The 85,262-nt window shown below is 72.0% G+C and carries 70 protein-coding genes and 1 pseudogene; 31 read left to right on the top strand and 40 right to left on the bottom strand.

The features are described from left to right. Positions 1–91 precede the first annotated feature (91 nt). Entirely contained in the window at positions 92–757 is a 666-nt protein-coding gene (locus ABZ951_RS14795; RefSeq protein ID WP_344089540.1) for a hypothetical protein, read from the bottom strand. A 362-nt stretch (positions 758–1,119) separates the two neighbouring features. On the opposite strand from ABZ951_RS14795, the gene ABZ951_RS14790 reads away from it, so the two are divergent. The 3 genes from ABZ951_RS14790 (at position 1,120) to ABZ951_RS14780 (ending at position 4,833) form a co-directional block, all read left to right on the top strand. After that, entirely contained in the window at positions 1,120–1,821 is a 702-nt protein-coding gene (locus tag ABZ951_RS14790) for a hypothetical protein (protein ID WP_344089539.1), read from the top strand. Positions 1,822–1,948: 127 nt separating this feature from the next. After that, entirely contained in the window at positions 1,949–2,152 is a 204-nt protein-coding gene (locus tag ABZ951_RS14785; RefSeq protein ID WP_361279957.1) for a hypothetical protein, read from the top strand. A gap of 149 nt (positions 2,153–2,301) precedes the next feature. Continuing rightward, positions 2,302–4,833 (top strand): discoidin domain-containing protein, encoded by a 2,532-nt coding sequence (locus ABZ951_RS14780; RefSeq protein ID WP_344089537.1) that lies wholly within the window; start codon positions 2,302–2,304, stop codon positions 4,831–4,833. A 70-nt stretch (positions 4,834–4,903) separates the two neighbouring features. On the opposite strand, the gene ABZ951_RS14775 is transcribed toward ABZ951_RS14780, so the two are convergent. Continuing rightward, positions 4,904–6,556 (bottom strand): APC family permease, encoded by a 1,653-nt coding sequence (locus ABZ951_RS14775; RefSeq protein ID WP_344089536.1) that lies wholly within the window; start codon positions 6,554–6,556, stop codon positions 4,904–4,906. 804 nt (positions 6,557–7,360) lie between these two features. Here ABZ951_RS14775 and ABZ951_RS14770 point away from each other — a divergent pair. Next, positions 7,361–8,119, top strand: coding sequence for an SOS response-associated peptidase (locus tag ABZ951_RS14770; protein WP_344089535.1), 759 nt, complete (start codon positions 7,361–7,363; stop codon positions 8,117–8,119). 83 nt (positions 8,120–8,202) lie between these two features. On the opposite strand, the gene ABZ951_RS14765 is transcribed toward ABZ951_RS14770, so the two are convergent. Further along, positions 8,203–8,745, bottom strand: a complete 543-nt coding sequence (locus ABZ951_RS14765; protein ID WP_344089534.1) for an RNA 2'-phosphotransferase — start codon at positions 8,743–8,745, stop codon at positions 8,203–8,205. Positions 8,746–8,970: 225 nt separating this feature from the next. Between ABZ951_RS14765 and ABZ951_RS14760 the strand changes: the two genes are divergently transcribed. Together ABZ951_RS14760 and ABZ951_RS14755 are read left to right on the top strand one after the other, a co-directional pair. Next, positions 8,971–9,615 (top strand): restriction endonuclease, encoded by a 645-nt coding sequence (locus ABZ951_RS14760; protein WP_344089533.1) that lies wholly within the window; start codon positions 8,971–8,973, stop codon positions 9,613–9,615. Positions 9,616–9,715: 100 nt separating this feature from the next. Next, positions 9,716–9,922, top strand: coding sequence for an XRE family transcriptional regulator (locus ABZ951_RS14755; protein ID WP_344089532.1), 207 nt, complete (start codon positions 9,716–9,718; stop codon positions 9,920–9,922). Between the two features lie 32 nt (positions 9,923–9,954). Here ABZ951_RS14755 and ABZ951_RS14750 read toward each other — a convergent pair whose 3' ends face one another. After that, the gene (locus ABZ951_RS14750; protein WP_344089531.1) at positions 9,955–10,503 is read right to left on the bottom strand and encodes a GNAT family N-acetyltransferase; all 549 of its coding nucleotides are present in this window, start codon (positions 10,501–10,503) and stop codon (positions 9,955–9,957) included. A gap of 88 nt (positions 10,504–10,591) precedes the next feature. Then, positions 10,592–11,419, bottom strand: a complete 828-nt coding sequence (locus tag ABZ951_RS14745) for a class I SAM-dependent methyltransferase (protein WP_344089530.1) — start codon at positions 11,417–11,419, stop codon at positions 10,592–10,594. 75 nt (positions 11,420–11,494) lie between these two features. On the opposite strand from ABZ951_RS14745, the gene ABZ951_RS14740 reads away from it, so the two are divergent. Next, positions 11,495–12,094 carry a TetR family transcriptional regulator gene (locus tag ABZ951_RS14740; RefSeq protein WP_344089529.1) on the top strand — a complete coding sequence of 200 codons (600 nt, stop codon included), beginning with the start codon at positions 11,495–11,497 and terminating at the stop codon, positions 12,092–12,094. Between the two features lie 75 nt (positions 12,095–12,169). Here ABZ951_RS14740 and ABZ951_RS14735 read toward each other — a convergent pair whose 3' ends face one another. After that, positions 12,170–12,529 carry a DUF6083 domain-containing protein gene (locus tag ABZ951_RS14735; RefSeq protein ID WP_344089528.1) on the bottom strand — a complete coding sequence of 120 codons (360 nt, stop codon included), beginning with the start codon at positions 12,527–12,529 and terminating at the stop codon, positions 12,170–12,172. Between the two features lie 450 nt (positions 12,530–12,979). Here ABZ951_RS14735 and ABZ951_RS14730 point away from each other — a divergent pair, with 450 nt between their 5' ends. The 4 genes from ABZ951_RS14730 (at position 12,980) to ABZ951_RS14715 (ending at position 16,952) form a co-directional block, all read left to right on the top strand. Beyond that, entirely contained in the window at positions 12,980–14,434 is a 1,455-nt protein-coding gene (locus tag ABZ951_RS14730) for a VWA domain-containing protein (RefSeq protein WP_344089527.1), read from the top strand. Further along, on the top strand, positions 14,406–15,374 hold the full coding sequence (locus ABZ951_RS14725) for a toll/interleukin-1 receptor domain-containing protein (protein WP_344089526.1): 969 nt from the start codon (positions 14,406–14,408) through the stop codon (positions 15,372–15,374). Before ABZ951_RS14730 ends, ABZ951_RS14725 begins: the two co-directional genes overlap by 29 nt. A gap of 96 nt (positions 15,375–15,470) precedes the next feature. Continuing rightward, on the top strand, positions 15,471–16,484 hold the full coding sequence (locus tag ABZ951_RS14720) for a YdcF family protein (RefSeq protein ID WP_344089525.1): 1,014 nt from the start codon (positions 15,471–15,473) through the stop codon (positions 16,482–16,484). Positions 16,485–16,634: 150 nt separating this feature from the next. Next, on the top strand, positions 16,635–16,952 hold the full coding sequence (locus ABZ951_RS14715) for a hypothetical protein (protein ID WP_344089524.1): 318 nt from the start codon (positions 16,635–16,637) through the stop codon (positions 16,950–16,952). Between the two features lie 71 nt (positions 16,953–17,023). Here ABZ951_RS14715 and ABZ951_RS14710 read toward each other — a convergent pair whose 3' ends face one another. From ABZ951_RS14710 to ABZ951_RS14685, 6 genes are all read right to left on the bottom strand, one after another. Continuing rightward, positions 17,024–17,398: a hypothetical protein gene (locus ABZ951_RS14710; protein ID WP_344089523.1), complete on the bottom strand. Its 375-nt coding sequence runs from the start codon at positions 17,396–17,398 to the stop codon at positions 17,024–17,026. A 165-nt stretch (positions 17,399–17,563) separates the two neighbouring features. Beyond that, entirely contained in the window at positions 17,564–17,887 is a 324-nt protein-coding gene (locus ABZ951_RS14705; RefSeq protein WP_344089522.1) for a hypothetical protein, read from the bottom strand. A 6-nt stretch (positions 17,888–17,893) separates the two neighbouring features. Then, entirely contained in the window at positions 17,894–18,241 is a 348-nt protein-coding gene (locus ABZ951_RS14700) for a hypothetical protein (RefSeq protein ID WP_344089521.1), read from the bottom strand. A gap of 188 nt (positions 18,242–18,429) precedes the next feature. Next, positions 18,430–19,059, bottom strand: a complete 630-nt coding sequence (locus ABZ951_RS14695) for a histidine phosphatase family protein (protein WP_344089520.1) — start codon at positions 19,057–19,059, stop codon at positions 18,430–18,432. A 37-nt stretch (positions 19,060–19,096) separates the two neighbouring features. Continuing rightward, on the bottom strand, positions 19,097–19,561 hold the full coding sequence (locus tag ABZ951_RS14690; RefSeq protein ID WP_344089519.1) for an SRPBCC family protein: 465 nt from the start codon (positions 19,559–19,561) through the stop codon (positions 19,097–19,099). Beyond that, positions 19,549–20,445 carry an RNA polymerase sigma-70 factor gene (locus tag ABZ951_RS14685; RefSeq protein ID WP_344089518.1) on the bottom strand — a complete coding sequence of 299 codons (897 nt, stop codon included), beginning with the start codon at positions 20,443–20,445 and terminating at the stop codon, positions 19,549–19,551. Before ABZ951_RS14685 ends, ABZ951_RS14690 begins: the two co-directional genes overlap by 13 nt. A 242-nt stretch (positions 20,446–20,687) precedes the next feature. Here ABZ951_RS14685 and argG point away from each other — a divergent pair, with 242 nt between their 5' ends. Both argG and ABZ951_RS14675 read left to right on the top strand, forming a co-directional pair. Then, entirely contained in the window at positions 20,688–22,136 is a 1,449-nt protein-coding gene (gene argG, locus ABZ951_RS14680) for an argininosuccinate synthase (RefSeq protein WP_344089517.1), read from the top strand. 278 nt (positions 22,137–22,414) lie between these two features. After that, positions 22,415–22,572 (top strand): annotated as a pseudogene (locus tag ABZ951_RS14675) (threonine--tRNA ligase); the annotation flags it as partial. Between the two features lie 81 nt (positions 22,573–22,653). Here the strand turns inward: ABZ951_RS14675 and ABZ951_RS14670 are convergent. Beyond that, the gene (locus ABZ951_RS14670; protein WP_344089516.1) at positions 22,654–23,430 is read right to left on the bottom strand and encodes an NAD(P)H-binding protein; all 777 of its coding nucleotides are present in this window, start codon (positions 23,428–23,430) and stop codon (positions 22,654–22,656) included. Positions 23,431–23,577: 147 nt separating this feature from the next. Here ABZ951_RS14670 and ABZ951_RS14665 point away from each other — a divergent pair, with 147 nt between their 5' ends. From ABZ951_RS14665 to ABZ951_RS14655, 3 genes are all read left to right on the top strand, one after another. Beyond that, entirely contained in the window at positions 23,578–24,000 is a 423-nt protein-coding gene (locus ABZ951_RS14665) for a VOC family protein (protein ID WP_344089515.1), read from the top strand. Between the two features lie 217 nt (positions 24,001–24,217). Next, entirely contained in the window at positions 24,218–26,614 is a 2,397-nt protein-coding gene (locus ABZ951_RS14660; RefSeq protein WP_344089514.1) for an excinuclease ABC subunit UvrA, read from the top strand. A gap of 463 nt (positions 26,615–27,077) precedes the next feature. Further along, on the top strand, positions 27,078–27,851 hold the full coding sequence (locus tag ABZ951_RS14655) for a hypothetical protein (RefSeq protein WP_361279948.1): 774 nt from the start codon (positions 27,078–27,080) through the stop codon (positions 27,849–27,851). A 97-nt stretch (positions 27,852–27,948) separates the two neighbouring features. Here the strand turns inward: ABZ951_RS14655 and ABZ951_RS14650 are convergent, their stop codons facing one another. The 3 genes from ABZ951_RS14650 to ABZ951_RS14640 all read right to left on the bottom strand — a co-directional run bounded on the left by ABZ951_RS14650 (position 27,949) and on the right by ABZ951_RS14640 (position 31,143). Further along, positions 27,949–29,433, bottom strand: coding sequence for a SulP family inorganic anion transporter (locus tag ABZ951_RS14650; protein WP_344089512.1), 1,485 nt, complete (start codon positions 29,431–29,433; stop codon positions 27,949–27,951). A 61-nt stretch (positions 29,434–29,494) separates the two neighbouring features. Next, positions 29,495–30,100 carry a carbonic anhydrase gene (locus ABZ951_RS14645; RefSeq protein WP_344089511.1) on the bottom strand — a complete coding sequence of 202 codons (606 nt, stop codon included), beginning with the start codon at positions 30,098–30,100 and terminating at the stop codon, positions 29,495–29,497. A gap of 629 nt (positions 30,101–30,729) precedes the next feature. Further along, positions 30,730–31,143 carry an arsenate reductase ArsC gene (locus ABZ951_RS14640; protein WP_344089510.1) on the bottom strand — a complete coding sequence of 138 codons (414 nt, stop codon included), beginning with the start codon at positions 31,141–31,143 and terminating at the stop codon, positions 30,730–30,732. Between the two features lie 103 nt (positions 31,144–31,246). Here ABZ951_RS14640 and ABZ951_RS14635 point away from each other — a divergent pair, with 103 nt between their 5' ends. Beyond that, positions 31,247–31,555: a metalloregulator ArsR/SmtB family transcription factor gene (locus ABZ951_RS14635; RefSeq protein ID WP_344089509.1), complete on the top strand. Its 309-nt coding sequence runs from the start codon at positions 31,247–31,249 to the stop codon at positions 31,553–31,555. Continuing rightward, positions 31,552–32,625 (top strand): ACR3 family arsenite efflux transporter, encoded by a 1,074-nt coding sequence (gene arsB, locus ABZ951_RS14630; protein ID WP_344089508.1) that lies wholly within the window; start codon positions 31,552–31,554, stop codon positions 32,623–32,625. Before ABZ951_RS14635 ends, arsB begins: the two co-directional genes overlap by 4 nt. A 74-nt stretch (positions 32,626–32,699) precedes the next feature. Here arsB and ABZ951_RS14625 read toward each other — a convergent pair whose 3' ends face one another. From ABZ951_RS14625 to ABZ951_RS14610, 4 genes are all read right to left on the bottom strand, one after another. Further along, positions 32,700–35,861, bottom strand: coding sequence for an AAA family ATPase (locus ABZ951_RS14625; protein ID WP_361279944.1), 3,162 nt, complete (start codon positions 35,859–35,861; stop codon positions 32,700–32,702). A gap of 232 nt (positions 35,862–36,093) precedes the next feature. Continuing rightward, a complete protein-coding gene (locus tag ABZ951_RS14620; RefSeq protein ID WP_344089506.1) occupies positions 36,094–37,731 on the bottom strand; it encodes a carboxylesterase family protein in 1,638 nt (545 codons plus the stop codon). Next, entirely contained in the window at positions 37,728–39,212 is a 1,485-nt protein-coding gene (locus ABZ951_RS14615; protein ID WP_344089505.1) for a tryptophanase, read from the bottom strand. The genes ABZ951_RS14620 and ABZ951_RS14615 overlap by 4 nt, the downstream gene beginning before the upstream one ends. Positions 39,213–39,285: 73 nt before the next feature. After that, entirely contained in the window at positions 39,286–40,413 is a 1,128-nt protein-coding gene (locus ABZ951_RS14610) for a tryptophan dimethylallyltransferase family protein (protein ID WP_344089504.1), read from the bottom strand. A 497-nt stretch (positions 40,414–40,910) separates the two neighbouring features. Between ABZ951_RS14610 and ABZ951_RS14605 the strand changes: the two genes are divergently transcribed. The 5 genes from ABZ951_RS14605 (at position 40,911) to ABZ951_RS14585 (ending at position 45,834) form a co-directional block, all read left to right on the top strand. Beyond that, entirely contained in the window at positions 40,911–41,771 is an 861-nt protein-coding gene (locus ABZ951_RS14605) for an ABC transporter ATP-binding protein (protein WP_344089503.1), read from the top strand. Then, positions 41,768–42,760 (top strand): iron-siderophore ABC transporter substrate-binding protein, encoded by a 993-nt coding sequence (locus ABZ951_RS14600; protein WP_344089502.1) that lies wholly within the window; start codon positions 41,768–41,770, stop codon positions 42,758–42,760. Before ABZ951_RS14605 ends, ABZ951_RS14600 begins: the two co-directional genes overlap by 4 nt. A gap of 4 nt (positions 42,761–42,764) precedes the next feature. Then, complete coding sequence (locus ABZ951_RS14595) at positions 42,765–44,831, top strand: iron ABC transporter permease (RefSeq protein ID WP_344089501.1); 2,067 nt, start codon at positions 42,765–42,767, stop codon at positions 44,829–44,831. 192 nt (positions 44,832–45,023) lie between these two features. Further along, positions 45,024–45,434: an SRPBCC family protein gene (locus ABZ951_RS14590; RefSeq protein ID WP_344089500.1), complete on the top strand. Its 411-nt coding sequence runs from the start codon at positions 45,024–45,026 to the stop codon at positions 45,432–45,434. Between the two features lie 166 nt (positions 45,435–45,600). Continuing rightward, positions 45,601–45,834, top strand: coding sequence for a hypothetical protein (locus ABZ951_RS14585; protein ID WP_344089542.1), 234 nt, complete (start codon positions 45,601–45,603; stop codon positions 45,832–45,834). A gap of 133 nt (positions 45,835–45,967) precedes the next feature. Here ABZ951_RS14585 and ABZ951_RS14580 read toward each other — a convergent pair whose 3' ends face one another. Next, positions 45,968–46,741, bottom strand: a complete 774-nt coding sequence (locus ABZ951_RS14580) for a MerR family transcriptional regulator (RefSeq protein ID WP_344089499.1) — start codon at positions 46,739–46,741, stop codon at positions 45,968–45,970. A 223-nt stretch (positions 46,742–46,964) separates the two neighbouring features. Here ABZ951_RS14580 and ABZ951_RS14575 point away from each other — a divergent pair, with 223 nt between their 5' ends. Continuing rightward, a complete protein-coding gene (locus tag ABZ951_RS14575) occupies positions 46,965–47,339 on the top strand; it encodes a peptidase inhibitor family I36 protein (protein ID WP_344089498.1) in 375 nt (124 codons plus the stop codon). Positions 47,340–47,664: 325 nt separating this feature from the next. Here the strand turns inward: ABZ951_RS14575 and ABZ951_RS14570 are convergent, their stop codons facing one another. The 3 genes from ABZ951_RS14570 to ABZ951_RS14560 form a co-directional block, all read right to left on the bottom strand. Then, positions 47,665–48,036: a MerR family transcriptional regulator gene (locus tag ABZ951_RS14570; protein ID WP_344089497.1), complete on the bottom strand. Its 372-nt coding sequence runs from the start codon at positions 48,034–48,036 to the stop codon at positions 47,665–47,667. Positions 48,037–48,062: 26 nt separating this feature from the next. Beyond that, on the bottom strand, positions 48,063–48,824 hold the full coding sequence (locus tag ABZ951_RS14565) for an SDR family oxidoreductase (protein ID WP_344089496.1): 762 nt from the start codon (positions 48,822–48,824) through the stop codon (positions 48,063–48,065). 316 nt (positions 48,825–49,140) lie between these two features. Further along, complete coding sequence (locus ABZ951_RS14560; protein ID WP_344089495.1) at positions 49,141–49,851, bottom strand: hypothetical protein; 711 nt, start codon at positions 49,849–49,851, stop codon at positions 49,141–49,143. Positions 49,852–49,964: 113 nt separating this feature from the next. Between ABZ951_RS14560 and ABZ951_RS14555 the strand changes: the two genes are divergently transcribed. Next, a complete protein-coding gene (locus ABZ951_RS14555) occupies positions 49,965–50,591 on the top strand; it encodes a helix-turn-helix domain-containing protein (protein WP_344089494.1) in 627 nt (208 codons plus the stop codon). Positions 50,592–50,854: 263 nt separating this feature from the next. On the opposite strand, the gene ABZ951_RS14550 is transcribed toward ABZ951_RS14555, so the two are convergent. The 3 genes from ABZ951_RS14550 to ABZ951_RS14540 all read right to left on the bottom strand — a co-directional run bounded on the left by ABZ951_RS14550 (position 50,855) and on the right by ABZ951_RS14540 (position 53,963). Continuing rightward, positions 50,855–52,501: an NAD(P)/FAD-dependent oxidoreductase gene (locus tag ABZ951_RS14550; protein ID WP_344089493.1), complete on the bottom strand. Its 1,647-nt coding sequence runs from the start codon at positions 52,499–52,501 to the stop codon at positions 50,855–50,857. A 258-nt stretch (positions 52,502–52,759) separates the two neighbouring features. After that, on the bottom strand, positions 52,760–53,614 hold the full coding sequence (gene aac(3) / locus ABZ951_RS14545; RefSeq protein WP_344089492.1) for an aminoglycoside 3-N-acetyltransferase: 855 nt from the start codon (positions 53,612–53,614) through the stop codon (positions 52,760–52,762). Between the two features lie 175 nt (positions 53,615–53,789). Next, complete coding sequence (locus ABZ951_RS14540; RefSeq protein ID WP_344089541.1) at positions 53,790–53,963, bottom strand: CsbD family protein; 174 nt, start codon at positions 53,961–53,963, stop codon at positions 53,790–53,792. Between the two features lie 158 nt (positions 53,964–54,121). On the opposite strand from ABZ951_RS14540, the gene ABZ951_RS14535 reads away from it, so the two are divergent. Further along, the gene (locus ABZ951_RS14535) at positions 54,122–54,292 is read left to right on the top strand and encodes a hydrophobic protein (RefSeq protein WP_344089491.1); all 171 of its coding nucleotides are present in this window, start codon (positions 54,122–54,124) and stop codon (positions 54,290–54,292) included. 267 nt (positions 54,293–54,559) lie between these two features. On the opposite strand, the gene ABZ951_RS14530 is transcribed toward ABZ951_RS14535, so the two are convergent. Continuing rightward, entirely contained in the window at positions 54,560–55,000 is a 441-nt protein-coding gene (locus ABZ951_RS14530; protein ID WP_344089490.1) for a MarR family winged helix-turn-helix transcriptional regulator, read from the bottom strand. An 83-nt stretch (positions 55,001–55,083) separates the two neighbouring features. Between ABZ951_RS14530 and ABZ951_RS14525 the strand changes: the two genes are divergently transcribed. Further along, positions 55,084–55,641, top strand: a complete 558-nt coding sequence (locus ABZ951_RS14525) for a quercetin 2,3-dioxygenase (RefSeq protein ID WP_344089489.1) — start codon at positions 55,084–55,086, stop codon at positions 55,639–55,641. Positions 55,642–55,697: 56 nt separating this feature from the next. Here the strand turns inward: ABZ951_RS14525 and ABZ951_RS14520 are convergent, their stop codons facing one another. The 3 genes from ABZ951_RS14520 to ABZ951_RS14510 are packed head-to-tail and all read right to left on the bottom strand — an operon-like array spanning position 55,698 to position 58,153. Next, positions 55,698–56,048, bottom strand: a complete 351-nt coding sequence (locus ABZ951_RS14520) for an STAS domain-containing protein (RefSeq protein WP_344089488.1) — start codon at positions 56,046–56,048, stop codon at positions 55,698–55,700. Positions 56,049–56,057: 9 nt separating this feature from the next. Then, positions 56,058–57,350, bottom strand: coding sequence for a SpoIIE family protein phosphatase (locus ABZ951_RS14515; protein WP_344089487.1), 1,293 nt, complete (start codon positions 57,348–57,350; stop codon positions 56,058–56,060). Further along, on the bottom strand, positions 57,350–58,153 hold the full coding sequence (locus ABZ951_RS14510) for an alpha/beta hydrolase (RefSeq protein WP_344089486.1): 804 nt from the start codon (positions 58,151–58,153) through the stop codon (positions 57,350–57,352). Before ABZ951_RS14510 ends, ABZ951_RS14515 begins: the two co-directional genes overlap by 1 nt. A gap of 177 nt (positions 58,154–58,330) precedes the next feature. On the opposite strand from ABZ951_RS14510, the gene ABZ951_RS14505 reads away from it, so the two are divergent. From ABZ951_RS14505 to ABZ951_RS14490, 4 genes are all read left to right on the top strand, one after another. Continuing rightward, a complete protein-coding gene (locus ABZ951_RS14505; protein ID WP_344089485.1) occupies positions 58,331–59,227 on the top strand; it encodes a hypothetical protein in 897 nt (298 codons plus the stop codon). Positions 59,228–59,341: 114 nt separating this feature from the next. Then, positions 59,342–60,229, top strand: coding sequence for a SigB/SigF/SigG family RNA polymerase sigma factor (locus ABZ951_RS14500; RefSeq protein ID WP_344089484.1), 888 nt, complete (start codon positions 59,342–59,344; stop codon positions 60,227–60,229). Between the two features lie 498 nt (positions 60,230–60,727). Then, the gene (locus tag ABZ951_RS14495) at positions 60,728–62,056 is read left to right on the top strand and encodes a phosphatase PAP2 family protein (RefSeq protein WP_344089483.1); all 1,329 of its coding nucleotides are present in this window, start codon (positions 60,728–60,730) and stop codon (positions 62,054–62,056) included. 324 nt (positions 62,057–62,380) lie between these two features. After that, the gene (locus ABZ951_RS14490) at positions 62,381–62,542 is read left to right on the top strand and encodes a hypothetical protein (RefSeq protein ID WP_344089482.1); all 162 of its coding nucleotides are present in this window, start codon (positions 62,381–62,383) and stop codon (positions 62,540–62,542) included. A 116-nt stretch (positions 62,543–62,658) separates the two neighbouring features. Here ABZ951_RS14490 and ABZ951_RS14485 read toward each other — a convergent pair whose 3' ends face one another. From ABZ951_RS14485 to ABZ951_RS14445, 9 genes are all read right to left on the bottom strand, one after another. Then, on the bottom strand, positions 62,659–63,960 hold the full coding sequence (locus ABZ951_RS14485; RefSeq protein ID WP_344089481.1) for a cytochrome P450: 1,302 nt from the start codon (positions 63,958–63,960) through the stop codon (positions 62,659–62,661). A gap of 403 nt (positions 63,961–64,363) precedes the next feature. Next, complete coding sequence (locus tag ABZ951_RS14480; protein WP_344089480.1) at positions 64,364–65,242, bottom strand: SDR family oxidoreductase; 879 nt, start codon at positions 65,240–65,242, stop codon at positions 64,364–64,366. 63 nt (positions 65,243–65,305) lie between these two features. After that, on the bottom strand, positions 65,306–67,843 hold the full coding sequence (locus ABZ951_RS14475) for an FAD-dependent monooxygenase (RefSeq protein WP_344089479.1): 2,538 nt from the start codon (positions 67,841–67,843) through the stop codon (positions 65,306–65,308). 4 nt (positions 67,844–67,847) lie between these two features. Continuing rightward, complete coding sequence (locus ABZ951_RS14470; protein ID WP_344089478.1) at positions 67,848–75,011, bottom strand: amino acid adenylation domain-containing protein; 7,164 nt, start codon at positions 75,009–75,011, stop codon at positions 67,848–67,850. Positions 75,012–75,355: 344 nt separating this feature from the next. Further along, complete coding sequence (locus ABZ951_RS14465; protein ID WP_344089477.1) at positions 75,356–75,637, bottom strand: phosphopantetheine-binding protein; 282 nt, start codon at positions 75,635–75,637, stop codon at positions 75,356–75,358. Further along, a complete protein-coding gene (locus tag ABZ951_RS14460) occupies positions 75,634–77,283 on the bottom strand; it encodes an AMP-binding protein (RefSeq protein ID WP_344089476.1) in 1,650 nt (549 codons plus the stop codon). The genes ABZ951_RS14465 and ABZ951_RS14460 overlap by 4 nt, the downstream gene beginning before the upstream one ends. A gap of 57 nt (positions 77,284–77,340) precedes the next feature. Continuing rightward, complete coding sequence (locus tag ABZ951_RS14455; protein WP_344089475.1) at positions 77,341–78,369, bottom strand: ketoacyl-ACP synthase III family protein; 1,029 nt, start codon at positions 78,367–78,369, stop codon at positions 77,341–77,343. 34 nt (positions 78,370–78,403) lie between these two features. After that, positions 78,404–82,258, bottom strand: coding sequence for a beta-ketoacyl synthase N-terminal-like domain-containing protein (locus tag ABZ951_RS14450; protein ID WP_361279934.1), 3,855 nt, complete (start codon positions 82,256–82,258; stop codon positions 78,404–78,406). After that, positions 82,251–85,262 (bottom strand): SDR family NAD(P)-dependent oxidoreductase (locus tag ABZ951_RS14445; RefSeq protein ID WP_361279932.1); only part of this gene is annotated, 3,012 nt, incomplete at its 5' end. The genes ABZ951_RS14450 and ABZ951_RS14445, both read right to left, overlap by 8 nt.

The following is an 85,262-nucleotide window of genomic DNA, read 5'->3' as shown; positions in this document are numbered from 1 at the left end:
CGAGTACGCCCAGTACGCGGGAGATGCTCCGCCTTGCGAGCTACCGCACCGGACGCCGCGGCCTGATCCGGGCTGATCCGTAAGACACGCCCTAGGCGTCGGCCTCGGACTTCTCCCCGGGTGCCGCGGACTGCTCCGTGCCCGAGGTGTCCGCGCCCTTCTCCGGCGCCGTGTAGAAGACCGACTTCTGCTTCCGCTCCCGGTCGACGCGGCCGGCCTTGGCGAGTGCCTCCAGCGCGTTGCGCACGCTCTGCGGGTTCACCGTCCGCTCGGGGTGCGCCGACGTCAACTCCTGCACGATCTCGGCGACCGTCCGCGGCTCGTGGTGCTGGAGGGCGAGCACCACCAGGTCGCCCAGCGCGGGGCCGCCCTTCGCCCGGGCCGCGGGCTCCGCTTCCCTGCCCGGTGCGGTGCGCGCGGCACGCTGTCCGCCCGCTCCACGGTCCGTCTTCTTCTTCGCCGTCCGAGGCCGCGGGACCTTCCGGGCCGCGGGTGCCTCCACCGCGGCGGCCCCGGGGGGCTCCACGGCCTCCTTGACGTCGTCCGGCTGCGGTTCCCGTCCGGCCGGCGCCCCGGCCATGGAGCCCTGGAGTCCGGACAGCCAGGAGTGTTCCCGGGTCAGCTGGTCGAGGCGGGCCTGCAGGTCCTCGATCTCCTTGCGGATCCCCTCCCGCTCCGCCGAGTTGGCCGCCAGATCGGCCACGAGCTGTGCCGCATAACGGTCCTGGATGTTGGTGTTGCCCGGCTGGTCTGCCACGACGCCCTGCTTTCCTCGTAGTTGGGGTTGCTGCCGGATGGTACTCACCCGGAGCAGACCATGGGCCGGATGCGGGGGAAAGACGCCCCCTGGTGTTGATCGCCGCCTCGGTGTTACGCGGCAGTTGACCGGCGGTGCCCGGCGCCCCGGCGCGCGGCTTCCCATGAGCGGCCGGACGGGACGGGCGAACAGGGCGGCCCTACCGGGTATTTGGGTGGCTCGCGGCCCCTCAGCGCCGGGGGAACGGAATAGAAGATTTCTCCAGACAAGCACGTCAAGGCTGACGTGCTTCGTCCACACTGGGCCGCAACCGTACCCGTCTCCGGCCCCGGCGTGGCCGAAGCATCAGCTCAGGAGTCCCGGTGCCAGCAGAAGTCACTCTCACCCTCACCCCGGCGGAGGCGTCCTCGGGCGTCGTCCGTTCCGTCGACCTGCCCTGGGGATCGCTCAGCATCCGCATCCCACCGATCGAGGACGGCGCGCTCATCAGAGTCGCCACGGCCGAGGGAGAGGCCCTGATACGCGTCGTGGTGCGCGCCGCGCCGCGCCGGTGGGCGCCGAAGCTGGTCGGCCTCGCCGCCGTGGCGGCCCTCGTCGCCGGCGTCGTGGTCCTGACGGACCGCGGCGGTCACTCCTCTTCCGCCGACGCCCCGCCGCCCTCCGCTTCTCCCTCCCGGTCGGGCCCGGCGACGCCCTTCGACTCCTCCGTTCCCACCGGCCTGCCGACCCGCAGCGCGCCGACGCCCCACCTCCCCGTGCCGCCCCTGCCGTCCTTGCCGCCCCCCGCCCCCGTCAGCCCCTACGACTCGGGCACCTGCCTCGACGGGGAGGCGGCCACCCGGGCGACGACCGCGGTGAGCGTCGACCCGTTCCGCGTCGTCAGCTGCTCCTCCTCCAAGGCCCGGTACCGCGTGATCCGGACGTTCCACGGAACCTCGGACCTGAGTCGGTGTCAGAGCGTCGCGGACACGCAGTACTCCTATTCGAGCCGCAGCACCAGGGGCGGCGTCACCCTCTGGGAAGTCGTCTACTGCCTGGTGGGGGTGGGTTCGCACGCGGGGTGAACGCGCTCGCGGGCGGGAGAGGTGGCTGCCCGGGCGCCTTCCGGTGAAAGCCCCTGGGGCCGGCGCCTGTTGCACGGCCGCCTCCCCCGTGGCACGGCACGGCACGGCCGCGCCGGATCAGGGGCGGATGCTCAAGTGGGTGAACGCGGTGGTGCGGCGGATCGATGCCGCAGCCGCCACCGTGGTGTGCGGCGCCCACCGGGCCCGGGAAGCGGCCGGCCCGGCCCTGGCCGCGACCCGCAGCCGCCGCTACCCGGGGACCGCGCACCTCATGGGCATGCGCGGTGGCACCGACGGCTTCGCCGGCGAACTGGTCCTGCTCCACCGGTGAAACGGCGGCGAGCCGCCTCACCTTCGCGGCACGGTCGGCCTGATTGATGTCTTTACACCCGAACCCCCGGCAAGAAGAGTGACCTGTTCCCTTCAACTGCCGGGGACATCGACCGTACTGACCCAGTGCCCCACCATCCAGGAGCCGACTTGCTGCCTGACTTACCCCGCACCACCGGGCTGTTCCGCCGTGCCCGCCTCAGATCCCAAGGGCTCGTGCTGTTCGCCCTGGTGGCGGTCTTCGCCGCACTCCTGCCCGTCCTGGACGCCCGCGGCAGCAGAGCCGCTGCCGGGGACGGCGGCACCGGGCCGACCCGCCCGCACCACGCCGCTGCGCCCGCCTCGGCCATGGAACCGGCGGCCCCCGTCCTCTCCAGGACGGGCTGGACCGCCACCGCGAGCGACGAGGAAACCGCGCAGGCCGACAACCGCGCCGCCAACGTCCTCGACGGCAAGGCCGACACGCTCTGGCACAGCCGCTGGTCCGGCACCGCCACCCCCCTGCCGCACTCGCTCACCCTCGACATGCACCGCACCGAAGTGGTCTCCGCGCTCCTTTACCAGCCGCGCGCCGACAGCCCCAACGGCCGGATCGGCGAGTACGCCGTCCACCTCAGCACCGACGGACGGAACTGGGGCGCGGCCGTCGCCGGCGGCACCCTGGCCGACGACACCACCACCAAGACACTGAGCTTCGCCGCCCGCGGCACGCGCTTCGTCCGGCTGACCGCCACCACCGAGGCGGGCAACCGCGGCCCGTGGAGCTCCGCCGCCGAGATCCAGCTGCTGGGCGACCCGGGGCTGCCCGCCTCCGTCGTCGAGCTGCCGACCACCGGCTGGACCGCCACCGCGAGCGACGAGGAGACGGCACAGGGCGACAACCGCGCCGCCAACGTCCTGGACGGGGACGCCGACACGCTCTGGCACAGCCGCTGGTCCGGCACCGCCACCCCGCTGCCGCACTCCCTGACCCTCGACATGCACCGCACTCAGACCGTGTCCGCGCTCTCCTACCAGCCGCGCAAGTCCGGGGCCAACGGGCGCGTCGGCGCGTACTCCGTCGCCACCAGCATCGACGGCGTCTCCTTCGGCAGCCCCGTGGCCACGGGCGTGTGGAAGGACGACGACACCGTCAAGAGCACCACCTTCACCCGCCCGACCCCGGCCCGGTTCGTCCGGCTGACCGCCACGACCGAGGCGGGCAACCGCGGCCCGTGGAGCTCCGCCGCCGAGATCCGGCTCAGCGGACCCGCCGATCCCGCCGTCTCCGGTGCCTGGGACCGCGTCACCGGCTTCCCGCTCGTCCCCGTGGCCACCGCGGTCCTGCCGAACAACAAACTGCTGGCCTGGTCCGCGTACGCCATCGACCGGTTCGGCGGCAGCAACGGCTACACCCAGACGGCCGTCATGGACCTCGGCACCGGACAGGTCACCCAGCGCCGGGTCGACAACACCGGCCACGACATGTTCTGCCCCGGCATCGCCCTGCTCTCCGACGGCCGGGTGCTCGTCACCGGCGGCAGCAACGCCGCCCGCGCCAGCATCTACGACCCGCGCACCGACACCTGGACCGCCACCGGCGAGATGAACATCCCGCGCGGCTACCAGGCCATGACCCTGCTCTCCACCGGCGACGCCTTCGTGCTCGGCGGCTCCTGGAGCGGCGCCCGCGGGGGCAAGGACGGCGAGGTGTGGTCCCCGGCCACGGGGAAGTGGCGCACGCTGCCCGGCGTCCCCGTCAAGGACACCATGACCGCCGACCCCGCCGGCCCCTACCGCGCCGACAACCACCAGTGGCTGCACGCCACGTCCCGCGGCCGCGTCCTCCAGCTCGGGCCGAGCAAACAGCTGAACTGGATCGACACCAACGGCAACGGCACCGTCACACCGGCGGGTGTGCGCGCCGACAGCCAGGACGCCATGAACGGCAACGCCGTCTCGTACGACATCGGCAAGCTGCTCACCCTGGGCGGCGCCACCGCGTATGAGAACACCGACGCCACCCGCCGCGCCTACACCGTCGATCTGAACGGCGGTGCCCGGCCCGTCAGCAAACGCACCGGCGACATGGCCGGCGCCCGCGCGTTCAGCAACAGCGTCGTCATGCCCGACGGCAAGGTGGCCGTCTTCGGCGGGCAGTCCTACCCCGTCCCCTTCAGCGACGCCACCTCGGTGCTGGCCCCGGAGCTCTGGGACCCGGCGACGGGCGCCTTCACCAAGCTGGCGGGCATGGCGGTGCCGCGCAACTACCACAGTGTGGCGAACCTGCTGCCCGACGGACGGATCTTCTCCGGCGGTGGCGGGCTCTGCGGCGACTGCGCCACCAACCACTCCGACGGGGCCGTCTTCACCCCGCCCTACCTCCTCAACCCGGACGGCACCCGCAAGCCCCGCCCGGCCCTCACCAGCACACCACCCGCCCGGGTCGCCCACGGCGCCGTGCTGCCGGTGACGACCGACAAGCCGGTCACCGCCTTCTCCCTGGTCCGCGCCGGAGCGGCCACCCACTCCGTGGACAACGACCAGCGGAGGGTCCCGCTGTCCTTCCGGCACACGGGCGGCACCTCCTACGCACTGACCGTTCCGGCCGATCCCGGAGTGGCCCTGCCCGGCACCTACATGCTCTTCGCCCTCGACGCGGCGGGGGTGCCCAGCATCGCCAAAATGATCACGATCAACTGACCTGGGCGTGAAAGAAGCGGTGCTCCCGGCCGGGAGCACCGCTTCTTCCAGTTCTTCAGGACCAGGGACGTCAGGAGGCGACGGTCTCCGCGGGCTCGGGGTGCCGCGCCCCGGGCACGGACCCGGCGCGGGCGCCGAGCACGGGGTCGGGGCCCGGCAGACCCGCGCGGTGGGCCCGCACACCGGCGCGGACGGCCCAGAAGTAGAAGCCGAGGGCGGACAGGCCGACCAGCGTGATGTCGACGCCGCCGGGGATCACACCGTGGCCGCCGAACTCGGCGCTGCCCAGAGCGGACAGCAACGCCATCCACAGCAGGAACGCGGGCATCCACCAGGCCGGCGCGAACTGCCGGCGCAGGCTCGTCTCCCCCTTGCGGCGCAGCACCAGGGCCGCGATGGGCACCGAGACCAGCGTGAGCAGGGCGACCTTGCCGGTGTTGGGCCACTTCGACCAGTACAGGGCGCAGGCGGCGAACGCGAAGATGACGGGGCAGAGCACCCGGGCGGCGGGGAGCCGGAAGGGGCGGGGTAGGTCGGGCTTGGTCCGCCGGAAGACGCCGACCGCGATCGGCCCCATGAGGTAGGAGACGACCATCGCGGCGGAGACGACGCTGGCCAGGGCCTCCCAGCTGTGGCCGACGGTGAGCAGGAGCAGCACGGAGAAGCCCAGGTTCAGCCACATGGCGGGCCGGGCGACGCCGTAGCGGGGGTGCACCTCGGCGATCTTCTTGGGGAAGAAGCCGGTCTCGGCGAGGTTCTGCGCCAGGTACGCGGCCGAGGCGACGTTGCCGATGTTGGCGCCGTTCGGCGAGATGAAGGCACCGAACTGGAGCATGGTGACGACCCAGTGCAGCATCAGCAGCTTGGCGAGGTCGGCGAACGGCGACGCGAAGTTCACCCCGCTCCAGCCGCCGGCCTCGGCGAGCCGCTCCGGCGGTACGGCGCCGAGGAAGGCGACCTGGAGGGCCAGGTAGATGACCAGGCCGAGGGAGAGCGCGCCGACGAGGGCGAGGGGGATGGCCCGGCCCGGGTTCTTGGCGGCGCCGCCGAGGTTGACGACGGCCTGGAAGCCGTTGAAGGCGAAGACGACGCCCGAGGCGGAGACGGCGGTGAGGACGGCGGACCAGCCGTTGGGCGCGAAGCCGCCGTGCGAGGTGAAGTTTTCGGTGTGGAAGCCGGAGGCGATGAGCGCGGCGACCGCGAGGACCGGGATGGCGAACTTCACCAGGGTCAGGAGGTTGTTGGCCCGCGCCAGCAGCTCGACCGACCAGTAGCAGGCCAGCCACAGCGCGACGGTCAGGAACAGGGCCATGGCCATGCCCGTGCCGGTCAGCCGGCCGTCGGCGACCAGGTCCCGGGCCCAGCCGAAGCTCCACGACGACATGTACTGGGTGCCGGCGATCGCCTCGATGGGGATCAGGGAGGCGGTCGCGATCCACACCGCCCAGCCGCTGATGAAGCCCAGCACCGGGCCGTGCGAGATGGAGCCGAAACGGGCCATGGCACCCGGCAGCGGATAGGCGGCGCCGACCTCGGCGTACGTCATGGCGATCATGCCGATGAAAACGGCGCCGATCACCCAGGCGACCAGCGCGGCGGGCCCGGCGACCTGCGCCGCCTGCCCGGCCCCGAAGAGCCAGCCCGATCCGAAGATCGATCCCAGCCCGATCATTATCAGGGCGAAGAGGCTCAGGCCTTTTCGATTGGCCGCGCTCATGTCCACGACGTGCGTTCCGTTCTGTCTGGAGACCGGGGAGGCGCCTCTACGCGCCTCTCGGTCATCCAGATGCCGGACCTGCTCCGTCGGAGCGTGCCGAACGACGACGCCGTCCCGCGGGGCCGAGCGGAAGCAACCGCCTGTATTGCGTGCCGAGCCCATGGGCTTCGCCGAGATCGGCCCCCGGGAACGGACACCGGGTGCGGCGCGACGAGCCGGAGGAACCGCGAAGGTGAGTTCGGCGGTGGTCCGGGCTCGATGACGACGGGATGGCCGGGAACGCAATAGCGACTCCGGACATATTACGCCACACCGCGTCGCCGGCCGTCCGGTCCCGGCCTGCGGCGACCCGCCGGACGCTCTCCCTCCGCCGGACCGCCGCCGCGGCCGGCGACGGCCGCTGCGCCGGGGTGACCGAAGCCACAGCGCGGCCCGCCCGTCACCGGCGGACCGCCACGGCCGCCACCCCCTCCCGAGGCCGGAAAACACCCCTCGGGTCCGCTCAGCGGGCCGCGCGCTGACCGGCACGCTCAACACCAACGGCGGCTCGGACCCCGGCCCGGGCACGTCCTCGATCCTGGTCGGCGCGGTGAACTCCACCACGCTGTTCGTCCGCACGGCGACGCCCTCCAGCCAGAGCGTCGACGACGACCGCCCGTTCTCCCTGGCGATCTTCTGCCCCTGACCGCCGCGGCGAGGGAAACGGACCCCGGCCCGGAACCGCTCGCACGGCGCTGCCCGGACGTTTCAGATCCCCCGGCCTGCGAGTCCGCAGGCCGGCCACCGCGGCCGGATGGCAGGGTGGGGACCATGTGCGGCCGATACGTCTCCACCCGGAGCCCGCAGGACCTGGTCGGGCTGTTCCAGATCACCCGCTGGAACCCGGAACAGCTCCTGGAACCGAGCTGGAACGTCGCCCCGACCGACGAGGTGTGGGCCGTGCTGGAGCGCCCCGACCGGGAAACGGGAGCGCTGGAGCGGCAACTGCGTCCGATGCGGTGGGGCCTGGTGCCGTCATGGGCCAAGAGCATGGACACCGGCGCGAAGATGATCAACGCGAGGGCGGAGACGGTGCACGAGAAACCGGCCTACCGGCGCGCGTTCGCCAAGCGTCGCTGTCTGCTCCCGGCCGACGGCTTCTACGAGTGGCAGGAGGTCGCGGCGAGCGGGACGGCGAAGGCCCGCAAGCAGCCGTACTTCATCAGTCCCACGGACGGCCGGGTGATGGCGATGGCGGGGCTGTACGAGTTCTGGCGCGACCCCGCCGCGGCCGGTGACGACGACCCGTCGGCGTGGCGGACCACCTGCACCGTCATCACCACCGAAGCCACCGACGCCGCCGGCCGGGTCCACCCCCGCATGCCCCTGGCCGTCCCCGCGGCCGACTACGAAGCCTGGCTCGACCCCACGCACCAGGACCCCGGCGAACTCCGCGCCCTCCTGGCCACCCCCGCCGACGGCCGCCTCGACGTCCGCGCGGTGACCACGGCGGTCAACAACGTCCGCAACAACGGCCCGCAACTCCTCGCCGACGCCGACACCGACGCCGACTCGGGCACGACCGGCTGACGGCGCCGGACGCCGGAGCCCGAGCCCGGCCGGAGGCCCCCTGGTCAAGGCCCCCTGCCGGTTCCCCGGCGGAGGCCCCGCCGTCAGCCGGGGAACCGGAGGAACCGCGGTGGCACCCCTTCCGCCAGCCACACTCCGTTGCCGGTCACCCGGAAGACGTGCCCGGCGTCACGCATCGCCCGGGCGTCCACCGACAGCACGACCTGTTTGCCGCGCCGGGCCCCGACCCGGGTGGCTTTCTCCCGGTCCGCCGACAGGTGCACGTGGTGGCGTGCCATGGGCCGCAGCCCTTGCGTCCGTATGGTGGCGACGTTCCGGGCGACGGTGCCGTGGAAGAGGAACGCCGGGGGCTCGGACTCCGGCAGCCCGAGGTCCACCGTGACGCTGTGCCCCTGCTGGGCCCGGATGCGGCCGCCCTCGACGGCGAAGCGCTGCTTGTCGTTGGTGGACACGACGTGCTCCAGCTCCCCCTGCTCGATGGGGAAGCCGTGTGCGGCCGCCGCGGCCAGGAGCGCGTCGACGCGGACCCAGCCCTGCGGGTCGAGCCGGATCCCGATGTCCTCGGGCTGGTGGCGCAGGTGCTTCGAGAGGTACTTCGAGACCTGAGTGGTCCGTCTTTCGTCCATATTCCCAGCTTGCCTCGGCCACGGGGCCGAGGGCATCCGATTTCCGCGGAGCCCGCGGGACGCCGCGCCGCCCACGGAGTCAGGGCCGGGCAGGCGGCTCCGGAGTGGAAACGGCGTGCCGGGGCAGGCGAGTGGATGATCTTGGTGCCGAGGTTCACAGAGGGGGCGGCATTCATGGCCATGACCGGGCGGCGTTCACGGCCCCGTCGGCAAGGCGCGGGGGGCGTGCGGCAGTTGGCGCTCGGCTTCGGCCTGGTCGCCGTCGTGCTGTTCGGTGCGGGCGTCACCCTGAGAAGCGCCGCGCGGAGCGCGGGGGACCGCCCCTTCACGGTCCTGGTGACGGGTTTGGCCGCACTCGCGATCACCGCCGCCGGAATGCGCTGGTGGCGCGGGCGAGGCGCCCGGTACCCGGCGGGCGCGTGGATGCCGGATGCCGCGGCCGAGGTGGACGAGGTGGGCGAGGCCCCTGCCGTCGCCGTGACGGGAGTGGCGTACGAGGAGATGGACGCCCAGGAGTTCGAGCAGGCGGTGGCGGAACTGTGCCGGCGGGACGGCTGCCTGGACGTGGAGGTCGTGGGCGGCGCGGGCGATCTGGGCGCCGATGTGCTGGCCACCGCCCCGGGCGGGCAACGGCTCGTCATCCAGTGCAAGCGCTACGGCGCCTCCCACAAGGTCGGCTCGCAGGACCTCCAGCGCTTCGGCGGCACCTGCTTCGCCGTTCACGACGCGCACATCGCGGCCGTGGTCACCACGAGCGACTTCACCGAGCCCGCCGCCGACTACGCCGCCCGCTGCGGGATCCGCTGCTTCGACGGCGGGGAACTCACCGCCTGGGCCACCGGCGTGGGTCCCGCCCCCTGGGAGGGTTAGCGTCCGCCGGGACGTTCGGATCGCGATGCCCAGGCGTAGGAGTGCCGGAGCGGGGCAGGCGGGGGCTATGGCCCATCTTGAAGGACTTCTGCGAGAGGCCATGCGCAGCCGCAGTCTGACCGCGCAGTGCCTCGCTGACCGGACCGGTATCCGCACTCCTCGTATCCGGGCGTTCGCCCAGGACGGGGCCGACGGCCCCGTGCGCCCCACCCGGGAGGAACTGACCGAACTCGCCGCCGCCCTGACCCTGCCGCTGCCGCAAGTCCTCCAGGCCGCCCGGGTCTCCACCGACGCGCCGCCCCGATAACCCGGCCCCCGCTCACCAGAGGCTCTCCTCCGTCAGGCGGAGACTTCAAAAACGAGTTCGAGACCGTCTTCCTCGTCCCACTGCTCTCCGACCTCGACGAAGCCGAACCCGGCGATCGTGGCCAGAGACGCGGTGTTGTCGGGGCTGATCGTCACCCGCACCGTCCGGACCCGGGCTTCGGCACCGGCCCGGCGCACCAACGCGGTCAGGATCGCCCTGGCGTAGCCCTGACGGCGGTAGCCGGGGGCGACGGAGTAGCCGATCTCCACCATGCCCGCCGCGTCCGGCGGCCCGTGGAATCCGCCGTACCCCACGACGGCGCCTTCCGGCTCGGACACCACGGCGTGCGTGAGCCACCTCGCGCAGCCCGGATCCGAGGCCAGCTGACCGGCCCGGTACCGCCACACCCACTTCGCCGTGTCGGTGACGAAGTACTCGGTGAGGGCGACGCCCGCCTCGGCGCCGGCCCGGGCGAGATCGTCGCTCTGCAAGGCGGTCAGGGCCGCGCTCGACAACTCGACAAACCGAACTGATTTCGGGGCGGCAGGGGCGGAGGTCCGGTGCTCGACTCTGTCTGTCACAGCGCGAATCGTCGCCCGGCCCCGAGGAGGTGTCCAACGGTTTTCGCGGGGCCTCGACCGGATCGTGTGCCCACCCGTTCCGGTTTCGTCAGACGGTGTCGAGGCGCACCGCGGTGACCGCCACGGTCGCGTACCGCAGCGTGAAGCTGCCACCCCTCGCGTCGACAGCGTTTCCGACGCCCTCCAGCACCTCCGCCAGCCGGTCCGACGGGAGCTGTGTGAAGGCGCCGTGGGTGGGCAGCTGATCCAGCCACGCGTCCCGGGTGCAGGGGGACTCCCAGTCGAATCGCCACTGCTCCGGGCCGCTGAATCCGCCCGCTTCCCGGATTCCGTCGGCGGCTTTGGTGAAAAGCACCTGATACCCGTCGAGGGCTTGCGCTGTCGTCGCCTGGAGGACGAACGGCGAGTCGGGGATCACCCGCCGGTAGACGGCGGCGAACGCTTCCGCCAGGTCGGGAGGGAGCCGGAAGACGTTCCAGAACGCCGCCAGCCGGCCGCCGGGCCGCAGGACTCGCGCGGCCTTGACCGCCCCCGCGGCCGGATCTATCCAGTGCCATGCCTGACCGGCGACGACCGCGTCGAATGACCGGCCGACCGGTTCCCAGGCTTCGAACGCCGCCGTCTCGGCCTCGACCCCGAACCGCCTCGCCAGCTCGGCCATCCGGGCGTCGGGCTCGACCCCCAGGACGGCGCAGCCGGCCGCCTGGAACTGCCGGGCGGCGATGCCGGTTCCGCAGCCGACGTCCAGGACGTCGGGGCCGGGACTGGCGGCGACGATCCGGTCCACGAGGGCGTCGGGATAGCGAGGCCGGGTCCTGTCGTAGCGTTCGGCGTCCGAGCCGAACGACTGTGCCACCTGACGCAGTTGATGAGGCTGGTGGTCGGGACGTGACTGCCCCGATGGGATAGTGGGCATGCGCCCACTATGGTGGGCACCTGCCCACTCGTCAACGGGCGGGCGGGTCCGGGGAACGAAGGGAAGGCGGGCGATATGCCGACAGGGGTGGCCCTGCGCGACGCGCGCGAGCAGCTGTTCGCCGCCGCCGAGCGCATCCTGCTCCGGGACGGGCCGAGCGCGCTGACCAGCCGGGCGGTCACCACGGAGGCAGGCTGCGCCAAAGGCGTCCTCCACCGGCACTTCGCCGACTTCGACGCCTTCCTCGCCGAGCTCGTACTGGACCGCGTCGCCCGCGTCGACGACCAGGCCACCGCCCTGTGCGCCTCGGCGGGGACCGGCACCGTCGCCGGCAATCTCGCCGGCGCTCTGACGGACCTGTTCGGGTCGGTCGCGGTGGCGATCGTCGCCCTCATCACGTCCCGGGACGACCTGCGCGCCCGGCTGCGCCGGGCCGGACCGACCGGCGTCCCGATCCTGGCGGAAGCCACGGCCATGATCGCCGCGTATCTGACGGCGGAGCGCGAACGGGGACGCCTGGCGCCGGGGACCGACATCGACACGCTCGCCCCCACACTGATCGGAGCCGCGCACCTGCTCTTCGCCGACCGGAAGGGCACGGCACCGGACCCCGGAACCGTCCACAGGGTCGTGAGCATGGCCGTCGCGGGCGCGGCACGGGATCCGGCGCGGTAGGGGCTCAGCGGCGCGGGGGCGGAACGCCGGGCGGCCGAGCCCCCGCCGCAGCCGAGTTCCGGGCCTCCGGCCGGTTCATCCGGCTTCGGCTGCGGGCGGGTCGAGACGGGGAGCGACCCCCGAGTTGTACTCCCAGAGCGCTCTGAGCGTGGTGCCGGAGGGCGGATTGCTGCAAGGGCAGACGATCCGGTGCGGGAATCGGCAGCGTGTGGTCGCGGGAAGCTCCGCTTCGCCGGTGTTGACGGCCTTTCCGTCCGAGCGGATGAGCCAGCGCTGGCCGGCGGGCACGTCGTAAGAGGGCAGCTCCCGACGGAATTCGAGAAGGATGTAACGGCCGTGCCCGGTCTCGTACCGGTCTTGGAGGAACTCGCATTCGGGGCAGTGAGGTGTCGGCGCGGTGGTGGTGCCGTCGTCCGGTTCGTAAGTGACCCCCATGGGAGGCAGGTTGCCCGGCCGAGGCTGTCGTGGTCAGGGGATCGTCGGCCGTTTGTGCTGGTGGTGCGGTATGCGGGTGGGTTCGGGGCCGACTGGGGATGTGTCAGTGAGCCCCACACGCACAGGGGTGTCGGCTGAAGGCGCGGTCTTGCCGTGTGCCCCGGGGGCGCATCGCATCATGGTGGTGGCCGGGTTGCGCGAACGGACAGCGCGGCGTGCCGGCGATCTACGCGGTTCCGCGGCCCGGAGCTTCCGTCAGCCATGCCGACGCCGATGGGGTGTGACATGTCGGCTTCGTCCGGCCGCGCGGCCGACAACGTATTCGTTCACCTGAACGCATTGCGCAGATCATCGCATCAGTTCGCTCCCCAAGCCTCCCCGGCATCGCCGCCGTGTGGTTTTCTAGGTGACCGGAACGGTTCACTGAATTCGCGCATCACGGGGGATGCAATGGGCGATCCACCCATCGAACTCTTACTCCTGACCGAACGTCCCGTCGCACGCAACGACGAAGTGACGGAAATCGACGCGATCGTCGAAGTCAGATGCCGGTCGACGGAGAGCGTCGGCCGGGCCGCGCACGCCATGAATCTCTGTCTGGCGGTCGACCGCAGCGGCAGCATGTCGGGCAAGAAGCTCGAAACGGTCAAGCGCAGTTGCGGCGACATCTACCGGCGCATCACCGGTGAGGACCTCTTCACCGTGGTGATCTTCGACGACGACGCGCACGTCGTCATCAATCCGCAGACGCCCAGGGACCAGGTGGAGGAGCGGCTCGCCGCCATCACCCCGGGCGGCATGACCAATCTCTCCCTCGGCTGGTATCAGGGGCTGCTGGAACTCCAAACACATATGGAGACCCATCACTACAGCCGGTTGATCCTTCTCTCGGACGGCCAGGCGAACGCCGGCGAGACGAAGAAGACGACGCTCGCCGGCGTCGCGTCCGCCGCGCGGGACGAGGGCATCACCACCTCGACCATCGGGGTCGGCAACGACTTCCAGGAAGACCTGCTGGAGGTGATCGCCACCGCGTCCGGCGGCAAGTTCTGGTACATCGACGAATCCGGGATCGAGAACATCATCGAGGAGGAGTTCCAGGGGGCGCTGACGGTCGCCCTGGACAGCCCCACGGTGGAGCTGTCACTGCCGCGGGGTGTGACGATGAGCAGGGAGCTCAATTCCCTGCGCAAGGTCTCCCGGCGGTACCGGCTCCGGCCGCTCAAGGGCCAGGACACCTTCAACTTCGCGGTCCGCCTGGAAATCGACCCCACGCGGATGAACGCCGGGGAACTCACCCTCGGCGCGACGCTCTACGACGGCGGCCGACGCGTCGCCGGCACCGAACAGAGCGTCGCCCTGGCCCCCTTGCCGGACGTGACCCGGGCACCCGTCCACCCCCTCGTCCGCAGCGTGGTGGAGCAGTTCGAGGCGGCCACGACCGACGAACGGACCGTCAAGGACCTGGACGAAAGCAACCTCAGCGGCATGCGGAAGATGCTCACGGCCGAAGTCGCCCGGTTCCGCGCGGTCGAGGAGAGTCTGCTCGCCGGGTCCGGGGGCCCGGACGGCGATCGCTACGGCGGCGAGATCGAGCACCTGGCCTGGCACCGGTCGGCGAACGAGGTATCGGCGGCGATCGTCGACCTGGTGCAGCCGTACCCGGCGGAGCCGGCGGTCCGGATCCTGCTGAGCCGGCTGCGCAAGGGAGTCGTCCACAAATTCGGTCTCAAGAACGCCCGTCAGTACGGCTCGTCCAGGCCCGACGACGACGTCCAGCTCGGCCTCCTGGTGGAAGCCATCGGCCTCGCCGACGTGCTGATCGCCGCATTCCCCGACGACCGTGAGGCACTGGAATCGAAACGCGAGAAGCTCCGTGAGTACCTGGCACGCTTCGCCCAGTAGCGACTGGACGATCGGCGGCAGTCTGATCGCCGGCCACGGCGGAGGCATCGGTGAGTTCGGTGCCTCCTACGCCGTCGATCTGAGCACCGATCCGATACTCAACGGCCGGATCACCGCCGAGATGCGCCTGACGAGCCCGCACGGAACGGGCGCCGGGCTCGTCTGCCGCGCGGATACGGACTGGACTTTCCTCTCCTTCCACACCGCCCCCGAGGGCCCGGACGACCCCGGGACCGTCGCCCGGATCGGCGTCTTCCGCGAAGGCGTCCTCACCCCGATCGCATCCCTGCCGGAACCCGTCGAACTGAGCCGCGGCTACAACCGGTTCTCGCTGGAATTCTTCTCCGGACACGTGCGGGGCGAGATCCGCGCCGGCGGCCGGACGTACGAACTCCACGCGAACTGCCCGCACCTGCCCTTCCCGGGCCGCGTGGGGGTCGTCAAGTTCTACGGCACGGGCGTCCTGATCAAATCCGTGTCGGCTGAGAGGACGGAAATGCCGTTCGCCGCGCCGCAGCAGGAACGCGCCGACGGGGAATTCCCGTACGACGTCTTCCTCTGCCATTCCCACGAAGACGCCGAGGAGGTGCACAGGATCGCCGAGCGGCTTGAGGACAGCAAGATCAGATGCTGGCTGGACGTCAAGGAGATCAACTTCGGAGACGCCGTCACCGAGAAGATCGAGGCCGGCCTCCAGGGCAGTCGATACGTCCTGCCCTGCATCAGCGAGAACCTCAGCCGGAGCGGCTGGACGAGAGCGGAGTACGGAGGCGTCCTGAACGCCCAATTCAGCGGCCCGTCCCGGAGGAAAGTGATCCCGCTGATGCTGGAACAAGTGGCGGAGGACGAAATCCCCCTGCTCATCAGGGATTTGCGACGGGTATCCTCCGCCAACCAAGTGGAGTTCGGCGCGTTCATCGACTTCCTGATCAGCCGCTGAGCTCGCGAAATACGCCCGCAGGGGGCGCCGCCCGCGCGGAAAGAGGGCAGCCCTGCGACCTACGGCGCCCACCTGCGCGGTGCGTACGATGCGAGCGTGATCGTCTACGCACCCGCGGTACTCTTCCTCGTCCTTTTCGGCATCGGCGTCCTGCGCGACCCCCGGCGCTTCAGCAACGCCGTCTACCTCGGGCTCGCCGTCATATCCCTGTTCTTCGTCCTGCTGCGGGCGGCCGACACCGCCGGGGACCACGGCCGGCCGTTCCTGGAGTGGGCCGTCGTCGCTCTGCTCCTGATCCCCTGCCTCGGTGCCCTCGTCCTGCCCGTCTTCCTGCTGGCCAACGGCGTCAAAATGATCCGCAAGGAAGGGCGCAGCCCGGCGAACCTCCTCTCCTTCCTCGCCGGCCTCACCATCTTCGGCGTCATCGGCCTGCTCATCGCGGCCGCCGCCACGCACTCCCGCGCCCTCGGGGCCGTCGCCGGCACCACCTTGCTCATCGTCGGCTATGTGTCGTTCCTCTTCTTCTGCTTCATCGGATACGCCTTCCTCTACGGTCGGCTCCAGCCGCGCCGCGACGTCGACTACGTGGTCGTGCTCGGCTCCGGGCTGGTCGGCGGCACCCGCGTCCCGCCCCTGCTCGCCGGCCGTCTGGAGCGCGGCCGCAAGGTCTACGCCGCCCAGGCCGCGCGCGGCAACCCGCCCGTCCTCCTCACCTCCGGCGGCCAGGGCCCCGACGAGCGACTCCCCGAGTCCCACGCCATGGCCGACTACCTCATCGAGCGCGGCGTCCCCGCCGAGCACGTCCAGCGCGAGGACCGCTCCCGCACCACCGAGGAGAACCTCGCGTACAGCAAGGCCATCATGGCGGCGGCCGGTGCCGACTACTCCTGTGTCATCGTCACCAACAACTTCCACGCCTTCCGAGCCGCCCTGACGGCCAGGAAGACCGGCGTCAACGGCCAGGTGCTGGGTTCCCCGACCGCCGCGTACTTCTGGCCGAGCGCGACCATCCGCGAGTTCGCGGCCGTCTTCCTCCAGCACAAACTCGTCAACTTCACCGTCTGCGGCCTGCTCGCCCTCTGCGGCCTGCTCGTCTGGCTGATCGCCTGACCCCGCGGTGCGCCCGCACACCGCGCGAGAGGCGAGTGCGCGGGGTCGTGGCACGGGGACAGGACGTGCGTGCCGTGCGGGGCCCGTCGTCGTTGAGCGGGTGAAGGCATTTCGGGCCTATCGCATATTGCTCAAGGAAAGGGACCTACGATGCGTCTTGTCCGCCCGGCCGTCGTCGCTCTGCTCGGCCTCACCCTCGCCCTCTCCGCCCCCATGGGGGTCGCGTACGCGGCGAAGGGCCCGTTCAGCTGGCTGGGCGCCAAGGACAGGCCGTTCTTCGTCGAGAACCTGCCCGACGGACGGTGCTTCACGATGAGCCAGGAAGCACACGGCGCCCACAACGGCACCGGAACCCCCGCCACGATCTTCGCCGGCAAGCAGTGCACGGGGAAGGCGCTCCGTCTCGCCCCCGGCCGCCAGGCCCCCCGCGGCACCGCCTTCTCCAGCGTCCGCTTCGGCGCGCACTGAGCCCGCACCGGCCCCGCCGGCCGGCCGGGCGGTGGCCCTGGCCGGCCGGCGGGGGGCCGGGTGGCGGTGACTCAGCGGTCGGAATAGCTGAAGTCGCCCACCGTCCAGGCACTGACGTCCTTGATCGCGACCCGGTACATCCCGCCCGTCTCGGGGATGCCGATGCTGCCCTGCAGGATCCGGGCGACGTGGAAGTGCAGATGTGTGGGCGGCTCGGAGCGGTCGGACCGGCCCCGTGCCCCGCCGGCGGTGAAGATGCCGGAGAACGGGCCGAGGTGCGCCGAGTCCGTCAGGACCTCCGACACGCGCTCCCGCCACACGGCTTCGGGGGCGAGCCGCCCGGTGATGACGGTGCCGCCGGTGACCACGGTCAGGGACATTTGGTTGCTTTGCTCGGCCTCCACCATGGTGGCGACATCAACGAGCAGTGCGTCAGGCTTCGACATGAGAGCCGATTCTATTCGCCGACCCGGCCGGTTGGCGCGGGCCCCGGTGACGTAACCGGGCAGCGGGTCGAACCCCGCGGGGCGCCGGTCCCGCCCCCGGGCCGGGCCACGCGCCGCCGCGCGAGACTCCGGGTGACACCGGGGGCTCGGCCCGGGGGAGGGGGGTCAGCCGAACCAGATGCTCTGGGGTCGCGATTCGCCGAAGACCAGAGCCGTCCCCTTGCGTACGGTGATGAGGAACTGCGTGCATTCCCGGTCCAGGTACAGCGCGGCGTCCGTGCCCGTTCCGTTGCCGACCCTGACCGCCGGGAATTCGAAGGAGAGGCACACGCCGTCCGCCGGATTGACCTTCTGGTGTTCCACGCCCTGTGCGTCCTTGTACGTCAGGGAGCCGGTGGCCGCCGGTGAGGCGGTGGCGATACCGGTGATGAGCGCGATCGACGTGCCCAGCGCGAAGGCCGCCCTCGTCGCCTGTCTGCGGATGCTCATGTCCGGTCAGCCTCCCAGCCGGGCACTCTTGGGTTTCGTCCCGCCGAAGACCAGCGACGAGCCCTTCTGGATGTTGAGGAAGAACGAGGCTTCCCCGCACAGCCCGTCGGTGAAGAGCCGGCCGTCCGTGTCGGTGAAGTTGTCCACGCTGACGGCTGGTTCGTCGAAGCTGTAGCACACGCCGTCGGTCGGATTGACCTTCTCGTGCACGACTCCGCTCGTGCCTTTGTAACTCAAGGTGCCGTTGGCTGCCTGAGCCTGGGCGGACAGCCCGGTCACCAGCGCGAGTGCCGCGCCGACGGACAGGGCCAGCCTCGCCGATCGTCTGATGAACGGACGCTGCAGTGCGTACATGGTGCGCACTCCCTTCCCCCTCTCACCCCTGCGGCGGACAACCCATGGTCTGGAGATTCCGCCGATTCGAGAGTATTGGGGAGAATCGGTATATGTCATCACCCGATTGGGTTCTCTTGCGCTGCGGCCCAGCTCGCTGAAGCGCAGCCGCAGGGAGGGGACGTGACGCGGGAGGGGGTGCCGCGCCGTCACGCATCGAGGTGGCGGGTGTCGCCGACACTCACGACCTGGCGATTGTGAAAGAAGTCGTCCTCGCGCAGCACGGTGATGCTTCCGGAGGGTGCCCGAAAGCTGACGGAGCCCAGCGACTCGAACGGCATCTTGATCCAGGACGCCACGACGAACGTCAGGGCGAAGCCGTGCGTCACGATGACCTGGTGTGCGCACGGGCTCCGCAGAATCCCGCCCATGGCCGCGTACACGCGCTCGGCGCACGCCGCCCTGGTCTCGGCGCCCCGCACGCCCTCGTGGTGCCCCATCCGGTCCCCGACAGCCGGCGGCGGGACGAACCGCCGGTCCAGCCACTCCTGCGGCCTTCCCTCGGCCTCTCCGTAGGACTTCTCCCGCAACCTGCGATCAAGGACCGGGTCCACACCGAAGAGACCGGCGATCTCTTCAGCCGTCTGCCGGGCACGTCGCAGGTCCGAGGAGAACAGCTCCACCTCGGCGCCGTCGGGGATCTCTGCCCGAACCGCCCGGGCGATGGAGACCGCCGCGCGCCTGCCCTCGGGCGTGAGGTGCGAATCGTGCCAGCCACCGACCACCCCTTCCACGTGGTGGGTCGCCTCCGGGTGAGCGATGACGTACAGGGTCCGCATGCGCTGTGCCTTTCTTCGTCCGGTGCGGGAGACGTGCTCATGCTCGGTCGTGGCCGGGGCGCCGGGTCAGTGCGGTGTCGGCGGCCTTGAGGATGTTACGGAAGGTGCGGGTGATGATCGGCCGCGCGACGTGCCGGGTGAGGAAGGCGCCGGCCAGCGGGACGGGGAGCTCGGCGCGGGTCGTCCAGCGGACCCGGGTGCCGCCGGCCGCCTCGGTGAACGTCATGCGGCCGAGCTCGTGCCGGGACGGCGGCAGGCTGCGCTCGACGACGTACTCGGTGGCGTACGGCGGGTCGTAGTGGGTGATGCGCTCCCGGAACCAGCCGATCAGCCAGAGGTGACTGCGCACCGCGCCGACGCCGTAGGGCGCGGCCTCGCCCCGCCGGGTCAGTCGGCAGCGCACCACCAGGGGCGAGGCCGTGTAGTGGGTGGTCGTGGTGAGCCAGGCGAAGACTTCGTCCATCGGGGCGTTGATGACACGTTCGACCGTCATGGTTTCCATGGCTCGGCTCCTCCTCTGTCGAGTGGGTGCACCGTGTCGGCGCGGTGCAGCTTGTCCGGGTTGCGCATGCCGTAGAGGCCGGTGATCCGACCGTCGTGGATCTCGAACGCGACCATCCAGTCGAGTTCCCCGCCGGTGAGGAACCGTGCGGCGGGCATGCCGTTGTAGGTGGTGTACTCGGCGCGGGTCGTCGCGGTGCCGGCGCGGATCACCCGGAGGACGAACCGGGCGACATCGTTCCGGCCGGTGATCGGGCGGCGGGCGGCGACGACTTTCCCGCCGCCGTCGGAGATCTGGACGACGTCGGGCGCCAGCAGGTCCATCAGCGCCTGGATTTCACCGGTCGCCGCCGCACGGAGGAACCGCTGGACGATCCCCCGGGTGGTGGCGGAGTCGGGCTCGAAGCGGCGCCGCCGCGCGTGGACGTGCCGGCGCGCGCGATGGGCGATCTGCCGGACACTGACCTCGGTCTTGCCGATCGAGGCGGCGATCTCGCCGTGGGGGTAGCCGAACACGTCGTGCAGGACGAACACCGCGCGCTCGGTGGGGTTCAGCGTCTCCAGGACGAGCATCATGGCCATCGACACCGACTCGGCCAGGATCGCGTCGTCGCTCACCTCGGGTGCGGTCAGGATCGGCTCGGGCAGCCACGGGCCGACGTACTCCTCCCGCCGCGCCTTGAGGGCGCGCAGGTGGTTGAGGGCCTGCCGGGTCACCACGCGCACCAGGTAGGCGCGCGGATGCCCGACCGAGGCCGGATCGACCGCGCTCCACCGCAGGTAGCTCTCCTGCAGCACGTCCTCGGCGTCGGTGGCGCTGCCCAGCATTTCGTAGGCAATGGTGAACAGCAGAGGGCGGTGCTCGGTGAAGGCGTCCTCAGCCATGGCCGAACTCCGTCCGCTCCACGTGTTTGACGCGCTGACGTCCTGGCTTCACACCCGGCTCCCTTCTTGGATGCCCATCGAGACACCCCGGACCGGCACACCGTGACAACCGTTGATGGTGAGCCGCGTCACCCTGAGTGGGGCCGAGGCCCCCAGGGGCGCGCCGGGGCCCGTCCTTCGCTCCGTGCAGCCACCGGACGCCCGTCATTGCATGTTCATGCGTGATCATGCATACTCTTCCTATGTCCAAGGTTCTCACCTCCCTGCCCACCGGCGAACGCGTCGGCATCGCCTTCTCCGGCGGCCTCGACACCTCCGTCGCGGTCGCGTGGATGCGCGACAAGGGTGCCGTCCCGTGCACCTACACCGCCGACATCGGCCAGTACGACGAGCCCGACATCGCGTCGGTGCCCGGCCGCGCCGCGGCGTACGGCGCCGAGATCGCACGCCTGGTCGACTGCCGTGCGGCGCTGGTCGAGGAGGGCCTGGCCGCGCTCACCTGCGGCGCGTTCCACATCCGCTCGGGCGGTCGCGCCTACTTCAACACGACGCCGCTCGGCCGCGCCGTCACCGGCACCCTGCTGGTCCGGGCGATGCTCGAGGACGACGTGCAGATCTGGGGCGACGGCTCGACGTTCAAGGGCAACGACATCGAGCGGTTCTACCGCTACGGCCTGCTCGCCAACCCCCACCTGCGGATCTACAAGCCCTGGCTCGACGCGGACTTCGTCACCGAGCTCGGCGGCCGCAAGGAGATGTCGGAGTGGCTGCTCGCCCACGGCCTCCCCTACCGGGACAGCACCGAGAAGGCGTATTCCACCGACGCCAACATCTGGGGCGCCACGCACGAGGCCAAGACGCTGGAGCACCTCGACACCGGCGTCGAGACCGTCAACCCGATCATGGGTGTGCGGTTCTGGGACGCCGGCGTCGAGATCGCCGCCGAAGACGTGACGGTCGGCTTCGACCAGGGCCGCCCGGTGACGATCAACGGCAAGGAGTTCGCCACCCCCGTCGACCTGGTGATGGAGGCCAACGCCATCGGCGGCCGCCACGGCATGGGCATGTCCGATCAGATCGAGAACCGGGTGATCGAGGCCAAGAGCCGCGGCATCTACGAGGCCCCGGGCATGGCGCTGCTGCACGCCGTCTACGAGCGCCTGGTCAACGCGATCCACAACGAGGACACCCTCGCGCAGTACCACAACGAGGGCCGGCGCCTCGGCCGCCTCATGTACGAGGGCCGCTGGCTCGACCCGCAGGCGCTGATGATCCGTGAGTCGCTGCAGCGCTGGGTGGGCGCGGCGGTCACCGGCGAGGTGACGCTGCGGCTGCGGCGCGGCGAGGACTACTCGGTCATGGACACCTCCGGCCCGGCGTTCAGCTACCACCCGGACAAGCTGTCCATGGAGCGCACCGAGGACTCCGCGTTCGGCCCGGTGGACCGGATCGGTCAGCTCACCATGCGCAACCTCGACATCGCCGACTCCCGCGCCAAGCTGGAGCAGTACGCGAGCCTGGGCATCGTCGGCAATACGCACGCGACGCTCATGGGCGCCGCCCAGGCGGCCTCGACGGGGCTGATCGGCGCGATGCCGGAGGGCGGAGCCGAGGTCATCGCCTCCCGGGGCAAGGCCGAGGGCGACGACGAGATGCTCGACCGTGCCGCGATGGAGTTCGGCACCGACTGACGGAAGCGGCGGGCGATGGGTCTGGTGCCGACGGACCCGAGAGGCCCGACGGAAAAAGATCGTGCAGGCACCACGGTGCCTGCTGACGTCCGCGGCATGAAGCGCGCCGCTATGACGACAACGCCGGAGAATGTCCCGGCGCGCTGACGAACGTCTCAGTCCGAAGCCCCGGGGCGAGTGCCCCGGGGCTTCGCCGTGCGGCCACTCGCCCGATGACCGCGAGGAGACCGCCATGCACGACCACCGCAAACTCAGCCGCGAGCTGGGCCTGTTCGACACCGACCCGCTACCGGCTCTCCCTCTCCGGCCCCGGCGGCAAGTACATCGCCGCCCCCGAGAAGTGGCAGCGATCGACCGCCCTGCTGACCGAGGTCCTGGACCGCTCCGGTCTGCCCTGCGAGGTGGCCGCGGCGAGGCCGCGTTCTACGGTCCGAAGAGCCGCGGGCGGCGCCGGCCCGCGGCTCGGACGGTGCCGGTCGCGAGGACCGGCGCGGCCGGCCGGGGAAGCGGACCTTCCTCACCGCTGCCCCGCCCGCGCCCGGGCGGCCAGGTATTCCTCGAACGTCCCCGTGCCCACGGCCCGGTCCGGGGCGAGGTTGGCGCCCGCCCGCAGGCTTCGGATGATCTTGCCCGGCAGCGGCACCGGGACGACGCGCCGGCGCAGGCCCGCCGCACGGAGCGTGGCGCGCGCCAGATCGCGGGCGTCCCGCACCTCGGGCCCCGCCATGTCGGGCACCCGCCCGGCCGGTGCCGCCCGGGCGAGCTCCGCCAGGCGGTCGGCGACCTCCGTCACCTCGATGGGCTGGAAACGTACGCCACGCGGTGTGAAAACCAGCGGAAGCCGGCGCTGGACGGTGGTGAAGGCCGCCACCAGATCGTGGAACTGCGTGGTGCGCAGAACGGTCCACGGCAGCCCTGATTCCTGAATGAGCCGCTCCGCCTTCAGCTTCGCCCGGTAATAGGGGAGGGGCACTTCGTCGATTCCGGTGATCGAGATGTAGACGAGATGCGGGTTGCCGGTACGCCGTGCGGCCTCGGTCAGCCGCCGGGTGGCCGCCACATCGTTACGGAGATCGGTCGCGCAGTGCACCACCGCCCGCACATCCGCCAGAGCGGCGTCGAGACCGGCACCACGGGCGAGGTCGCAGACCGCCCACTCGCACGGCCGGTCGTCATCCGCCCGCCGCGGCCGACGGCTCATCACACGGACGCTCACCCCGCCGGCGAGCAGCCGCGCCACGAGGGCACGGCCGAGGGTGCCGGTGCCGCCGGTTACCAGGATCGGCCTGTCCATCGCTTCCTTACCTCCAGGGGCTGATTGCGCTGTCAGAAGCAAGGACACGGCAGGGCTCCCGGATGTGACATCCAGGTCGACGATACGACTCGCGGCCCGGCAGGAGCGGAGAAGCGGAGCGCGTGCCCCGCCCGTAGCGTGAGGTGTATGGACATCAGACTCTCGCAATGCTTCATCGCCGTCGACGACCACGACCAGGCGCTCGCCTTCTACCGGGACGTTCTCGGGCTCGAGGTGCGCAACGACGTCGGGTTCGAGGGGATGCGCTGGGTGACCGTCGGCTCGCCGGCGCAGCCCGGTGTGGATATCGTGCTGGAGCCGCCCGCCGCGGACCCGAACACCGCGCCTGCCGACAGACAGGCCGTGTCGGAGCTGCTGGCCAAAGGCATGCTGCGCGGCGTGATCTTCTCGACCGACGACTGTGACGCCACTTTCGAGCGCGTCCGGGACTCCGGCGCCGCAGTGCTGCAGGAGCCGGTCGACCAGCCCTACGGCGTCCGCGACTGCGCCTTCCGCGACCCCGCGGGCAACATGGTGCGCTTCGCCCAGCGCCGTACCCGACCGGCCTGACACCGGTCGGCATCTCGGCATCGGTGTCGCTCACCAGCCGCCTGATCGTCATGCCCGGGCACCCCACGACCGTCCGAACCGACTCCGCAGCGCAGCCACGGGCCACAGCCTCCGTGCCGGTCAAAGAACGGACGTACGACGCGAAGCTTGGTTAGATCGAGCCCGGTGATGACGACGGAGCCCGCGGAGACGGCCCCGTCCGGCAGAGGGAGACCCGATGAGCACGGCCAAGAGGGCGGACGGACAGTCGTCCGAGCTGCACGATGCCGACAGCCACGACCTGATCCGTGTGCACGGCGCGCGCGTGAACAATCTCAAGGACGTCAGCATCGAGATCCCCAAGCGCCGGCTGACGGTGTTCACCGGCGTCTCCGGCTCCGGCAAGAGCTCGCTGGTGTTCGACACGATCGCCGCGGAGTCGCAGCGGCTGATCAACGAGACGTACAGCGCCTTCGTGCAGGGCTTCATGCCGACGCTGGCGCGCCCCGAGGTCGACGTACTCGACGGGCTGACGACGGCGATCATCGTCGACCAGCAGCGAATGGGCGCCGACCCGCGCTCCACGGTCGGCACCGCCACCGACGCCAACGCGATGCTGCGCATCCTCTTCAGCCGGCTCGGAAAGCCGCACATCGGCCCGCCCGGGGCGTACGCCTTCAACGTCCCCTCGGTCAGGGCGAGCGGTGCGATCACCGTCGAGCGCGGAGCCAAGAAAGCCGTGAAGGCGACCTTCCACCGCACCGGCGGCATGTGTCCGCGCTGCGAGGGCCGGGGCACGGTCTCCGACATCGACCTCACCCAGCTTTACGACGACAGCAAGTCGCTGGGCGAGGGCGCGCTCACGATCCCCGGCTACAGCATGGACGGCTGGTACGGCCGCATCTTCACCGGCTGCGGCTTCTTCGACCCGGACAAGCCGATCCGGAAGTTCACCAAGAAAGAGCTGTACGACCTCCTCCACAAGGAGCCGACCAAGATCAAGGTCGACGGCATCAACCTGACGTACGAGGGGCTGATCCCGAAGATCCAGAAGTCGATGCTGGCCAAGGACATCGACGCTCTGCAGCCGCACGTCCGCGCGTTCGTGGAGCGCGCGATGACGTTCGCCGTCTGCCCCGAGTGCGACGGCACCCGGCTCAGCGAGGCGGCCCGGTCCTCGAAGATCAAGAAGGTCAGCATCGCCGACGCCTGTGCGATGGAGATCCGCGACCTGGCCGGATGGGTCCGCGGCCTCGCCGAGCCCTCGGTGGCGCCGCTGCTCACCGCGCTGGGGCAGACCCTCGACTCGTTCGTGGAGATCGGTCTCGGTTACCTGTCGCTGGATCGGCCCTCGGGCACGCTGTCGGGCGGCGAGGCGCAGCGCGTGAAGATGATCCGCCACCTCGGGTCCTCGCTCACCGACGTCACCTATGTCTTCGACGAGCCCACCACGGGACTGCACCCGCACGACATCCAGCGGATGAACGGCCTGCTGCTGCGGCTGCGGGACAAGGGCAACACGGTGCTCGTCGTGGAGCACAAGCCGGAGACGATCGCCATCGCCGACCACGTCGTCGACCTCGGCCCCGGTGCCGGCACGGCGGGCGGCGCCGTCTGCTTCGAAGGCACCGTCGAGGGGCTGCGGACCGGCGGCACCATCACGGGCCGTCACTTCGACGACCGGGCCGCCCTGAAGGAGACGGTGCGCAAGCCCGCCGGCACGCTGGAGATCCGCGGCGCCACCTCCCACAACCTGCGGAACGTCGACGTCGACCTCCCGCTCGGGGTCCTCTGCGTGGTGACCGGCGTCGCCGGCTCCGGCAAGAGCTCCCTCGTGCACGGGTCGATCCCCGCCGGAGCGGAGGTGGTGTCGGTCGACCAGGGGGCGATCCGCGGATCGCGGCGGAGCAACCCGGCGACGTACACGGGACTGCTCGACCCGATCCGCAAAGCCTTCGCGAAGGCCAACGGCGTGAAGCCGGCGCTGTTCAGCGCCAACTCCGAAGGCGCCTGCCCCACCTGCAAGGGCGCCGGTGTCATCTACACCGACCTGGCGATGATGGCCGGCGTCGCCAGCACCTGCGAGGACTGCGAGGGCAAGCGGTTCGAGGCGTCGGTCCTCGACTACCACCTCGGCGGCCGTGACATCAGCGAGGTGCTCGCGATGTCGGTGACCGAGGCGGAGGAGTTCTTCGCCGCCGGTGAGGCGCGCACCCCGGCCGCGCACAAGATCCTGCAACGGCTCGCCGACGTCGGACTCGGCTACGTCAGCCTCGGCCAGCCGCTCACCACGCTGTCCGGCGGCGAGCGGCAGCGGCTCAAGCTGGCCGCCCGCATGGGCGAGAAGAGCGGCGACCGCCTCGTCTACGTACTCGACGAACCGACCACCGGTCTGCACCTGGCCGACGTCGAGCAGTTGCTCGGCCTGCTCGACCGGCTCGTCGACTCCGGCAAGTCGGTCATCGTCATCGAGCACCACCAGGCGGTCATGGCGCACGCCGACTGGATCGTCGACCTCGGCCCCGGTGCCGGCCACGACGGCGGCAGGATCGTCTTCGAAGGCACACCCGCCGACCTCGTCGCCGCCCGCTCGACCCTCACCGGTGAGCACCTCGCGGCCTACGTGGGCGTCTGACGGCAGTTACTCCTCACCCGAGCCACCTGCGCCACCCGAGCCACCGGAGTCACCCGCGTCGCCCGAGGTCGAGGCATGGTTTCGCGCCATCGTCCTCGGCCTCGTGGCCCTGCGACGAACTCCTCCCGCCGGATCCCCGGGCGGTCCGGCAGCACGGACCACGTCCGGCTCCACCCGGCTGCCGGGTGGGCCGCCCGCGTCGGTACCGGCTGCCGAACTGCGGGTGTCGGCCGAGGAAAGTTGACGCAAAGCATTCGATTTACCAGACTTTGACTTCTTCTTGACCGTCAGTTGCCGGTAGCGTCCAGCCCTGGTCGGTGATCCCGATCAAGGTCGTCCCCCGTCCAGGGGTGCCCCGCGCCGGAGGTCTGTCCGTGCCCGGGCCCGCGAGAGGCCGGGGCCGGCCCAGCACGTCATCTGCTCGTCGGCTCCCCGCGAGCCGTTGGATGTCACTGGAGGATGCATGCCCTCTCGCATAGCCACCGCGATCACCACCTGCGCGCTGAGTCTCGGGGCCCTCGCCTCGGGCGCAGGCGTCGCCACGGCGGTCTCGTCGGGCCCCGCTGCCGACCGGGCCGCCGCCGCGACGGCGGCCCGGTCGGCGGTCACCGCGCGCGCCGCGGCCGTGGACCGGTGCAGCTACCAGGTGGTCCGCTCCGACGACTCCCGCTACGTCTACTCCGTGAGCGGGGTCTTCGGCGGCGCCACCCGGGAGCTGCCGATCCAGAAGGAGGACTTCGTGAGGTTCTCCGGCACGTGGCACCAAGTCACCCAGGTCGACGCGTGCGCGGGCGGCCAGACCCAGACCCCCACCGTGCTCCGCGTCACGGGGAAGCTGGAGAACCCGGACGGCTACGACTCCTCGGTGCCGCGGACGATCCGCAGCAGCGACATCAAGCCCGCCGCCTCCTCGGTGATCCCCAAGGCGCCGGCGCTGACGTCCGTCGACCGCCTCGACCCGGCCACCGTCCGCGTCAGCTGGAAGCCCGCGCAGGGCAGCCCGGACCAGGTCATGCTGATGGAGCGCAAGCCCTTCTACAGCAGCGAGATCGGCATCTGGCACCCCTACACCTTCCAGCGCGACGTCCCGGCCGGTGCCACCTCGATGGACCGCAAGCTGGAGCGTAACGCCGACATCCCGGCCGGGGAGCGCACGCACTCCTACTGGACGCGCGTGGTCAAGGACGGCTTCGTCAGCGACCTGCGCGCCGAGAAGCCGGTCACGGTCGAGCCGTAACCGGCTGCCGGCGCCTGCCGCGTTCCGCGACAGGAGGACCGCGCGCACTCTGCGCGGGCGCCCTCCTGCTCGCGGAACCGGCTGCCGTCGACCTCGCTCAGCGCCGGGCGGGCACGGGCCGCACCACCGGGCCCTGAGGCACTCTCCTCGCGATGCCCTGGCGCTCCGTCCAGTTGTCGAAGGCGATGCGGCACGCGTGGTCGAGGTGGTGCAGCCGGGAGAGGTCCAGCTCGACCGGCTGGTCGGCGGGCAGGTTCTCCAGCGTGCCGAGGATCTGCGGCAGACGCAGGAACGTCGCGCTGCCGGTGACGGTCACGGTGAGAGGACCGTCGGCCGGCTCGTGGACATGGAGATGGACGCGGGAGGTCTCCCAGGCCGCCTTGACGACGGCGAGCAGCAAGCCGAGGAGAACGCCTTCGAACATGTTGGTCGTGACGATGGCGAGGGCGGTGACGGCCAGCACGAGGGCTTCACCGCGGTGGTCGCGCCACAGGGGGAGCAGCTCCTTCACGGGGACGAGCTTGCAGCCCGCGTGGATGAGGACACCGGCGAGCGCGGCCAGGGGGATGATGCCGATCGCCGCCGGGAGCAGAGCGGCGAACAGCAGCAGCCATACCCCGTGCAGGAAGCGGGACAGCGCCGTCTTGGCACCGGCCCGGACGTTCGCCGAGCTGCGGACGATGACGGCGGTCAGGGGCAGGGCGCCGAGAACACCGCAGACGGTGTTGCCCACGCCCTGGGCCATGAGTTCCTTGTCGTAGTCGGTGCGGGGCCCGTCGTGCATGCGGTCGACGGCGGCGGCGCTGAACAGGCTTTCCGCCGAGGCGATCAGGGTGAAGGCGAACACCGTGCTCACGGCGGCCAGGCTCGCCAGCGACGTGAAGCCGTCCGCTCCGGGAGGCTGGACGGCCTGGAGCAGCCCGTGGACTTCGACGTGGGCGACCGGCAGGCCGCCCAGAGCCGTCGTGGCGGTGGCCAGGGCGACCGCGGCGAGCGGCGCGGGGACCGTGCGGAGCGCGGCCGGGGCCCGCTTCCACAGGACGAGCACGGCGATGGTGCCCGCGCCGACCGCGAAGGCGGTCAGGGCCCGGCCGCTGGTGGCGATGTCCGCTACCAGCCCCGGTATGCCGGCGATCTTCGCCGGCCCCGAGCGTGGCTGTTTGGCGCCGGCCATGGTGTAGAGCTGGCCGAACAGCAGGATCAGCCCGATGCCGGTGAGCATGCCCTGGACGACGGCGACCGAGATCGCCCTGAACCACCGGCCCACCCCGAGGGCCCCCAGGGCCAGCTGGAACAGGCCGGTGGCGAGGACGATGGCGCCGAGGGTGCCGAGACCGAATTCCTGGACGGCTTCGAAGACCAGGACCGTCAGACCGGCGGCGGGGCCGCTGACCTGGAGCTTGCTGCCGGGCAGGGCACCGACGACCAGGCCGCCGACGATGCCGGTGACCAGCCCCAGTTCAGCGGGCACCCCGGAAGCGACGGCCACGCCCACGCACAGGGGCACGGCGACCAGGAACACGACGAGCGAGGCCAGCACGTCACGCCGCAGGACGCCCGGGTCTACGCGGAAGGAGAACATGGTGATGTCCTTTCGCTGCGGGTGAGGAGGGAACGGGGAGGGCCCGCGAGCCGTGGGCGGGTCACAGCGGAAGGAAGTGTCCGCACCCGGCCGGCTCCGGGCGGTGCGCTCGCACCACCCCGGTGTGCACTTCGTAGTACCAGGCGTGCACGGACAGCTCTCCCCGCTCGACCCGCTCCCGCACACAGGGGTAGGCCCTCAGCCGTTGGACCTGGGCGACCGCGTTCCGCTGCACCGCCTCCGCCAGGTCGGGGGAACAGGCCGCTGCTTCCCGCACAGCCTGTGGCGCGGCCCGCTCCAGCCAGCCGCGCACGGCCGGCACGGCGGAGAGGTCTTCGCCCTTGACCAGGGCGCTGACCGCGCCGCAATGGGAGTGCCCGCACACCACGATGTTCCGTACGCCCAGCACGCGCACCGCGTACTCGACGGTGGCCGTCTCCCCGGCCGGACGGTCGTTGCGGTACTCCGGCACGATATTGCCGGCCGTCCGCAGCTCGAAGAGCTCACCCGGGCGCGCGCCGGTGATCAGTGAGGGCACCACGCGCGAGTCGGAACAGGTGATGAACAGGACGTCCGGGCACTGGCCGGTCTCCAGGGCGCGGAACTCCTCGGCGCGCTCGGCTACGCGCAGGGGGAACGATCGGGCGTTCTCTACCAGGGTCTGCATGGTGGCCTTCCTCCTGCGCCCCGGACGATCCTCCGGAGCGCGGTGTGCTCAAGGTCATCATCGGACGGTGTGCGGAGGCCCTCCGTGGGGCTTCCCGGCCGGCGTCTCGACGCCGGCCGTCTTGCGGTGCGGAGCGCACAGGCGCGGACTGCAACGAACGGCGGAGCGGGGCGCGTTGGTGACGCGGGGAACACCTGCGATCCGGGCCGCACCGGGTGGGCCGGTGCTGATGCCTGAGCGGATCCCGCCGGCATTCCGTCGGCACACACCTCTCCGGCAGTGGTCGTCCGCGGCTGCGTGTCGCGCTTCCGCGGTGTCAGGGCCGGTGCCGTCGGCGGGCTGCTCGACGGCCGCGATGTCTTTGCCCGCAGATTACCTGAACGGTCTCAGGTCAAGGAATGCCCAAGTAGTGCTTTTAGCTGGGTAATTGGCGCACTCTCGCCTTGCGTGCGCCGGGGGCGTGCGCTTCTGGGGTGAGGGTGGCTATCAGCAACCACGAGCCGCCGGTTGTCGGCATCGATGAGGGGGGCGGGGAAAGGCGCGTCCGGCCGTTGCGGCCGAGCGCCGCCCGACCCGCTGTGTCGCTCGCGCGGCGATGTGATCGGCTCGAGTTCGTGATTCTCCGCCGGTCACCGCCTCTTCTCGGCGGCGATCTCGGCGATCAGGTCCTCGACCAGAACCCTGATCCGGTCACGGATCGGGCGGACGGCCTCGACGCCCTGGCCGGCCGGGTCCTCGAGCTTCCAGTCCAGGTACCTCTTGCCCGGAAAGACGGGGCAGACGTCACCGCAGCCCATGGTGATGCAGACATCCGACGCCCGGACGGCGTCGACGGTGAGGACCTTCGGGGTCTCGGACGTGAGGTCGATGCCGACCTCACGCATGGCTTCGACCACCGCCGGGTTGACGCTGTCGGCCGGGGCGGAGCCCGCGGAGCGGACCTCGACGCGGTCGCCCGCCAGGTGGGTCAGCCATGCGGCGGCCATCTGGGAGCGGCCCGCGTTGTGGACGCAGACGAAGAGAACGGAGGGCTTCTCGGACATGGGGAGTCTCTCTTGTCTCGCGGATGGGGGGTGTCTCGCAGAGGGGGGAAGCGCGACCCGGCATCCCTGGCATCAGTCGCCGCTGATGTGAGAATATCAGTCCATGATGACGTCAGTCGATACTGATCTAATGCGGGTTCTCGCGGACCCGCTCAGGCTGAAGATCGTGACCCTGCTCGCCCACGAGACCCTGTGCACCACGCACCTCGTCGAGGAGACCGGCGCACGGCAGACCAACCTCTCCAACCACCTGAAGGTGCTGCGCGAGGCGGGGGTCGTGGAGACCGAGCCCTGCGGGCGGTTCACCTACTACCGGCTGAAGCCCGAGGTCATCGCCGCCCTTGCCGGGCAGTTCACCGAGCTGGCCGAGCAGGCCCGCGGTGCCGCCGGCCGGAAGAGGTCCTGCCCGTGACCCGCACCGACGCCCCGGCCACCACGGAGGCCGCCTCCGTCGTCGCGAAGCTCTCCACCCTCGACCGCTTCCTCGCCGTGTGGATCCTCATCGCCATGGGGCTCGGCCTCGGCCTGGGCCGCCTGGTTCCCGGCCTGAACGACGCCCTGGCCCAGGTCGAGATCGGCGGGATCTCGCTCCCCATCGCCGCCGGCCTGCTGATCATGATGTATCCGGTGCTGGCCAAGGTCCGCTACGACAGGCTCGACGCCGTCACCGGCGACAAGAAGCTGATGGTCTCGTCGCTGGTCATTAACTGGGTCCTCGGCCCGGCGGTGATGTTCGCCCTGGCCTGGACCTTCCTGCCGGACCTGCCCGAGTACCGCACCGGCCTGATCATCGTCGGCCTGGCCCGCTGCATCGCCATGGTCATCATCTGGAACGACCTCGCCTGCGGCGACCGCGAAGCCGCCGCCGTCCTGGTCGCCCTGAACTCCGTCTTCCAGGTCGTGGCCTTCGGCCTGCTCGGCTGGCTCTACCTCGACCTGCTCCCCGGCCTGCTCGGCCTGGGCGACGGCGAGCACCTCGACATCTCCCTGTGGAAGATCGCCCTCAACGTCGTCATCTTCCTCGGGGTCCCCCTGCTGGCCGGCTTCCTCACCCGCCGCCTCGGCGAGCGGAAGATGGGCCGGACGGGCTACGAGGCGAGGTTCCTGCCGAAGATCGGCCCGTGGGCCCTGTACGGGCTGCTGTTCACGATCGTGATCCTCTTCGCGCTCCAGGGAAAGACCATCACGTCCCGTCCCGGTGACGTCGCGCGTATCGCGCTGCCCTTGCTCGCCTACTTCGCGATCATGTGGTTCGGCACCTTCGCCCTCGGCAAGGCCGTCGGCCTGGCCTACGACCGCACGGCGACCCTGGCGTTCACGGCGGCGGGCAACAATTTCGAACTGGCCATCGCCGTCGCCATCGCCACCTTCGGCGTCACCAGTGGCCAGGCCCTCTCCGGCGTCGTCGGCCCTCTCATCGAGGTCCCCGTCCTGGTCGCCCTGGTCTACGTATCCCTGGCGTGGCGACGGAAGTTCACCTGACGGACCAGGCGGGCAGCCGCTGGGGTTCGCCCCGGCGCCCCGGCGCCCCGGCGCCCCGGCGATGTCGCACCCGCTCACAACCGCCAGCGGATCTCCGCGTCCGGAGCGTACCGGCACGTCGTACCGGTCGAGACGGCTTCCCGCAGGTGTGCCGCGAGTTCGGGATGCCGCTCGTCCAGCCGGCGCAGCGTGTCGCGGATCCGGGCGGTGACGTTCTTGCGCGCGCGTTCGCTCGCGTCGCCCAGCCTGCGCGACCGGCCGGCCAGACCGGTGGAGCGGCGCAGTTCCTCCAGCAGCGCCGCCCGTTCCCGGTCGTACGCGGCCGCGCGGCTGTCGTCGCCCAGCTTGACTGCCTGGTCGATCTCCGCGTCCAGCCGCTGGAGATGCAGGCGGTAGCGCCGCTTCGTCTCCTCGTCCAGGATGTCGTCGGCCCCCATGGCGCCCGCCGCCTCGGCGGTGGTGTCGTGGTGCGGATCGAGCAGCCGTGCCGCGGCGATGTCCTCGCCCGGCCGGCCGAGCAGGCAGTGCAGGTCGTGCAGTCCCTTCGCGTCCGGGACGTGGACGGTACGGCCGCGGAAGGTGAGGCGCCAGACGCTTCCGTCCCGGCGGAACTCGTCGGCCGGCGGCGCCTCGCGCGGCGGCCGGACGCTGAGGGGGGAGTCGGCGCGCTCGACCAGATGGCCCATCCCGAGCCGGCGCGCCTCCGCTGTCGCCTCCCGGAGCAGCATGGCGGCCTCCGGGCTCCCGGCCGCTCGTGCCGACATGGCCGCGGCCAGTTCGAGTCCCGCCCGTACCGACCAGGGACGGGCGTGCAGGCGATCGGCGGACCGCTTGGCCGCCGCGAGCTGTCGCACCGCGGAGTCCCACTGCCCCAGCGCCGCGTCGAGGACACCCGTCCACAGGGACGCGGGCCCGCTGACGTCCCAGCCGTAGAGCGAGACCAGCCACTGCCCCGTGTACGGGGAGAGGGCGTTCCGTACCTGCTCGCACCACGCCCGGTCCCCGGAAGCCGCGGCGCTCTGGGCCTGATAGCGCAGCCACAGGGGAGTGACGCTGTGGTGCAGGACGGTGTCACCGCTCGCGCCGGCCCCCGGCCGGGGAACGGGCAGCGTGGGGCCTTCGCCCGCCTCCAGCTCCGTGATGGCCTCCAAGAGGTCCACGTACGGGTGCCCGTGCTCGCGCAATTCCCCGTGGAGGGCTCGTGCCTCGGTGAACCTGCCCCGCAGCAGGAGCAGGGCCCAGCGGTGGTGGAAGGTGAAGTACTGGTAGTAACCGGCCGGGGAACCGCTCAAGGAGACGGCGGTGTCGAGCAGGTGCGCGGCCTCGGTGAAGCGGCCCGTCACCGCGTCGACGACGCTGCGGTCGATGACGGCGGTCAGCCGCATCCTGGGTGAGCCGCTCGCGGCGGCGACCTCCACCATGGCGTGGAAATGCTCCAGGAACCGCGGGTCGTCGGCCTCCAGCGCGGCGACCCACAGCATGGACATCGCGACATGCTCCGTCCACCGGTCCCCGCGGCGGCGTGCCACCGCGATGAGCTCTTGGGCCAGGGCGGGGCGGTCCCGCACGACCCGGGGCCCCCACTCCGCCTGCAACCGTGCCCACAGCCCGATGTGCAGGGCGTCGTCGTCGCCCGCCGCGCGGGCGGCGGCGACGACCCGGCGGGCCACCTCCCGGGCCAGCCGCGACTGCGAGACGTCGAGGGCCGGCTCGGCAGGAGGCCCCGGAACGAGCAGGGCGTGTGCCCGGTGCAGGGCGCGGCTCTTCAACAGCCCTGTGTCGCCCTGGCCGTCCGCCCCGAAGAGAGTGAGTGCCGTCCGGCCCACCAGCAGCGGGTCGGCCAGGCCCTCGGCGAGCCGGACGGCGTCGGCGAAGACGGCCCACGAGCGCTCGTGGTCGCCGACGAGTTGCAGCGACAGCCCGAAATCGAGGGCGAGCAGGACCCTCCCGGGGCCGGGCTTCTCACCGGCCCGCTCCAGAGCACGTGCGAAGTGACCGGCCGCCTCCTCCTGGGCCACTCGGCTCTCCGCGTCCCGGGCGGCCGACACCAGCAGGGCCACGGCCTCGTCGCGGTCCAGCTCCTCGAAGGCGAGGTAGGCGTGGTGGGCCAGCTCCGTCGGACGCGCTCCCGACTGCGCGGACCCGGCATCCCGCAGCGCCGCGACGGCGGCCGCGTGGAGGCGGCGGGCGCGGTCGGCTCCCAGGGCGTCGTACAGCGTCTCGCGTACGAGATCGTGCTTGAAGGCGAAGCCCGCGCCCTCGGCACGCTCGACCAACTGGGCGTCCACTGCCTCGGCGAGCCACTGTGCGACCTGCGCGGAGGGGGCGCCGAGGACGCGCGCCAGCGTGCCCGGGCGGAACTGCCGCCCCAGAACGGAGGCCGCGCCCAGACACTCGGCCACGGGCGGGGCCAGCAGCGAAAGGCGCTGTTCGAGAGAGGCCCGCAGGCCCGGTGAGATCGCGGTGACCGCGTGGCCGGCCGCCCACAGCCTCGCCGCCTCCTGCACGAAGAACGGGTTGCCGCCGGTACGGCGGCGCACTTCGCCGACGACGTCCTCGGCCGGCCGCGTGCCCGCCGTGCGCTGCATCAGCTCCGCGACGTCCGCCTCTCCCAGGCCCGTCAGCGGCACGGTGGTCGCCCGGGTCGCGAGGGAGCGGAACAGGGGACGCAAAGGGTGGCCCGGCCGCTCGATCTCCGCGTCCCGGCAGGTGGCCAGGATCAGGAGCCGCTCGAAGCGGATGTGCTGGGCCGCGAAATCCAGCAGTCCGACCGAGGCCGGGTCCGCCCAGTGCAGGTCCTCCAGCACCACCAGCACCGGCCGCTGCCGCGAGGCCGCGCTGAGCTGTGTGGTGGCCGCGTCGAACAGCTGGAACCGGTCCGTCTGCCCGTCCGTCGCACATGCGCCCAGGAGGGCCGGCAGAGCGGTGCCCGCCCCGGCCTCCCCGTCGCCCTCCCCGGCGCCGCGCCGAAGCCCCCGGAAGACCTGCGTCCACGGCCAGTACCCCGGCGTGCTGTCCGCATCCCAGCAGGAACCGCGCAGGACGCACAGGCCGCGGCTCTCACCTTCCTGGATCGCGCGGCCGACGAGAGAGGTCTTGCCGATCCCCGCCTCGCCGGTGACCAGGACCAGCCCGCCACTGCCGCTGCTCGCCCGGTCGATGTGAGCACGCAGCACACGCAGCCAGTGGTCCCGTCCGAGCAGCGACGGCCGGGTGTCAGGGGCGGGAACCGGCATGGGCCTCGTGGGAGGAGAGCATGGGCCGACCGTAGCGCAGGGCGGCACCGTAAGGGGGGAAAGGTCACTTCTTCCCGCTCTGGTCCGCATTGCGGGGAGTTGCGACCGGGTTGGGTAGGTGATGTGACCGGATGCCGCCGGGTTCTCCCCGCCGCGCTCGCGTCACCGCTGCATCGACGAGCTGCCGAGCCGAGCTGCCGAGCTGCCGAGCTGCCGATCTGCCGTCCCAGGTTCACGGCATGCGGTGCCAGAAGCCGAGGTTGTGCTCGGCCGCGTAGTCGATGTCGGTGAACCGGTCCGGGGCCAGGCTGTGCGTACGGGCCCCGGCCCCGGGAGTGAACCTGGGCCACACGGGCAGGCCCCGCCGGTTCGGGGTGCCGGTGGCGGCGAACGCGGCCCAGTGGTCGGTGATGGTGTCCGAGAGCCGCGACTGCGCCGGGGTGAAGAGCGCTTGCGCCTCCTTGTCCTCGAACAGGTACGGCGTGTCGGACGCGTGGTAGGCCCCGAAGTCGAACCCGCCCGGCAGCGGCAGGTACATCGGCGCGCCGCGGTCGGCGAACTCGTAGGCGTACGTGGGCACATGACGTCCGAGAGCGGTGTGCTGCGCGTACGTGCCCCGGGCCCACATGCGGTCCGTGACGACGGTGGACCAGGCCAGGGCGGGGGAGGGGAAGTTCTTCAGCGGGTACGCGGCGAGCACGGCGTCCTTGTGTTTGCCGAACGCCGTTGCGACCGCCTGCTCGTAGTGCTCGGCGGTGAAGGTGCGCCCGGAGGCGTCGTAGGCCAGGCCGACGAACAGACGGTGCTCGTCGCGCGTCGCTCCCGACAGGACCGGCACCCGGTGGAAGCGGCCCTCCCGCAGGGCCTTCTCCGGCAGTTCGGGCAGGGTCTCGTTGCCGAAGGCGAAGGCTTGGAAGGCGCTCATGATGTGCGGGACCGCGAGCACCTTCTTGACCGGGAGAGCGCGCAGGCAGCGCAGGGCCGCCGCAGGATCGGCCGCGGTGCAGCCCAGCGCCGAGGCCGTGGCCCGCCCGGTGTCGCTCATCTCCCGGGTGGTGCGCCAGATGTACCACGGGTACGCCGGCACGCCCTCTCCCATGGTTCCGGCGGGCATGTCCATCATGCCTTCGCCGCTGGAGAGGGCGGCCCGGTGGAACAGCCCGCGTGCGGCGGGGGAGGTGAGGTGTGCGGTGACGGACGCCGCGCCGAAGGACGAGCCGGCCACGGTCACGTTGCGGGGATCGCCGCCGAACGCGGCCGCGTTGGCCCGCACCCACCGCAGCGCCGCCTGCTGGTCCTGCAGCGCGAACGTCCCCGAACCCTTCAGGCCCGGGTGGGCGAAGCCCCCGAAGACCCCGAGGCGGTAGTTGATCGTGACGACGACGAGCCCGCGGTCGGCGAGCCGGCGGGCGTCGAAGAAGCGGCCGCCGCCGACGGTGCCGTCGCCGTGGATCCACACCAGCACCGGCGCGCGGTGCCGGGCGGCCTTGGCCGGGGCGGTGACGTCCAGGACCAGGCAGTCCTCCTCCTGGCTGGCGAGCTTCGCGTACGCGGACGGCACCTGCGGGCAGAGCGGCCCCGGTTCGGAGGCGTCCCGGACGCCCTTCCAGGGGCTCGCCGGGCGCGGGGAGGCCCACCGGTGCTCGCCCTTCGGCGCCGCCGCGTAAGGGATGCCGCGGAACATCCGGTGACCGGCGGAACGGACGCCGCGCACCTCGCCCTTGTCCGTCCGGGCCGTCACCGTGCCGGAGCCCGCCCCCGCGTCGGCGCTGCGCGGGGAGGCGGTGCCGGGCTGTGGCGGGACCGCGCTCGTGGTGAGCAGCGCTACCCCGGCCAGGGCCGCGGCGGCCGCGGCTCGTTTCGCTGTCATCGTCCATCGTCTCCTGGGTCGGGTGGTGCTGAAGCTGTGGTGGTCTCCTCTACCGCCGGCCTGCGGGCCGCGGCCGGGCGGGGGACGCCGGTCCGGAGCGGGGACTGCGTCGGCGGGAGAGGCAGGGGCGCGAGCTTGACGCGGAAGTGCCGGAGGGCCGGGGGCTGCTCGGTGATGCGGTACCCGGGGATCCGGTCGGCACTCTCGGCCGTTCGTGCGAGGACCTCGCCGACATGGTCCAGATGGTCGCGCGTGTAGGTCCTGCGGGGGAGCGCGAGCCTCAGGAGCTCGTACGGCGCCGTGGTGATCGGACGGCCCTGGGCGTCCTCCTTGCCGAGGTAGAGGGAGCCGAGTTCCACCGACCGGATGCCGCCTTCGAGGTAGAGCCGGCAGGCGAGGGCGTGACCCGGGTACTGGTGCGGCGGGATGTGCGGCAGCAGGCGGCCCGCGTTGAGGTAGAGGGCGTGGAGGCCGGGCGGTTCGACCAGGCTGATGCCCGCCGCGCGCGTCAGCCGGGCGAGGTGGTGGGAGGCGTCCGCGCGTGACTGGAGGTACTCCGGTTCGGTCACTTCGGCCAGTCCTTGGGCGATCATGTCCAGGTCGCGGCCGGCGAGCCCGCCGTAGGTGGGGAAACCCTCCGTGGCGACGAGGAGCTGCTCGCAGCGCCGGGCGAGCTCCGCGTCACGCAGCCCTAGGAAGCCGCCGATATGGGTGATGCCGTCCTTCTTCGCGCTCATCAGGCAACCGTCGGCCAGGGCGAACGCCTCCTCGGCGACCTGCCGGGGGCTGTGGCCCCGGTAGGCCGGCTCGTGACGGGTGACCAGCCAGGCGTTCTCGGCGAACCGCGCCGCGTCCAGGACGATCGGCACCCCTGCGCTGCGGCACAGATCGGCCGCCCGGGAGAGGTTGTCCATGGAGACGGGCTGGCCCCCGCCGCCGTTGTTGGTGAGCGTCATGATCACCAGTGCGATCCGGCCGGCCTCCGGGCCGCCCAGCGCCTTCTCGAGCCGCGCCACGTCGATGTTGCCCTTGAACGGCTCGTCGCTGTCGAGGTCCAGCGCCTCCGCACAGGGCAGATCGAGTGCTGTGCACCCGTTGAGCTCGACATTGGCGCGCGTGGTGTCGAAGTGGGTGTTGCTGAGGGTGATGTGTCCGGGCTTCAGGAGGGTGGAGAAGAGGACGCGCTCCGCGGCCCGGCCCTGATGGACGGGCAGGATGTGCGGATACCCCGTCAACGCCTCCACCGCTCGGTGGAAACGGAGGAAGGAGCGCGAGCCCGCGTAGGACTCGTCCCCGCTCACACACGCGGCGAGCTGCGCGGCCGAGAGCGCTCCCGTTCCCGAGTCCGTGAGCAGGTCGATCGTGACCTCGTCCGCCCGGAGGCCGAAGAGGTTGTAGTGCACGCGGACCAGCGCCTCGCGGCGCTGCTCGCGCGTCGTCGACGCGATCGGCTCGACGACCTTGATCCGGTACGGCTCCATGGGCTGCTGCTCCTTCGGCGGCGAGTGGCGCGCGGCCCGGCCGGCGGACGCGCGATGAGGCGGAGCGCACCTTCTACGACGCGTGCCGCGGGCGGCCGACCTGATAGGCCTCGGGCGAGAGGTACGCGGTCACCCTCGGCTGCCGGCGACCCTCCTGCGTGAGCGAGAGGTACGAGATCAGCCCCACGCCGTCGGAGAGACGGCGGCTCGTCATGGCGGCCAGTGCCCGGTCGAGGAAGCCGGGGGCGATGCCGAGGCGGAGGATCACGGCCATGGCGCGGTCGCGGGCGACCCGGTCGTCCGGGGCGTAATCCCGCACGGGTACGTGCAGGGCGTACCCGCCGGGAGCGTGCGGGTCGTCCGCGGTGAAGGAGAAGCACGACACCAGGGGGTGGCGGTCGAAGCGGTCCGTGCCGCCGACGACACGGCAGAAGTCCGCCACCTGCTGGGGTGCGCCGTCCGGCAACAGGCTGGCGAAGCGCCGGACTTCATCGCTGCCGAAGCCGTGGTGAGCGACGTAGACCTTGACGCGCGGTGCCGTCCAGAACCCCAGGTCCACGGCGAAGAACGCGAAGCGGTCGGCGTCGGGAAACCGGGCCGCCGCGTGCCGCCGCAGCGCCGGCCACGCCCGCCCGTACCCCAGTCGCGCCAGGGCCTCCTCGACCACCTGTGCCGACCGCCCCGGGCCCTGGGCGGCGGGATCCACGTACGCCTTGAAGCCGGGGCCCTCACGCTGCCGCAGTTCCATCGCGCACCAGAGGGCGAAGGTCCCCTCGGGTGCGGCGGGGAAGAAGAGGTCCTCGATCCGGCGCAGCGGCCCGGTGGAGAACCCCCACCGCCTCGCCAGCCGCTCCAGAGCCTCCCGGCCGACCCGGCCGCCGGCCGCGAGACCGGACGCCGTGCAGCCGGGATCGGCCAGTACCCGTACGCTCGGCGGGCCGCTGCCGGGCATCGCCAGGGAGAACTCCGCGGGCGTGTGGTCGTCGGATACGGCGGACGGTGACGGAGGCGCCGCCACCAGCGGACGCTGCGCGGCGGGCCCGAGGAGGTCGCGCAGGGAACTCCGGTACGCCCGCGCGGGGTCGGCCACTCCCGCGACGTGGCACAGCCTGCGCAATTGCTCGCCCAGGAGGCCGCCCAGCGTCGCCGCGGACGGCCGTGTCCGGGAGGTCGTGCCGGGGGAATGGCCGGTGGTGGTCATGACTGGCTCCCTTGTTTCGCGCCGTGTACTTCGCTGTACAGGTAAGGCGCGAGTTCGGATCCGGCGACCGCCGGATCCGAACTCGCGAACCGACGGCGTGCCCGCGCGACGCCGGCGCCCCCCGCAGGTCCGCGCCCGGCCGGGCGTCCGGAGCGCGGCCGCCCGGCCCTGGGCCACGGGCGCCCGATGCGCTGGGCGCACTGCCGGGCCCGCCGGCCTCGGGAGTCCCGGGCAGATGCGGATCGCGCGCGGCGGAAAGCGGTAGCGGCCCGGCGGGCCGGCGGGTGCGGCGCCGCACCCGGTGGCGGGGGCGGCCCGCTCCTCGATCGCCGGAGCAGCCGCAGCCGGAGCCGCAGCCATGGCGAGGGGATGGCGACGGGGAGGCGCCGCGATCCACTGGAACAGCCATAACCTCCGCGAATATGGCGAAAACTCGCCTTGTATTAGCTGTCGACACCTGTTTTAAGCCGCCCTAAGGTTAGGCTAACCTTCGCAGCGTGAAAGTTGCTGAAGAGACCTCCGGTACCCGGCGTCCCCACGGCCATGAGCTGTCGGCCACGGGTGTCACCGTGGCGTACGAGGGCGTAGACGTCGTGCACGACGCGTCCTTGACGCTGCGGCCCGGCGAGGTGACCGTCCTCGTGGGTCCGAACGGCAGCGGGAAGTCGACGCTCCTGCGCACCCTCGCGCGGCTGCAGCGGCCCCGGACCGCGACGCTCGTCATCGACGCGGACACCGACGGCCTCGCGCTGTCCCCCCGCGAGTTCTCACGGCGCGTGGCCCTGCTGACCCAGGGGCGCCCCACCCCCAGCGGGCTGACCGTGCGGGACGTCGTGGAGTTCGGCCGCTACCCGCACCAGGGCCGCTGGGGCAAGGCGGACCCCGGGGGCCGGGCCGCCGTGGACCGCGCGCTCGCCATGACGGGCATCGGGGACCTCGCCGAACGCGGCGCCGAGCACCTCTCCGGAGGCCAGCTCCAGCGCGTCTGGCTCGCCGGCTGCCTCGCGCAGGAGACCGGCGTCCTGCTCCTCGACGAGCCGACGACCTACCTCGACCTGCGGTACCAGGTCGAACTCCTCGACCTCATGCGCGACCTGGCGGACGACCACGGCATCGCCGTCGGTGTCGTCCTGCACGACCTCGACCAGGCCGCGGCCGTCGCCGACCGGATCGCCCTGCTCCACAAGGGGCGGATCATCGCCGACGGCCTCCCCGAGGACGTACTGACACCGCAGCAACTGACCGACACGTACGGCATCCGCATCGAAGTCGACAACGACCCCCTCACGGGCCGGCTGCGCACCCGCGCGATCGGCCGGCACCACTCGCGAATCGAAAGGCTCAGCACCACCTCATGAGACGCTTCCTCCTGGCCGCGGCGGCCGCTACCACCGCAGTGCTCACCCTCGGCGCCTGCGGGACGTCCGAGCCCGCCGCCGACACCGACACCGACACCAAGAAGACCGCCGAGCCCATCACCCTCACCGACGCGAAGGGCGCGAAGGTGGAGCTCGACGGCCCGGCCAAGAAGGTCGTCGGCACCGAGTGGAACGTCGTCGAGAGCCTGGTCTCGTTGGGCGTCGACCCCGCCGGCGTCGCCGACGTCAAGGGCTACAAGACCTGGAACACCGCGGCCCCGCTCAAGAACGAGCCCAAGGACATCGGCACCCGCGGCGAGCCGAGCACGGACACCATCGCCGCCATGGCGCCGGACCTCATCGTCGCCACCGACGACCTCAAGCCGGCCGTCGTGAAGCAGCTGCGCAAGGTCGCCCCGGTCCTGGAGGTGCGCGCCGCCGACGCCGCCGACCCGATCGGGCAGATGACCAAGAACCTCGACCTCATAGCCAAGGCCACCGGCACCACGCAGCAGGCCGAGAAGCTCAAGAAGGACTTCCAGGCGAAGCTGGACGGCGGCAAGAAGGCGCTCGCCGACGCCGGTCACGCCGGGGCGAAGTACGCCTTCGCCGACGGTTACGTCGTCTCCAACCAGGTCTCGATCCGGCCGTTCACCGGCGGTTCGCTCATCGGAGCGGTCAACGAGAAGCTCGGCCTGAAGAACGCCTGGACCGTCGAGGGTGACAAGAGCTACGGGCTCGGCTCCACCGACGTCGAGGGCCTCACCAAGCTCGACGACGACGTGCAGTTCGCCTACATCGGCAGCGACGGCGACAAGAACAGCACCCCGTTCGCCGGCGTGCTCGCGAAGGACTCCGCCTGGACGTCGCTGCCGTTCGTGGAGAAGGGCAACGTCCACCGGCTGCCCGACGGCATCTGGATGTTCGGCGGCCCCCAGTCGATGGGCAAGTACGCCGACTCCGTCGTCGAGGCCCTGAAGAAGAAGTAGCACCGTGACCGTCACCGCCTCACCTCCCGCCACCCGTCCGCCGGCGGCCGCCTCCCGGACGGGCGCGGCCGCGGCGGTGACCGTTCTGGTCCTCCTCCTCGTGGGCCTCGCGCTCACCGACATCACGCAGGGCACCGCCGCGGTGGGCGCCTCCGAAGTCTGGAAGGCGCTCACCGGCCGGGCGGACCCGGGCGACGCGTCCGTCGTCGTCTCCTCCCGGCTGCCGAGGATGGCCGCGGGGCTGCTCGTCGGCGTCGTCCTCGGCATGGCGGGCGCCGCCCTCCAGGCGGTCAGCCGCAACGTCCTCGCCTCGCCCGACACCCTCGCGGTCAACGCCGGCTCCTACCTGGCCCTCGGGCTGGTCTCGGTCACCGGCGTCTCGCTCCCCTTCTTCGCCCACTCCGGCGTCGCGTTCGCCGGCGGCCTCGCGGCGGCGGCCGTCGTGCTCGGCCTGTCCGGCCCGGGCACGGGCGCCGTACGGCTCGTGCTCGCCGGCAGTTCCCTCACCCTCGGCCTGACCGCCGTCACCGAGGGGCTGCTCCTGCTGTTCCCCCAGCAGACCGAGGGCCTCTACCAGTGGAACCAGGGCAGCATCGCCCAGCACGGGTTCGACGCCGTGCTCCAGACGGCCCCGGTCGGCCTCATCGGCCTCGTCGGACTGCTGCTCGTCGCCCGCCGCGTCGACGCCCTGGCGCTCGGCGACGACGCCGCCCGCGGCCTGGGCGTCCCCGTCCGCGGCACCCGCGTCACGGTGGTGGTGCTGGCGACCCTGCTCTCCGCGGCGGCCGTCACGCTCGCCGGACCGATCGGCTTCGTCGGCCTGTGCGCCCCCGCCCTCGTCCGTCCGCTCGCCCGCAGGGTCCGCGCGTTCACCCGCGCGCGTTCGGGCATCCCGGTCGCGGGCCTGGCCGGTGCGGTGCTGGTCCTCGGCTCGGACGTCGTCCTGCGCGCCCTCGTGCCGGCGGACGTGGCCGTCGCCGTGCCGACGGGCGTCGCCACCAGCGTCGCCGGCGCCGTGCTCCTGATCGTGATGGCCACCCGGGTCAAGGACACCGCCGGGGTCACCGCGACCGACCGGCTGCGCATCAGGAGCAGGGCCGTCTTCCTGGCCGTCACCGCTGGACTGGTCGTGGCGCTCGTCGGCGTGACGATCGCCGCCGTCCTGCTGGGCGACAGCAAACTGCTGCTGGGCGACGTGGTGAACTGGGCCCAGGGCAGGGCGGGCCGGACCGTCGGCTTCGTCCTCGACACCCGCGTGCCCCGGGTCCTCGCGGCGCTCCTCGCGGGCGCGGCGCTCGCCCTGGCCGGGACGCTCGTCCAGGCCGTGACCCGCAATCCGCTCGCGGAGCCCGCCACCCTGGGCGTCTCCGGCGGAGCCTCCCTCGGCGCCGTGCTCGTCGTGACAACGGTGCCGTCGGTCGGCTCGTGGGGAATCGCCGGAGCCGCGTTCGCGGGCGCCGCGCTCATATCCGTCGTCGTCTTCGGACTCGCGGCGCGGGGCGGTTTCCAGCAGAACCGCCTCGTTCTCGTCGGGTTCGGCGCCGCCACCGGGACCTCGGCCCTGATCAGCCTGATCATCGTGCTCACCGACCCCTTCAACGCGACGAAGGCCCTCACCTGGCTGTCGGGCTCCACCTACGGGCGGACCCTGCCGGACGTGGCACCGCTCGCCGCCGTGCTCGCCGTGGGCGTGCTCGTCGCGGTCCTGCGGCGCACCGAGCTCGACCTCGTATCGCTCGACGAGGACACCCCCAGGCTCCTGGGGCTCGATCTGGCACGGGGGCGCCTGGCCTTCCTCGCGCTGAGCGTCCTGCTGGCCGCCACCGCCGTCGCGGCGGCAGGCATGATCGGTTTCGTGGGGCTCGTGGCCCCGCACGCGGCCCGGGCCCTGGTGGGCCGCCGGCACGTCCGGGTGGTGCCCGTCTCGGTGCTCCTGGGCGCCGTGCTCGTCTGCACCGCGGACCTGCTGGGCCGCACCGTGATCGCGCCGGCCCAGCTGGGCGCCGGACTGATGACGGCGGTCATCGGCACGCCGTACTTCCTCCACCTGCTCATGCGCGGGCGCCGGTAGAACGCGGACGCCGTCACCCGCTCCGACGAAGCCGGGGAGCCCGAAGAGGGCTCCCCGGCTTCCGCGTGCCGGACGGAGCCAAGGGGCCGTTGGGCGGAGCCGGGGAAGAGCGAACGGGTGATTGTGCGGCGCGGAGTGCCGTGACGGGGCAGGCGGAGGGAGGAGAGCGTCAACAGCCGCAAGGGGTGAGGCATGAGCGAATACGAACGTTCCCGGACGATGCCCGCACTACCGGAGCACGTCTTCGACCAAGCGGCCGATGTGCGCCGGCTCGACAGCTGGATGCCGGCGGAACTGCACGTACACGCCGGGGAACTGCCCGCCGTCACCGTCCACGAGGACAACACCGGCGAGGACGCCCCCGCACTGTTCCGGCCCCGGCCGGAACAACTGCGCCTGGAATGGGGCACCCGCGACAGCGGCTCCTACGCCGGCTGGCTGCAGGTGGCGGGCATCGGCAGCGGAGCCAGCGAGGTGACGGTCCACCTGTCCTTCTTCGACGAACGCCACGACCCCGGAGCCGACGCCGTGCACGCGGCACTGGAGGACAGCCTCGCGAACCTGGAGGAACAGGTCCGGCTGCGCGTGGAGGACGCCGGCTGACAGGGCCCGTCGCCCGCCGGTGTTGCTCCCGCCGGGCGACACGGACACCCCCGGCACGGTCATCCGTGGCGCGTCGCCGGGGAAACGGCCCCACCCGGCTGCAACCTGGAGGCCGGGCGCCGGACGGCCGGGACGCCCGGTCGGCAAGCAGCAAGGGATGAACGACATGGCGGTGTGCGAGGTCTGCGACAACGACTACGAGATGGCCTTCGAGGTCCGCGCGGCAGGAGCCGTGCACATCTTCGACAGCTTCGAGTGTGCCGCCCACCGGCTCGCCCCGATCTGTGACACCTGCGGGTGCCGCATCCTGGGCCACGGCCTGGAGACGGACGGCATGTTCTTCTGCTGCGCCCATTGCGCGCGCGCCAAGGGTTACACCGCACTGGCCGACCACGCCTGACGGCCGCCGCCGCGCGGGAAGTGATGCCCGGCCGACAGCGGGACCCTCCCATGGCAGGGGAGCGATCCTCCGCTCGTCAGGAGTGCTGCCCGGCGCCGGGGGTCTGCAGCCCCCCAGCAGCACGAGCGGTTGCTCAGCTCAGCCGGGCGTCGGCGTAGGCGACCATCGCGTCGCGCTGGTAGACGGCCAGCCCCTCGGCGATCTTGTCGTAGTTCGCGCGGAAGCGGGGGTCGTCGACATAGGTCCGGCCCAGCCCCTTGTACGCGGCCGCGTCCGGCGTCCAGTACCGGCACACCCCGCGGTAGTGGGCGTCCATTTCGGCCTGCACCGCGGGATCGTCCACCGGAGTGCCGGCCACCATGAACTCCGCGATGCGGATCATCTGCGCCGTCACCTCCCGCTGCCACTCCTCGGTGTCCTCGGCGGTCATCGTCTCGACGGCCTGCCGGGACTCCTCCCACGCCCGGGGCCACCGCTCGCGTACCTCGGCCTCCGCTGCGGCCCGGGCGGGGGAGAGGTCGAATCCCTCGAACAGGTTCTCCGGCCTGTTGATCTTTGCCATGTCGTGGTTGTCCTTACCCTTCTCCAGTTCGGTGATGGTGCGGCCGACCGTACGGGCGAGCGTCTCCAGGCGGTCCCGCTCCGCCAGCAGCCGCCGGTGGTGCTCACGGAGCACGGCCACCTGATCGAGCCGGCTGTCCAGGACCGCCCGGATCTCGCGCAGTCCCAGGTCCAGCTCGCGCATCAGCAGGATCTGCTGAAGCCGCAGCAGATCCGCTTCCTCGTAGAAGCGGTGCCCGTTGTTCCCGATCCACGCCGGCGGCAGCAGGCCGATCTCGTCGTAGTGCCGCAACGTCCGGGACGTCACCCCGGACATCCGGGCCACCTCCGCGATCGACCAGGCCATGGGTGCTGCCTTCCCTCACCGGGCCGGTTTCTCCGGCCACACACCGACCGTAGAAGTTGACGCAACGGAAACCGCAACCCCGTACCCGCGCCCGGTGCGGCCGTCACCCGACACCGGGTGAAGCCTCGCGAGTGTGTTCGGTGGTTTGGTTGTTGCCCGAGTTGTCCAGACTGTCCACGGTGGCTGGCTGCGCCACGCCGCCGCCGACGAAGAGGAGACAGCCATGCGTCGCATCCACTCGTTCGCCGTTGCCGCGGGGGCCGCTGCCGCCGTCGCCTTCAGCGCTCTGCCCGCCGCGACCGCGGCCCCAAGCAGCCTGGCGGCCTACAACTGCGCCCCCGGGCACTTCTGCATCTACAACGGCTGGAACGGCTCGGGAACGCGTTGCCAGTGGTCGCAGGACAGCAAGGCGAACACCGCTGACGACTGTTCCTTCATCCAGCGGGGACAGAACGTGCGCTCGGTCTGGAACGGGACCGGGCACCGCGTGCAGTACTACTCGCAGACCAACCACAAGGGCCGTGTCGGGTCCACCCCGGCCGGTGCGGGCGGCAACCTGCAAGGCAGCTACATGATCCGTTCCTTCAAGCCCCAGTAGGACGGCGGGGCCGAGCCCTACGCCACACGTCGGCCGGCCCCACCAGGCGCCCGGTTCGGGGTCGGCGCGTGACCACCGCTTCGGCCCGGTGGACGTGATCACCATGCGGGACCGGCGACCGCCCGGACGACCGCGGCGCGAGCGAAGAGATGCGCGCCAGGCCGTGCTGGACGGCGTGGTGGCAGCGGTTCGCAAGCAGCCCCACGAAGTCCCGCTGGGACGCCGCACGGGCGGGCCGCGAGTGCCACCCCGGGTCCGGGGCCGGAAGGGGGGCCCTCCATGCCGACGCCGGCCCCATCGGTGGGGCGGCCGTCCACCCGGCCGCTCAGGCCGCCGGCCGGATCCGGCCGCCGGTGGTGCGTCGGAGCGCGGCTTCCAACCGGTCGCGGGCCGCGGTCTGGGCGGCGATCCGTTCATTGAGCACCGCCAGCCGTTCGAACGCGACCCGCAGGCCCTCGCCCGACGGCGGTGCGGCGGCCACATCGCCGTCCAGGCAGGGCAGGAACACCCGCACGTCGTCGAGGGTGAGCCCGGAAGCCAGCAGGTAGCGGATGTTGCGGACCCGCACTACCGCGCGTTCGTCATAGACGCGGTAGCCGTTGGGGGCCCGCTCGGAGGAGATCAGCCCGGCCTGTTCGTAGTGCCGCAGCGCACGGGCGGTCGTCCCGGTGGTCTCGGCCAGCTCACCGATCCTCACGCGCCCCACCTCCCGGGCCATTCCTATCACGCGACCACCGCCCCGCCGTCGACAGGGAGCACGACCCCGGTGACGAACGACGCGGCCGGGGAGGCGAGCTGGGTGATGGCCCACGCCACCTCCTCGGGCCGTCCGATCCGGCCCAGGGGGGTGTGGGCAAGCTGCCACTCCCGCACCGCGGCCATGCGCTCCGGCGACAGGCCCTGGTGTTCGCCGATCGGGGTGTCGATCGCGCCGGGGGCGACGGCGACCACGCGGATGCCGCGGGGCGCCAGTTCCACCGCCCAGCTGCGGGTCAGCAGTTCCAGCGCGGTCTTGGTCGCCGCGTACACCGAGCTGCCGGGCCAGGCGCGCTGCCCCACCGACGTGCTCACGTTGACGATCACCCCGCCGGTCTCCTCCAGGAGCGGCAGCGCGGCCTGCGCCAGCAGGACGGGCGCGATCAGGTTGGTGGCGATCTGCGGGGTGACCGCCTCCCGGGTGAGGGTGCCCAGGGCGCCGCCCCGCACGATGCTGGCATTGTTGACCAACACGTCCAGGCGGCCGTGCAGTTCCCGGGCGGTGCGCACGATGCGTTCGGGCTCGCCCTCGGCGGTGATGTCGGCGGTGAGCGCGGTGATCCGGTCGTGCCCGGAGGCGGTCTCAAGGAGGGGTTCGGCGCGCCGGCCGATGGCGAGTACGTGGGCGCCCCCGGCGGCGAAGGCCCGGGCGGTCGCCCGGCCGATCCCGGTGCCCGCCCCGGTGACGGCGATGATCCTGTGGGGCTGCGGTGTGGTCCTGGTGTTCATGCCGACATCGTTCAACCTTGCCGCCAGTGGCAAGGTCAAGCGGGGGCCCGCGGGCCCCGGACTGTGGGGGCACAGAGCGCGCCCGGCCGCGCCCGCTCGTCCGGCCCGGGTGCGCGGCGGGCGGTGTGGGGGAGCGCGGGCGTGACCTCGGCGGTCGTCGCGTCGTTACGCTGGTCGGGTGCACATGCCGGGGCCCCGAAGGTCGGTCTTCCGGGGTCCCGGCACCCGAGCTCCAGGCAGTTCGGCCGGGGCTCGGGCGTCAGTGCCCGCCAGCCCCGCACATGCGTCGGCCGAGGCAGGCCGGCGACGTCGCGCCTCACCGCTGCGGCGTGCGCCAGTACTGCCGCCGCTTCTCGTCCCGCACGACGACGCCGAGCCGGGCCAGGTCATCGCGCAGCTCCCGCACTTCGTCACCGGAGGAGCCGTGCTTCTCCAGAAGTCGCTGACGGGCCTTGAGGACGGCGTTCGCTCCTTCGGGCAGTCCCGGGGCGTCCCGGACCCAGCGGCGGAACTCGCCCCGGTGCGGATCGCCGTCCGCCCACGCGTAGCCGTGCTTGGTGAAGGCGTCGGCCATGCGGCGGGCGTTCAGATCGCACTCCTCCCGCGCGAGTTCGGCGCCGTCGCGGCCGAGCAGGACGAGCCGCTTGCCGTCCCGGAACGCGGTGCCGACGGCGTCGCGCGGAAACTGCTGGTCCCGGCCCTTGCGGGTGAGCACGACGCGCTCGTCCGACACGCGGACGGCCAACTGCTCGTACTGCGCGAAGCACCCGATCGCCGAGCCCCCTACCGCCCCGGCGGCGAGCAGCCACGGCCGGTGGACCGACGCGACGAGCTCGGCCGGCCCCTTCATCGGGGCCCAGGGCAGCGTCACGAGCCAGTCGGCCAAGGGGCCGAGGAGCCGGCAGAGACCCGCCCCGACCAGCGCGAACACCACGTAGACCAGCACAGTGACCCAGGCCGGCTGGGCGAGCACCGTGGGCCGGACAGCCCGTGAGTCCCGCTCAGTTCTCTTGCGTACGTCCATCATGCCCCCCGCTTCAGGCGCGCCGACCCTGCCGCTGAATCTTAGACCGAGCGCTCGGTCTAAGATTACGTCGCGGGCGCTGAAGAGCGCCAGAGCCAGTCAGAAGGGGTGCCGCCATGAGGACAGTCGACCCGGCCAGACACCGGGCACGGCGCCGGCACATCATCGACGCCGCGACCGAGCTCTTCGCCGCCAAGGGCTTCGAGCGCACCACCACGGCAGAGATCTGCAAGGCCGCCGGTATGAGCGCGGGGAACGTGTTCCACTACTTCCCCAACAAGCGCGCGATCTTCCACGCGGTCTTCGAGGAAGACGAGGACGAAGGCGCCACCAAGGCCGACCGCCTCGCCGCCGCGCGCACCGCCGCCGACCCGTGGGCGGCCCTCCTCGACACCGTCGACCTCCTCGCGGCCCCGGCCATGGAACCACTGGTCCCCGCCCTCGTCATGGAGGCGATGATCCAGGCGTACCGCGACCCCGACCTCGAGGCGATGCTGAGCCGCGACAACGACGACGAGCGGGCCACGGTCACCACCCTGCTGAGGAACGCGGCCGCGGCGGGCCGGATCGACCCCTCCCTCGACGCGGACGGCACCGCGGCCTGGGTCATGGCACTGATCGCCACCCTCTACACCAGCGCGGCCACCGACCCGTCCTTCGAACCGGCCGAGCAACTTCCCACCCTGCGCCTGATCCTGCACCGCTTCCTGCGGCCCACCGACGTGCCCGCGCCGGAGCGGTGAACGACGGCGGTTCAGCGGCCACGGTGGCGCGCGCGAGCCCCCGGGCATGCGTCGGCCCTCCCGTAGGGAGGCCGGGAGGGACGGCGCGGCCCCGCCCGGTGGCAGCACGCGGGCGGGGCCGGCGGTGGGTCTCTGTCTCCTGGGGGAGTCGGGAGATCACCGCTGCTTCAGCATGCCACTGGATTCAGCCACACAACAGAGCTGTGGCTGGATTTAATTGGTGGGACAGGAGTGGCATTCATCCGCGGCCGGAACGGCTTCCCTCAGGAAGCGCTGCCGGACAGGACGAAGCCGCGGTACCCCTCCCGGGCGGCGGCGTCGCACTCCGCCCGGTACCGGTCCGCACCGCCCGTGTAGGCGAGGAACACCCGCGGCTTGCCCGGCACGTTGGCCCCCGTGTACCAGGAGGCGACGTCCGGGTAGAGGGTGCGGGAGGCGAGGTCGGCGACGTGGGCGCACCAGTCCTCCTCGGCGCGCGCAGTGGCGTCGATCTCGGTGCTGCCGGTGCTCCGCAGGTGGGCGATGCAGTCGGTGATCCACTCCACGTGCTGTTCGATGGACACCACCGCGTTGCTGAGCACCGAGGGGCTGAGCGGCCCGATGACGGTGAAGAGGTTCGGGAAGCCGGCCGAGAGCAGGCCCAGGTGGTTCCGGGGGCCGTCGGCCCACTTCTCCTTGAGGGTGGTGCCCCCCTTGCCGACGATGTCCACCGCGACCTGCGACCCGGTCATGGCGTCGAAACCGGTGGCGAAGACGATGACGTCGACAGCATGTTCTCGGTCCGAGGTCCTGACACCCTTCGGCGTGATCTCCACGATCGGGGTCTTGGTGAGGTCCACGACCTTCACGTGCGGCCGGTTGTAGGTGGCGTAGTAGTCGGTGTCCAGGCAGGGGCGCTTGGTACCGAAGGGGAAGGTGCGCGGCGAGAGCGTCTCGGCCGTCTCCGGGTCGGTGACGATCGACCGGATCTTGGACCTGACGAACTCGGCGACCGTCTCATTGGCGGCCCGGTCGGCGAGGATGTCGGTGTACGTGCGCAGCAGACCGCTGAGCAGGCCCGAGTCCCAGCCCGCCTCGAACGCGGCCGTGCGCTCCGCCTCGTCCACCTCCAGGGCCGACTGAGTCGGCAGCTCGAAGACGGTGCCTCCCCGGGACTTCCGCTGGGCTGCGCGGAACTCCGGGTAGCGGGCCTTGAACGCGGCGGTCTCCTCGGCGGTCAGCGGCCGGTTCAGGGCCGGCAGCGCGTAGACCGGCGTGCGCTGGAAGACCGTGAGCCCGGCGGCCTGCTCGGCGAGGAGCGGAATGGCCTGGACGCCCGAACACCCGGTGCCGATCACGGCGACCCGTCTCCCGGTCAGGTCGACGCCCTCGTGCGGCCAGTCGGCGGTGTGGAGGGACCGGCCCGCGAAGGCGGCGACCCCGGGTATGTCCGGTTCCTTGACGGCCGACATGCAGCCCGTGGCCAGCACGACGAACCGGGTGGTGACCGTCTCCCCGGTGTCGGTGGCGATCTGCCAGACGTGACGGTCCTCGTCGTACACCGCCCGGACCACCCGGGTCCGCAAGGTGACGTCCTTGCGCAGGTCGAAGCGGTCGGCGACGTGGTGGAGGTAGCGGAGGATCTCCGGCTGTGTCGCGTACCGCTCGCTCCACTCCCACTCCTGGTCCAGCTCGGGCGAGAAGGAGAAGGAGTACGCCGTGCTCTCGACGTCGCAGCGGGCACCGGGGTAGCGGTTCCGGTACCACGTGCCGCCGATGTCGTCGCACGCTTCGAAGACGCGGGTGCGCAGACCCAGTTCGCGCAGCCGGTGCAGCTGGTAGAGACCGGCGAAGCCGGCTCCGACGACGACGGCGTCGAGCTGCGGGGCGACGGGGGCGGACGGGGAAGGGGGCCGGGGGGCGGTGTGCATGCCGTTCTCCTGAAGGTGTCTCGCGCCGGGTGGTACGGGCCTGCGCGCACCGGTGCCGGGCGCCCTCCGGCGCGTGACGCCTCGGGCCCGCCCGGCGAGGCCGCCGGTGCCGTGACCGGCTCCTTCGCGCGCGTCCCGCAGGGGGACATCCTGGTTCACGCCCCGGTCTCCTGGGAAGACCCGGAGCCGGCCCGGGGGCGGGGCGTGAACCTCCCGCCGACCAGGGGCGCGGGCGGGTGACGAGCACCGCCGGCCGGACTACCGGACTCCGCCCAGTTTCCCTTCGATCCAGCTGACGCCGAAGCGCACCACCGCGTCGGCTTCGAACAGGTAACTGTCGGCTGCGCCGACCACGCCACGGCTGCCGATTCCGGCGGCGAGCATGTCCTGGGCGATGGCCTCGAACGGCCACTGCCCCTCAGGCACTACGGAGGAGTAGTCAAAGGCCCCGTCCGCCGAGTCGATGTCGTGGAAGCGCCGCCAGACCCGCTCCCCGTCGAGGAGGATCGGCTGCTCATAGTCCACGAACCGCTTGCCGGGTGCTTCGGCGAGTGCCTCGGCGTGGTGCAGGAGGGTGAGGGAATCCAGCGGGGCGCCCAGGAGGAGGACCCGTCCGCCCAGGGTGACCAGGCGCGCCAGCGGACTGTCGGGGCCGTGCGGGTCGTCCCACGGGTGGTCGGCCATCAGCGCGTTCGCCGCCGGGCCGAGTGCGGCGAAGCCGGCGTCGGGGTGCCGGCTGCGGACGGCTCCCGGCCAACGGCGAAGTGCTTCCGGGAGGCGGCCGTAGCTGTGGTCGGCCTCGCTCAGTCCGGGGTCGTACGCGGGGTGTTCCGCGCGCAGGGTGTCCTGCCAGGCTGGGGGCCAGTCGGTGAAGTCATAGGGCGGGGCGTCGTTCCAGCCGCAGGTCACCATCAGGGTTCCGCGCGCACCGACGACGTCGCCGAGGGCGCCGATGATCGTCTGAGGACCGCCCGCCACGTAACCGAGGGCGGACATCCGCGTATGGAACATGACGATGTCGCCGTCGGTGAGGCCGAGCGCGGACAGGTCATGGATGAGCCGACTGCGGGTGACGGGACCGTGGGAACGCTTGAGAAGGGCCAGTTCGTCCATGAGCGCGAAGGTACCGCGCGCCCGCGGGCGCGCGGTACCGGATTTCCCGCGGTGCGGGCCCGGTCGCGCTTGGTGTTTCGAGGGGGCCGGCCGCGCCATAGTGATCAGGGGTCACGCGGGAATGGGCCACCCCCGAAGAGGGTGGCCCATTCCCGCTCCCGCCGGTAGCGGGTGGCTAATCGTCGAAGGCGTCCTTGGCCTTTTCCTTGGCGCTGCGGAGATCGCCCTTGGACTTCTCGCCCTGTCCCTCGGCAGCCTTGCTGTCATTGCCGACAGTACGGCCCGCTTGCTTCTTCACTGTGCCCTTGACCTGCTCGGTCTTGGCCTTGGCCTTCTCGCTCGCGCTCATCATGAGTCCCTTCTCGTAACGGGAAATGCCGTGCTGACAGACCCGCTGCCCCGGCGTCGAGAGCGCAAACCCGTCCGCGTCGGACGGAAATCAACCGGAAAAGAGACAGGTGTAAAGAGGAGCGTGCGGGGCACACGTCGGTTCGGAGGTTGATAACTATGGTTCCCCTGCTTCTCGTACTGCTTCTCGCGCTGATTCTTTTCGGCGCCGGCTTCGCGGTAAAGGTTCTGTGGTGGGTCGCCGTCGCTGTCCTGGTGATCTGGCTTCTCGGCTTCGTCATGCGCTCCACGAGCGCGGGTGGCGGACGTGGCCGCTGGTACCGATGGTGACCTGACCGCTAGCGCCCGGTGGGCCCGGCCCGATCCTGCGATCGGGCCGGGCCCACTCCTGTCCGGGCATCCGGGGCCGGTCCTTGCGAAACGGAGTCGTGGTACGTGAAGTGGGTACCCGACAACGCAACCGGGGGCGGACGGGGATGCGCAGGGAACCGCGCGCACCTCCAGCCCCGGCCGCCCCCGGCCTTCGGGTTCCGTAGCCGAAGGGGAGGCTCTTCGAGCAGATGTGCGTGATGCGGCCCCGATCCACGCGAGGCCGCCTCACGGGCTCGGTGACGGGGGCCGGCCCCATTCCGCCTCCAGTGCCGCCCGCAGGGCGTCGACCGCCTCCCGGCTGATGCGCTCGGCGAGCTGCTCCTCCAGCCTGTCGAGGATGGTACGGGCCTGGTGGTGCACGCGTTCCCCCTCTCCGGTGCGCCGGATCAGCCGCCGCCGGGCGGAGGCGGGGTCGGGGGCCTGTTCGAGAAGCCCGGCGGCGACCAGGCCGTGCACGGCCTGGTGCGCGGTCTGCCGGGTGACGCCCATGCGCCGGGCCAGCTCGGAGACGGTGGTGCCGTCGCCGTCCAGCACGGCGAAGAGCTGGACCTGCGTCGGTGACACCGGTGTCGCCCCGGCCGCCTCCAGGGCTGCCAGCAACCCCTCGTCGAACCAGCGCCGGGCGTCGCTGAACAGCTGGGGGAGGTCGCGGCGGGTGGACTGCATGAGTTCCTCACGTTCGGCTTGCCTGCCGACACTCTCTCATGTCAGGCTGCCTGACATTATTGAGGTCGAGCCAAGGAGCCCCCATGACCATCGAGTACGCCACCCGCTACCGGCGCGCCTCCCGCATCCCCGCCGACCCGGGCAAGCCCTACTTCATCGAGAAGGGCGAGGGGGACCGCGCCCACCTGTTCGGTGACCTGATCACCATCTACGCCGGTGGCGAGCAGACCGAGAACACCTTCAACTTCTTTACCGTCGAGGGCCCCAAGGGCGACCTCATCCCCGCCCACCTGCACCCCGACACCCACGAGGTCTTCTACGTCGCCCAGGGCGCTGTGCGCCTGTTCGTCGAGGACACCGAGGGGGAGCAGCAGGAAAAGCTGCTGACCCCGGGTGACTTCGGTTTCGTCCCCAAGAACTGCCCGCACGCGTACCGCATGGAGCGTCACCACAGCCAGGTCGTCGGCGTCGCCGCCGGTCCCGGCGGCACCTTCGAACGGTTCTTTGAGAACCTCGGCGCGCCTGCCGACGAGCTCGGTCTGCCGCACCGGCCCGTGGTTCCCGAACCCCACGCGTTCGCGACGGTCCCCGAGCGGTACGACGTCCGCTTCCTGCCCGGCCACCAGTGGCGGACTCGCTGAGCGGATCGCCACGGGTGACCGCGCCGAAGGGCAGGCCCGGGGCGGAGCCCACCTGCTCAGTGGCCGGCACCCTGCGCGGTGGCGGCCCCGGCGTCGGGGTGCAGGGTGAAGATCTGGTCGAGCCCCACCAGGTGGAGAACCCGCGCGGTGTTCTCGGGGACGGAGGCCAGGGCGACTCTCGCTCCCGCGGCGGTCGCGTGGTGGCGGGCGACGATGAAGGCCGTGATGCCGCTGGAGTCGCAGAAGTCCAGCCGGGCCAGGTCCAGCACCAGCAACTGTCCCTGTTCCAGGGCCAGATCCGTCACTGCCTGGCGCAGCTGGGCCGCATGGTCGAAGTCGAGAGTGCCCGCTACGGCCAGTACGGGGCCGGTGGGGGCGTGGTGGACGGTGATGGTCAGCGGGCTCATGTCAGGTCTTCACTCGACTGGTCGGGCATCGGGGGTGGGGGCGGAGGTGCGGGGAGCGGCGGGCACGCCGAGAGCGAGCAGGGCGGTGTCGTCGTCCAGGCCGTCGCCGAAGCCGTCGAGCAGGCCGGTCAGGGCGGCGATCAGCTCGCGGGGGCCGGTGGGGGAGAGGCCGGCGACGAACGTGCGCAAGGCGTCGTCGCCGTACAGCGCGCGATCCTGGCCGGTACGGGCTTCGGTGAGGCCGTCGGTGTACAGCAGGAGAGTGTCGCCCGGGTGGAGGGTGGTCCCGGCGGCGGTGAAGTGGGGCTCCGGGAGGATGCCGACGAGGAGGCCGCCGGGGGTGGGCAGGTAGTTGGCCCGGCCGTCGGCGCGCAGCACGAGGGCGGGGGGATGGCCGCCGGAGGCGAGGCTGACGGTGACGCTGTCGCCGTCGGCCTCCAGAACGCCGAAGATGGCGGTGCAGTAGCGGGGGTCACCGCCGGTGTACCGCTCGTGGAGCACGGTGTTGAGGGTGGTCAGCGTGGTGACGGGGTCGGGGTCGTGCAGGGCGGCGGCCCGCAGGGTGTAGCGGGTCAGGGAGGTGACGGCCGCGGCCTGGGGACCCTTGCCGCAGACGTCGCCGAGGAAGAAGGCCCAGCGTTTGCCGTCCAGGGGGAACAGGTCGTAGAAGTCGCCGCCGAGCCGCACCGGTGAGGCGGTGTGGTAATAGGAGGCGGCCTCCATGCCCGGTACGTCGGGCAGTGCGTCGGGCAGCAGGCTCCGCTGGAGTACCTCCAGCGCTTCCCGCAGCAGCTCCCGGTCGGCCTCCGCCTGCTTGCGGGCTTCCTCCGCCGCCTGACGGCTGCGCAGCAGCTCCGTCTCGTAGGCGCGGCGGTCGCGGGCGTCGAAGACGGTGGTGCGGATGAGCATCGGCTCGCCGTCGCCGCTGGTTTTCACCACGGAGGTGACCAGGGCCGGCAGCCGGCTGCCGTCGGCCGCCTTGATCTCCAGCGCGATGCCGTTGATCTCGCCCTGCATGCGCAGCAGCGGCGCGCAGTGGGTCTCGTGGTAGAGCTTGCCGCCGACGGTGAGCAGGTCGCTGAACCGCATGCGGCCGACCACCGCCTCGCGGGACAGGCCGAGCCAGCCCAGCAGAGTGGCGTTGATCTTGGCGATGGTGCCGTCCATGAGCGTGGACAGGTATCCGCAGGGCGCGGACTCGTAGAGGTCTTCGGCACTGTCCTCCAGCAGAGCGGTGAACCGCGCGTCCGTGGCGGCTCTGTCTCCGTCCGGCTGGTCCGGTAGCCGGCCGGTGGAGCACATCACCGTGCTCCCCTGACGAAGGCGGCGATCGCCGAGGCGGTGGCCTCGGGAGCGCTCAGCTGAGGGCAGTGCCCGGTCGCGTCCAGGGTCACCAGGCGGCTGCCGGGTATGGCGGCCCGGACGTAGGTGCCCACCTCCCGCGGGGCGATCACGTCCTGGGCGCACTCCAGGAGCAGCGTGGGCACCTGCACCGTTTTCAGGTCGTCACGGCTGTCGGTCAGGAACGTGGTGCGGGCGAAAACTCGCGCGATGTCCGGGTCCGTGGCGCAGAAGCTGCTGGTCAGCTCCTCGCCGAGCTCCGGGCGGTCGGGATTGCCCATGATCACCGGTGCCATGGTCGCGGACCAGCCGAGGTAGTTGGAGTCCAAGGACTCCAGCAGCTCGTCGATGTCGTCGGCGCTGAACCCGCCGCGGTAGCCCTCGTCGTCGATGTAGCACGGCGAGGGGCAGACCATGACCAGGGAGGCGAACCGCTCCGGCGCGGCCGCCGCCGCGAGCACGCCGACCATGGCACTGACCGAGTGCCCGACGAACACCACGTCCTTGAGGTCGAGTTCCGCACAGATGTCGAGCACGTCGCGGGCGTACCCGTCCAGCGAGCCGTAGCGCTCCTCGCTCCACGCGGAGAGGTCGGAACGGCCCGAGCCCACATAGTCGAACAACACCAGCCGGAAATCCTCGGCCAGCGCCGGAACCGCCAGGCGCCACAGGTTCTGATCGCAGCCGAACCCATGCGCGAGCATCAGCACCGGCCCGTCCTCGCGCCCGGTCACTGTCACATTGTTCCTGCGAAGGATCTCCATAAGTTCATGGTGCCACTTCCGCTTCCACGGCCAGGAGGCACCCGTGCCCCGGGCCGCGTCCGCCGCGTTGCGCCGGTGCCCGGCGGGCCCCGGCGGAGGGGCCCGGTGAGGGTTGGGCGGGGGCCGGGGAAGGGAAGGCTGCCGCTGATCGTGGTCCGTCCTGGGGAGGGGAGCGCCGTGATACGCAGGGGTTCACGTACGACCGCGCAGAAGGGGCACCCGTTCGGCCGCCGGCCCTCCGGCGGGGTGGCCGACGTGCTGTGGGACTGGTCGAAGTCCGGCACCCGCCACGCCGCCCGCAGCCGGCTGATCCGCCGGCTGCCCGGGGTCGGTTCCGCCGCGGCGTACCGGTTCGGCCTGGTGGAGCGGCCGCACTACGCCTATGGCGTCCGCCGGGCCACCGAGCTGGCCGCCAGGCTGGGGCACCGGGGTGTCACGGTGGTGGAGTTCGGGGTGGCCGGGGGCAACGGGCTGCTGGCCCTCGCCGAGCACGCCCGGCACTACGCGGCCGCCACGGGCGTGGCGGTGCGGGTGGTCGGCTTCGACGGCGGTGCGGGCATGCCCGCCGCCCGGGATCCCCGGGACCTGCCCTACCTGTTCGGGCCCGGCTTCTACGTCATGGACCAGGACCGGCTGCGTGCCCGCCTGGGCGCGGCCGAGCTGGTCATCGGCGACATCGCCGAGACGCTGCCCGATTACCTGGACACGCGCGCGGACCTGCTGCGCGCACATCCGGTCGGCTTCGTCGGCCTCGATCTGGACTACTACTCCTCGACGACGACCGCCCTGGGTCTCTTCCGCGCCCCGGCCCACGAGCACGTGCTGCCGCGGGTCACCTGCTACCTCGATGACCTGCCGGGGACCATCGAGCAGATCGGCGAGGCCGCCGCGGTCGCCGATTTCAACGCCGCCCATCCCGGGCGGCCGATCGGCCGGGTCCTGGGCCTGCGCGCGTTCACGCCCTTCGACCCGCCGTGGGCCGACCAGATGTATGTCCACCACCGCCTGGACCACCCGGACTACGCGCGCCTGGAGGTCGGCGCCACCGGCGACCAACTCCCCCTGGACCGCTGACGGCCAGGTGTCTTCTCTTCGCCTGCCGACTCACCTGCCGATACCCGGGCATGAGGCAAAGGGATCGGGGAAGGCGGTGCCGGAGACCGGGGGCAACCTAGAGAGGACGACGCCATGACAGCGATATCCGTGCAGACGTCCACGGGTGCGGACCTGGAAAGCGCGGCAATGCCGGTCGGGGTGGGGGAGTTGCCCTGGATCGAGGAGGCCGGGAAGGTGGCGCCGCGGGATGCGCGGGAGTTGTCGAAGGTGTTCTTCGACCGGCTGCGGACCCTCGAAGAAGGCACGGCGGAATATCAGTACGCGCGGAACACTCTGATCGAGATGAACCTGTCCCTGGTGCGGTTCGCCGCGCGCCGTTTCCGCAATCGCGGCAGTGGCGAGATGGAGGACATCATCCAGGTCGGCACCATCGGGCTGATCAAGGCGATCGACCGGTTCGACCTGTCCCGCGAGGTCGTGTTCACGACCTTCGCGGTTCCTTACATCGTGGGGGAGATCAAGCGGCACTTCCGCGACACCAGCTGGGCCGTCCACGTGCCGCGGCGGCTGCAGGAACTGCGCGTCGAACTGGCCCACGCCCAGGACCACCTTTCCGCTTCCCTGGACCGCAAGCCGACGGTCGGCGAGCTCGCCGAGCACCTGAACCTCAGCGAGGACGAGGTCATCGAGGGCATCGTCGCCTCCAACGGCTACACCGCCGGTTCGCTGGACGCCCCCGGCGAGCAGGGCGACGACAGCGGTGGCACGAGCGGGCGGGTCTTCGCCGACGAGGTGGGCGACGACGACCCCGCCATCGAGGTCTTCGAGAACCTCCACACGCTCGCGCCGCTCCTGCACCAGCTCGACGAGCGCGAGCGCCGGATCCTGGCCATGCGCTTCGGTGAGGAGATGACCCAGTCCCAGATCGGTGACGCGCTGGGCATCTCCCAGATGCACGTCTCCCGGCTTCTGACCCGCATCCTCACCAAGCTCCGCACCGGCATGACCGCCCACGCCTGACCTTCTCCGGGCCGCCGGAGTGATGCGTGCCTCCAGTGGCCCGGAGGGACAGCAGCCCGGCGCGCCCGGATCCTGAGAAGGCGCCGCGACGGGTCCCCCACACGTGGCGCGGGCCGCGCGGCGGTCCAGTGCCTCCGAACGGGTGACGCGGCGCTCTCCGCGGCATCGCTGCGGAGCCACGCGTCGACCGGCCCCGGGGCGAACAGGGCGATGCCTCGACGCCTTCATGAGGCCCGGCTACGGGCTCCCTCTTGCATCGAACGGATGTTCCTTTGTGGAGGAAGGCCGCAGGACCGTCAAGTACGCGACCAGCCGTCCTTCGCGTCACCCGTGACCAGCGAAACCCACCCGCACCGCTTCGATAGCATGACCGAACTCATGGCGAGCGGCCCCATCGCCCGTCGCTTCACCGGAAATCATGTCATCCGGCACGAAGAGTGATTTTTTTACTCAAAAACTAACAAATCGGCCAAGCAATTGATATCTAAAGCTTCACGGGTGCTTTCGCGAATAGACAGCAGTATTAATGTCGCCGAGTGGCGCAAGCCACGGGCGATCCTGTGGGCCACGGCGAGTGTGGTGGCCCTCGTATTCCTCATCGTGCTGGAAATCGCCGCGCGTCACTACGGCCTTCCGGGGCCGATGACCAATCAGGCGAAAGAGGTGATATTCGCCCCCAAGTCGGGGCCGCTGTTGTACGCCAGCATGGCGTTGATGATGGTGGTGCTCACCTGGCGGCAACGGTTTATCGCAACCGGTGTCGCCGTCGGCATCGACATCGTCTTCTTCCTGGTCCGGTGGGCGGTCGACGCCAAGATGATGTTCGGCAACGGCGCGCTGTGGGTGATCCTCGGCTGCGCGGTCATCGCGGTCACGCGCCGCACCGGCAAGGAACGCGTCCTGCTGCTGAAGGGCGTCGGGCTGGGCCTGCTGCTGGTGGCCGGCCGTAAAACCGGTGACACCTGGCTGCTCATCACGTCCAAGACCCGCCCGACGGTGCTCGACCAGTACGTGGCGACCGCCGATCACGCGCTGGGCAACCCGTCGTGGCTGGTGGGCCGCATGGTCGAGGCCACCGGCCCGGTCGGCACCCATCTTCTCGACTGGGTCTACATTCAGCTCGCGGTGGCCGCGGTCGCCGTCGCGCTGTACCAGCTGCGCAACGTGGCGGCCGAGCGCCGCTTCCCCCGCCACCATCTGGTGCGCACGTTCCTGGTGATCGGCCTCCTCGGGCCGGGCATCTACATGATCTTCCCGGTGGTCGGCCCGATCTTCGCCTACGGTGCCGACGGCGGGCACTGGGCGGTGGCCGACCTGTGGCCGAACTCGGCGCCGCCGATCACCACCCCACTGCAGATGCCGTTCGACGAGATCACCCCCCGCAACTGCATGCCGAGCCTGCACACGGCGTGGGCTACCGCGATCTTCATTCACTCCCGAAAGGGCCCGCGCGTTCTGCGGTACGCGGGCACTTTCTGGCTGATAGCCACCCTCGGTGCGACGCTGGGATTCGGCTACCACTACGGCTCGGACATCATTGCCGGCGTGGTATTCACGCTCACGATCGAGGCGGCGCTGCGCTCGCTCGAACGCGGCTGGGACCGGTCGGGAATTCAGTTGGTCGCCTATGGTGCGACGGTATTCACCGCGCTCTTGCTGTCCTACCGCTACCTGCCGATGGAGATGGCCAGGCATCCGTGGCTGTTCGGACCGCTGCTCCTGCTGGCCATGGCTTCGGTGATCTACGGCTACGTACGGACCACCAAACTGTGGGAACCCAAGGCCGCACCGGTGCGGCAACCTGAACTGCAACCGGAACTGGTGTGATTCGGCTCACCGCATACCTCCGGGCGGACGCGCTGAGGATCTTGGCCACTGCACGGATCCCGGCCAAGTTCCGCTTGCCTGCTGTGGGGTGTCGGACACCCCGCTAGCGTGGCCTCCCGTGGGTAGTCAGACGCGACATCGACAGGGGGACACATGAAAACGCACCACCGTGCAAGCCTGCTGGCCGTCAGCGCGTCTCTCGTCATCGCGGGTGCCGGGGTCGCCGGCGCCGGGGCGCCGGCTTCCGCAGCGAGCCGAACCGCCGCCTTGACCTGCGACGCGTGGCGGTACGAGCGAGGTGGCACCGGGCATCATGGCGCGTCGATGACGTGCTACGGAAGCGCGTTCACCAGTTACGTCATCTGTCACAAGCCCAACGGGTACATGTACAAGAAATTCGGAAACCGTGCCCCTTCGGGTGGTACATCGACCGCCTGGTGCGCCCTGAACGCCGAGGTCGTCGACGCGGGCGCCGTACCGCGCTGACCGCTTGCCCCGCACGGCCGGCCGTGCGGGGTAGGCCGGGGCAGGCCGGGGCAGGAAAGGTCCGCGGGCTGCCCGGCGGCCCAGCAGGGCGTCGGACGCTTCACCGGCGGCCCGGCTCACCATTCGACCAAGAGCCTCGCGGGCGCGACGACATTGATGCTCGGCTCGTACGGCCGCGCCTGGTCCGGGACCAGGCGCAGGTCCGGCCGGTGGCGCATGAGCGCGGTGATGCCGGCCTGGATCACGGTCCGGGCGAGGTTGGCGCCGAGGCAGTAGTGCAGTCCGTGGGAGAAGTGCAGGCTGCCGGCCAGGTGCGGGCGGTGCGGGTGGTGGGAGTCGGGCTCCGGGAAGTGCCTCTCGTCACGGTTCGCCGAGGCCGTCAGCACCCACAGGACGGCACCCGCCGGGATGCGGACACCGCCCACTTCCGCCTCGGCCGCTGTCATCCGGAACACTCCCAGGGCCGGTCCGGAGCGCCGGAGTGTCTCGCTGAACAGTCCGTCGAAGCGGCCGGGATCCTCCCGCAGGGTTCGCCAGAGGCGAGGCTCTTCCAGCAACTCCTTGCACAGATTGACCAGCGCGAAGCTGGTCGGCCGGAACCCTGCGGTGATGATGTCGAAGCTGATGAGGCTGATCAGCTCCTCCTCGGTGTAGTCGGCCTCTCCCCTCGCCGCCTTGTGCGCGAGCAGGCTGATGAGGTCGTCCTGAGGCGCACGGGTGCGGAGACGAATGATGCGGGCGAGGTACTCCTCCCACTCCTGGACGTCCTTCGCGTAGCCGAGCTGAAGAGGGGCGGGAGGCTGACCGAAGAAGAACGCGTCGACCGCCCGGTGGTAGCGGACGATGCGGTCGTAGTCGTCGGCGGGCAGCCCGGCCAGCTCGATGACCACGGTGTTCGCCAGCGGGCGCGCGTACGCCTCGACGAGGTCCACAGGGGGCGCGGAGGGGATCTCGCCGGCCCGCAGATCTGCTATTCGCTCGATGCGGGGCTCAAGACGCTGCACGCCCTTGGCGGAGAAGTACGGCACGACCGGTTTGCGCAGGCGGTCGTGCGCCGGCGGTCCGTCGAATCCCATATTGGGCGCGGTGAACGTGCTGGTGGCGCGGAGGACGTCACGGACCTCCGGGGGATAGCTCGACATGATGATGGAGCGGGTGGACGCCGGGAAGAGCGCCGAGTTCTTGAGGACCCGGGTCACGTCGTCGTACCGGGACACGATCCACATGCGCAGGTCGTCGCTGTAGAACACCGGTGCCTCGTCCCGCAGGCTCTTGAGCATCGGGTACAGGTCGGGCGAGCCGTGTGAGAGGAAAGTGGCGGCGACCGATTCCGAGGAGAGCAGGGGGCAACCTGACGCCTCGGCCCCGGCATCTGTCCCGGCATCCGTCCCGGTCAGCGGTGTGATGGAATCCGGCATGGTCGGACCTCTCCTTCGTTCGCCTCCGCCGCGCTGGTGAGCACCGCCGAACCGGCGGGTGCCCGCACGCACCCAATCAGCCGCTGTGCGACGGTAGTTGACGCTTCAGCCGTCGCCCTCCAGACTCCCACCGCGTCCATGGCGGACGGGGACTGCCGGTTCCTGTGCGCGCGGCCCCTTGACGCGGAGTGGTCACGCCGGGGGTCGCACGAGGAACGCGCTCAGGGCCCCGCTTGGTCACTTACCGCACCTCTATGGACGCACTCCGTGCCGCCCCACCTGGCATGCCGGGTGTGCGTACTCGGAAAAATACGCACACCACTAGACAGGCCCCGCACCGCATATACGTTCTTCGGCGGGCGGGCTCATGCTCCGAGGCGGCGAGCGCCCGCGGCGGCCACCGTCACACGGTGACCTTGGCGAAGGCGCGGTCCAGCACGGCGTCCGGCAGCAGCCGCGACAGCGCCGCGGCCGCACGGGCGTCGGGCCCCACGTGGTAACGGGCCCTGGGCCGGGCGGCGGTCAGCGCCCGGAAGACGGCGCGTGCGAAGTCCTCCGGCCGGGTGCCGCTCGCCTGCGCCCGCTCCTCGTTCATCCGCAGGAAGCGCGCGAACGAGGAGCGGTAGAGGTCGGCGACCTCGCGGGGCGCCCCTTCCAGCAGGTCCTCGCCGGTCTCCCGCACCTTGTCCCAGATCGGGGTCGCGATCGCGCCGGGCCGCACGACCGAGACCGAGACGCCGAAGGGGCGCAGCTCCCGGCGGAAGGCGTCGCTCAGGCCCTCCTTCGCGAACTGGCCCGTCGCGTACGCGCCGAGGTAGGGCATGGCGAGGGCGCCCAGGCCCGAGGAGACGTTGACGACCCGTCCGTGCGTGCGGCGCAGGTCCGGTGCGAACGCCTGGGTGACGGCGAACGCGCCCACGACGTTGGTGTGCAGCTGTTGCAGCAGCCGCTCGGGCGGCACACACTCCAGCGGTGCCGACACACACGTACCGGCGTTGTTCACGAGCCCCCACACGCCCCGCTCGCCGACCGCGTCGAGCACCTCGGCCCTCGCCGCCCGGACGGATTCCTCGTCGGTCACGTCCAGGAGCACCGGACGCAGCCGCTTGCAGGAGGCGTCGGCGCGCAGCTTCTCGCCGTCCTCCGCCTTGCGGACGCCGGCGAAGACACGGAAACCCCGCCGTTCCAGCTGGAGGGCGCACTCCCTGCCGAGCCCGGACGAGGCACCGGTGAGGACGACGGCGCGTCCGGCCGGAGGGGTGGGCTTGGACCGTCGGATCAACTGCTTTCTCCATTTCTCTTTCGCGAGGTGCTGCCAGGGTGTGCCGGTCTCGGCCGGCGGCGGTCAGTCGCCGACGGCGGCCAGCACCGTGCGGACGGCTTCGTCGGCGATGTGCTGCGCGCGGGCGGCGGGGACCATGCCGTCGACGTGGCTGAAGTTCCATGCGAGTTGGCCGTGGCTGGTGTTGGCGGTGGCCACGAGGGCGCCCGTCACGGAGATGCCGGCGACGAGCTGGGCGCCGGACACGCGCCACGGGCCCACCCGGTCGGGGAAGTCGTAGCGGCCGAGGTTGGACAGGCACAGGTTGATCGGCCCGTGTTCGTCCATGTAGCGCATGAAGGGTTCGCTGTCGGAGGAGGAGTTCGGCCCCGCCCGGCCCAGCAGGTTGATCATGGACAGGTGTTCCTCGCGCTCCCGGCGCTCCGTCAGGTCCCGGCCGACGGCCTCGGCCATGGGCCACAGCGGTGTGCCGGGCCGGTAGAGGACGCGGGAGGGCAGTGTGGCCGCGTAGCTGCCCGCCTCGCCGGGGGAGACGGCGGGATCCAGTTCGCGGCGGAAGTCCACCGGGGACCCGATCGAGAAGTACGCGGGCTCCGAGGTGCCCGCCTCCCGGGCCACGGCGGTCACCATGGCGGCGGCGAGGGCGCCGTGCACCGTCACCCCGTGCCGCTTGCAGGCGCCGGTCAGCAACTGGAGCTGCCCGGCGGTGAGGGAGCGGTGCACCATCCGGGTCCGCCGCTCCCCGAAGGGCACCGGGCTGCTGGGAACGATCCGCCGGGGCCGCAGCCGCGCGGCCTCCTCCTGGTCCCGCTCCATCAGGGCGGTGAGGGCGGCGGCGCCCGCGGCGCCCCGGTGGCGGAGGGGGAGCAGGTCCTCTGTGGCGGGCAGCGCCCGATTCGACGTGCGGGGGAGCACGTGGCCGTCGCCCAGCCGGGCGGCGAGTTCGATCCACTCCCTCATCAGTGACAGGCACGTCATGCCGTCGGCGACGCAGTGCGAGGCGGTGAGCAGCAGGTCGTGGACGTCCTCCGGGTCCCCGGGGCCCGCTTCCCGGGTGATGACGACGGCGCGCACGAGCGGCCCGGCGCGCCGGTCGACGCGCTCGGCGAGCTCGTGGGCGTTGACCTCGTGCTCCCACCGGGTGCCGGCTTCGGGGTCCTGCGGTGCCACGACGACGTGGCGCAGGGGGATCGGCCGGCCGCCCACCGGCCGGAAGGCGGGCTCCGCCCCGTCCTCGTCACCGGTGATCGTGACGCGCAGCAGGGGGTGCCGGGCCTGGAGGGCGTCCAGGGCGCCGCGCAGCAGCGGCACCGGCAGGGGGCCGTGGACGCGGGCGCGGACGATGCCGGACAGCGGTGACGTCCGGTCGGCCGTCCAGTACCAGCGTTCCAGCGGGCTGAGCGGGCGCCGCACGCGCGGTTCGGGGCCGGGGACTCCGGGGAAGGTCAGGGCCTCCTCGTTCTGCCGGGCGAGCTCTTCGCGGGGCGTGAGCCGGAAGTAGTCGTCGCGGACCTTCCGCAGGGCCGGGGTGTCGGCCTGTTCGAGGTCGCTCATGTACCGGGAGGCGGCGACCATGGCCCGGGTGCGGTCGCGGCGGCGGTCCTCGTAGGTGCGCAGGGCGAGCGGCAGGTCCTCGCGCGCCCCCGGTTCGGCGAGGGTGTGGGCCAGGACGACGGCGTCCTCGATGGCCATGGCCGAGCCCTGCCCGAGGGTGGTCAGCATGGGGTGGGCGGCGTCACCGAGGAGGGTGACGGGCCCCTCTCCCCACCGTTCCAGGAAGGCGCGGTCGCGGGAGGGTACGGCGAGGATGTCCTGCGGCGGGGTGGCCTCGATCACCGCGCGCACCTCGTCGGCCCAGCCCGCGTACGCCCGGGTGATCTCGTCCTTGGTGCCGTCCCAGGCGTGGGAGCGGGTGGTGGGCATGTTCTTGGTGCCCCACCAGTAGAAGCGGCCGTGGCCGATGTCGATGAGGCCGAAGCGCTGTCCGCTGCCCCAGTAGTGGCGCACCGCCCCGGGGGTGAGCACCGGGTGGTCGAAGGGGACGAGGCCGAGCCAGCAGACGTAGCCGCTGTCCGCGGACTCCTCGGGGCCGACGAGGTGGGAGCGTACGGCCGAGTGGAAGCCGTCGGCGCCGATGAGGAGGTCGCCGCGGGCCGAACGCCCGTCCTCGAAGCGGACGGTGACGCCCTCGCCGTCGGCCTCGAAGCCGGTGGCCCGCGCGCCGAGGTGGACCGGTATGCCGGCGGTCGCGTCGAGCAGGGCCTCCTGGAGGGCGGAGCGGCTCAGGCAGACGCTGGGCGCGCCCGCTTTCTCGCAGACCTCCTTGAAGGGCACGTCCCGTATCTCCTCCCCGAGGTGGTCCATGACCAGGAAGGACTCCGCGGTCCGGCCGCGCTTCTCCAGGCCGAGGTCGATGCCGAGCGTGGCCAGCGCGCTGACCGCGTTGCTCATCACCGACAGGCCGGACCCCGCCGCGCGGAGCTCGGTGGCGCGCTCGTACACCTCGACCTCGACGCCGACCCGCCGGAGGGCGGCGGCACAGGCCAGGCCGCCGATGCCGGCGCCGATGACGAGGGCCTTGGTGGTGCCTCGTTCCGTCATGGCGTCACTTCCCTTCTGCGGAAGGGGCCGGGCCGGCGCCCAGCAGTTCCACGACGGTCTTCGCCACGTGCTCCACGTACGGTTCCTCCATGATGGTGAGATGGTCACCGGGCACGTCGACGACGTGGAGCCGGCCGCTGGTCATGTCGCTCCAGCCGTTGGTGCGGTCCTCGTGGCGGCTTCCGGCGGCGCCGTGCATGGCGGTGAGGACGTCCGGGAGCGGCTGGAGGGCGCGGACCAGGGTCAGGTCCTGCTCCTGGACGCCCGGCCGGTAGTCCAGCGTCGCCTGCCAGTTGGCGCGGTAGACGCCGAAGAGCCGGCGGATGACGGCTCCCGAACTGCCGGCGGGCAGGACGCCTGCGTCGCTCGCCAGCCGGGCGATGAACGCGAACTTCTCGTCCAGGGAGACCAGTTCGTCCGGTATGGCCTCCATCAGGGAGTCGCCGCCGCGCTCCAGCAGGAGCAGCTCCCAGAAGAACCACCGCAGCAGCGCCTCGTCGTCGTGCCGGGCGCGCGCCCCCGGGTCGAGCGCGGTGGTGTCCAGGAGGATCAGCCGGGACACCTCCTCGCCCGCCGCTCGCAGCTGCCGGGCGATCTCGAAGGCGACGAAGCCGCCGAAGGACCAGCCGCCGACGGCGTACGGGCCGTGCGGCTGCACCCCGCGCAGTGCGGTGACGTAAGCCGCCGCGATGTCCTCGACCGTGCCCAGGGGCGTGGTGCCCGGATCCGCGCCGGCCGCCTGGAGGGCGTACAGCGGCTGGTCGTCGGGGAGGTGGCGGGAGAAGGGCACGTAGCAGAGCACGTTGCCGCCCATGGGGTGGACCATGAACAGCGGCGGGCGCGTTCCCTCCGGGCGGATCGGGACCACGGGGTCGTACGTGGCCACCGCGTCGCCCGCCCGCAGCCGGGCCGCGAGGGCGGCGACGGTCGGCGCGGCGATGAAACCGGACAGCGGGATGTTCACGCCGTAGCGCTGCTCGATGCGGACCACCAGCCGCATGGCCGTCAGGGAGGTGCCCCCCAGGTCGAAGAGGCTGTCGTGCACCCCGACGGCGGGCAGCCCCAGGAGGTCCGCGAGCATCTCGGCGAGCGCGTGCTCATAGGCGTCGCGCGGCCCGGCACCGCGGTCGGCGGCGTCGGCGGTGGCGAGCGGCGCCCGGCGCAGCGCGGCGTCGTCGCGCTTTCCGCTGGGGGTCAGGGGCAGGGACGTCACCCATTGCAGATGCGCGGGCACCATGTGGTCGGGCAGTGCGCTGCGCAACTGCTCGCGGATGCCGGCCAGATCGGCGGCTGTGCCGTCGCCGGCGAGGAAGGCCGCCAGGAAGGAGTCGCCGTCGTCGCGCCGCCGGGCCACGACCGCGGCGTCGAGCAGCCGCGGGTATCGCCCGGTGAGGTCGGTGAGGGCCAGCTCCACCTCCGCGGGCTCGACGCGGAAACCGCGCACCTTGACCTGGGAATCGGCCCGGCCGGCGTAGGCGATCGTCCCGTCGGGCAGCACCAGGCCGAGGTCGCCGGTGTCGTAGAGCCGCTGGTCCGCGCCGCCGAAGGGGTGCGGGACGAAGCGCTCCTTGGTCAGATCGGGGCGTCCCTCGTAGCCCTGGGCCAGGCAGGCGCCGCCGAGGTAGAGCGTTCCGCGGGCTCCGGCGGGCACCGGGCGCATCCGCTCGTCGAGCACGTGTGCCTCGGCGCCGTCGACGGCGCGGCCGATCGGCGGCAGCGCGGGGAAGCCTTCCGGGTCCCCGGTCATGGTGAAGGCGGTGGCGACGTGCGTTTCGGTCGGCCCGTACTGGTTCTCCAGGACGACGCCGGGCAGGGCGGCGCACAGCCGGCGGATCTCCCGGGTGACGCGCAGCTGTTCGCCGGAGGAGACCAGCACCCGCAGCGCGCGGGGGACGATGCCCAGCGCGTCCGCGGTCTCGGCCAGCTGCTGGAGCGCGACGTAGGGGAGGAAGACCCGCTCGATGCCCTCGCGGTCGATCAGCCGCAGCAACGCGGGCATGTCGCGCCGCTCGGCGTCGCCCACCAGGTGCAGCGTGCCGCCGGAGCACAGGGTGGAGAAGATCTCCTGGAAGGACACGTCGAAGCTCAGCGGCGCGTACTGCAGGGTTCCCCCGCCCACGGCGCCGCTCGCGGCCGCGTTCTGCCAGGCCACCAGGGAGGCCAGGGAGCGGTGCGGCATCGTCACGCCCTTGGGCCGGCCGGTGGAGCCGGAGGTGAACAGGACGTAGGCGGCGCTGTCGGGGCCGACTGCCGCGGCGTCCGCGACCGGCCCTGCCGGGCCCTCCGTCAGGGACGCGGCCGGCAGCGCCGGCGACGGGTCCCCGGCGAGGTGGGCGTAGGGAGCGTCACAGACGACCTGGAAGGGCCGGGCCTGCTCCAGCATCGCGGCCAGCCGCCCGGCGGGGTACCCGACGTCCAGCGGCACCACCGCGCACCCGGCGCGCACGACGCCCAGCAGCACGGCGACCATCCGCGGGGAGCGGTCCATCGCGATGGCGATCCGGGCCCCGGGCGGGGCGCCGAGCGCGCGCAGCCTTGCGGCCACCTGGCCGGCGGCCTCGTTCAGCCGCGCGTAGCTCCACCGCTCCTCGCGCATCGCCAGGGCGGTCGCCTCCGGGGTGCGGGCGGCCTGCCGGGCGAAGAGTTCGACGACGGTGGGGCGCGCCACGGGCTCCGCGAGGACGGGCCGGCCGGCGAGGAAGGCGGTGTCGGGCTCCGCGTGCGGCTCGTCCAGCAGCTTCCGCAGGATCTCCTGGAAGGCGTGCGCGTAGCGTCGGGTCCGCTCGGCGCAGAACGTCTCGCCGTCACCGTCGATCCGCAGCCACACCCGCCCGCCGTCGGGGTCGGTGACCGCGTTCACCAGGAGCCGGAAGTTGGTCTCCTCCCAGGTGCGGAAGTCCAGCAGGCGCACGCCGGGCACGGCCAGGACCTCGGCGAGCTGGTGGAAGTGCACGTAGTTGAAGGCCGTGTCCAGGACCGGGCCGCCGTGGTCCTCCTGGACGGCGCTCAGCGGATAGCGGCGGTGGGCGTGCCCGTCCTGTTCCTGCCGGAACGCCTCGCGCACCACGTCCAGCCGGCTGGCCCGCCCGGTGTCCAGACGCAGCGGCACGGTGTTGAGGAAGAGCCCGGCGACGCGTTCGGCGTGGGCGAGCTCCGGGCGGCCGTGGGTGACGAGCCCGGTGGTCACGTCCCGGGTGCCGGCGAAGGCGGTCAGCGTCAGGCAGTGCGCCGCGAAGAGCACGGACTTCACCGGCAGGCCGTGCTCGGCGGTGAACGCCCGCAGCCGGGCGACCAGGTCGCCGGGCAGGTCGACCCGGTGTGCGGCCGGCTTCGGCGTGGCGGGCGGCAGGTGCGGCCGGAACGCCTCGATCTGCAAGGGCTCGCAGCCGGCCAGCTGCTCCGTCCAGTAGCGCCGCGTCTCCGCGGACCCCAGGGCGGCCCGCTCCTCCCGCACGTGTGCCGCCGGTGACGGCAGTGCCGTGGTGTCGACGGGGCCGATGCCCAGCCCGAGGTCGTGCGCGTAGTCCTGGAGGAGCTCTTGGAGGAGGGTGGCCACGCTGCCGCCGTCGAGGAGCGCGTGATGGAAGCTGAGGACCAGCTCGACGGCGTCCGGCCGCACGTGTGCCCGGGCGAGGTACAGCGGCGCCCGCTCGAAGACGTAGGCGTGGTGGCGCCGTTCTTCGATGTGCGCGCGGATCTCCGCGTCGGCCGCGGCGCCGTCGAGGGAGCGAAGGTCGGCGATGTCCAGGCCGCCCTCCACCCGGGGGCGGACGATCTGCAGCGGCTCGGAGAAGCCTGCCAGGTCGAAACCGGAGCGCAGCGCCGGGTGCCGGGCCACCAGCCGGGCGAACGCCCGGCGGAACCGCTCCTCGTCCCACGGCATGTCCAGGCGGTACAGGAAGACGTCCTTGTACATGGCCGAGGTCTCGTGCCGGCGGCTGTGGTAGAGCAGGCCGAGCTGGAGCCGGGTGAGCGGCCAGGCGTCCTCCGCGCCTTCCAGGCGGGCCCGGTCCACCGTGGATATGAGGGCGAACGGCGCCGGGGCCTCCTCACCCGCCGTCGCCCCGTCCGAGGCGCGGACGGCGAGAGCGGCCACCGTGGGGTTGCGGACCAGGTCGGTGAGCGAGAAGCGCACGCCCCGCCGTTCCGCCTCGGCCCGCACCTTGAGCATCAGGATGGAGTCCCCGCCGAGCGCGAAGTAGTCGTCGTCGATGCCGACACCGGCCACGCCCAGCACGCGGGCCCAGACCTCGGCGAGGACGGCCTCGGTGCGGTTGCGGGGCCGCCGTCCGGCGGCCGGGCGCGCGGCCTCCTGGGGGGCGGGCAGTGCGCGGTGGTCGGCCTTGCCGTTGGGCGTCAGCGGCACGCTGTCGAGGCGCACGAAGTAGGCGGGGACCATGAACACCGGCAGGGCCCGGGCCAGCCGCTCCCGCAGCGCCTCCGGATCGACGGCGTCGTCGGCTACGTAGTAGCCGACGAGGTGGGTGTCACGGGTGTCGGTGACGCGGGCCACGGCGAGGGCGTCCCGGACGCCCGGCACCGCGCGCAGGGCGGCGGCCACCTCACCGAGTTCCACGCGGTTGCCGCGGATCTTCACCTGGCCGTCGATGCGCCCGAGGTACTCCAGCGTGCCGTCCGCCAGCCAGCGGGCGAGGTCGCCGGTGCGGTACATCCGGCCGCCGGTCACGAACGGGTCCGGGAGGAACTTCTCGGTGGTCAGCTCCGGCCGGTCCAGATACCCGCGGGCCACACCGACGCCGCCGATGCACAGCTCACCGGGCACCCCCACCGGCTGCGGCCGGCCGGAGTTGTCCAGGACGTACAGGCTGGTGTTGTCGATCGGCCGGCCGATGGGTATCCGGGTGACGTTCTCTTCGCGGGGACAGTCGTAGAACGAGACATCGACCGTCGCCTCGGTCGGGCCGTACAGGTTCACCAGCCGCACCGCGGACTCCGCGCCGAACACGCGGTGGAACTGCGCGACCCGCGCGGCTGGCAGGGCCTCGCCGCTGCAGAAGACGTACCGCAGCGAGTCCAGCCCTTCACGGGCCTGCGGCGACCGCTGGAGCAGGTCGAGGAACGGGCCCAGCATCGAGGGGACGAAGTGCGCCGCGCTGACCCGCTGTTCGCGGACGGTCCGCAGGATCTCCCGGGGGTCCTGCTGGCCGCCGGGCGGCAGCAGTGCCACGCTCGCGCCCTCGACCGCCCACCAGAACAGCTCCCACACCGAGACGTCGAAGGAGACCGGCGTCTTCTGCAGCAGGACGTCACGCGCGCCCAGCGGATAGCGGCCCTGCATCCACGCGAGGCGGTTGACCACACTGTGGTGCTCGACCATCACGCCCTTGGGGCGGCCGGTCGAGCCGGAGGTGTAGATGACGTAGGCCAGGTCGTGGGAGGTGGCGAGCGGTTCGAGCGGGCCGCCGTCCGCGCGCAGCAGGTCCTCGACGTGCCGCACCGCCGTGCCCTCGGCGACCCCGTCGACGGGGTCGCCGCCGTCCACGATCACCACCTTGGCGCGGCTGTCCTCCAGCAGGAACCGCACGCGCTCGGCCGGGTAGCCGCGGTCCACCGGCACATAGGCGCCACCGGCCTTCAGCGTGCCCAGGAGCGCCACCACGAGGTGGGGTCCACGCTCCATCATTACCGCGACCCGGTCGTCCGGGCCGACCCCCTCGGCGCGCAGGGCCCGGGCGACCCGGTCGGCCCGCTCGTTCAGCTCGGCGTACGTCAGCGTCTCCCCGGCGGCTCCGGTGACCGCGGTCCGGCCGGGGTGCCGGGCGGCCTGCGCCTCGAACAGGCCGTGCAGGGTGGCGTCGTCCCGATAGGGGACGCGCGGGCCGCGGGCGCGTACCGCGGTGAGGTCCTCGTACTCGGCGGCCGTCAGCACCGGCACGTCCGCGACGGGCCGGTCCATCATCTCCACCCCGTTGAGGAGGAGCGTCGACAGGTGCCGGGCGACCGACTCGACGGGCAGGTCCTCGTCGAAGACGTCGCGGGCGTAGTCCAGGTCGACGTGGAGGTCGGCGGTGCCCTCGAAGGCGGACACCACGACGCCCAGGGCGTCCTCGTCGTGCGAGGGGGCCATCAGGGCCGTACGGCGCTCGATCCCGGGAACCCGGGCCTGCTGGGGCCAGTGCATGTAGGAGAGCGTCACGTCGAACAGCCGGCGGGGGCCTTCGGCGGAAGGGGGCAGTTCCCGCAGGACGTCACCGAGGGAGAGCCGCTGATGCGGCTGGAGCGCCCGCGTCGCCTCCTGGGTGCAGGCGACCAACTCCCGGACCGTCCGCCCGCCGGCCGCCGGTATGCGCAGCGGCAGCGTATTGGCGAACTGGCCGAGAACGTCACGCCACGCGCCCGGCCGGTTCAGGAAGGGGACGCCGAGCACGACCTCCTCGCCGCGGTGCAGACGCGTCAGGTACGTGCCGAACATGGCGGCGATGTAGGTGAACGGTGAGAACCCTGCGGCGCGCACCTTGTCGACGAGGGCGCCCTCGATGGTGAACGAGTGGCGGCCGCGCCCGGCCCCGGCCGCCGTGCGGGTGAACAGGGCGGGTGCCACCCCCGCGAGCCGCTCCCGGTGGAAGGCGCGGTCGCGCTCGGCGTCCGCCCCGGAGCGGTAGGCGGCCTCCTCCTCGACGAACGCGAGTAAGGACGGCGAGGTGCGGGCGGCGGGCTTCTCGCCGGCCACGGTCCGCGCGTAGTCGTCGAGGACCTCGGCGCTCAGCCGGTGCAGGCTCCAGCCGTCGGCGATGACGTGGTGGGCCTTGACATGCAAGTGGGTGACGCCGGGGCCCTCGACCAGCAGCGTCGCTTCGACGAGAGGACCGCCGGCGAGCGGCAGGGGCACGGCCAGGGAACGCCGCATCCACGCGGCGCACGCCTGCTGCGGGTCGGGCTCCCCGGTGAGATCGACGCGGGCGACCCGGACTCCGTCGGGCTCGGCCCACTGCACGGGAGTTCCCGCGTGCTCCTCGAACCGCAGCCGGAACGTGTCATGACGGGCTAACGCGTCCTCGACACAGGCCGCGAGCGCGTCGTGGTCGACGGTGCCCCGCAGACGCTCGTGGAGGACGCAGTTGAACTGCGGCGAGTGCGGGGCCTGAGAGGCCGAGGCCCAGACATCCTGCTGGTAGGCGGTCAGAGGGCGCTGTACTTGACTGGTCACATGCTCTGCCTTCCACGGTGGGCCGCCGCCTGTCAGCGGCGGCCCCTTCCTTGATCGACATCATGCCCAGTCGGGAACAAGCGTTCGGTCGCGCCGGAGTGCCGCCGGGTAAAGCAAGGAAATAACCGGCCAATAACGCCGTGATAGCGAAGGGCCCTGCCGCGACGCCGCGGGAAGGCACCGAGAAGGGCGGTATGTCGGCAATGCCGCTCTGATCGCCCTCTCTCAGCGGAGCCGTGCGTCCGAAAACTGGCGGGAATTGGAGAAAACGTGTGCGGCACGGAGCCATGACCGTCGAACGGAAGGCGACCGGCCGCCGGTGCCCCGGCGGCCGGTCGCGTGCGTCAGCTCAGGCTCGCCGCGATGTCCTCGGCCGGGGACAGGCCGAGAAGGTACCGGGTCCACTGCGCCAAGGTCGGCTGCGCCGCCAGGTCACGGACCTCGGCGGGGATCTTGGCCTTGCGCAGCCGCCCGACCAGCCGCATGACCTCCAGGGAACCGAGCCCCAGGTGCACGAGGTTGGCGTCGGCGGGCAGGGCCTCCGGCGCGGTGTTGAGATATCCCGCGACGAGGTGGGCCAGAGCGGGGAGAACCGGCCCGTCCTCGGCCGGCAGTCCGGCGGTCATCGGCGTTCTCCTTGCAGCGGCTGTGCGGAGGCCGCCGGCCGCGGCGTGACGCCGCCGGCCGCGAGGCGCTTCTTGTCGACCTTGCCGAGGCCGGTGAGGGGAAGAGCGTCGATGATCTCGACCCGGTCGGGCAGCTTGTAGTCGGCCAGCCCGCGCGCCTGCAGCGCCTGCCGCAGGTCGTTGAGGGCCGGCGGCTCGCCGTCCGGGACGACGAACGCGCACACCCGCTCGCCGTGGTACTCGTCCGGTACGCCGACGACCGCGACGCGGGCGACCGCCGGGTGGGTGAGGAGGTGGCTCTCCAGTTCCCCGGGCGAGATCTTGTCGCCGCCCCGGACGATGACGTCCTTGATCCGCCCCTCGATCACCAAGTGCCCCTCGGGAGTGATCCGGGCGAGGTCACCGGTGCGGAAGAAGCCGTCCTCGGTGAAGGCGACCCGGTTGTACTCCTCGGCCCGGTAGTAGCCGTGCAGGGTGTACGGACCCCTGGTGATCAGCTCGCCGGTGGCGTCCGCGGGGAGGGCCGCGCCGTCCTCGTCGACGATCCGTATCTCGTCGCCCGGTGAGATCGGGCGGCCCTGCGTGCGCTCCACCACCTCCAGCGGGTCGTCGTCGTGGGTGAGGGAGAGGAGCCCCTCGGAGGTGCCGAACACCTGCTGGAGGCGGCACCCCAGGCCGGGGCCGATGCGCGAGGCGAGCTCCGCGGTGAGCGGGGCTCCGCCGACCTGGACCGAGCGCAAGGTCGTCAGCCGGTAGGGCGACCACTCGGCCGTCTCCAGCCAGAGCTGCGCCACCGTCGGCACGATCGAGGTGAACGTGACGCCTTCCTCCTGGATCAGCCGGAAGCAGTCGTCGGCGGTGGGCCCCTCGGCGAGGACCACCGTGCCGCCGGCCCGGAAGGTGCCGACCACACCGGGGCTGCCCCACGTGAAGTTGAACCCCATCGGCAGCGCCGCCAGATAGACGTCCTCGTGGGTGATCCCGCAGAAGCTCACCGCCGTGCGCGTCTGGTGCGCGTAGCCGTCGTGGGTGCGCGGGATGAGCTTGGGCAGTGCGGTGGTGCCGCCGGACAGCAGGAAGAAGGCCACCTCGGAAGGGTCCGGCTCGGGGAACGGCCGGGGCTCGGCGTCCACCTCCCGCAGAGGTATGGCCTCGACGCCTTCCGGTACGTCACCGACGACGAACAGGTGCTCCAGCGAGGCGACTTCGCCCTTCACCCGCAGCGCCAGCTCCAGGTGGTCGAAGCCGTGGTGCCGGTCGGGCAGGACGTAGGCCCGCGCCCCCGAGAGCTCGCACAGGTGGCGGATCTCGTTGACCCGGTGCGAGGCCAGGGTGAAGACGGGGACGACGCCGATCCGGAAGAGGGCGAAGGCGACGGCGGGGAACTCCGCGACGTTCGGGAGCTGCACGACCACCCGGTCGCCCGCCTCCAGACCGTGCCGGTGGAAGCCCGCCGCGAGCCGGTCGACCCACGCGTCGAGGGCACGGTAGGTCAGCCGCCGCTCTCCGTCGACCAGCGCGGTGGCACAGTCGTGCCGGCCGGCCCAGGTGCGCAGCAGGGCGGAGAGGTTCTCACCCCGCCAGTACCCCTTCTCGCGGTACGCGGCCGCTCGGTGGACGTCGGGTGGGATGCAGCCGTCGAGCACGGTGTCTCTCCTGTGGGATGGGCGGAAGTGTGGTGGGCAGGGCAGGGGGAGGGGCGGTCAGGGCATCGGGTGGACGATCTGCGCGATGACGCAGCAGACCTCCGCGCCCGGGGCGGCACCGATGAGCATCACGTGGTCCCCCTCGACCAACTGCTCCGTGGCGCAGAGGTGTTCGAGTCCGGCGACGAAGTCGGCGGTGCCCACGTGGCCGGTGCGGCGGGCGAAGTCCCAGATGCCGCGCTCCTCGTCGATGTCCAGCGGCGCGAGGAAGGTGTCCCACAGCGGAATCCTGGAGAACCCCATGTGGACGACGCGGTCGATCTCCTCCATGGTCAGCCCGGCTTCCGCGAGCGCGCGCGAGGCGACGTCCCCGACGAGCCGGCCGAGGTCGCCCATGGGCGGCACCGTGCCGGCGGCCCACTGCTCGCGCCAGTACTGGCGGCGCCCCTCCAGGTCGAGCGGGCGGCCCACCGTCATCGGCGGCGGGAAGAGCACCTCGCCGCCCCGGTTCAGCTCCTCCATCTGCGGATCCGACAGCGAGGCGGAGGCCAGCAGCCGGGCGAACCCTCCCCGCGCGGAGACGACCGCGGCGGCCGCGCCGTCGGCCAGCAGGAACAGCCCGGCGTCCTTCCACCGGTCGGCCAGCGGTGTCCCGAAGTTGTCGGCGCCGGTCAGCAGGACGGCGGGGCGCGAGCGGTCACAGGCCAGCCGGTGCGCGGCCAGCTCCAGGCTCGTCAGCATGCCAAGGCAGCCCTGGCGCACCTCCACGGCGGAGATCGGCCGGTCCAGGGCCTTGCGCAGGACGTAGTGCTGCGGGGACCAGCCGTCCGGACCCTGGAAGTGCGAATTGCTGTGGTACAGCGCGGCGAAGTCCTCCGGGCCGTGGCCGGACCGGCGGATCGCCTCCCGCGCCGCCGTGACCGCCATGTCCGGTGCCGGGACGGTCCCCGCGACGGGGACCGCCTCGATGCCGGAGACCTCACGGACGGCCGCGTCCATCAGGCCCTCCTTCACCGCCTGTTCGGTGTCCATGCGCTCGGGGAGCCAGCTGGCCACGCCCGCGAGGTAGAGGTTGTCGAACCGCATCGGTGTGCTCTCTCTCGGTGAGTGTGGTGTTCCGTCAGTGGTCGAGCTGCCGCAGGGCGGCCGTCAGCACCTCGGCTATGCGAGCGAGGTGCTCGGGCTCGGTCATCTCGTGGTGGCCGCAGGGCACGGGGTGGTCCTCGAAGGCGCCGGTGACGTACGGGCGCCAGGCGTCGCCCGTCACCGGCGTGGGCAGCGGGCCCTCGGACCCCCGCGCCGGGGAGGCGGCGGGGGAGCCGGTGGCGCTGAAGAACAGCACGTCACCGCGGAACACCTCGGTGCTCAGGCCGAGCCCGACGCGGATGTTGTTGCGGATGATCCGGGCGAACACCGCCGCCTCCTCGGCCGTCACGGCCGCCCCCGCACCCGCTCGGCCGATCAGGTCCAGGGCCACCGCGACGTCCCGCGGGGCGCCGCCGTCCGCGGGACGCACATCGGCGATGTTCAGCAGCAGGGCGGCGACCTGGGCCTCGGTCTCCTCCGGGCTCTGGACGTACTGGTGGGCCAGCGGGGCGTCCATCATCACCAGCAGCTCGACCTGCTCGCCCTGGCGCTGCAGCGCGGTGGCCATCGAGTGGGCCACGGTGCCGCCGAAGGACCAGCCGAGGATCCGGTAGGGGCCCCGGGGCTGGATGCCGCGCAGGTGCGCGAGATAGGACTCGACCATCTCCTTGCCGTCGGCGGCCGGCGACCGCAGGCCGTCCAGCCCGTGGGCCTGGATGCCGTACACCGGCTGGCGCCCGCCCAGGTGCGCCAGCAGACCGGCGTAGCGCCAGGCGGTACCGCCGCCCGGGTGGACGCAGAACAGGGGCGTCCGGTCCCCCTCGGCGCGCAGCGGCAGCACCGGGGCGAAAGCCTCCTGGCCGGCGGCTTCGCGGCCCGACCGGTCCAGCAGGCCCGCGATGGTGGGACGGGCCAGGATCGCGGCGGCCGGTGTCTCCAGGAGGGAGGCCGAACTCAGCCGCGCGGCCAGCAGGACGGCGCGCATCGAGTCGCCGCCCAGGTCGAAGAAATTGTCGTGGATCCCGATCCGGTCGATGCCCAGGGCCTGCTGCCACTGCTCGGCGACCGCGCGTTCGTCGTCGGTGCGCGGGGCGGTGTACGCGGTCGCCAGGTGCGGTCGCGGTGCGCGGGCGGGGGCCTGCGGCGCGGCCCCGGCCTCCGCCGGGTGCTCGGTGGACTCCCGCTCATCCTCGATTCCGGTGTGCGGCCGGGGCCGTGCGGTGGGGGCCGGGATCCAGTGACGGTGGCGCTCGAAGGCGTAGCCGGGCAGCGGTACGCCGCGACGGGGCGGTGCCGTGGCGCCGCGGGGCGCGAGGTCGACGGGGACCCCGGCCTCCCAGAGGCGGGCGAGGGCCTCGGCGGCCAGCTGGGTGTCCGGCCGCTCGGCCTTGGCGTGCCGCATGGTCAGCACGGTGGCGGGCGTCTCGCCGGCCAGGACGCCCCGGGCCAGCTTGGTGAGGGAGTCGCCCGGGCCGACCTCGACCAGCAGCGGCCGGCCGCGCTCCCACAGCCGGGCCACGCCGTCGGCGAACCGCACGGTGTTGCGGGTGTGGTCGATCCAGTGCCGGTGGCTGGTGGCCTGCTCGCCGGTGACCCAGGTGCCGGTGACGTTGGTGACGTAGGGGATCTGAGGGAAACTCAGGGTCACGCCGCGCAGCGCTTCGGCGAAGTCGCCGAGGACGGGGTCCAGGACGGCGGAGTGGGCCGCCGCCGACATCGTCAGGCGCCGGTGCCAGATCCCCTTCGCGCGCAGGCGCTGTTCCAGCGCGTCGACCGCCTCGTCCCGGCCGGCGACGGCACAGGACTCCGGCCCGTTGACCGCCGTCAGCGACAGGCCGTCCGTCAGGTACTCCCGCAGCTCCCCCTCACCGAGCGCCACGCCGAGGGTGCTGCCACCGGCCGAGACGATCAGCCGCAGCCGCTCGGCGACCAGCGGCAGCATCTCCTCCAGCGAGATCACTCCGGCCAGGCACGCGGCGGTGTACTCGCCGAGCGAGTGCCCGATGAGCGCGTCCGGCCGCACCCCGCGGCGCATCAGCATCGTGGCCAGCGCGTACTCGGTGACGACCAGGCTCAGGAAGCCGTCCACGTCGCCCAGGCCGGGACGTGCGTACAGGGCGGTGCGCAGGTCGTGGCCCAGGACGGGCCGCAGGATACGGGCGCAGGTGTCGACGGCGTCGCGGTAGTCCGGGTCCGTGGCGTACAACTGCGCGCCCATGCCGGCGTACTGGGTTCCGCCGCCGGGCAGCAGGAAGGCCACGGCCGGTGCCTCACCGGCGGTCGGCGCGGAGCCTACGGGCAGTGGCGCGCGCAGCAGTTCCGCGGCGTCCGCGGCACTCGTGGCGACCACCGCGGAGCGGTGCCGCAGCGCGGGGCGGTCGGTGCGCAAGGCGTGGGCGACCGCGGCGAGGTCCAGCCGGGGGTGGGCCTCCAGGTGCCGTGCCAGCAGCTCCCGCTGACCGCGCAGGGCTCCGGGCGTCCGGGCGGACACGGTCAGTGTCTGCCACGGCGCCTCGTCACCGGAGACTTCCCGCGGCGCGGGCGGCTGCCACCGGTGGGCCTCGGGGGCCTCTTCGAGGATGACGTGCGCGTTGGTGCCGCCGAGGCCGAAGGCGCTGACGGCGGCGCGGCGCGGGGTCGAGCCGGCCGGCCACTCCTCCAGGGTGGTGGGCACCCGGAAGGGGCTCGCCGCGAAGTCGATCAGCGGATTGGGGTTCTCGAAGTGGAGGCTCGGCGGGATCTGCCGGTGCTCCAGCGCCAGGACGGTCTTGATGAAGCCGGCTATCCCGGCGGCGGCGCCGAGGTGGCCGATGTTGGTCTTCACCGACCCGAGGGCGCAGAACTGCTTGCGGTCGGTGCTCTCCCTGACGGCCTGGGTGAGCGCCGCCACCTCGATGGGGTCGCCGATGCGGGTGGCCGTGCCGTGCGCCTCGACGTAGCCGAGGGAGTCCGCGTCGATGCCGGCCTCCGCCTGGGCGGTGATGATCGCCTCGGCCTGGCCCTCGATGCTCGGGGCGTTGAACCCCACCTTGCGGCGGCCGTCGTTGTTGATGGCCGAGCCCTTGATGACGGCCCGGATCCGGTCGCCGTCGGCCACCGCGTCCGCCAGGCGCTTGAGGACCACCGTGCCGACGCCGTCGCCGGAGATGGTGCCCGCGGCGTCCGCGTCGAAGGCCCGGCAGTGCCCGTCCGGGGAGAACGTGCCGTCCGGGACGTACCGGTAGCCCAGTTTCGGGGACGGGCTCAGCGAGGCCGCGGCGGCCAGGGCGACGTCGCACGCGTGGCTCAGCAGGTCCTGGCAGGCGGTGTGGATGGCGACGAGACCGGTCGAGCAGGCCGTCTGCACCGACAGGCTGGGGCCGGTGAGCCCCAGCTCGTAGGAGATCCGGGTGGCCAGGGCGCCGAGCGAGTTGGCCGACGCGGCGTGGATCAGCGCCATCGGCGAGCGCTCCCCGGCGAGGCTGGGATACACGTGCGCGGTGTAGTACCGGCTGTCCCCGGCACCCGCGTACACCCCTACCGTCCGCCCGTCGTGGCCGTCCGCGAGGCCCGCCGCCTCCAGGGCGTGGTAGGCGCACTCCAGGAGAAGCCGCTGCTGGGGGTCGATGAGCGCGGCCTCGGCGGGGCTGTAGCCGAAGAAGCCGGAGTCGAACCGGTCGATGCCCTCGACGGCCGAGGCCATCCGCACCAGGTCCGGGTCCTCCAGTTCGGCCGGATCGCCTCCGGCGGCGAGGAACTCCTCGTCGGTGACGGGCCGGATCGACTCCCGGCCGGCGGCGAGGTTCTCCCAGAACTCCTCCACCGTGTCGGCGCCGGGGAAACGGGCGGCCATGGCGACGACCGCGATGTCGTTGTCGAGCGCGTAGCCGCTCTGCTCTGTCTCATCCATCGTGCTGGTTCCTCTTGCTCTGCTGGGCGGCCTGCTGACGGGCCGCGCGACGGCGCTGTGCCTGCTGCCGGGCCCGTTCCAGGGCGCTGTCCGGCGCGGGGCCGGCGGCCCCGGGGCGCTCGGGCGCAGGGGTGCGCTCCGCGGCCGGCACGCGCCCGCTGTCGGCCAGGTGACGGGACAGCGCCTCGACCGTGGGGTGGCGGAACAGATCCACCACGCTCAGGTCGCAGCCGAGCTGCCGGTTGACCGCGGCCTGGGCCTTGACCAGCAACAGGGAGTTGCCGCCGAGGTCGAAGAAGTTCTCCCCGGCCCCCACCTGGTCCCGCTCCAGCACCTGGCACCAGATCGCCGACACCTGCTCCCGCAGCGCCCGCTGCCGGGCCGCGTCCGGGGCGACCGGCCCGGCAGCGGCAGCCGCCGCCGCTGGCCCCGCACTCCCAGGCGACGACCCCGCCGCCCGCAGCACCCAGCGGTCGGCGGCGCCCGCGCTCCGGGCCGCGCCGACGGCGCCCTGGTACACCTCACCGACATCGGCACCCTGCCGGAAGGCCACCTCGGCCACCAGCCGGTGCACCGCACGCGCCGGGGCGCGCACATGGCCGCGCACCCAGGGCGCGCCGCGGTCCACCCCGACGAGCACGTGCGGGAGGTCCAGGGACCGGGCCAGGCCGAAGGAGCGCAGGGCCGCGGACTCGTCCAGGACCCGGTAACCACGGGCTTCCGTCAGCTCCTTGAGCCCGAACCCGCGGCTCATACCCAGCTCCTCCCACATGCTCCACGCCACGCTGCGCGCGTCGAGGCCGCAGTGCCGGCGCTGGTGCACGGCCAGGGCGTCGAGGAAGGCGTTGGCGGCGGAGTAGGCGCCGCTCATGGAGCCGCCGAAGTAGCCGTTGACCGAGGAGAACGAGAGGAACGACGTCGCCGAGTGTGCCAGGGCCAGCCGGTGCAGGACCCAGCCGCCGGTGACCTTCGCGGCCAGCGCGGCGCGCCACTCCTCCACGCCGTACTCCGACGCGGCCCGCTGGCCGAACTCCCCGGCGAGGTGCAGCACCCCGGCCAGCGGGGCCGACCACTCCGCGGCGGCCTTGTCGACCGCCGCGCGCACCTGCGCGGCATCGGTGACGTCGGCGGCGGCGTACCGGACGTCGCCCCGCTCGCGCAGCGTGCGGTACGCCGCGATCCGCCGGGCGTTCTCCCCGCCCGCGGCGAGGTGAGCGTCCCAGGTGTGCTCCTCGGGCAGCTCGGTGCGGCCCACGAGCAGCAGCCGGGTGCCGGGTGTCTTGAGCAGGTGCTCGGCGAGGCGCACGGCGACACCGCCGAGGCCGCCGCTGATGAGGTGGAACCCCTCGCCGGTGACGGGCGCGGTCTGCGGCAGCGGCTGCGGCAAGGGCGCCAGCCGGCGCACCCAGCGCCGCCCCGCCCGGTGGGCGACCTCGGCCTCGGTGATCGGCACGGACGCTTCGGCGAGGATCAGCCGGGCGGTCTGCGCGAGGTCTCCGGCCGGGACATCGACCCAGCAGGCGCTGAGCCACGGCAGTTCCTCCGACAGGCTCTTCAGCAGCCCGCCCGCGGCCGCGTGGCCGTAGAAGCCGTGGTCCTGCGGCAGCACCTCCTGGTCCTGGCGGGTCACCAGGTGCAGACGGACCCGGTGGTCGCGGGGACGCGCCGTGGTCAGCGCCCGCGCCAGGCACAGCAGGCTGTCCGCGCTGTCCCGCTGTGCGGTGAGCAGCGCCGCCACGGAGTCGGGCTGCCGGTCGCGGTGGCGGGCCGTGAAGGCGCCCAGGTGCAGTACGGCGTCCACCGGGCGGCCGTCGGCCGCCAGGCCCGCGAGGAGCCGGTCGTAGTCCTCGACCGCGTCGGTGCGGACGCGGTAGCGGCCCGCGTCCAGGCGGTCGTACCCCTCGCCTGCGGTGACGACCGTCGCCAACGCCCCCCGGCGCCGGAGCCCGTCGGCCACCGCGTCGGCCACGTCCACGGCCAGGGCGCCGCACCCGGCCAGGATCAGGGTGTGCCGCGCGGGCTCCACCGGCCGGTGAGGGGACTCGGCGCGCTGCCACACGGGGTGCAGGAACCAGTCGGGGACGGTGGCGGCGGTGCCGAGGAGGATTTCCGACTGTTGTACCTGTGTGTCGAATTCGCCGGCTTCGAAGCGTTTGCGGAGCTGGGTGCGCTGGATTTTGCCGATTTCGGTTTTGGGGATGGTGGCGGCTTCGACGGGGACGAGGAAGGCGGGGCTGACGCCGATCTCGCGGGTGATTTTGCCGCGGATGGCGCGCAGGGCCTGGGTGAGGTCGTGGCCGGGCTCGGGGTGGAAGAACAGGGCGAGCTCGTCCGTGCTGGCGGTGGGGTCGGTGCGGACGGCTACGGCGGCGGTGAAGCTGCGGACGGCGTAGGGGAGTTCTTCGGCGCAGGATTCGATTTCGTGGCTGTAGTGGTTGACGCCGTTGACGATGATGACGTCTTTGGCGCGGCCGGTGATGTACATCTCGCCGTTGCGGAGGAAGGCGAGGTCGCCGGTCTCGAACCAGCCGTCGGGGGTGAAGGATTCGGCGTTGGCTTTGTCGTTGTCGTGGTAGCCGCCGGTGACGGTGGTGCCGCGGACCTGGAGGCGGCCGACGGTGCCTTCGGCGACGAGGGTGTCGTGGTCGTCGACGACGCGCATGGCGAAGCCGGGGTAGGGCTTGCCGCAGCTGACGAAGAGTTCTTCGCCGTCGGGTGCGTGGGCGGGCAGGATGGTGTCGGTGACGACGGAGCTGGTTTCGGACATGCCCCAGCAGGGGTGCATGACGTTCTGGGGGAGTCCGAAGGGTTTGAGGGCTTCGAGGAAGCGGCGTGCGGTGGCGGCGACGACGACTTCGCCGGCGTTCATGGCCAGGCGGACGGGGGTGAGGTCCCAGGTGCGGTCGGTCATGCGGTGGGCTTGTTCGGCGACGAGGCCGAAGGCGAAGTTGGGGGCCCAGATGATGCTGACGCGGTGGCGGTCGCTGATGTCGATCCAGCGCAG

The organism is Streptomyces sp. NPDC046215, from assembly GCF_040646215.1.
In the GTDB taxonomy this organism is placed as follows: domain Bacteria; phylum Actinomycetota; class Actinomycetes; order Streptomycetales; family Streptomycetaceae; genus Streptomyces; species Streptomyces stramineus.
This window is presented reverse-complemented; position numbering and strand designations above follow the sequence as displayed.

Bases quoted from the DNA above. Each gene is read 5' to 3' on its own strand.
- ABZ951_RS14510 (WP_344089486.1), bottom strand. From the start codon at position 58,153: ATGGAGATCCTTCGCAGGAACAATGTGACAGTGACCGGGCGCGAGGAC.
- ABZ951_RS14665 (WP_344089515.1), top strand. From the start codon at position 23,578: ATGGACATCAGACTCTCGCAATGCTTCATCGCCGTCGACGACCACGAC.
- ABZ951_RS14565 (WP_344089496.1), bottom strand. From the start codon at position 48,824: ATGAACACCAGGACCACACCGCAGCCCCACAGGATCATCGCCGTCACC.
- ABZ951_RS14695 (WP_344089520.1), bottom strand. From the start codon at position 19,059: ATGCGGACCCTGTACGTCATCGCTCACCCGGAGGCGACCCACCACGTG.
- ABZ951_RS14455 (WP_344089475.1), bottom strand. From the start codon at position 78,369: ATGCGGTTCGACAACCTCTACCTCGCGGGCGTGGCCAGCTGGCTCCCC.
- ABZ951_RS14560 (WP_344089495.1), bottom strand. From the start codon at position 49,851: ATGATGGACGTACGCAAGAGAACTGAGCGGGACTCACGGGCTGTCCGG.
- ABZ951_RS14715 (WP_344089524.1), top strand. From the start codon at position 16,635: ATGCGTCTTGTCCGCCCGGCCGTCGTCGCTCTGCTCGGCCTCACCCTC.
- ABZ951_RS14655 (WP_361279948.1), top strand. From the start codon at position 27,078: ATGCCCTCTCGCATAGCCACCGCGATCACCACCTGCGCGCTGAGTCTC.
- ABZ951_RS14550 (WP_344089493.1), bottom strand. From the start codon at position 52,501: ATGCACACCGCCCCCCGGCCCCCTTCCCCGTCCGCCCCCGTCGCCCCG.
- ABZ951_RS14590 (WP_344089500.1), top strand. From the start codon at position 45,024: ATGAGCGAATACGAACGTTCCCGGACGATGCCCGCACTACCGGAGCAC.
- ABZ951_RS14555 (WP_344089494.1), top strand. From the start codon at position 49,965: ATGAGGACAGTCGACCCGGCCAGACACCGGGCACGGCGCCGGCACATC.
- ABZ951_RS14580 (WP_344089499.1), bottom strand. From the start codon at position 46,741: ATGGCCTGGTCGATCGCGGAGGTGGCCCGGATGTCCGGGGTGACGTCC.
- ABZ951_RS14520 (WP_344089488.1), bottom strand. From the start codon at position 56,048: ATGAGCCCGCTGACCATCACCGTCCACCACGCCCCCACCGGCCCCGTA.
- ABZ951_RS14500 (WP_344089484.1), top strand. From the start codon at position 59,342: ATGACAGCGATATCCGTGCAGACGTCCACGGGTGCGGACCTGGAAAGC.
- ABZ951_RS14585 (WP_344089542.1), top strand. From the start codon at position 45,601: ATGGCGGTGTGCGAGGTCTGCGACAACGACTACGAGATGGCCTTCGAG.
- ABZ951_RS14535 (WP_344089491.1), top strand. From the start codon at position 54,122: ATGGTTCCCCTGCTTCTCGTACTGCTTCTCGCGCTGATTCTTTTCGGC.
- ABZ951_RS14730 (WP_344089527.1), top strand. From the start codon at position 12,980: ATGGGCGATCCACCCATCGAACTCTTACTCCTGACCGAACGTCCCGTC.
- ABZ951_RS14465 (WP_344089477.1), bottom strand. From the start codon at position 75,637: ATGACCGCCGGACTGCCGGCCGAGGACGGGCCGGTTCTCCCCGCTCTG.
- ABZ951_RS14525 (WP_344089489.1), top strand. From the start codon at position 55,084: ATGACCATCGAGTACGCCACCCGCTACCGGCGCGCCTCCCGCATCCCC.
- ABZ951_RS14735 (WP_344089528.1), bottom strand. From the start codon at position 12,529: ATGGGGGTCACTTACGAACCGGACGACGGCACCACCACCGCGCCGACA.
- ABZ951_RS14620 (WP_344089506.1), bottom strand. From the start codon at position 37,731: ATGACAGCGAAACGAGCCGCGGCCGCCGCGGCCCTGGCCGGGGTAGCG.
- ABZ951_RS14540 (WP_344089541.1), bottom strand. From the start codon at position 53,963: ATGAGCGCGAGCGAGAAGGCCAAGGCCAAGACCGAGCAGGTCAAGGGC.
- ABZ951_RS14770 (WP_344089535.1), top strand. From the start codon at position 7,361: ATGTGCGGCCGATACGTCTCCACCCGGAGCCCGCAGGACCTGGTCGGG.
- ABZ951_RS14600 (WP_344089502.1), top strand. From the start codon at position 41,768: ATGAGACGCTTCCTCCTGGCCGCGGCGGCCGCTACCACCGCAGTGCTC.
- ABZ951_RS14740 (WP_344089529.1), top strand. From the start codon at position 11,495: ATGCCGACAGGGGTGGCCCTGCGCGACGCGCGCGAGCAGCTGTTCGCC.
- ABZ951_RS14645 (WP_344089511.1), bottom strand. From the start codon at position 30,100: ATGCAGACCCTGGTAGAGAACGCCCGATCGTTCCCCCTGCGCGTAGCC.
- ABZ951_RS14705 (WP_344089522.1), bottom strand. From the start codon at position 17,887: ATGAGCATCCGCAGACAGGCGACGAGGGCGGCCTTCGCGCTGGGCACG.
- ABZ951_RS14685 (WP_344089518.1), bottom strand. From the start codon at position 20,445: ATGGCTGAGGACGCCTTCACCGAGCACCGCCCTCTGCTGTTCACCATT.
- ABZ951_RS14785 (WP_361279957.1), top strand. From the start codon at position 1,949: ATGCTCAAGTGGGTGAACGCGGTGGTGCGGCGGATCGATGCCGCAGCC.
- ABZ951_RS14485 (WP_344089481.1), bottom strand. From the start codon at position 63,960: ATGCCGGATTCCATCACACCGCTGACCGGGACGGATGCCGGGACAGAT.
- ABZ951_RS14640 (WP_344089510.1), bottom strand. From the start codon at position 31,143: ATGTCCGAGAAGCCCTCCGTTCTCTTCGTCTGCGTCCACAACGCGGGC.
- ABZ951_RS14660 (WP_344089514.1), top strand. From the start codon at position 24,218: ATGAGCACGGCCAAGAGGGCGGACGGACAGTCGTCCGAGCTGCACGAT.
- ABZ951_RS14575 (WP_344089498.1), top strand. From the start codon at position 46,965: ATGCGTCGCATCCACTCGTTCGCCGTTGCCGCGGGGGCCGCTGCCGCC.
- ABZ951_RS14765 (WP_344089534.1), bottom strand. From the start codon at position 8,745: ATGGACGAAAGACGGACCACTCAGGTCTCGAAGTACCTCTCGAAGCAC.
- ABZ951_RS14515 (WP_344089487.1), bottom strand. From the start codon at position 57,350: ATGTGCTCCACCGGCCGGCTACCGGACCAGCCGGACGGAGACAGAGCC.
- ABZ951_RS14490 (WP_344089482.1), top strand. From the start codon at position 62,381: ATGACGTGCTACGGAAGCGCGTTCACCAGTTACGTCATCTGTCACAAG.
- ABZ951_RS14710 (WP_344089523.1), bottom strand. From the start codon at position 17,398: ATGTCGAAGCCTGACGCACTGCTCGTTGATGTCGCCACCATGGTGGAG.
- ABZ951_RS14610 (WP_344089504.1), bottom strand. From the start codon at position 40,413: ATGACCACCACCGGCCATTCCCCCGGCACGACCTCCCGGACACGGCCG.
- ABZ951_RS14450 (WP_361279934.1), bottom strand. From the start codon at position 82,258: ATGGATGAGACAGAGCAGAGCGGCTACGCGCTCGACAACGACATCGCG.
- ABZ951_RS14635 (WP_344089509.1), top strand. From the start codon at position 31,247: ATGATGACGTCAGTCGATACTGATCTAATGCGGGTTCTCGCGGACCCG.
- ABZ951_RS14530 (WP_344089490.1), bottom strand. From the start codon at position 55,000: ATGCAGTCCACCCGCCGCGACCTCCCCCAGCTGTTCAGCGACGCCCGG.
- ABZ951_RS14755 (WP_344089532.1), top strand. From the start codon at position 9,716: ATGCGCAGCCGCAGTCTGACCGCGCAGTGCCTCGCTGACCGGACCGGT.
- ABZ951_RS14650 (WP_344089512.1), bottom strand. From the start codon at position 29,433: ATGTTCTCCTTCCGCGTAGACCCGGGCGTCCTGCGGCGTGACGTGCTG.
- argG (WP_344089517.1), top strand. From the start codon at position 20,688: ATGTCCAAGGTTCTCACCTCCCTGCCCACCGGCGAACGCGTCGGCATC.
- ABZ951_RS14670 (WP_344089516.1), bottom strand. From the start codon at position 23,430: ATGGACAGGCCGATCCTGGTAACCGGCGGCACCGGCACCCTCGGCCGT.
- ABZ951_RS14700 (WP_344089521.1), bottom strand. From the start codon at position 18,241: ATGTACGCACTGCAGCGTCCGTTCATCAGACGATCGGCGAGGCTGGCC.
- ABZ951_RS14690 (WP_344089519.1), bottom strand. From the start codon at position 19,561: ATGGAAACCATGACGGTCGAACGTGTCATCAACGCCCCGATGGACGAA.
- ABZ951_RS14745 (WP_344089530.1), bottom strand. From the start codon at position 11,419: ATGCCCACTATCCCATCGGGGCAGTCACGTCCCGACCACCAGCCTCAT.
- ABZ951_RS14475 (WP_344089479.1), bottom strand. From the start codon at position 67,843: ATGACGGAACGAGGCACCACCAAGGCCCTCGTCATCGGCGCCGGCATC.
- ABZ951_RS14615 (WP_344089505.1), bottom strand. From the start codon at position 39,212: ATGGAGCCGTACCGGATCAAGGTCGTCGAGCCGATCGCGTCGACGACG.
- ABZ951_RS14625 (WP_361279944.1), bottom strand. From the start codon at position 35,861: ATGCCGGTTCCCGCCCCTGACACCCGGCCGTCGCTGCTCGGACGGGAC.